Here is a 115,343-nt window from a genome sequence, read left to right as displayed (position 1 = left end):
AAAACGGCAAGCGTAGGAAAAACGTTTTTCATTGATAGTTGCCCGTGATTCATTCTTTCTGCTTTCTATCATCGCAGGAGAAGACGTAAAAGCAAGCCTTTAGCATCCGACTGCGCGCGCTTTTGTTTCGCGCTATACTGCGACCCATCTTCAAAAATCAAAAAAGCAGAATCAAATTATGAACGACAGTGAATTCCATCGCCTGGCCGATAGCCTGTGGATGACCATCGAAGAACGTCTGGACGACTGGGACGGCGATAGCGACATCGACTGCGAAATCAACGGCGGCGTGCTGACCATCAGCTTTGAAAACGGCAGCAAAATCATTATTAACCGTCAGGAGCCGCTGCACCAGGTGTGGCTGGCCACCAAACAGGGCGGCTATCACTTCGATCTCAAAGGCGACGAGTGGATCTGCGATCGCAGCGGCGAAACCTTCTGGGATCTGCTGGAGCAGGCGGCGAGCCAGCAGGCCGGTGAGACGGTGAAATTCCGTTAATGACGTGTTTCCCGGATAGCGGCGCATCGCGCCTTATCCGGGCTACCCGACGACTTAGAACCGTAGCCCTGCTAAGCGCAGCGCCAGCAGGGAATATCTGCGGATAGCGGCTCACGCCTTCTCCGGGCCAAATCTACGAGTAGCGCTGCTGCAGCACCGGCGAGGCGGTAACGTCCTGGCTGGTGGGTATCGCGGCGGCAATCGCCTGAGTGCGGAAAGGGATCACCTGGGTGCGCCCGTCTACCTCGACAATCTGATAGAACTGCGGCAGGTTGAAGTTGATAAAGCTGGAGCCGTAGGTGAAACGATCGTGCGATGACGAATAGAAGCGGCTGACGTCGCGCACCAGCTCCTCTTTACTGCCCTCGCAGTGATGATAGACCTCGGCGCGGTTGCTCTCATCAAGAATATAGATGTTAAAACCGCTGTCGTTGTTATCCGCGTCTTCAAAGAAGAACTGAATAATCCCTTCGCTGGCGAAGCCATCCACCACCGCCGGCAGCTTAACGTGATTGGTTTCCACCTGCACCGACAGCCCGTGCAGCTTGTTGTGCGAGATAGCGCCGTAGAACTCAATGGCGTTTTCCAGCTTCTGCACCGAAACGTTAAGCCGCTCGAAGAACAGCCCCCACGTCTGGCCGGAGACGCGCAGCGCTTTGAAGCGCCCGGTATCCTGGCGGGTACTGGAGAGACGCAGTTCGATACATTCGGAGATCATCTGCTGCACGCGGGTGCGGATCAGGCCGCGCAGGTGCTGGCTATAGCAGAACACCTCCACGCTGTCCGGCGGCGCGGCGTCCTGGTGCATTTTGCCGAGGATCGTTTTCAGCGCCTCGATCATCGCCTGTTCGCCGTTAAAGTGCAGCGTACGCACTTCGTTCCACGAGTTGCGATACAGCAGGTCGACGCTGCCGATCAGGCATTTTTGCTCTTCGCCGAAGCTGAAAACATCCAGCTTACGGAAATCGAAGTGCACCACCTGGTTACGGAAGGCCGCGGTTGGGTCATATTCGAGGTTGACGATAATCGCCAGGTGGCGGATTTCGCACGGGCTGTACAGCGCCTTTGGCGTCGGCGCCGGCAGGCGCAGCGGGAAGTGGTGCGACACGTCGGCCACCATCTCCTGCAGCTTCGCCAGATCGACGATGCCGTTGCCCTTAATAAACAGGCGGGTGCGTGAGGTCAGCAGGCCGTTAAACCAGGCCCAGGCCACCAGCTTATTAAGATAACGGTTATATTCCAGCGGCTGATGGCTGATGATCGATTCCATGTCCGGCGCGCGGTTGTACAGATACCAACCGGTACGGTTGGCGCGGCCCGGCGGCACGTGGATAAAGGTCAGGTTCGGTTCCGACAGATCCGGCGAAATTTGCGGGTTTACCAGCGTCACTTTCCCCGGCAGCGCTTCAAAGGCCGCATACAGCTTACGGGTCAGCACGCCAATATCCTGCGGGCTGGCGGAGACGCTAAGGTTATTGCGCCGCGCGAAGCGGATCAGATTACGATAGCTCTGCATCATGGCGTCGAGCAGTTCGTTGTGCGCCTTGCGCACTTCATCGATTTTCCAGTTGGCGCGGTTGTCGAGCATCATCAGACGCTTTTCGTCCCAGCCCCAGGCATTCACCAACTGGCTGACGACTTCGCGACGCCAGCCGACGCAGGCGCGTTCGCGGCTGAGTTTTTCACAAACTTTCAGGTAGAAGCAGCGGCGCACCAGATCGAGGCGGGTTTCATCTTCGATGGCCTGCAGATAGGTGGTCACGCGCTCCAGCATCATGCAGTACGGGTCGAGGCCGAAGGAGACAATCTCCCCGTCGTGCAGACGCTGTTTGATATCTTTCGCTAACAGGCGGTTATTGGGGTATTCCCAGGAGTAGGCTTCCAGCAGCAGCGTTTTCAGCACCGCTTTATAGGGGGAGTCGATACTTTTATACAGCTGCCACAGGCTGGCGCCGAAGTACTCTTCCGCCGACAGCGAACTGAGGCCGCCGAGATCGAGCCATTCGTTAGGCGTCAGCACGCCCTGGGCATACAGCCCCATCACGTAATCATCGTAATGCTCTTCTTCATCGCACGGCACCATATTCCACAGAATACGCTTGCCGGCGAGGCGCACCGCGGTGCGGTAGAACTCATCAAGCAACAGGATATGCTGGGTCGAACCGCAGTCTTCGCCGCCGAGGCTACCGCTTTCGTTATGACGGAAACGGTTTTCGTCGATCAGGAAGAAGCTGACTTCCACGCCGAGCGAGGCAGCCCAGCTCTCAAGCAGGCTGCATTTTCGCTGCAGCAGCTGACGCTCTTCGCTATCCAGCCAGGCCTGGTGACATACCCAGATATCAAGATCGGAAGAGCAGCTCTGGCCGACGGAGGAAGTACTGCCCATCGAGTAGACGCCGGTGATCGGCAGCTCGCCTTTCGGCGGCTCCTGAGTCTGCATACCGCGATGCAGTTCCAGTTCCTCAAGATAGTGGCGTTGGGTTTCATCAGGCGTGTAGAGGCAAATGCCACGGGGAACGTTACCGTCAAGGTAACCCGGCATCAGCGGGTGATGATAATGTAATAACGTTGGCAGTAGACTGTAAACCTGCTGGAAAGCGGGTCCCATGGCAGCAAGCGCGCGATCCACGCGCAATTGGTTGATGGCATCCAGTCTCTGTTTCAGTGTCTCAATATAGAGGTACAAGACATATCGCCTGATGTTCAAAAACCCGAGGTACAATAGTACGGAGGATTTCAGTATTTCAACAAAAACCGTCACCATTCGTCGTCGGTGTGGTTGTGATGAGCAGCGGACTGACAAATGGTTTAAAACGTGATCAATTTAACACCTTGCTCATTGACCGTAAAGAAAGATGCGCTACATACAAGTGTAGCACCGTTTATTATCTGTAAATTCCTCACTACGCCTCCGGCAACCGCCACGCGCATGAAAGGTTAAAAAAGAGTGGGCCGGAGCCACCTCCCACATAAACCGTGAAAACTAACATCCGTAAGACAACAATGTTAGGATGGATAGTGGTCGATAATGACGGTAACAAGCATGTTAGACAAAGTTTTGAAAATTGCCACACGGCAAAGCCCGCTTGCGCTATGGCAGGCGCAGTATGTTAAAGCGCGCCTGGAACAAGCGCATCCCGGACTGAAGGTCGAGCTGGTGCCGATGGTCACGCGCGGGGATGTCATCCTTGATACTCCGCTGGCAAAGGTGGGGGGCAAAGGCTTATTTGTGAAAGAGTTAGAGCTCGCCATGCTCGAAGGGCGCGCCGATATCGCCGTCCATTCGATGAAAGATGTGCCGGTGGAATTCCCGGAGGGCCTGGGGCTGGTGACTATCTGCGAGCGCGACGATCCGCGCGACGCGTTTGTCTCCAATCGCTATGCCTCGATTGACGAACTGCCGGCCGGCAGCGTCGTTGGCACGTCAAGTTTACGCCGTCAGTGCCAGCTGGCCGCCACCCGTCCGGACCTGGCGATCCGCTCTCTGCGCGGTAACGTCGGTACCCGGCTGAGTAAGCTGGATAACGGCGAGTACGACGCCATCATCCTCGCCGCCGCCGGCCTGAAGCGCCTGCAGCTGGAAGCGCGTATTCGCCAGCCGCTGTCGCCTGAGCAATCTCTGCCGGCGGTCGGCCAGGGCGCGGTCGGCATCGAATGCCGTCTTGATGATGCATGGACCCGGGGGCTGTTAGCGCCTCTCAACCATACGGAAACGGCGGTGCGCGTGCGCGCCGAGCGGGCGATGAACACCCGCCTCGAAGGCGGCTGCCAGGTGCCGATCGGCAGCTATGCGGAACTGAAGGACGGGGAACTGTGGCTGCGGGCGCTGGTTGGCGCTCCGGATGGTTCACAGCTGGTGCGCGGCGAACGACGCGGGCCAGCGGAACAGGCGGAAGCCCTCGGCATCTCGCTGGCGGAAGAGCTTCTGGATAATGGCGCCCGCGAGATTCTCGCGGCGGTTTATGATGGAGAAGCCCCGCGATGAGCATCCTGGTCACTCGTCCACTACCGCAAGGAGAAGCGCTGGTCAGCCGTCTGCGGGCCATGGGACGCGTGGCCTGGAGCTTTCCGCTGATAGAATTTACGCCCGGCAGGGAGCTTCCCGCGCTGGGCGATGCGCTTGCCCGACTGGGGCCCGACGATCTGCTATTTGCGCTATCCCAGCATGCGGTGGAATTCGCCCATGCCCGTCTGCAGCAGCAGGGCCTGCCCTGGCCCACTTCTCCGCGCTATTTTGCCATTGGCCGCACGACGGCGCTGGCCCTGCATACGGTCAGTGGGCAGCATATCCATTATCCGTTAGATCGGGAAATTAGCGAAGTCTTGCTACAATTACCTGAATTACAAAACATTGCCGGGAAAAATGCGCTGATCCTACGCGGCAATGGCGGGCGGGAACTCTTAGGCGCGACGCTGACCGAGCGCGGCGCCAGGGTCACATTTTGTGAATGTTATCAACGTAGTGCAAAACATTACGATGGCGCAGAAGAAGCGATGCGCTGGCAATCTCGCGGAGTCACCACGCTGGTGGTCACCAGCGGCGAGATGCTGCAGCAGCTATGGTCGTTAATACCGCAATGGTATCGCGAACAGTGGCTCCTGCACTGCCGCGTTGTCGTTGTCAGCGAACGTCTGGCCCTTCAGGCCCGGGAACTGGGCTGGCAGGAGATTCAGGTTGCCGATAGCGCCGACAACGATGCGCTGCTACGCGCATTACAATAACTCTCAACATTGGAAGCCATAATGACGGAACAACAAAATCAATCCGCCGTGGTTGAAGAGACCAGGGAGGCCGTGGAGACCACACCACAGCCAGAGAATACTGAGAAGAAGAAGGCAGGCAATAAAACCAGCCTGGCGCTCAGCGCGATCGCTATCGCCATTGCGATAGCCGCCGGCATCGGCCTGTATGGCCTGAACAAACAACAGGCCACGCGGCAAAACGCAACTACCTCTGAATTAGCAAGCCAGGTCGCGGCGCTGCAAAAAGCGCAGGAAAATCAAAAAAGTGAACTGGAAGGTGTTATCAAACAGCAGGCCGACCAGCTAAACGAAGCCAAACACCAGCAGGAGACGCTGGCCAAACAGTTGGATGAGCTGCAGCAAAAAGTGGCGGTGATTTCCGGTAGCGATGCCAAAACCTGGCTGCTGGCCCAGGCCGACTTCCTCGTCAAGCTGGCGGGACGTAAGCTGTGGAGCGATCAGGATGTCACCACCGCCGCCGCGCTGCTGAAAAGCGCTGACGCCAGCCTCGCCGACATGAACGACCCAAGCCTCATCGGCGCCCGCCGGGCGATCACCGACGACATCGCCACCCTCTCCGCGGTAAGCCAGGTGGACTACGACGGCATGATCCTCAAGGTTAATCAGCTGGCGAACCAAATCGATAACCTGCGGCTGGCCGATAATAACGATGACGATTCGCCGATGGACGCTGATAGCGATGAGCTTTCCAGCTCTATCAGCGAATGGCGCGTCAACCTGCAGAAAAGCTGGCAGAACTTTATGGACAGCTTTATCACCGTGCGCCGCCGCGATGAAACGGCGGTCCCGCTGCTGGCGCCGAATCAGGATATCTATCTGCGGGAAAATATTCGCTCTCGCCTGCTGGTCGCCGCGCAGGCAGTTCCGCGCCATCAGGAAGAGACCTGGAAACAGTCGCTGGATAACGTCTCGACCTGGGTACGCGCCTATTATGATACCGATGACGCCACCACCAAAGCCTTCCTCGACGAGGTGGATAAGCTCAGTCAGCAAAGCATTACCATGACGGTGCCGGAAACGCTGCAGAGCCAGGCGTTGCTGGAAAAACTGATGCAGACCCGAGTGCGCAACCTGATGGCGCAGCCTGCCGTTACCGCGGGCGGCGCGCCTTCGCCCGCACCTGCTGCGCCGGCCGCCCCCGCTGCGCCGCAAGGAGAGTAACGCATGCTGAAAATTCTTTTACTCTTCGCGCTGTTGATCGCCGGGATCGTGCTTGGCCCGATGATCGCCGGGCATCAGGGCTACGTCCTGATCCAGACCGATAATTACAATATCGAGACCAGCGTGACCGGGCTGGTGATCATCCTGATCCTCGCCATGGTGGTGCTGTTCGCCATTGAATGGCTGCTGCGCCGCATTTTCCGCACCGGGGCGCATACGCGCGGCTGGTTTGTCGGCCGTAAACGCCGTCGCGCGCGTAAGCAAACCGAGCAGGCGCTGCTTAAGCTGGCGGAAGGTGATTACCAGCAGGTTGAGAAGCTGATGGCGAAAAATGCCGATCACGCCGAACAGCCGGTGGTGAACTATCTGCTGGCGGCGGAAGCGGCCCAGCAGCGCGGCGATGAAGCGCGGGCCAACCAGCATCTGGAGCGCGCCACCGAGCTGGCGGGCGATGACCTGATCCCGGTGGAAATCACTCGCGTTCGCCTGCAGCTGGCGCGTAATGAAAATCACGCCGCGCGCCATGGCATCGATAAGCTGCTGGAAATTACCCCGCGTCATCCGGAAGTGCTGCGCCTCGCCGAACAGGCATACACCCGCACCGGCGCCTGGCAGTCGCTGCTGGACATCATTCCGTCGATGGCGAAAGCTAACGTCGGCGATGAAGCGCACCGTGCGGCGCTGGAACAGCTGGCCTGGGTTGGCCTGATGGATAAAGCGCTGGCCGATGGCGGCAGCGAAGGACTACGCGAATGGTGGCGCAACCAGAGCCGTAAAACGCGGGCGCTGGTGCCGCTGCAGGTGGCGATGGCCGAGCGCCTCATCGAGAGCGACGATCACGATACCGCGCAGCAAATTATCATTGATGGTCTGAAGAAACAGTATGATGACCGTCTGGTGATGCCGATCCCGCGTCTGAAGACCAATAACCCGGAACAGCTGGAGAAAGTGCTGCGCCAGCAGATCAAAGCCGTTGGCGACCGTCCGCTGCTGTGGAGCACCCTGGGCCAGTCGCTGATGCGGCACGGCGAATGGCAGGAGGCCAGCATCGCCTTCCGCGCCGCGCTTAAGCAGCGTCCGGATGCCTTTGATTACGCCTGGCTGGCGGATGTCCTGGACCGCCTGCATCAGCCGGAAGAAGCCGCCGCTATGCGCCGAGATGGACTGCTGCTGACGCTGCAGAATAATCCTCAGCCATAACCTGGCATGGCTATCGCCTCCTGCGGGGCGATAGCCCTTCTCCCCCGCCTTCACATTGACGGATCCCCGAAAGAAAAAAACGCCTGCGCTGAAATCAGGGCAGGCGTTAAAACAGGTCTGTTTGACAACAAATTGGGTGCTTCACTCAACGTAATGTCCATGGTGTTTGATGAGGCATAAATGCGACATCTGTCAGTGGACGATAAGCACCGTAAGAACGGCTCTGCATCATTCCGGAGTTTATGAGGCACGAAGGCGAACATAAGAGATGGAATGAGCATCTACCCGGTTATTATCGCACAGGATCCGGGGAAATTGCATCTACCACAGTGATGAATTGAGAGTTTTCCTGACGCGTATTCTTAAGCAAAGAGAAGATTTTTTATCAGCAAGATCAGAGAAATAAGAGATGGCGGCCGGCAGCAGAAAACAAAAAACCCCGCCGAAGCGGGGTTCAAAATTGGTCGGCGAGAGAGGATTCGAACCTCCGACCCACTGGTCCCAAACCAGTTGCGCTACCAAGCTGCGCTACTCGCCGAAATACTGCTTTTTGAATTTTTAGTTCAATTCGTTAAAGTCGTGGTGCGAGGGGGGGGACTTGAACCCCCACGTCCGTAAGAACACTAACACCTGAAGCTAGCGCGTCTACCAATTCCGCCACCTTCGCAAATTCACAACTCTATCAAATAATGGGGTGGCTAATGGGATTCGAACCCACGACAACTGGAATCACAATCCAGGGCTCTACCAACTGAGCTATAGCCACCACTGCAAACCTTTTACGCGGTATTAAAACCACCGCAGCTCCAGCACCGGGTTAATGGTGCGCCCGACAGGATTCGAACCTGAGACCTCTGCCTCCGGAGGGCAGCGCTCTATCCAGCTGAGCTACGGGCGCTTAGCGCCGTTGCGGGGTCGGATAATACGGACTTCCTACCCCGCTGTCTAGTGCCTTTTTAAAGAAAATTATCGTTTGCTCATGCTTTGTTCGTTTTGATGGTTATTCAGCCGTATTATTGACTTGCCCCTGTCTTCCGAGGCCAAACACCTTATAAATCAGGGTGACGGCGGCCAGAAAAATAATGCCGACGAAGAGCGACATGCGGGTTTCATCATTCAGTCCCATCCCGACCAGCACGCAGATCAGGAAGGCCATCGTGAAATAGTTGGCCCACGGAAACAGCAGCGAACGGAACGGATGGCTGGCAATCGCCGCCTGATGCACGCGACGGAAACGCAGCTGACTAATCAGGATCACAAACCAGGGCACCATCCCCGGCAGGACGCTGGCGCTATAGACATAGACGAACACCCGCTGCGGATTAGGAATAATGTAATTCAGGCAGGAGCCCACCAGCAGGATCAGAATCGACAGCGCCACACCGACGGACGGAACGCCGTTGCGCGATACCTTACCGATCGCCGCCGGCAGCTGACGGTTCTTCGCCAGGGCGTACAGCATACGTCCGCAGCTGTACATTCCGCTGTTGCAGCCGGAAAGCGCTGCCGTCAGCACCACGAAGTTGATAATTCCCGCCGCCGCGGTAATACCGATTTTGGCAAACGTCAGTACGAACGGGCTGCCGTTGGAGCCGATTTGATCCCACGGGAAGATAGTGACGATAACAAAAATCGCGCCGACGTAGAAAATCAGGATCCGCCACAGCACTTTGCCCACCGCGCTGCGCAGCGTCACCTGCGGGTTTTTCGCTTCACCTGCGGTAATGCCGATGAGCTCCACCCCCTGATAGGACGCGACCACGATACACAGCGCCGTCAGGAAGCCCTTCCAGCCGCCGGCAAAGAAACCACCATGTTCGGTGAGATTACCAAAACCGATGGAGTGGCCGCCGTTGCCAAAGCCGAAGAAAATGACGCCCAGACCCACGACGATCATCACGATAATGGTGGTCACTTTTATCATGGCGAACCAGAACTCGATTTCACCGTATAGCCGGACCGCCGCGAGGTTAGCCAACGCCACCAGCCCCACGGCAATCAACGCCGGGATCCACTGCGCCATCTCCGGGAACCAGAACTGCACATAGACCCCGATGGCGGTAATCTCCGAGATCCCCACCGCCATCCACATAAACCAGTAGGACCACGCGGTCAGATAGCCGAAGAAGGGGCTCATATAGCGATGCGCATACACCGCGAAGGAGCCTGTGACAGGCTCAAGGAACAGCATTTCGCCCATTGAGCGCATAATGAAAAAGACGAACAGGCCAGCGATAATGTACGCCAGCAGCACGGAAGGCCCAGCCCATTTCAAGGTACTGGCCGCCCCCATAAACAACCCCACGCCAATCGTCCCGCCAAGGGCGATCAGTTCAATATGCCGGGCCTCCAGTCCACGCTGGAGCTCCGCTTTTTTCTCAGTCATATATCCTCTTGTGTTTGCCGTATTCCGGGTACTCCCGGTTATTGTTATTAACTGAAACCATAGCCTTGCCGACGCGCAGGTCTCCCCGGCGCGTATGAAGCCTGCGAATGGTTAATTAATTTTGCGGAAATGGCAAATAAAGTATCAGGCGAGTGAAGAGATTACACAGAATATGTATGCAAACTCGCCTGGTTGCAGTGGAATATCAGAGCTTACCGGAATAATGCCAACGTAAATAGCGCAGCAGACGGAACTGTCTTTTGATACGGCTCGGCTGCAAAAGCAGGCGATAGAACCACTCCAGCCCCAGATCCTGCCAGAACTTCGGCGCCCGATGGACGTGCCCGGTAAAAACATCGTAAGTGCCGCCGACGCCCATATACAGCGCGTGCGGATACAGGCGCCGGCAGTCGCGCATAAAGATCTCCTGGCGCGGCGACCCCATCGCGACGGTGACGATTTTCGCCCCGCTGTCGCGAATGCGTTCGAACAATGCCTGGCGTTGCTCAGGGGTGAAATAACCGTCCTGGCTGCCGACGATGTTCACCTGCCAGCGCTGACGCAGCCTGGATTCTGTCTGCGCCAGGACCTCAGGTTTACCACCAACCAAAAACACCGGTGTCCCTTCAGCGCCGGCGCGCTGCATTAACGCTTCCCAGAGATCGGCCCCGGCGACGCGGGATACCTGGGCCTGCGGGTATTTTTTGCGCAGCGAACGCACCACGCTGATGCCATCGGCATATTTAAACTCCGCCGCCTCAATCAGCGCCCGTACCTCCGGGTTATCCTCTGCGGCCAGCATTTTCTCAGCATTAATGGCCACCAGCGTCCCCTCGCGGAGAACGCCATCGGCAAACAAATAATCCAGAGCGTGCGGCATATCGCGCCAGCCTATAAGCTGCAGCCCTCTTAACAGGTACAACGGCGCGGAAATGGTCCCAGTCATGTCCATCCTTCTCAGACTTGCGGTTGCGAAAGCGGTTTTACGCGCTTATGAATCAGTCCCACGCTATCCAGGAACCAGTACAGCAGTTTCGCCGCCAGCAAGCAGATACCAAAGATCACGAGGAAAAACACCACGCGGGAGCCGAACGAATCCAGCCCCTCGCGCGCCAGCACTATCATGTTGAAGATAGCGCCGAAACAGAAACTGTGCAGGATAGCCGCTTTATAGCGATTGCTCTCCCGGTTGCCCAGCTCATACAGCCAGTCGAACCATTTAATAATCAACCCTACCGCCACGGCGCCCAGCGGTACGAACCAGACGCCGCCCATCACCACCAGCGAGCCAATCAGCGTCGGCGAAATCGCCAGCCCCGAATGGTTGTTTAATACTTCCCAGGTAAAGTAGTTGGCGGTATTGAGCACCATCGTCGGGCGACCGTGCCACATCCAGCTGGGGATAAAGACGTAGAAGTCGCGGATCATCGGCGCCAGACCCTGGAAATCGATCTTGTCGTAGTTCTGCAGCAGCAGCGCCAGGTTCTCCCACGGTGAGAAGGTATCGCGTGTGAGATAGAGGAAGGTATAAAACGCTTCGTCGCCGCTGACGTTCATCCCGTAGCGCTTCAGCGCCAGCCAGAACATGCCGACAATACCCAGCACACCCGCCGCCGCCAGCATCCACAGGCTGATCCAGCCGCGAATAATACCGATGAACAGAAAGATGGCGAAGGCGATGATGATATTGGCGCGGGTCCCGCCGACGATGGCGTAGGTCAGCAAACCAAAGGCCACCGTGCTGACGAGGAAGAAGATCCATGCCTTATAATCCTGGCGCAGAAAATAGACCACCAGCATCGCCGGAATAAAGAAGTAAAAGAAGCGCTTCAACGCCACGCCGGACACTTCAGCAGAGAAAATCTGGCTGTAGGAGTTGAGCTTAAACAGCAGGAAACCGTTGTGGGCGAAGAAGATGCCGACGCACAGCAGCGCCAGCCCCATCAAAATGCCCCACGCCAGATGGGTTTCCACCCGGTTCATGGTAAACAGCGGGCGATGCGCAACCTCACGCGATGCCGAACGCAGCCGCGTTTTATAGGTCACGTAGTAGACTGCGTAGAAGCACACCGCGATCAGCAGCGTCTGCAGCAAAATCTCCGGCGGCGCCACGCTGACGTCAAAGCGGAACACCAGAATACTGGTCAGCGGGAAGCCGAAGAAAAAGGTCAGCAGAAACAGCAACGAGAAAAAAACGTTGAAGTTAAAGCGTACCCGACGGAACTCAAACCAGGTGGCGGTGACGATGAACAGCGTCGACAGCAGCCAGACCACCAGCAGCCCGCTAAATTGCATTAACGTCATGCCTGCCCCTCCGCCGCTAACCGTAGCGCCCGCCGCCAGCCCGTCAGATAGTTCGGCCGGAAGAAGGCGATAGCGGATTTATCCACGCTCGCCAGCTGACGCTGCGCTTCGCGCACCACGCTGACGTCCAGCGCGTCGCTGGTGAACAGCACCGGCACATGCTGCTCGGCCATATCCTGCCAGAACGGGTTTTCCCGATTGAGCACGCAGGGGATGCCCGCCTGAATCAGCAGACACAGGGTGCCGATCCCCTGCTGGCGGGCAAACAGAAAATAGCCCAGATCGCAGCGGCGCAGCAGCGCCAGATAATCATGAAACTCCAGCTTCTCGCTGAGGATCTGCAGATGCTCACCGCTAAACAGCGCCGCCCCCGCCTCGCGAACCTCATTGATATAGGCGTCGTTTTTCGCTGGATAGCCCATCGGCACGATGACGTTTACCGTATCGCCAAACTGCTGATGGATTGCCTTCAGCGCGGCAATATGTTCATTGCTGCGATCCCCGGAGTTGCCGACCAGAATAGTCAGGGTATCACCGCGCGGAGCGTTATCGGCCAGGGTATTCAGCGCCGGATCCATACGGGTCGGGAAGTAGAGCAGCTCGCCCGGGACGCGCGGATGGCGGTTAGCGAACCAGCTGAGATCGCCGCGGGTGGCGAAAACGCGCCCTACCCGCCCCTGCGCCATACGGCGCAGCGGATAGAACAGGCGAAACTTCAGGCTGGCAGAATTTTCATACAGATCCGCCCCCCAGATATGCCAGTTAAACTGCGACGGGCGGATGCCGCCGCTCAACAGCGCCAGCCACAGCCCGGTATTGAACTGGCCGTGGAAGAAAAAGCGCTGCTGGCGGTTGGCTTTCGCGGTAGCAATCACTGCCTGCGCCAGCGATTTCTTCCCCGGATAGCAGGTGACATCCAGCGCCGGATACCCATCACGCACGCTGGCCTCATCACCGACGATCATAAATCTCCTGGCCTGCGGGTCGGCGGCCAGTTCGTCGTTAAAGAACCGCAGTACGGTCTGGTTATGATGCGGGATATCCGATCCCAGTACATGTATCAGTGCTGTCATGCCCGTTTACGCCAGAGTAAAAACACGCCACTACAAAGGGCGAAATAAACAATATAAGTGGCCATATATGCCTGCGCCGCGCCAACCGCGCCGTGCGCCGGTATAAGCCAGTGTGAGAATGCGGTCAGCAGTGCGAACTGGCTGATTTCCGTCAGAATATAAAAACGCAGCGACGCTTTGGCGATCACCAGATAGCCATAGACGTAAGCGCCTACTTTTAAAACGTCGCCCACCAGCTGCCAGGCAAACAGGTCACGCATCGCGGTAAAGCGATCGGAAAACAGCAGCCAGATGGCAAAATCGCGCAGCAGCCAGACCGTCAGGCTCGCCGCCGCTACTGCCGGCAGGACGAATTTCAGCGACTTGACTATCTCGCGGGTGATATCCGTTTTGGCGCTCAGCCGCGACAGCGTCGGCAGCAGATAGACGCTAAACGAGGCGGTAATAAACTGCAGGTAGGCATCGGAGATGCTGCTCACCCCCTGCCAGATCCCGACCGCCTCCCAGCCGTAATGCGCCGCCAGCAGATTACGCATCATCACATAGGCTACCGGCAGGGTCACCGAGGTTATCAGCGCCATCAGGGTAAATTTCGATAGCTGTCCCGCCAGACCGTTATCCCAGCGCGGACGCAGGGCGCTCAGCGGGATATTACCCCGCCGCCAGAGCATAATACCCGCCGGGACCACCACCAGCGCTGGAACTAACGCCAGCCCCAGCAGCGCGCCCTGATAGCCTCCCAACACGTAGCAAGCATAGTAAGCCGCCACGCCGATCAGGCTCCCGGCAATCAGCGAGAAGGCGTTACCCGCCGCATCGCGAAAGCCTTTCATCAGCGCCAGCAGGAAATTCGCCCAGGCGATCCCCATCTGCACCAGCGCCACCAGGCGTACCAGCCCCTGATAGTGCGTATGGCCGAACAGCCCCTGGCTTATCGGCGCCGCCGCCAGTAAAAATACCAGCGCCAGCAGGGTGGAAAAGCCAAGCACCATCGCCGACGAGGTGCCCACCACCTGCTTCAGGCGCGGGGGATCGTCGTGATGCTGCGCCACCAGCTTCGTGACGCCATTAAATATCCCGGCCCCGGCCAGCACGCCGAGTACGGTGACCAGTTGCCGGAAGTTACCGGCCTGGCCAACGCCCGCCGGCCCAAACGAGACGGCCAGCAGCTTGACGACCAGCAGACCGGCGCCGATTTTGACCAGCGTCGATGCCGCCGTCCACAGTGAGGCTTTTGCTAACGACATATCAGGAGAAGTAGCTCAGCAGCGAGTTAATCACCGTCCGCTGGTTCACCACAGACAGATTGTAAAACAGCGGCAGGCGTACCAGACGCTCGCTCTCCTGAGTGGTGTAGCGGTCTTCACCGCGGAATTCGCCGAACTGTTCGCCTGCCGGGCAGCTGTGCAGGGGAATGTAATGGAATACCGCGAGGATCTCCGCCTCTTTCAGCCAGGCGATCAGTCTGCTGCGATCCTCGATATCGCGCAGCTTAATGTAGAACATGTGCGCGTTTTGCCCGCAGTCGGCCGGAACCGTCGGCAGTTCGATACGCCCGGCGCGCGCCAGCGGCAGCAGCGCATCATAGTAGTTCTGCCACAGGGCCAGGCGCTGCTGGTTGATGCGCTCCGCCGCTTCCAGCTGCGCCCACAGATAGGCGGCCTGCAGGTCGGACATCAGATAGCTGGAGCCAATGTCCCGCCAGGTATATTTATCCACCAGGCCGCGAAAGAACTGGCTGCGGTTGGTGCCTTTTTCGCGAATAATCTCCGCGCGTTCCACCAGCGTGCGATCGTTGATCAGCGTCGCCCCGCCCTCACCGCCGGCGGTGTAGTTTTTGGTTTCATGGAAGCTGAAGCAGCCGATATGGCCGATGGTGCCCAGCGCGCGCCCCTTGTAGGTGGACATCACCCCCTGTGCGGCGTCTTCCACCACAAACAGGTTGTATTTGTCGGCGATGGCCATGATGGTGTCCATCTCGCAGGCTACGCCGGCATAATGCACCGGGACAATCGCCCGGGTTTTATCGGTGATGGCGGCTTCGATGAGCGTTTCGTCGATATTCATCGTATCGCGACGGATATCAACGAAGACGATTTTCGCCCCGCGCAGCACAAAGGCGTTGGCGGTGGAGACAAAGGTATAGCTGGGCATAATCACTTCGTCGCCCGGCTGGATATCCAGCAGCAGCGCGGCCATCTCCAGCGAAGCCGTGCAGGAAGGGGTCAGTAGCGCTTTTGCCGTGCCAAATCGCTGCTCCATCCACTGCTGGCAGCGGCGCGTAAAGCCGCCGTCGCCGCACAGCTTGCCGCTGTTCATCGCAGACTGCATGTAATCAAGCTCGGTTCCAACCACCGGCGGCGCGTTAAATGGGATCATGGGGGTCACCTGTATAGCCAGTAGGCGGTGCTTTCCACGTTAGCACCGCTGAGAATATAACGTTTAAGCGCGGCGGTGTTGCCCATCTGGGTCGCCACCCGCAGTGTAGAAAGTCCGCGCGAGGCGGCCCAGTACCGCGCCGCCTGCATCAACTGCGCCCCGGCGCCGCGTCCGGCCAGCAGGCCGATACGCGCTTCGGTCGCAGTGATCTGCCGCAGGGAGACAAAGGCGCGAATATCGCCCTCAGGATGGCGGTAAATCAGGCACTGATGATCGAAGGTGCCGCGCACCGCATTTTCAATCCACTGGGCATAGAAGCGGCCGCTGGCGTCGGCAGCGTACCAGGGCGCGCGAAAGCGGCTCATGGCAAATGCCTGCGCCGCCTGCTCGCGCAGCGGCGCAATATCCGCTTCCACGGCGACGTCTGCGCCGGCATCTGCAGGGCTGCCCACCGGCAGCGCCAGATCGACCTCACCTTCCACCAGCTGAAAACCCAGCCGCTGCAGCGCGTCCAGCCGGACGGTGTCGCTGGCGGCGATCTTCGCCTGCACTCGCGACCACCCCGCCAGCGCCTCAGGCGTCAGCCGCGGCGCGTGCTCGTCAAAGCGCACGATCGCGCTGTTCACGGCAAAGAAGCGGTTCTCCCACTCCAGGGGGTCAATACTGGCGCGGACGGGCACGGAGCAGATCCAGCAGATATTGGCCGTAGCCGGTTTTTTCCAGCCGCTTCGCCGCACGTTTGACGCCGTCGTCGTCCAGCCAGCCGTTACGCCAGCCGATCTCTTCCAGACAGGCGATTTTAAAGCCCTGGCGCTTCTCGACGGTCTGCACGAACATGCTGGCCTCGATCAGGCTATCGTGGGTGCCGGTGTCCAGCCAGGCAAAGCCGCGTCCAAGCAGTTCGACGGTCAATGCGCCATCCTCCAGATACATCTGGTTGATGGAGGTGATTTCCAGCTCGCCGCGCTCGGATGGCTTGACCCGTTTGGCATACTCCGTCACCTTGCCATCGTAGAAATAGAGACCGGTGACCGCCCAGTTCGACTTCGGCTGCTTCGGCTTCTCTTCCAGCGATAGCGCACGGAAGTTATCATCAAACTCCACCACGCCAAAGCGCTCAGGATCCATCACCTGATAGCCAAAAATCGTCGCCCCTTCCGTGCGGGCAGCGACGCTGCGCAGCTTCGGGCTAAAGCTTTGGCCGAAGAAGATATTGTCGCCTAACACCAGACACGCCGGTTCGCCGTTAAGAAAGGCTTCTCCGATGATAAACGCCTGGGCTAAACCATCCGGCGTCGGCTGTACGGCATAGTGCAGCGCAATGCCAAACTCTGAGCCATCGCCGAGCAGGCGCTGGAAATCACGTAGGTCGTCCGGCGTGGTGATAATCAGGATCTCACGGATCCCGGCCAGCATTAATACCGACAGCGGGTAGTAGATCATCGGCTTATCGTAGATCGGCAACAGCTGCTTCGATACGCCGCGGGTGATGGGATGTAGCCGCGTTCCGGAACCGCCTGCCAGAATAATACCTTTCATCATTCCCCCCAGAGATGATTAGCTTTGCAGCCCAAGACGCTCGCCCTGATAGCTTCCGTCCTGAACCTGACGCCACCAGGCCTCGTTCGCCAGATACCACGCCACGGTCTTACGCATACCGGAGGTGAAAGTCTCTGCCGGCGTCCAGCCCAGCTCGCGGGCAATCTTCGAGGCATCAATGGCATAGCGCAGATCGTGGCCCGGACGATCGGCAACGAAGGCGATCAGATCGCGATAGTGCGCCACGCCCTGCGGCTTATCCGGCGCCAGCTCTTCCAGCAGCTGACAAATGGTTTCCACCACCTCGATATTTTTCCGTTCGTTATGACCGCCGATATTGTAAGTTTCGCCCGGTTCGCCGCGGGTCGCCACCAGATACAGCGCTCTGGCGTGATCTTCCACGTACAGCCAGTCGCGGATCTGTTGTCCATTGCCATACACCGGCAGCGGCTTGCCCGCCAGCGCGTTAAGGATCGTCAGCGGGATCAGCTTCTCGGGAAAGTGATACGGGCCGTAGTTATTTGAGCAGTTGGTGATAAGCGTCGGCAGGCCATAGGTTCGCAGCCAGGCGCGCACCAGGTGGTCGCTGCTGGCTTTCGAAGCCGAATAGGGGCTGCTTGGCGCATAGGGCGTGGTCTCGGTAAAGAAATCATCGCTGCCGTGCAGATCGCCATACACTTCATCGGTGGAGATGTGATGGAAGCGAAACGCCGATTTTTGCGCCGTAGCCAGGGTATTCCACCAGCTACGGGCCGCCTCCAGCAGCGTATAGGTGCCCACGATATTGGTCTCGATAAACGCCGCCGGGCCGTCAATCGAACGATCGACATGGCTTTCCGCCGCCAGGTGCATCACCGTATCCGGTTGATGCTGACGAAAAATGCGATCCAGCTCGGCGCGGTCGCAGATATCCACCTGTTCAAAGGCGAAACGCGCATCCTGCGCCACCGGCGCCAGCGACATTAAATTGCCGGCGTAGGTCAGTTTATCCACCACCACCACGCGATCGGCGGTGTGCTGGATAATCTCCCGCACTACCGCCGAACCAATGAAGCCCGCGCCGCCGGTGACCAGAATGGTTCTCACCGCCACACTCCTTTGGTGTCAACGATAAACGCCTGGGTGACGCTATCGCCGCTAACGGCTTTAAATTCATTGTGATCGACCAGCATCACCAGCACATCGGCGCTGGCCAGCGCCGCCTCAAGGGTCGCCAGCGTACACAGTCCATCGAGTTTCTTCGGCAGCGCGTGAATGTTGGGCTCAACCACCTGGGTCGTGCCGCTGTGCCAGCGGGCAATCTGCGCGGCAATTTCCATCGCCGGACTTTCGCGCAGGTCGTCAATATTCGGTTTAAAAGCGAGGCCAAAACAGGCGATCGTCAGTTCGCTGGCCCGCTTGTTGGTGGCATTCAGGCAGTCCGCCACCTGCGCTTTCACCTGTTCGATAACCCATTCCGGCTTGTGGTCGTTGACCTCGCGAGCGGTGCGGATCAGACGCGCCTGCTGCGGGTTTTGCGCCACGATAAACCATGGGTCGACGGCGATACAGTGGCCGCCAACACCCGGGCCCGGCTGCAGGATATTGACGCGCGGATGGCGGTTCGCCAGGCGGATCAGCTCCCAGACGTTAATCCCCTGGTCGGCGCAAATCAGCGACAGCTCGTTGGCAAAAGCGATGTTGACGTCGCGGAAGCTGTTTTCCGTCAGCTTGCACATCTCGGCGGTGCGCGAGTTGGTCACCACGCATTCGCCTTCAAGGAAGATTTTATACAGCTCGCTGGCGCGAGCGGAGCAGACCGGCGACATGCCGCCGATAACGCGGTCGTTTTTAATCAGCTCGACCATCACCTGACCGGGCAATACCCGCTCCGGGCAGTAGGCGATATTCACGTCCGCCGCTTCACCCACCTGCTGGGGGAAGCTAAGATCCGGGCGCATCTCCGCCAGCCACTCGGCCATCTGTTCGGTCGACCCGACCGGCGAAGTGGACTCGAGGATCACCAGCGAGCCTTTCTTTAACGTCGGCGCAATAGATTTGGCGGCCGACTCGACAAACACCATATCCGGCTCGTGGCGATCTTTAAACGGCGTCGGCACGGCAATCAGGTAAGCATCCGCCTCCACCGGGGTGGTGGTGGCGCTTAAATACCCCTGCTCGACCGCGGTCTTCACCACGCTCGCCAGATCCGGCTCCACGATATGAATCTCTCCACGGTTAATGGTCTCCACGGCATGTTGATTAACATCAACGCCGACCACCCGCTTCTGCCGGGAGGCGAACGCGGCAGCGGTTGGCAGCCCGATATAGCCAAGGCCAATCACTGAAATGGTAGAAAAACTCATAGCGTTACCTGATTATTTTTAAGTGCAGACAAAATGCGACGACATGCTTCGCCATCGCCATAGGGATTATGCGCGCGGCTCATCGCCTGGTATGCAGCATCATCCTCCAGCAGTCGCGTCACTTCCGCGACGATGCGCTGGCTGTCGGTGCCCACCAGACACACGGTGCCGGCGGCCACCGCTTCCGGACGTTCGGTCATATCGCGCATGACCAGCACCGGCTTACCCAGCGAGGGGGCCTCTTCCTGAATGCCGCCGGAATCGGTCAGGATCAGCCAGGCGCGATCCATCAGCCAGACGAACGGCAGGTAATCCTGCGGTTCAATCAACATCACATTGTCAATATGACCAAGAATACGATTCACCGGCTCGCTGACATTAGGATTCAGGTGAACCGGATAGACAATCTGCACCTCAGGGTGGGTATGGGCTATCTCGGCCAGCGCCTGGCAGATCTGTTCAAAACCGAGCCCAAAGCTTTCCCGCCGGTGGCCGGTAACCAGAATCATCTTTTTACCGTGGCTGATGAAAGGATAGCGCTGCAGCAGGGTCTCCCGTAGCGCTTCATCACCCAGCACCCGATCCCGCACCCAGAACAGGGCGTCAATGACCGTATTCCCGGTAACCGTGATCCGACTGTCGGCAATATTTTCCCGCAGCAGGTTCTGCCGCGAGGTTTCCGTGGGGGCGAAATGGTATGTCGCCAGATGGCCGGTCAACGTACGGTTGCCTTCTTCCGGCCACGGCGAACTTAAATCGCCGGTGCGCAGGCCGGCCTCTACGTGACCCACCGGTATCCGCTGGTAAAACGCCGCCAGGCTCGCCGCCATGGTGGTGGTGGTATCGCCATGCACCAGCACCACGTCGGGTTTAAACGACTCCAGCACCGGCTTCAGCCCTTCAAGGATGCGACAGGTGATCTCGGTCAGCCCCTGCCCCGGCTTCATGATGTTGAGATCGTAGTCCGGGACAATAGAGAAAAGTTTCAACACCTGATCGAGCATCTCCCGATGCTGCGCGGTCACGCATACTTTCGCCTCAAAATGAGGATCCTTTGCCAGCGCATGGACCAGAGGCGCCATCTTGATGGCTTCCGGCCTCGTGCCAAATACAGTTAGTACTTTCACATCGATTCTCTTCGATTAGGCGATGAAGGTCATCTGCCCTTCACCACAGGCCGCAATCACAGGACACGACGACGCGATAACGCCACGCCTGCGCCGATGAGCGCACCCACAATCCCCCACATCACCATCAGAAATACACGGCGCGGGCTATCGCGTTTTACAGGTTCTTCCGGCGTCCGCAAATACCGGTAAGTCTGAAAACGCGGATCTAACGTTGGACCGACGTTCAACGTGCTCAGCATGGCGCGGTTCTGGTCGTAATCGAGGTCATATTCCGGCCCGACGGCCTGCAGGTTTTCCAGCCTGGCCTGCAGCATCGGCCTGCCCAATAAAAATAGCTCTGAATCCGGCAACTGATCGGCAGGAACATCCGTTTCGCTACGTGAAATATTGTGCTGCTGAGCCACCTTCAGCGCCTGCTCCACGCTGTGCGTCCGGCGGTTGAAGATGGCCTCGGCCACCTCTTCCTGGCGCTTCACCTGCGCCTTCATCTGCACCGTCCGCGCCGCCCAGGCGCCTTTAAGTTCGTCGTTAAGATGGCCTGCCGCCCGCTGGCTGGCGAAGGCCACATACTGACGCAACAGATTATTGGCATCCTGCCCGGTCTCGGCGGTCAGTTTGACGCTGTCGTTAATGCTCTTGGCCGCATCGCCTGGCATAAACTGGATATTGTTAATCAGGTCATCCAGCATCGCCGCATCAGCGCGGGCATTACCCGACTGACGCTGCTTGTAGTAGTCCGTTTGCAGCCAGAAATCGCGCCGGGTATCCCAGGAGGCCAGCTGCATGATGAACTCTTTATACGCTTCATCCATGGCGGAAGGCTGGTCGACCGAGGCGAGGTCGGCTTTAATGTCCAGATTGCGTAAGAACTGCTGTTGGGAATAGTATCCCCCCAACATATTGACAGTAGGCCGATCGGTGATCGCCGTGGCGCTCCACTCCTGGCGAGCAAAGAAGGTGTACACCAGCACGATGGCGGCGAAGAGTACGGCGCCGCCGACTATCCAGCCTTTTCCTGCCCATAAAGCGCGAAACAGCCCGCGAATATCCAGCTCGTTCTCAACGTTCACTGCTTGTGCTCCCGGTAATGGTTGAGTCATCACATCCCCAGCTCTACTTGGTTAGTTTCGGATTATTGCCGCTGTGTCGCCGAATTCTGCGTCTGATGCGCTTAACCAGGCGCGCCACTTTCCAGGCGCGCTTAATACAGTAGCCATAAAGAAAGAAGGCTACCAAAAAGAGAATTAACATCACCCATTCCGGCACAATGCGGGTGTATTCCGCCACGACGCCAACCAGCGCCAGCAGGGCGGCGGCCAGGGTAATCAGGACAAACGCCTGGCGGGAAGTAAACCCGGCGCGCATGATCAAATGATGAATATGCTGACGGTCCGGTGAGAAAGGACTCATGCCTTTGCGCAGGCGGCGATACATAATCGCCACCATGTCCATCAACGGGATAGCGATAATCCACAGCGCGGTCACCGGGCTAATGGGATGCGTTTTACCTTGCGTGGTTTCCAGCAGGATCCAGATGATGGTGAAGCCAATCATCGTGCTGCCGGCGTCACCCATAAAGACTTTATAGCGGCGGCCGAGGGCGCCAAGATTGAGAAGAATATAGGGCAGAATGGCGGCGATCATCGCGAAACACCACATCGCCAGGCTGTACTGACCATCAAACCAAAGGATAATCCCGGTCGCCGCAAAAGAGACCGATGACAGTCCGCCGAGCAGGCCGTCGATACCATCGACCATGTTGAACGCATTGATAGCGGCCCAGACGGCAAACAGCGTCAGGAAGAAGCCGAAGGGCCCCAGCACCAGTTCCCACGAGCCAAAAATAAAGCCCAAACTACTCAGATGCAGATTCCCTGCCATCATCATAATCACGGCGATCGCGGCCTGAATGACCGCGCGAATTTTCACGCTGATGTCGAAGCGATCGTCAAGCGCGCCAACCAGCACCAATACCCCCGCGCAGGCCAGATACAGCGAGGCGTGAGGAATATAATAATCGGCGATGGCGAAAGTGAAACAGATACCTGCATAAACTGAGATACCACCGACCAACGGAATCAACCCCTGATGCCGTTTGCGATAGTTGGGTTTATCCACTAACCCGATCTTTTTTGCCACTTTCCGCGCGACAAAAATAAAGAGGGTCGTGAATAAGAAAATACTGATTAATTCAGTAATAGCAGTGAGTAAATTCACAACGCATGTGCTCTCAGCATAGTTAATCCGGGAAGTATAGCGATGATGCCCCAACTCCAGAAGGGGAAAAGCAGAACATTACAAATTTATTGTATAGATTTTAGTCTGTTAAAGCTGTCTCCGCCTGCTATCCGGCGCCATTATACGACAACTTTCGTCCCGCTTTCTCTGTCTCTGGATCATACAAACCCCAAAATGAAAACGCCACGCAAAGGCGTGGCGTTTTTGGCTTTTTTTACCTTACGAGCGCTTCATCATATCGAAGAAGTCATCATTCGTCTTGGTCATTGCCAGCTTATTGATGAGGAATTCCATCGCATCAATCTCACCCATCGGATGGATAATTTTGCGCAGGATCCACATTTTCTGCAGCTCTTCCTGAGTGGTAAGCAGCTCTTCTTTACGGGTACCGGAACGGTTGTAGTCGATAGCCGGGAAGACGCGTTTTTCAGCAATCTTACGAGAGAGGTGCAGTTCCATGTTACCGGTGCCTTTAAACTCTTCGTAGATAACTTCGTCCATTTTGGAACCGGTGTCGATCAGCGCCGTGGCGATGATGGTCAGGCTACCGCCCTCCTCGACGTTACGTGCCGCACCAAAGAAACGCTTCGGACGGTGCAGGGCGTTGGCGTCCACACCACCGGTCAACACTTTACCGGAAGCCGGAACCACGGTGTTGTAGGCACGCGCCAGACGGGTAATAGAGTCGAGCAGGATGATAACGTCTTTCTTGTGTTCAACCAGACGTTTCGCTTTCTCAATAACCATCTCGGCAACCTGCACGTGACGGGATGCCGGCTCGTCAAAGGTGGAAGCAACCACTTCACCTTTCACCAGACGCTGCATCTCGGTCACTTCTTCCGGACGTTCGTCGATCAGCAGTACCATCAGGACACAGTCCGGGTGGTTGTATGCGATGCTCTGCGCGATATTCTGCAGCAGCATGGTTTTACCGGCCTTCGGCGGCGCGACGATCAGACCACGCTGGCCGCGGCCAATCGGGGAGGCCAGATCCAGTACGCGAGCGGTTAAGTCTTCGGTAGAACCGTTACCACGCTCCATACGCAGGCGAGAGTTCGCGTGCAGCGGCGTTAAGTTCTCGAACAGGATCTTGTTACGCGCGTTTTCCGGCTTGTCGTAGTTAACTTCGTTAACTTTCAGCAGCGCAAAGTAACGTTCACCCTCTTTCGGAGGACGAATCTTACCGGAAATGGTGTCACCAGTGCGGAGGTTGAAACGGCGGATTTGGCTGGGGGATACGTAGATGTCGTCAGGGCCGGCGAGGTAGGAGCTGTCTGCGGAGCGGAGGAATCCAAATCCATCCTGCAGTATCTCCAGTACGCCGTCGCCAAAGATATCTTCGCCACTCTTCGAATGCTGCTTGAGGATGGCAAAAATAATATCCTGCTTACGCATACGAGCCAGGTTTTCCAGCCCCATATTTTCGCCGAGAGTAATCAGCTCAGAAACCGGCGTATTCTTTAATTCGGTAAGATTCATAGTGGTGTGGGTTCTTAAACTCGGGGTAAATCTCGAACTTAATGTTGTGAATGGTATGGCAGGAACTTCCATGCCTGTTAACGGCCTTCATCTCGTGTCTGTACGTTGCCTGGTCACAGGAAAGAACGCAGAACTGAAACGACTAGACGGAATGAGTGAAAAGCCCGGAATTATTAGCTTCACGCGCATTTATGCGGGATGCTTCGGGTAAAACAAGATTCAAACAAGGTATGTTTAAAACGAAGTCTGTGGATTAACTTAGCACGACTCCAGCCGGGCGTCCAGAGTTCCGCAAAAAATAGGAATCTGGACGCCGGAACAGCAATTTGCTTACGCCAGGTTAGCGTCGAGGAACTCTTTCAGCTGACCCTTGGACAGGGCGCCAACTTTAGTGGCCGCCACTTCGCCGTTTTTAAACAGCAGCAGGGTTGGGATACCGCGAATGCCGTATTTCGGCGCAGTGCCCGGGTTCTGGTCAATGTTCAGCTTAGCTACGGTCAGTTTGCCCTGATACTCTTCAGCGATCTCATCCAGAATCGGGGCGATCATTTTGCACGGACCACACCACTCTGCCCAGAAATCGACGAGGGTCAGCCCGTCAGCCTTGAGTACGTCCGTGTCAAAACTGTCGTCAGTCAGGTGAATAATTTTATCGCTCATATTTAACTCCACAGGAATAAGCCTGGTGTGTTGGTGTCGTAGCCATCAACGACGCGCTGCGGCTACGTTATGCACGCTATTCTTCAGGATACCTCAATTCTCTGGCCTGCCAACTGGCGCAATCCATCATGGACTCGCCTGTTGACGCCAGGGTGCCCGAACGCGAACTGCATGCTGCAGATTTATCGCTCCCGACTCGCTTAGTAGTCTAAGCTATCCTGGATTCGTTCAGTTACCGTAGACGTACCTTGAATAATTTCGTACACCGCCAACGAAAGGTTGACGTTATTTCACCGGATACGCTTTCTTAATGCAATAGTTAGCTGATATTCTACCACACTATGAGCAAAACACATTTAACAGAACAGAAGTTTTCCGACTTCGCCCTGCACCCGGCAGTCATTGAAGCCCTTGAAAAGAAAGGGTTTCATAATTGCACACCCATTCAGGCCCTCGCCCTTCCGCTGACGCTGGAAGGCCGCGATGTCGCCGGGCAGGCGCAAACCGGTACCGGTAAAACGATGGCGTTCCTGACGTCAACGTTTCATTATCTTCTCTCTCACCCGGCTATCGCCGATCGCCAGGTTAACCAACCGCGCGCGCTGATTATGGCGCCGACGCGTGAACTGGCGGTACAGATCCACGCCGACGCTGAGCCACTGGCGCAGGCCACCGGTCTGAAGCTGGGTCTGGCTTACGGCGGCGACGGCTACGATAAGCAGTTGAAAGTGCTGGAAAGCGGCGTCGATATTCTGATCGGCACCACTGGTCGTCTGATCGATTACGCGAAGCAGAACCACATTAACCTCGGCGCCATTCAGGTTGTCGTGCTGGACGAAGCCGATCGCATGTACGATCTCGGCTTTATTAAAGATATCCGCTGGCTGTTCCGCCGCATGCCGCCGGCCACTCAGCGCCTGAACATGCTGTTCTCCGCGACCCTTTCTTATCGCGTCCGCGAACTGGCGTTCGAACAAATGAATAACGCCGAGTACGTTGAAGTCGAGCCGGAACAGAAAACGGGCCACCGTATTAAAGAAGAGCTCTTCTACCCGTCCAACGAAGAAAAAATGCGCCTGCTGCAGACGCTGCTGGAAGAAGAGTGGCCCGATCGCGCCATCGTTTTCGCCAATACCAAGCACCGTTGCGAAGATATCTGGGGCCATCTCGCCGCCGACGGCCATCGCGTAGGTCTGCTGACCGGCGACGTGGCGCAGAAAAAACGTCTGCGCATTCTCGAAGAATTTACCCGTGGCGACCTCGATATTCTGGTCGCGACCGATGTTGCCGCTCGTGGTTTGCACATTCCGGCCGTGACCCACGTCTTTAACTACGATCTGCCGGACGACTGCGAAGATTACGTTCACCGCATCGGCCGTACCGGTCGCGCTGGCGCCAGCGGTCACTCCATTAGCCTCGCCTGCGAAGAGTATGCGCTGAATCTGCCGGCGATCGAAACCTATATTGGTCACTCAATTCCGGTCAGTAAGTACAACCCGGACGCGCTGATGACCGACCTGCCTAAGCCGCTGCGTCTGACCCGTGCGCGCCCAGGCAACGGCCCGCGCCGTAACGGTCCACCGCGCAATCGTCGTCGTTCAGGTTAAGAGATCTATGCCATACGCTCAGTCATTCAGAATCTGCCAGGGCGACCTTCCTCTGGCGACCCGCTCAGTGATGTGGATCGGGCCTAAGCGCCCCGCCGACCAGGGAGCCTTCTGAACGATGAAGAGTATGAGCTCCACCTCGCTATATGCCGCCATTGATTTGGGCTCCAATAGTTTCCATATGTTGGTGGTGCGCGAGGTGGCGGGCAGCATCCAGACGCTGAGCCGCATTAAGCGTAAGGTTCGACTGGCCGCCGGCCTGAATAGCGACAACACCCTCTCCGCAGAAGCGATGGAACGGGGCTGGCAGTGCTTACGCCTGTTTGCCGAGCGCCTGCAGGATATTCCGCCGACGCAAATCCGCGTCGTGGCCACCGCCACGCTGCGTCTTGCCGTCAATGCGGGGGAGTTTCTGGCGAAAGCGCAGGAGATCCTCGGCACTCCAGTGCAAGTGATCAGCGGCGAAGAAGAAGCGCGCCTGATTTACCAGGGTGTCGCCCACACCACCGGCGGCGCCGATCAGCGCCTGGTGGTCGATATCGGCGGCGCCAGCACCGAGCTGGTGACCGGGACCGGCGCACAAACAACCTCGCTGTTTAGCCTGTCGATGGGCTGTGTCACCTGGCTTGAACGCTATTTTGCCGACCGTAGTCTGACGAAAGAGAATTTCGATCTCGCCGAAGCGGCTGCGCGCGAGGTGCTACTGCCCGTCGCCGATGTGCTGCGCTATCACGGATGGAAAGTGTGCGTTGGCGCCTCCGGCACCGTTCAGGCTCTGCAGGAAATTATGATGGCGCAGGGGATGGATGAACGAATCACCCTCGCCAAACTCCAGCAGCTTAAACAGCGCGCTATCCAGTGCGGACGTCTGGAAGAGCTGGAGATCGAAGGCTTAACCCTTGAGCGGGCGCTGGTGTTTCCTAGCGGGCTGGCGATCCTGATCGCTATCTTCAGCGAACTGAATATTCAGTGTATGACCCTCGCGGGCGGCGCGTTACGCGAAGGCCTGGTGTACGGCATGCTGCATCTCTCCGTTGAGCAGGACATCCGCAGCCGCACGCTGCGTAATATTCAGCGTCGTTTTATGATCGACACAGAACAGGCCCAGCGCGTCGGCGGCCTTGCCAGTCATCTGCTCAGTCAGTTGGATGGCAGCTGGGAGCTGGATCCGCTAAGCCGTGATTTACTCCTTAGCGCCTGTGCGCTGCATGAGATTGGGCTGAGCGTGGATTTTAAGCGCGCGCCGCAGCACGCCGCCTATCTGGTCAATAACCTCGACCTGCCGGGCTTTACCCCGGCGCAGAAGAAGCTGATTGCCACGCTGCTCCTTAACCAGACTAACGCTATCGACCTCTCTTCGCTTCATCAACAGAATGCCGTCCCACCGCGGGTGGCTGAGCATCTGTGTCGTCTGCTGCGACTGGCTATCCTGTTTGCCAGCCGGCGGCGCGACGATCTGTTGCCCGCCATTCAGCTGACCGCTCAAGACGAACAACTGACGCTGATATTGCCGGGAAACTGGCTGGATGAACATCCGCTGGGTCGGGAGATGGTCGATCAGGAGTGTCAGTGGCAAAGCTACGTCCACTGGATACTTCGGGTCGCCAGCGGCGATACGCTGAAATAATATCCAGCCAGGAGGGCGGATGCGGGAAGAACTGGATTTCAAATCGCTACGCTTTTTCTCTGCGCTCTACCGCTTGGGCAATGTTTCCCCAGCGGCTGACGCGCTCGATATCAGCCAGCCCACCGGCAGCCTTTTGCTGAAAAAACTACGAGATCATTTTGCTGACCCGCTGTTTGTCCGGGTCGGGCAGCGGATGATCCCGACGCCGCGAGCGGACGCGATCGCCCCCACCATCTCGACTCTTCTCCAGCTTGCCGATAACGATTTAGCGGTCAAACCTGAATTTCTTCCCCAGCAGAGCCAGCGTAATTTTACGATCGGTATGACCGATATCAGCCAAATGACGCTGCTGCCTTTATTGCAAATTGCGCTCCAGCAGCAGGCGGCGGACGGGATCACCTTTACGGTACAGAATCTGGATGAGCAGACCCTCAACGCCCTCGAATCCGGGAAATGCGATCTCGCGATCGGCTATCTGACGCAGCTTCCGGAAAGCGTCTACCAGCAACATCTCTTCGATCAATCATATGTCTGCCTGGCTGCGGAAAACCATCCTCGCATTCGCGCACAGCTCCGCGCCGAAGACTGGCGCCAGGAAAAGCATCTGGCGATCCGCGTGGAGGGGACTGCCCATGGCGATATGGATAAGCTGCTTGATGAGCACCACATGCCCCGGCGCATTGCGCTAACGTTACCAAGTTTTTTAGGTACCGGTGAGCTGGTGGCCGAAAGCGATATGATTGCCGTCGTCCCGGAACAGGTGGCGCGGCATATCACCCGGCGCTATCCCTGCCGCAGCTGGCCGCTGCCTTTTCCCCTCGCCAAAATCGCCATCCGTCAGGTCTGGCATCAGCGGCTGCACCGCGATCCCGGACATATCTGGCTACGCTCGCTGATCGCTACGCTTGCCGATCCCGCACAGCAGAGTACTTCTATTAAAATCTAAGTAACAAAATACGCCCGTGTATTGGTTTTATTAATAACCCCTATTACGTTTGGTTTATTGCTGGTAATACGTGAAAGCTTTTATTCTCCTCGCATCAAGCCACACTGACTCATATCGCAAGGAAAATATCATGCGCGGAAAAATTGCTTTAGAAGAACACGTATCCACTCCTGAAAATAACCGTCTGTGGGATTCATCTGGTGAAGCAGGTCGTAACGGCACAGAATATATGAAAGATGTTGAACGCCGCCTGCTGGATCGCAGCATTCAGCTGGAAGAAATGGCGCAGCGTCATATTGATCATGTAATTCTTTCTCTGACTTCACCTGGCGCCCAGTCTATTTTAGATAAAGCCAAAGCCGTCTCTTTTGCCCGCGATACCAACGATTTTATCGTTGAGAATTATGTTAAGCCAAATCCGGACAAATTCAGCGCCTTCGCCACCCTGGCATTGCAGAACCCGGAAGCCGCGGCGGAAGAGCTGGAGCGCGCCGTGAAAAAGTTAGGCATGAAAGGTGCGCTGATCAACGGCTACACCAACGTTAAAGATAGCGAGCATGGCCTGTATCTTGATGACGAATCCATGCTGGTATTCTGGGATAAGGTCAACGAGCTGAACGTGCCTGTCTATCTGCATCCTCGTGAACCGCTGGAAGGCCCGGCGCGTGGCATCTATACCGGTTACGAAAGCCTGATCGGCTCTGCCTGGGGCTTCGCTCAGGAAACGGCAGTGCATGCTATTCGTCTGATGATGAGCGGTCTGTTCGATCGTTATCCTAACCTCAATCTGGTGCTGGGTCACCTCGGCGAAGGGCTGGTACATATGCTGCCGCGCACTCAACATCGTCTCTATCGTCAGCGTTTCGGCTGCGGTTTGGGTAAAGCGGAAAAACCGTTAATGCACTACCTGCAGAATAACTTCATCGTTACCACCAGCGGCCATTTCAATACCCATTCACTGAATAATGCTATTGAAGTCATGGGCGCCGATCGCGTGATGTTCTCTGTCGATTATCCGTATGAAGATATTCATCAGGCCTGCGACTGGTTTGATCCTTTAGAACTTGAAGCAGGCCTGAAAGAGAAAATCGCCTGGGGTAATGCCAGCCGCGTATTTAACATTAAATAATTAATTTAAATATTTCAGGGCCTGTATATTCAGGCCCTGATTTTTATTAGGGAAAATAAATTATGGCTATAGGTATATTTGTCTGTAGCGGCTCGCTTCTCGTTGGTGCGCTGGCGGGCGCTTCACTGAATCGTTTTATTCCGGAACATTTCAAAAAAACCTTACCGTTGATCGCCGGACTGATCTCAATCAGTATGGGCATATTCTTTGTCAATAAATTGCATAACCTGCCGCCGATTGCCCTGGCTATTATTGTCGGCACGATTATCGGCGGCCTGTTGAATATTGAAAAATGGATTGAACGAGCCGGAACAACGCTGCGCAGCCCCATTGAACGTATCTTTCCGGCGCAGTCCAGCGCCAGCGTCGGTGCGGAAGATTTTATGAATCAGTTTATCGCCGTGCTGATCCTGTTCTGCGCCAGCGGTACCGGCATCTTCGGCGCCTTAACCGAAGGGATGACCGGCGACCCGACCATTCTGCTGACCAAGTCGATCCTCGACTTTTTTACTGCCGCGATTTTCGCCTCCACGCTGGGGTATATCATCACCGTGATCTTTATTCCCCAGCTGATTGTTTTCGTTATCCTGTTTTTCGCGGCAACCTTTATCATGGCGTTAATCAATCCGTCGATGATCGCCGACTTCACCGCCTGCGGCGGCATCATTATGCTGGCGACCGGTTTCCGTCTGTGCGGGATCCGTGCCTTCCCTACCGCCAATATGCTGCCCTCGCTAATACTGGTGATGCCCTTCTCCGCCGCCTGGCAGCAGTTTATCGCCTGAGACGCTAAGCTTTTTTCGCCTTTGCCAGCATCGCCCGAATATTAGCTACGTTGGCCTGGCCTTTTTGCATCCGCTCTTCAGGCGTAATGGTTTTGCGTGCCTGCTCCCAGATAAGGTCGTCCTGAGGTAGCTCCAGCAGAAAACGACTCGGTTCAGGACGCACCAGCTCGCCATATTGCCGGCGCTCCTTACAGAGCGTAAAGGTCAGCTCTTTCTGCGCACGGGTGATGCCAACGTAGGCTAACCGTCGCTCTTCATCGACGTTATCTTCATCAATGCTGCTTTGGTGCGGCAGCAATCCCTCTTCCATTCCCACCAGATAGACGTAGGGGAACTCCAGCCCCTTTGACGCATGGAGAGTCATCAGCTGCACCTGATCCAGCTCTTCATCCGATTCGCCGCGCTCCATCATGTCGCGCAGGGTAAAGCGGGTGACCACCTGGGTCAGGGTCATCGGCTCATCGATTTCGCTGCCTTCCAGCATCTCGGTCATCCAGGTAAACAGCTGGTTGACGTTTTTCATGCGCATTTCCGCGGCTTTCGGGCTGGGCGAGGTTTCATACAGCCAGGATTCGTAGTCGATCCCGCGAATCAAATCGCGCACGGCGTTGACCGGCTCGCGTTCGGCCAGCTGCTGGATCTCGCGTAGCCAGTGGGTGAAGCGGGTAAGGGATTCATAGCCGCGCCCGGTCAGCGTCTGGCTGAGACCCATATCAAAGCTGGCGGTGAACAATCCTTTGTTGCGGCCCATCGCCCACTCACCGAGCTTTTGCAGCGTCGCCGGGCCGATCTCGCGCTTCGGCGTGTTGACGATACGCAGGAAGGCGCTGTCGTCGTCCGGGTTGGTCAGCACGCGCAGATAGGCCAGCAGATCTTTAATTTCCGGACGCGAAAAGAACGACGTGCCGCCGGAGATTTTGTACGGGATGCGGTTCTGCATCAGCATCTTTTCAAAGACCCGCGACTGGTGATTGCCGCGATAAAGGATCGCGTAGTCTTTGTAATTGGTTTTATTAATGAAGTGGTGGGCGATCAGCTCCCCGGCCACGCGCTCCGCTTCATGATCTTCATTGTTGGCGGAGAGCACTTTCAGCTCTGCGCCATATCCCAGTTCGGAGAACAGCCGCTTTTCAAAGACGTGAGGGTTATTAGCGATCAAAATGTTGGCGGCTTTCAGAATACGCCCGGATGAGCGGTAGTTCTGCTCAAGCTTGATCACCCGCAGCGCCGGGAAGTCCTGGCTGAGCAGCACCAGGTTCTGCGGCCGCGCGCCGCGCCAGGAGTAGATCGACTGGTCGTCATCGCCCACCACGGTAAAGCGCGCCCGCTGACCCACCAGCAGTTTCACCAGCTCATACTGGCTGGTATTGGTATCCTGATACTCATCCACCAGCAGGTAGCGGATCTTATTTTGCCAGCGCTCGCGCACCTCCTCGTTGCGCTGCAGCAGCAGCGTTGGCAGCAGGATCAGATCGTCAAAATCGAGGACATTGCAGGCCTTCATGTGCGCGTCGTATAGCCCATAGCAGTGGGCGAAAATACGATCCCGTTCGCCTTTCGCGCCAGCGGCGGCCTGCGCCGGGGTTTTTAGATCGTTTTTCCAGTTGGAGATCGTCGAGATCAGCTGCTGAAGCACCACTTTGTCATCTTCGATCAATCCTTCGGTCAGTTCCTTAAGCAGCGCCACCTGGTCGGTATCGTCGAATAAGGAAAAGTTAGACTTCATACCCAGCGCAGCGTATTCGCGCTTAATGATATCCAGCCCCAAAGTGTGGAAGGTGGAAATCATCAGGCCACGCGCCTCTTTGCGCCCCAGCGTTTGCCCAACGCGCTCTTTCATCTCGCGCGCGGCTTTGTTGGTAAAGGTCACGGCCGCGATATGGCGCGCCTGATAGCCGCAGCCGCGGATCAGGTGGGCGATTTTATTCGTAATAACGCGGGTCTTACCGGAACCGGCGCCCGCCAGCACCAGGCACGGTCCGGTGACGAATTCGACGGCTTGTTGTTGGCCAGGGTTTAAACGCATGGGAGTCTTGCTCAATCTTCGAACGGGGTGGGGATTGTAGCAGAAAGCGGAGCCGAGATTTACTGACTGATGGTAAAGTGTCAGCCACACAAACCATCCTGAGAATGATGTCATGGCAAAAAGCGCAGCGGCCCTGCATATCCTGGTCAAAGAAGAGAAACTGGCGCTGGAGATCCTCGCCAAACTGGAGCGGGGCGTCAGCTTCGATCATCTGGCGAAACGCTATTCTAAATGTCCGTCTGGCCGCAACGGCGGCGACTTAGGCGAGTTTCAGCAAGGCGCGATGGTCGGTCCGTTTGATCAAGCCGTCTTCAGCTGTCCGCTGCTCAAACCCTATGGCCCGGTGAAAACCAAATTCGGCTACCACATCATCAAGGTGCTGTATCGCCGCTAGCGCGTGATACTATGGCGCCCTGATTTATCCCAACTCACTCAAGGCGCAATCATGGCTAAAACCGCGGCAGCACTGCATATCCTGGTAAAAGAAGAGAAACTGGCGCTCGATCTGCTCGAGCAGCTCAAAAACGGCGCCGATTTCGGCAAGCTGGCAAAGAAACACTCCATTTGTCCGTCAGGCAAACGCGGCGGCGATCTGGGTGAGTTCCGCCAGGGCCAGATGGTACCAGCCTTCGATAAAGTGGTCTTCTCCTGCCCTGAACTGGAGCCAACCGGCCCGCTGCATACCCAGTTCGGCTACCACATCATCAAAGTGCTGTACCGGAAATAATAAAAAAACCCGGGGATCTTAATCTCCGGGTTTTTGCCTGATGGCGCTTCGCTTATCAGGCCTACTAAACAAATCCATGCCTCTATGGATTTCGGCTTGCCGGAAGGCGGCAAGGAAGTACATCCCCAGGAACAAAGATTACTATGTGACTGGGGTGTACGTACCGTAGCCAACGCATCGGCAAGTCGAAAGACGACGAGGAATTAGCCGGCTACCGCGATACGCTTCATATCGGTCATATAACCGCGCAGTTTCTTACCAACCTGCTCGATAGCGTGGCTGCGAATCGCTTCGTTCACATCGCGCAGCTGCGCGTTATCTACCGCGCCTTCGGCAATCGCTGTGCCCAGGTCGCCGGTCTGCAGGGTGGTCATGAACTCTTTCAGCAGCGGTACGCAAGCGTAAGAGAACAGGTAGTTACCATATTCAGCGGTATCGGAAATAACCACGTTCATCTCATACAGACGCTTACGGGCGATGGTGTTGGCGATAAGCGGCAGCTCATGCAGTGATTCGTAGTAAGCAGACTCTTCGATGATGCCGGAGGCCACCATGGTTTCGAAGGCCAGCTCAACGCCCGCTTTCACCATCGCGATCATCAGAACGCCTTTATCGAAGTACTCCTGCTCGCCGATTTTGCCTTCATATTGCGGCGCGGTTTCGAAGGCGGTTTTGCCGGTCTCTTCACGCCAGGTCAGCAGTTTCTTATCATCATTCGCCCAGTCCGCCATCATACCGGAGGAGAATTCGCCGGAGATGATGTCGTCCATGTGTTTCTGGAACAGCGGCGCCATGATCTCTTTCAGCTGCTCGGACAGCGCATAAGCGCGCAGTTTCGCCGGGTTGGAGAGGCGATCCATCATCAGGGTGATGCCGCCCTGCTTCAGCGCTTCGGTGATGGTTTCCCAGCCGAACTGAATCAGTTTTTCTGCATACGCCGGATCGGTACCTTCCGCCACCAGCTTGTCGAAGCACAGCAGAGAACCCGCCTGCAGCATGCCGCAAAGGATGGTTTGCTCGCCCATCAGGTCAGATTTCACTTCCGCCACGAAGGAAGACTCCAGCACGCCCGCGCGGTGGCCGCCTGTCGCCGCAGCCCATGCTTTGGCAATCGCCATGCCTTCGCCTTTCGGGTCGTTTTCCGGGTGTACCGCGATAAGCGTCGGTACGCCGAAACCGCGTTTGTACTCTTCACGCACTTCGGTGCCCGGGCACTTCGGCGCCACCATCACCACGGTGATGTCTTTACGGATCTGCTCGCCCACTTCCACGATGTTGAAGCCGTGGGAGTAACCCAGCGCTGCGCCGTCTTTCATCAGCGGCTGTACGGAGCGCACAACGTCTGAGTGCTGTTTGTCCGGCGTCAGGTTAACCACCAGGTCGGCCTGCGGGATCAGCTCTTCATAAGTGCCGACTTTGAAGCCGTTTTCAGTCGCTTTACGCCAGGAGGCGCGCTTCTCAGCGATCGCTTCTTTACGCAGCGCATAGGAGATATCCAGGCCGGAGTCACGCATGTTCAGACCCTGGTTCAGGCCCTGTGCGCCGCAGCCGACGATGACCACTTTTTTACCCTGAAGGTAGCTTGCGCCATCGGCGAATTCGTCGCGCGCCATAAAGCGGCATTTGCCCAGCTGTGCCAGCTGCTGGCGCAGGTTCAGTGTATTAAAGTAGTTAGCCATGTCTGTAACTCCGTGATGTTGTGTCGTGCTTATTGTTCGGTTCGCTTTTGCGAGAATGAACTTACTATATGACAGGAATTTTATTGCGGAAATTGATATATTCACAACGTCACGTTGCATTTTATGAAATACAAAACCGGGGAGTACGCGCCGTGGATTTACGCGATCTGAAAACCTTTCTGCATCTGGCGGAAAGCCGCCATTTTGGCCGCAGCGCGCGGGCCATGCACGTCAGCCCGTCGACGCTTTCGCGCCAGATCCAGCGTCTGGAAGAGGACCTCGGCCAGCCGCTGTTCGTGCGAGATAATCGCACGGTGACCCTTACCGAAGCCGGGGAAGAGTTACGTACCTTTGCCCAACAGACTTTATTGCAGTATCAGCAGCTTCGTCACGTCATCGATCAGCAGGGCCCTTCGCTCTCCGGCGAGCTGCACATCTTCTGCTCTGTCACCGCCGCCTATAGCCATCTGCCGCCGATTCTCGACCGCTTTCGCGCCGCGCACCCCTCGGTGGAGATCAAGCTCTCGACCGGCGACGCCGCCGACGCTATGGAGAAGGTCGTCACCGGCGAAGCCGACCTGGCGATTGCCGGTAAGCCGGAGACTCTGCCAGGGTCGGTGGCGTTTTCGATGCTGGAGAACCTCGCCGTGGTGTTAATTGCCCCGGCCCTTCCCTGCCCGGTGCGCAACCAGGTGACCGTCGAGCGCCCCGACTGGTCGACAGTGCCCTTTATCATGGCCGACCAGGGGCCGGTACGTCGGCGCATCGAGCTGTGGTTTCGGCGGCATAAAATCAGCAATCCGTCGATCTACGCCACCGTCGGCGGGCACGAAGCGATGGTGTCGATGGTCGCCCTGGGATGCGGCGTGGCGCTGCTGCCGGAAGTGGTGCTGGAGAACAGTCCGGAACCGGTACGCAACAGGGTGATGATCCTGGAGCGCAGCGATGAGCAAACGCCGTTTGAGCTGGGCGTTTGCGCACAAAAAAAGCGGCTGCATGAGCCGCTTATTGATGCTTTCTGGAAAATTCTTCCCAACCACTAACCCGCGAGGAAAAAGCGGAATGCCGGGTTATGCGTTTCGTCGTGGCACTCATAGCCCAGCTCATTGAGACGAGTTTCAAAGTCCGGCTCGTGCTCGCCCAACTCGAAGGCCGCCAGTACCCGACCATAGTCAGTGCCGTGGCTGCGGTAGTGGAACAGTGAAATATTCCAGTGGGTGCCAAGGGTATGCAGGAATTTCAGCAGCGCCCCCGGCGATTCCGGAAACTCGAAGCTGAACAGCCGCTCCTGCAGCGCTTTTGACGGCCGGCCGCCGACCATATAGCGCACATGCAGCTTAGCCATCTCATCATCAGAGAGATCCACCACGCTGTAGCCGCCGTCGTTCAGTAACTGGAGGATCTCTTTCCGCTCTTCCAGGCCACGACTCAGGCGTACCCCGACAAAAATACAGGCGTCTTTGGCATCGGCAAAGCGGTAGTTGAACTCCGTCACTGAGCGGCCCCCCAGTAGCTGGCAAAACTTCAAAAAGCTACCTTTCTCTTCCGGGATCGTCACCGCCAGCAGCGCTTCCCGCTGTTCCCCGAGCTCGCAGCGCTCGGACACGTAGCGCAGGCCATGGAAGTTGACGTTGGCCCCGGACAGAATATGAGCCAGACGCTCGCCGCGGATGTTATGCTGGGCGATATACTTTTTCATCCCCGCCAGCGCCAGCGCGCCGGAAGGCTCCGCCACCGCCCGCACATCTTCGAACAGATCCTTCATCGCCGCGCAGATAGCATCGCTATCGACGGTGATGATATCGTCCAGATACTCCTGGCATAAACGGAACGTTTCATCGCCGATGCGTTTGACCGCCACGCCTTCGGCAAACAAGCCGACGCGCGGCAGATCCACCGGATGGCCTGCGTCCAGCGCCGCCTTCAGGCAAGCAGAATCTTCCGCCTCCACCGCGATCACTTTGATCTGCGGCATCAGTTGCTTGATCAGCACCGCCACGCCCGCTGCCAGACCGCCGCCGCCCACCGGGACGAATACGCGGTCAATATGGGCATCCTGCTGCAGCAGCTCCAGCGCCAGGGTTCCCTGTCCGGCGATGACCATTGGGTGATCGAACGGCGGCACCCAGGTAAAACCCTGCTGTTGCGCCAGCTCAATCGCTCTCGCCTTCGCTTCGTCAAAGTTGGCGCCGTGCAGCAGCACTTCGCCGCCAAAGCCGCGAACGGCATCGACTTTGATATCGGCGGTCGCTACCGGCATCACGATCAGCGCCTTAACGCCCAGCCGCGATGCGGAAAACGCCACGCCCTGGGCATGGTTGCCCGCCGAAGCGGTGATCACCCCGTGGGATTTCTGTTCGGCAGTCAGGCTGGACATCATCGCGTAAGCGCCACGCAGCTTAAAGCTGTGTACCGGCTGGCGATCTTCACGCTTCACCAGAATAACGTTATCCAGCCGCGACGAGAGCTTATCCATTTTTTGCAGCGGCGTTTTCTGCACCGCTTCATAAACCGGCGCGCGCAGCACTGCTCTCAGGTACTCGGCGCCCTCAGGGGCGCCGGACAAGGGTTGTGAATCCGCCATGATTAGCCACCCAGCTTGGATTTATCGCGTACCGCGCCTTTGTCGGCGCTGGTCGCCAGGCTGGCGTAGGCGCGAAGAGCAAAGGAGACCTGACGCTGGCGATTCTTCGGCGTCCACGCCTGGTCGCCACGCGCTTCCTGGGCTTCACGACGCGCCGCAATTTCCGCATCGCTCAGCTGCAGCTGGATGCTGCGGTTCGGAATATCAATCGCGATCATGTCGCCATCTTCAATGAGCGCAATGTTGCCGCCGCTCGCCGCTTCCGGAGAGACGTGGCCGATAGAGAGCCCTGAGGTGCCGCCGGAGAAACGGCCATCGGTGATCAGCGCGCACGCTTTGCCCAGCCCCATCGACTTCAGGAAGCTGGTGGGGTAAAGCATTTCCTGCATCCCCGGCCCGCCTTTCGGCCCTTCGTAGCGGATCACCACGACGTCGCCTTCCACGACTTTACCGCCGAGGATAGCCTCAACTGCATCGTCCTGGCTCTCATATACTTTCGCCGGACCGGTAAATTTCAGGATGCTGTCGTCCACGCCGGCGGTTTTCACGATACAACCGTTTTCCGCGAAATTGCCGTACAGCACCGCCAGGCCGCCGTCCTTGCTGTAAGCGTGTTCCAGAGAACGGATACAGCCTTCGGCGCGATCGTCATCCAGGGTATCCCAGCGGCAGTCTTGCGAGAACGCCTGGGTGGTACGAATGCCCGCCGGGCCGGCGCGGAACATTTTTTTCACCGCGTCGTCCTGGGTCACCATCACATCGTACTGTTCCAGGGTCTGCGGCAGCGTCAGGCCAAGGACGTTTTTGACCTCGCGATTCAGCAGCCCGGCGCGGTCCAGCTCGCCCAGAATGCCCAGCACGCCGCCGGCGCGATGCACATCTTCCATATGGTATTTCTGCGTGCTCGGCGCCACCTTACACAGCTGCGGCACTTTGCGGGAGAGCTTATCGATATCGCTCATGGTGAAGTCGATTTCAGCTTCCTGCGCCGCCGCCAGCAGGTGCAGAACGGTATTGGTGGAGCCGCCCATGGCGATATCCAGCGTCATAGCGTTCTCAAAGGCCGCCTTGCTGGCGATATTGCGCGGCAGCGCGGAAGCGTCATCCTGCTCGTAATAGCGTTTGGTCAGCTCCACGATACGTTTCCCGGCGTTTAGGAACAGCTCCTTACGATCGGCGTGGGTCGCCAGCAGAGAGCCGTTGCCCGGTTGTGACAGGCCCAGCGCTTCGGTCAGGCAGTTCATGGAGTTCGCCGTGAACATCCCGGAACAGGAGCCGCAGGTCGGGCAGGCGGAGCGTTCCACCTGATTACTCTGCTCGTCGGACACTTTCGGATCCGCCCCCTGAATCATCGCATCCACCAGGTCAAGCTTGATGATTTTATCTGACAGCTTGGTCTTCCCGGCTTCCATCGGGCCGCCGGAAACAAAGATCACCGGAATATTCAAACGCAGGGAGGCCATCAGCATCCCCGGGGTGATTTTGTCGCAGTTGGAGATACAAACCATGGCATCAGCGCAGTGGGCGTTAACCATATACTCCACCGAGTCGGCGATCAGCTCGCGGGATGGCAGTGAATAGAGCATACCCCCGTGGCCCATAGCGATCCCATCATCCACTGCGATGGTGTTGAATTCTTTGGCCACGCCACCGGCGGCTTCAATCTGCTCGGCAACCAGTTTGCCGAGATCGCGCAGGTGCACGTGCCCGGGGACAAACTGGGTAAAGGAGTTAACGACGGCGATAATCGGTTTGCCGAAATCGGCATCGGTCATTCCGGTTGCGCGCCACAACGCGCGGGCGCCCGCCATATTGCGGCCATGTGTGGTGGTGGCGGAACGGTACTTAGGCATGCTCTTTTTACTCCCATCTGTGTTTATTAAATGGGACGGTGCGTGCCGTCCCATTTTTAATTACTTACTTACCGGATCCAACCAGCCCCATTTATCTTCTGTTTCACCGGTGAAGAGGCCAAAGAAGGCTTCCTGAATGCGTTTGGTTACCGGACCGCGACGGCCTGCGCCGACCTGGATGCCGTCCACGCTGCGTACCGGGGTGATTTCCGCCGCAGTGCCGGACATGAAGACTTCATCCGCCAGATACAGGGATTCACGGGACAACACCTGCTCGCGGACTTCGATACCAAGATCTTTCGCCAGCTTGATAATGGCGTCGCGGGTAATGCCCGGCAGCGCGGAAGAGGTAAACGGCGGGGTGAACAGTACACCGTCCTTCACTTCAAACAGGTTTTCCCCTGCGCCTTCGGAGATATAGCCGTTAACATCGAGGGCGATACCTTCCTGATAGCCATGGCGACGCGCTTCACTGCCAACCAGCAGCGAGGAAAGATAATTACCACCGGCTTTCGCTGCCGTCGGGATAGTGTTCGGCGCCGCGCGGTTCCAGGAAGAGACCATTGCATCGATCCCCTGCTCAAGCGCTTCTGCGCCGAGGTAGGCTCCCCATGGGAACGCCGCGATGATCACGTCAGTGTTGTAACCCGGAGGCGGGTTTACCCCCATGCCGACATCGCCAACAAACACCAGCGGACGGATATAAGCGCTGGTCAGATTATTGGTTCGAATGACTTCGCGGCAGGCTTCCATCAGTTCGTCGACGCTCTGGGAGACCGGGAAACGATAAATTTTGGCTGAATCATGCAGACGCTGCATATGTTCGCGATGACGGAACACCACCGGGCCTTTGTGCGAGTCGTAGCAACGGATCCCCTCGAATACCGAGGTACCGTAGTGCAGCGCATGGGACATCACATGAACTTTCGCTTCGCCCCACGGAACCATCTCGCCATTGAACCAAATGTAATCAGCTTTTTTCGTCGTCATTTTTCTTCCTTTGCGCTCAGGCGCGGATTTGTTGTGATGTGGGTTGCTGGATCTCGACGCAGGCAACGTCGACCAGTTTGCTTAATTGACTAAACAGTAATTCGACGGGCCGCGGGCTGGCAACGGTCAATTCGATATTTATGTTCTGTGCGTCCGGCGCGGTTTCCATGTTCATTGCGCAGATGTGGAAACCCCGGTGGCGGACAACGCGCAGCACGCGCTCTAAGGTTTCCGGGTTGAAACGTGCCTGTAAAGCGACCTGATGTTGCATCATGATAATTTCTCCAGCATTTCAGAGTTACTGGCGCCGGGCGGCACCAACGGCCAGACATTCTCAAGTTCGTCGATTGAGACATGAAGCAGGTATGGCCCCTGGCTCGAAAGCATGGTGTCGAGTGCCGCTTCAACCTGGTCTTTACGGGTGATGTGTTGGCCAGGAATACCGAAGGCGCTGGCCAGCGTGAGGAAATCAGGGTTATCAGTCAGAGTGGTTTCGCTATAACGTTCCTGGAAAAACAGCTGCTGCCATTGTCGAACCATCCCTAACCGCTGGTTGTCGAGTAACACGATCTTCAGCGGTAACTGCTTGCGTTTAACGGTGCCCAGCTCCTGTACATTCATCATGAAGGAGCCGTCACCGGAGATACAGATCACCGTATCGTTAGGGCGCGCCACCTGGGCGCCAACGGCGGCCGGCAGGCCAAAGCCCATGGTGCCTAAGCCACTGGAGGTGATAAAGTTTTCCGGGCGGGTATAGGTCATATGCTGAGCCGACCACATCTGGTGCTGGCCAACGTCGGTGGTCACCACGCTGTCCGCCGGCTTGCGGTCGGAAAGCTGCTTCAGCAGCAGCGGCGCGTAGATTGCCTCACCGGGATGATCGTAACGCCAGGCATGCTCGGCACGCAGTGCGGCACTCCGCTCGCGCCAGCCATCGATAGCTAACGGCTGCTGCAGCGCCGGCAGCAGGCAGTTCAGATCGCCTGTCAGACCGATATGCGCCTGACGCAGCTTGTTCAGCTCCGCCGGATCGATGTCCATGTGGATCACTTTGGCATGCGGTGCGAAGGTATTGAGCTTACCGGTTACGCGATCGTCAAAGCGCGCGCCGACGGCGATCAGCAGATCGCACTCCTGTACCGCCAGGTTGGCCGCCTTAGTGCCGTGCATTCCCAGCATGCCGAGATAATAGGGATAATCAGCATCCACCACGCCCAGCCCTTTCAGGGTGCAGGTTGCCGGCATCCTGGTCACCGCCAGGAATTCGCGCAAAGCCGGTACCGCCTGCGCCATGCCGACCCCGCCGCCAACATACAGCATCGGTTGCTGCGATTGGGCCAGCATCTGCAGAGCCTGCGCCACTTCCGCCTGCGGAAATGCCATCTCATCGGCGACGGTAGAGAAATGGGGATCGAGGTCGCCCTGCGCCATCTGAATATCCTTAGGGATATCAACCAGCACCGGACCTGGACGGCCTGAGTTTGCCACCTGGAAAGCCTCGGCAATAACCCGCGGCAGTTCGTCCAGAGACTGCACAAGGAAACTGTGCTTAGTACAGGCCAGTGACAAACCGAGAACATCTACTTCCTGGAACGCATCCGTGCCGATGAAGGGTGCGGCCACCTGGCCGGTGATAGCTACGATGGGAATAGAGTCAAGCAGGGCGTCCGCCAGGCCGGTGATCAGATTGGTCGCGCCCGGGCCGGACGTCGCGATACACACCCCGGTTTTACCGGTTGCTCGCGCATAACCAATGGCCGCCATGGCTGCCCCTTGCTCATGCCGGCACAGCAGGTGCTCCACGCCGCCGTCATACAGTGCATCGTAAACCGGCATAATTGCGCCACCCGGATAGCCAAAAACTGTGTCGACTCCCTGTGTCCGCAAAGCATGTACCACCCACTGCGCGCCATTCATAGTTAGTTCCCCGTCATAAATCGGGAGAAACAGAATTTTATGCTAAAAGTCATCATCTGCTCCTCGCTTAGGTTATTTCAGTTATAAAAAAACCCCCGGACCTTTCGGTGCGGGGGTCTTAGTTCGTTAAGGCTTGATTTCTAAGCCTTTCCTCGTCCAAGTGCAGCCCCGCACGGTGGGATAATAATCACCACCACGCTAATCACGACCAGGCTAATCACTCGTAGAAGGGCTGTCATTTTCTATACTTTCTGGCTTCTTGTTCGAAGGAATACCTAAAGAGTTACCACAGACATCACATAAAGCACAAGATTTTTTTATATCTTCGTTGCTGATCAGCCTAACGGTTTCAATAAAAATAATTGTTTTATATGAAAAAAATCAAAAATGAAAAAAATTCAGTTTTCTCACCCCTGCCGCGCTCTTCGGCGCCCTCTTTGCCAACATAGCTCTGTTTTGCGATCAAACGTCCATTTTCGGCTAAATGTAACGATGTGCCGCGAAAAGTATGGATACGCAGTTCTAAATTCGCACTTTTTCCATTCTCGCTTTACGTCATGCCAACCATAATTCTTCTCTGTCCAGGAGGTTTTATGTCGCTCGCTATCGTCTATACTCGCGCGGCGCTCGGTATCGAAGCGCCATTGATTACCGTTGAGGTTCATCTCAGCAACGGTCTTCCTGGTCTAACTATGGTCGGGCTGCCGGAAACCACCGTGAAAGAGGCCCGCGACCGAGTCCGCAGCGCCCTGATCAACAGCGGCTACGCTTTTCCTGCGAAGAAGATAACCATTAACCTGGCGCCAGCGGATCTGCCCAAAGAAGGCGGACGATACGATCTGCCCATCGCTCTCGCGCTTCTCGTTGCCTCAGAGCAGCTCAACACGACGCGACTGAATCAATATGAGTTTGTGGGCGAACTCGCCCTTACAGGTGGGTTACGAGGCGTTCCAGGGGCGATCCCCAGCGCAATGGAGGCCATCAAAGCCGGCCGGCGCATTGTCGTCTCCTCTGACAATGCGGCGGAGGTCGGCCTGATCGGCGGCAGCGATTGTCTGGTCGCCGACCATCTGCAAGAGGTTTGCGCATTTCTTGCGGGGCAGACATCGCTTTCGCCGCCTCTCGCCGAGGCGCCTGCTCGGGATGAACGCTACGAAGATCTGCTCGATGTTATCGGCCAGCAGCAGGGCAAACGAGCGCTGGAGATTGTGGCCGCCGGTGGTCACAACCTGCTCCTGATAGGCCCGCCCGGGACCGGGAAAACCATGCTAGCCAGCCGACTCCCCGGTCTCCTGCCGCCATTAAGCAATCAGGAAGCGCTGGAGAGCGCGGCCATACAGAGTCTGGTCAACCTCCACACCGCAAAGACGCGGTGGCGTCAGAGGCCGTTCCGCGCCCCCCACCATAGCGCCTCGCTGGCAGCGATGGTGGGCGGCGGCTCGATACCGGTCCCCGGTGAGATTTCCCTGGCCCATAATGGCGTGCTGTTTCTTGATGAACTGCCGGAGTTTGAGCGGCGGGTACTGGATGCGCTACGCGAACCTATTGAGTCAGGCAAGATCCACATATCACGCTCGCGCGCCAAAATTGACTATCCGGCGCGCTTTCAGCTTATTGCAGCGATGAATCCAAGCCCGACAGGACATTATCAGGGTAAACATAATCGTGCATCGCCGGAGCAGACATTGCGCTACCTTGGACGCCTGTCAGGCCCCTTCCTCGACCGCTTCGATCTTTCCTTAGAGATCCCATTGCCGCCGCCAGGAATACTGAGTCAGGGCTCGCAGGGCGAAGAATCGAGCGCAACGGTCCGGCAGCGGGTGCTGGCGGCGCGTGAACGACAAATGCTCAGGCAAAATAAACTCAATGCCCATCTTGAGAATCGTGAAATGAAGAACTGCTGTCGCTTAAGGCGGGAGGATGCTGTCTGGCTGGAACAGACGCTAACGCAGCTGGGGCTTTCTATTCGCGCCTGGCAGCGTCTGTTAAAGGTTGCGAGAACCATTGCCGATCTGGCAGAGGTTGAAGAGATTGAACGCTGTCATTTGCAGGAGGCGCTCAGCTATCGGGCAATAGATCGGATGCTCAACCATCTGCAGAAAATGATGGCGTAAAAAAAGGGCTTACGCCCTTTTTTCTTAGTCATCGCTTTCGGTGTAATCGTCAGCGCCTTCCATCTGCGGTTTGCCGCCGGACAGAGTATGGAAACGCTTCGGCCGCTTGATACGCGCCATATACTTAATCCATACGCGTTCTGCTTCCGTCACCGGCTCACGTTCACCACGGCACACCGAGACAAATTGTTTTTCATCTTCGGTAACAGGTTCGCGCTTACCCAGTTCCAGTTCGTTAAAGGCATAACCATGACGTTCCAGCAGTTGCGCCTCTTTGATGGTGAAATCACCGTGACGGGAGAACCCGCGTGGATAATTTTTATTGTCGAAAAAACGATTAGTCGTCGTAAAGCTTTCCGCCATCCTACACGCTCCTGATTCTTTGGCCGAGCTATTTATGGCGCGGAGTATTAGTTACGCTTGACAGAGCGTCAAACAAAACATTTAAATCATCACGACAAATAATTTTGTGGAGAACGGTGTGGATACGGAATTGCTCAAGACTTTCCTGGAAGTGAGTAGAACTCGTCACTTTGGGCGAGCAGCAGAGGCGCTTTACCTGACACAGTCAGCAGTCAGCTTTCGTATTCGTCAGCTGGAAAATCAACTTGGTGTGAATCTGTTCACCCGTCATCGTAATAACATCCGCCTGACGACTGCCGGCGAAAAGCTCCTCCCCTATGCCGAAACGCTCATGAATACCTGGCAGGCTGCGCGCAAGGAGGTGGCACACTCTTCGCGACACAATGAATTCTCCATTGGGGCCAGCGCCTCCCTGTGGGAATGTATGCTTAACAGCTGGCTCGGTACCCTCTACAGCGCACCTTACAATCTCCAGTTTGAAGCCCGTATCGCGCAGCGGCAGTCGTTGGTTAAACAGCTTCACGAACGCCAGTTGGATCTGCTGATCACCACCGAATCGCCGAAGATGGATGAATTAAGCAGCCAGCTGTTGGGTAATTTTACTCTTGCCCTGTATTGCGCATCGCCTGCAAAAAACAGAAATGAATTGAATTACTTGCGCCTTGAATGGGGGCCTGATTTTCAGCAAAACGAAGTGGGACTGATAGGAAGCGATGATGTTCCGCTGCTCACTACCTCTTCAGCTGAACTGATCTATCAGCAATTATCGCGCCTGAACGGCTGCTGTTGGCTACCTGCTCGCTGGGCGAAAGAGAAGCATGGGTTACATACGGTCATGGACAGCGCTACGTTATCCCGTCCACTTTATGCGATCTGGTTACAAAATAGCGATAAGCAGGCGCAGATCCATGAGATCCTGAAAAACCCTATTCTGGAATAAACGCTACTCTCCATGGACGGAGATCAGCAAGGTATTTTCGTCGGGGATATTGCCAATGGAGATTAGAGATAAAAAAAAATCCTTTGCCTGAGCAAAGGATTCTTATAAATGGCAGGGGCGGAGAGACTCGAACTCCCAACACCCGGTTTTGGAGACCGGTGCTCTACCAATTGAACTACGCCCCTAAAATTTTCTTACCACTAAGCCTGCTATTTGAGCAGGCTTAATGTTAAATAAGTGGCGGAACGGACGGGACTCGAACCCGCGACCCCCTGCGTGACAGGCAGGTATTCTAACCGACTGAACTACCGCTCCACCGAATTTCTTCGCTTTATTACCACCAGTTGTCACCCCGGCTTACTGCAATTTGATGCCTGGCAGTTCCCTACTCTCACATGGGGAGACCCCACACTACCATCGGCGCTACGGCGTTTCACTTCTGAGTTCGGCATGGGGTCAGGTGGGACCACCGCGCTAGTGCCGCCAGGCAAATTCTGTTTTATCAACACGTCTCACCGACGTATCGATTAATCTGTATCAGAGCTGAAAATTCTCTCAATCCGCCAAAACATCTTCGGCGTTGTAAGGTTAAGCCTCACGGTTCATTAGTACCGGTTAGCTCAACGCATCGCTGCGCTTACACACCCGGCCTATCAACGTCGTCGTCTTAACGTTCCTTCAGGAGACTTATAGTCTCAGGGAGAACTCATCTCGGGGCAAGTTTCGTGCTTAGATGCTTTCAGCACTTATCTCTTCCGCATTTAGCTACCGGGCAGTGCCATTGGCATGACAACCCGAACACCAGTGATGCGTCCACTCCGGTCCTCTCGTACTAGGAGCAGCCCCCCTCAATTCTCCAGCGCCCACGGCAGATAGGGACCGAACTGTCTCACGACGTTCTAAACCCAGCTCGCGTACCACTTTAAATGGCGAACAGCCATACCCTTGGGACCTACTTCAGCCCCAGGATGTGATGAGCCGACATCGAGGTGCCAAACACCGCCGTCGATATGAACTCTTGGGCGGTATCAGCCTGTTATCCCCGGAGTACCTTTTATCCGTTGAGCGATGGCCCTTCCATTCAGAACCACCGGATCACTATGACCTGCTTTCGCACCTGCTCGCGCCGTCACGCTCGCAGTCAAGCTAGCTTATGCCATTGCACTAACCTCCTGATGTCCGACCAGGATTAGCTAACCTTCGTGCTCCTCCGTTACGCTTTGGGAGGAGACCGCCCCAGTCAAACTACCCACCAGACACTGTCCGCAACCCCGGTCAGGGGCCAACGTTAGAACATCAAACATTAAAGGGTGGTATTTCAAGGTTGGCTCCACGCAGACTGGCGTCCACGCTTCAAAGCCTCCCACCTATCCTACACATCAAGGCTCAATGTTCAGTGTCAAGCTATAGTAAAGGTTCACGGGGTCTTTCCGTCTTGCCGCGGGTACACTGCATCTTCACAGCGAGTTCAATTTCACTGAGTCTCGGGTGGAGACAGCCTGGCCATCATTACGCCATTCGTGCAGGTCGGAACTTACCCGACAAGGAATTTCGCTACCTTAGGACCGTTATAGTTACGGCCGCCGTTTACCGGGGCTTCGATCAAGAGCTTCTCCTTACGGATAACCCCATCAATTAACCTTCCGGCACCGGGCAGGCGTCACACCGTATACGTCCACTTTCGTGTTTGCACAGTGCTGTGTTTTTAATAAACAGTTGCAGCCAGCTGGTATCTTCGACTGGTCTCAGCTCCATCCGCAGGGACTTCACCTACACACCAGCGTGCCTTCTCCCGAAGTTACGGCACCATTTTGCCTAGTTCCTTCACCCGAGTTCTCTCAAGCGCCTTGGTATTCTCTACCTGACCACCTGTGTCGGTTTGGGGTACGATTTGATGTTACCTGATGCTTAGAGGCTTTTCCTGGAAGCAGGGCATTTGTTACTTCAGCACCGTAGTGCCTCGTCATCACACCTCAGCCTTGATTATCCGGATTTGCCTGGACAATCAGCCTACATGCTTAAACCGGGACAACCGTCGCCCGGCTAACATAGCCTTCTCCGTCCCCCCTTCGCAGTAACACCAAGTACAGGAATATTAACCTGTTTCCCATCGACTACGCCTTTCGGCCTCGCCTTAGGGGTCGACTCACCCTGCCCCGATTAACGTTGGACAGGAACCCTTGGTCTTCCGGCGAGCGGGCTTTTCACCCGCTTTATCGTTACTTATGTCAGCATTCGCACTTCTGATACCTCCAGCATGCCTCACAGCACACCTTCGCAGGCTTACAGAACGCTCCCCTACCCAACAACACATAGTGTCGCTGCCGCAGCTTCGGTGCATGGTTTAGCCCCGTTACATCTTCCGCGCAGGCCGACTCGACCAGTGAGCTATTACGCTTTCTTTAAATGATGGCTGCTTCTAAGCCAACATCCTGGCTGTCTGTGCCTTCCCACATCGTTTCCCACTTAACCATGACTTTGGGACCTTAGCTGGCGGTCTGGGTTGTTTCCCTCTTCACGACGGACGTTAGCACCCGCCGTGTGTCTCCCGTGATAACATTCTTCGGTATTCGTAGTTTGCATCGGGTTGGTAAGTCGGGATGACCCCCTAGCCGAAACAGTGCTCTACCCCCGAAGATGAGTTCACGAGGCGCTACCTAAATAGCTTTCGGGGAGAACCAGCTATCTCCCGGTTTGATTGGCCTTTCACCCCCAGCCACAAGTCATCCGCTAATTTTTCAACATTAGTCGGTTCGGTCCTCCAGTTAGTGTTACCCAACCTTCAACCTGCCCATGGCTAGATCACCGGGTTTCGGGTCTATACCCTGCAACTTAACGCCCAGTTAAGACTCGGTTTCCCTGCGGCTCCCCTATACGGTTAACCTTGCTACAGAATATAAGTCGCTGACCCATTATACAAAAGGTACGCAGTCACACCCGAAGGTGCTCCCACTGCTTGTACGTACACGGTTTCAGGTTCTTTTTCACTCCCCTCGCCGGGGTTCTTTTCGCCTTTCCCTCACGGTACTGGTTCACTATCGGTCAGTCAGGAGTATTTAGCCTTGGAGGATGGTCCCCCCATATTCAGACAGGATACCACGTGTCCCGCCCTACTCTTCGAGTTCACAGCCTGTGCATTTTGGTGTACGGGACTATCACCCTGTACCGTCGGACTTTCCAGACCGTTCCACTAACACACAAGCTGATTCAGACTCTGGGCTGCTCCCCGTTCGCTCGCCGCTACTGGGGGAATCTCGGTTGATTTCTTTTCCTCGGGGTACTTAGATGTTTCAGTTCCCCCGGTTCGCCTCGTTAACCTATGTATTCAGTTAACGATAGTGTGACGAATCACACTGGGTTTCCCCATTCGGACATCGCCGGTTATAACGGTTCATATCACCTTACCGACGCTTTTCGCAGATTAGCACGTCCTTCATCGCCTCTGACTGCCAGGGCATCCACCGTGTACGCTTAGTCGCTTAACCTCACAACCCGAAGATGTTTCACTTCTGATTGCGAAAATTTGAGAGACTCGAACACACATTAACTGTGTGTCGTTTCAATTTTCAGCTTGATCCAGATTTTTAAAGAGCAAAACTTCGCAGTGCACCTTTTCAGGTTCACTCTGAAGTTTTCTTGTGTTCGCAGTAAAGATGGTGGAGCTATGCGGGATCGAACCGCAGACCTCCTGCGTGCAAAGCAGGCGCTCTCCCAGCTGAGCTATAGCCCCATCGTTTGCAACCTCTTCAAATTTGCTTCGCAAATTTGGTAGGCCTGAGTGGACTTGAACCACCGACCTCACCCTTATCAGGGGTGCGCTCTAACCACCTGAGCTACAAGCCTGTAGAGGTTTTTACTGCTGTTTTTCATCAGACAATCTGTGTGAGCACTACAAAGGCAGGTTCTTTAAGGTAAGGAGGTGATCCAACCGCAGGTTCCCCTACGGTTACCTTGTTACGACTTCACCCCAGTCATGAATCACAAAGTGGTAAGCGCCCTCCCGAAGGTTAAGCTACCTACTTCTTTTGCAACCCACTCCCATGGTGTGACGGGCGGTGTGTACAAGGCCCGGGAACGTATTCACCGTAGCATTCTGATCTACGATTACTAGCGATTCCGACTTCATGGAGTCGAGTTGCAGACTCCAATCCGGACTACGACATACTTTATGAGGTCCGCTTGCTCTCGCGAGGTCGCTTCTCTTTGTATATGCCATTGTAGCACGTGTGTAGCCCTGGTCGTAAGGGCCATGATGACTTGACGTCATCCCCACCTTCCTCCAGTTTATCACTGGCAGTCTCCTTTGAGTTCCCGGCCGGACCGCTGGCAACAAAGGATAAGGGTTGCGCTCGTTGCGGGACTTAACCCAACATTTCACAACACGAGCTGACGACAGCCATGCAGCACCTGTCTCACAGTTCCCGAAGGCACCAATCCATCTCTGGAAAGTTCTGTGGATGTCAAGACCAGGTAAGGTTCTTCGCGTTGCATCGAATTAAACCACATGCTCCACCGCTTGTGCGGGCCCCCGTCAATTCATTTGAGTTTTAACCTTGCGGCCGTACTCCCCAGGCGGTCGATTTAACGCGTTAGCTCCGGAAGCCACGCCTCAAGGGCACAACCTCCAAATCGACATCGTTTACGGCGTGGACTACCAGGGTATCTAATCCTGTTTGCTCCCCACGCTTTCGCACCTGAGCGTCAGTCTTTGTCCAGGGGGCCGCCTTCGCCACCGGTATTCCTCCAGATCTCTACGCATTTCACCGCTACACCTGGAATTCTACCCCCCTCTACAAGACTCTAGCCTGCCAGTTTCGAATGCAGTTCCCAGGTTGAGCCCGGGGATTTCACATCCGACTTGACAGACCGCCTGCGTGCGCTTTACGCCCAGTAATTCCGATTAACGCTTGCACCCTCCGTATTACCGCGGCTGCTGGCACGGAGTTAGCCGGTGCTTCTTCTGCGGGTAACGTCAATCGACAAGGTTATTAACCTTACGCCTTCCTCCCCGCTGAAAGTGCTTTACAACCCGAAGGCCTTCTTCACACACGCGGCATGGCTGCATCAGGCTTGCGCCCATTGTGCAATATTCCCCACTGCTGCCTCCCGTAGGAGTCTGGACCGTGTCTCAGTTCCAGTGTGGCTGGTCATCCTCTCAGACCAGCTAGGGATCGTCGCCTAGGTGAGCCGTTACCCCACCTACTAGCTAATCCCATCTGGGCACATCTGATGGCATGAGGCCCGAAGGTCCCCCACTTTGGTCTTGCGACGTTATGCGGTATTAGCTACCGTTTCCAGTAGTTATCCCCCTCCATCAGGCAGTTTCCCAGACATTACTCACCCGTCCGCCGCTCGTCACCCGAGAGCAAGCTCTCTGTGCTACCGCTCGACTTGCATGTGTTAGGCCTGCCGCCAGCGTTCAATCTGAGCCATGATCAAACTCTTCAATTTAAGTTTGATGCTCAAAGAATTAAACTTCGTAATGAATTACGTGTTCACTCTTGAGACTTGGTATTCATTTTTCGTCCGAGGACGTTAAGAATCCATGTCACTTTGAGTGCCCACACAGATTGTCTGATAAATTGTTAAAGAGCAGTTGCAACGCGGCTTTCAGCTCACCGTTGCGAGGTCCCGTATAATACGTTTTCCTCATTCAGAGTCAAGCCCTTATTTTGCTTTTCTCTGTCAGTTTTTAGCGCTGAACTTCACCGCTAAAATCCTGCTGACCCGGCGGCTTGCTTGCCGTTGTTCCGTGTCAGTGGAGGCGCATTATAGGGAGTTCTGAGACGTTGACAAGCCCTGTTTTCAAAAAATTATTCAACCGTCTCTTTTTTGTGCAAAACGCCCTTAGAGCGGTAATTTTTCCAGCGTCGAGAAGCCATAGCGACGCAGAACGGGTAAAAGCTGTTCTGTTTCTGCCGTCAGCGCCATGCAGAATGCTTTATTCTCGTCGCTGGACTTCGCATCCGGCGCTTCATGCTCTAACAGCCAGGCGGTGCGACGGGCAATCGCCGCGCCAGAATCGATCAGCCGCGTGCCTTCCGGCAGAACGCGCTGCAGCTCCTCCTGTAAAAGAGGAAAATGGGTGCAGCCCAGCACCACCGTATCCGGCGGCTCCTGCATCCGCAGCCACGGGCGCAGGATACGGCGCAGCTCTTCTAACGGCACAGGCTCGCCGTGCAGCTTCGCTTCCGCCAGCTCCACCAGCTCCGCCGACCCCAGCATTTCAATCCGACATTCATTGGCAAAGCGGTCGATCAGCTCACGGGTATAAGGACGCTTTACGGTACCGCGCGTCGCCAGCAGGCCAACAATGCCGTTCGCCGTTAAACGGGCGGCGGGCTTGATCGCCGGCACCACGCCAACGACGGGGAAAGCGAACTTTTCACGCAGGGCAGGCAGGGAGACGGTACTGGCGGTATTGCAGGCGATCACCGCCAGCGCCAGGGGATAACGCTGCTGGACAGCGGTGACGATTTCCACAACGCGCTCAACGATAAACTCCTCGCTCTTCTCGCCATAGGGGAAGGCAACGTTATCGAAAGCATAGATGTAATGCAGATTCGGCAGCAGCTGCCGAATCTCATTATAAACCGACAACCCACCGACGCCGGAATCAAACACCAGCACGGTGGGACGTGGATCAGAAGGTGTAGCTGCCAGACAAGGTGTATTCCCGTCCTGCAGATTGGTAGCCATAAACTGTCTCGTAATCTTTATCGAACAGGTTGGCTATTTTACCACGAACTGTCAGGTGTGAGGTGACGGGATACGATAAACCGACATCCCAGAGGCTCAACCCACCCATATTGACGGTACGCGAGTTGTCGTAGTCATAATCGTAACGCTTGCCGATGTAGTGATACGTCACATCCCACCCCAGATCGTAGACCTGGCCGTTCAGCTCGTATTTCACCTGCTGCTTCGCCCGGCGATAGAGGATCTTATTGGTTTCATCATCGCGAGGGTCAACATACTGCAGCGTCAGATGGTGCTCCACCGGCCCGGTGGTTATATTCCCCGTCCACTCGAGCCCCTTAATCGTTGCCGACTTGACGTTGTAATAGGCGTTGTTGTCGTAATCGATGAGGTTTTGAATCTCATAGCGATACGCGGAGAGGCGCCAGTCGACCGGCCCCGTTAACCCTTCAAGGCCCGCTTCCCATTGCTTCGACTCCTCTGGCTTCAGATTCGGGTTAGAGGCGATGCCAAAGCGTTCTGCGCCGTACTGCTGCCCGAGGGAGGGGGCGAGGAATCCTGTGCCGTACGAGAGCGTTGTCCGATAACCGTCGATAAATTCCCAGCCTGCGGCCGTCTGCCAGGTACCGTGCCAGCCAAACTGCTCGTCATGATCCTCACGGCCGGAAGCTTCCAGCGTCACGCTGTCAATCTGCTGCTGTCCCGTCAGATAAAGACCGGTGGTGTCACGCTTATACACGTCGGTACTGGTCGTTCCGCTGGATTTCAGCTTCTCTTGTTTCCAGTCAACGCCGCCGCTCACTGCCCCATGGCCTACCACAACATTATTTCCCCACTGGATATAGCGCTGTTCCATATCATCCAGGGTGGTGCCCGCGGCATAGCGGCCAGCGTCGCTGCTGTAGTTGTAATCTTTGATGCGCTGATAGTTAGCAATCAGCTGGGAGGAGTAAATTCCGGAGTGGTAGTGCAGACCGGTATCCCAGGATTGGGTATAGGATTGATCTTCATCGTTTCCACCTGCGTAGCCCCAGTTACCCTGGTCATAGTCAGCGTTGGCGGAATAACCATAGCCGCGGAAGAACCCCGAGAAGTTGTCATCGAACTGATGCTGTACCCCGCCCCACAGCATTTTATTGCGGTAGCCGTCGCGATCGCTGTCGCCGCTGTAAGAGGAATTCGGCTGGACGTTAAACCCTTTGGTGGTCTGATAGGCGCCAGCAGCGGTAACCAACGTATCGCCAAACCGCTTGTTAAAGGCGCCGTCATAGGACTGATAGCCGTTCGTACCCGCGCCGGCGTTGATCTGCGAACGCTCAGCGTCGGTCATGGTGATGATGTTCACCACCCCGCCGATCGCTCCGGAGCCGTACACCGCGGAGCGCGGGCCGCGGATGTATTCCACCCGCTGGACCAGTGAGATAGGGATCTGACTGATATCTACGCCGTTGGAGATCCCAGGACGCGCCATCGGCACACCGTCGATCAGCACCAGCACGTGGCGAGCCTCCGTCCCCCGGACATACAGCGAAGCACTCTGCCCCATGCCGCCGTTGCGGGAAATATCAACCCCGGGAAGACGACGCATCACATCGTTTAAATCTTTGGACTGCCAGCGGTCGATATCATCGCGCGTCACAATGTCGGTCGGCGCCAGCACGGTATTGACCGGTTGTTGAAAACGGTTTGCTGTCACCACTAACGTATCTGAATTGCTATCCTGCGCCCAGCCGGAAAATGCCGTGACGGATAAGGCCGTCATCAGCGAAGCTTTTTTAATCATTGTAAAAGCATCCGAAACAGAAAAAGGATGCCGCAGGTTTTATCATTTGCTCGCGACGATAAAACCCAGTGCGACGTATTCCGGCAGGTCTTCGGGCTTGGAGGCTGTTTCAAGAAATAATGACTTCCCACGGCTAGCCGCAGTGTCTGCACCGAGTGCGCTCATTTCTCACCTTCCTTACCGCTGCGCGTCAGCCCCAGATTTCCACTGGGTTCCCTTTTAACTCACAGGACCGGTAGGCGAATGCTACAATTAGACTCATATAGATGTCCAGACTGCTAATTATATTTCCCGCCACATTCGAGGCTGGACATCCCCGGCGCTTTCCCTACAATCCCCGCGTACTTATTTTATTCAGGATGCATCATGACCCCCGAACACCTTCCTACCGAACAATACGAAGCGCAGCTGGCAGAAAAAGTCGTCCGTTTGCAAACCATGATGGCGCCTTTTGCCGCGCCGGTTCCGGAAGTGTTTCGTTCGCCGGTCAGCCACTACCGCATGCGCGCCGAGTTCCGTCTGTGGCACGATGGCGACGATCTGTACCATATTATTTTCGATCAGCAGACCCGGTCGCGGATTCGCGTTGACAGCTTCCCGGCCGCCAGCGCGCTGATCAATCAGCTGATGACCGCCATGTTGGAGGGCGTACGCAACAATCCCGTGCTACGCCAGAAGCTGTTCCAGATTGACTATCTGACCACCCTCAGCAACCAGGCGGTCGTGTCGCTGCTGTATCATAAAAAGCTGGACGATGCCTGGCGTGAGCAAGCGGAGGCGCTGCGTGACGCCCTGCGAGCCCAGGGGCTCAATGTGCATCTGATTGGGCGGGCGACCAAAACCAAAATCGAGCTCGATCAAGACTATATAGATGAACGCCTGCCGGTTGGCGGGCGGGAGATGATCTACCGTCAGGTGGAAAACAGCTTTACCCAACCGAACGCGGCCATGAACATTCAGATGCTGGAGTGGGCACTGGATGTCACCAAAGGGGCGACTGGCGACCTGCTGGAATTGTACTGCGGCAACGGTAACTTCTCGCTGGCGCTGGCACGTAATTTCGATCGCGTATTGGCCACCGAAATCGCCAAACCGTCGGTGGCGGCGGCGCAGTACAACATCGCCGCTAACCATATCGACAACGTGCAGATTATCCGCATGGCGGCGGAAGAGTTTACTCAGGCGATGAACGGGGTGCGGCAGTTCAACCGGCTGCAGGGTATCGATCTGCATAGCTATCAGTGCGAAACCATCTTCGTCGATCCACCGCGCAGCGGGCTGGACAGCGAGACGGAAAAAATGGTGCAGGCCTATCCGCGTATTTTGTACATTTCGTGCAACCCGGAAACGCTGTGTCGCAATCTGGAAACGCTAAGCCAGACGCACAACGTTACCCGGCTGGCGCTGTTCGACCAGTTCCCGTATACCCATCACATGGAGTGCGGCGTCCTGCTGACCCGCAAATAGGCCCAAAAAAACCGGCAACGTCATATTGCCGGTTTTTTTACCACTGGCGGCTTACTCGGCTGCGGTATCTTTGCGGTTACGCATCTTGTAGCCGATCCAGAAGACCATCGCGACGGACAGAACGGCCGGGAAGAAGTTAGAACCGATATCCGGGTACTCCGCACGCACGACGGTGCTGTACAACAGCACCCCGAGAATAAAAAAGGCGGCGGCCAGGCCCGGTAGCCCAACGGGCATACTGCGATTCTGATAGCGCTGATGCAGACAGTAGACCGTCAGCAGCAGGGATAAAATGGGGAAGACGGAAAACGGAACTATCGAACTGAACAGCGCCGCAAAGGCGCCATTAATGGATAACCCGGCAATCAGCGCCAGCAGCAGCGTACCTTTATCTTGAACTGAGTGTTTCATTGCTCGTCCTTCACGTTATTCGGAATGATGTGACATTTTTTCTTGTTCACGGCGATACCAGTAATACGCGCCTTTCGAGATCATTCGAAGCTGCAGTACCAACCGTTCCTCCAGCTGCCGGCGCTGCTCAGGGCCGACATCCAGCGCTTCCGCGCCAGCGCTAAAAACGATGGTGACCATAGCTTCAGCCTGCGCTTCGGTAAAGGCGCGCGGCATATGGTTTTCGAGTTCTAAATAGTCGGCGAGTTCCGCAATAAAGTGCTGGATCTCGCGTGCGACGGCGGCGCGAAACGCCGCAGAAGTTCCCGAGCGCTCGCGCAGCAGCAGGCGGAAGGCGTTCGGGTTGTTACCGATAAATTCCATAAAGGTGGAGACCGAGGTGCGGATCACGCTGCCGCCTTTGGCTATCCGCTGGCGCGCCTGGCGCATCAGCTGGCGCAGCATCAGTCCGCTCTCATCGACCATCGTCAGGCCCAGCTCATCGACGTCGCGAAAATGACGATAAAAGGACGTCGGCGCGATCCCTGCTTCCCGGGCCACTTCACGCAAGCTCAGGCTGGCGAAACTCCGCTCAGCGCTAAGTTGACTGAATGCCGCTTCCACCAGCGAACGGCGGGTTTTTTCTTTTTGTTGTGCTCTTACGCCCATCACGATGTATGAATCCTTCCAATAGCCCTGCTGGCACTATACCAGAGATTAAAACTAATCGGTTTGCCCTGGATTGTGAATGATTGTTTACGAGCCGTTTCTGCTTTTATGCTGCAAAAAAGCACAACGATAATTGGGTTAAAGCGCAGCGAATGTTATCATCGTGTTTATTTTATGTATAAAACAGGTGAGTAATGCCATGTCACACTCTTGGGATTATGATGCAATAGTGATTGGTTCCGGTCCTGGCGGGGAAGGCGCCGCCATGGGACTGGTGAAACAGGGAGCACGCGTTGCCGTCATCGAGCGCTACCATAATGTCGGCGGCGGTTGCACCCACTGGGGCACCATCCCGTCGAAAGCCCTCCGCCATGCCGTCAGCCGTATTATCGAGTTTAACCAAAACCCCCTCTACAGCGACCACTCCCGCCTTCTTCGCTCTTCTTTCGCCGACATCCTTAACCATGCCGACAGCGTCATCAACCAGCAGACTCATATGCGCCAGGGATTCTATGAGCGCAACCACTGTGAAATTCTGCAGGGCAATGCCCACTTCGTGGATGAGCATACTCTGGCGCTGGAGTGCCATGACGGCACGGTCGAGACTGTGACCGCGGAGAAATTCGTTATCGCCTGCGGATCGCGCCCCTACCATCCGGCGGATGTCGATTTCCACCACCCGCGCATCTATGACAGCGATTCGATTCTCAGCCTGCAGCATGAGCCGCGCCATGTGATCATTTACGGCGCCGGGGTGATCGGTTGTGAATATGCGTCGATCTTCCGCGGCATGGAGGTGAAGGTCGATCTGATCAACACCCGCGATCGTCTGCTGGCCTTCCTCGATCAGGAGATGTCAGACTCGCTCTCTTATCACTTCTGGAACAGCGGCGTGGTTATTCGCCACAACGAGGAGTATGAGAAAATTGAAGGGGTGGATGACGGGGTGATCATGCACCTGAAGTCCGGCAAAAAGCTGAAGGCCGATTGCCTGCTGTACGCTAACGGCCGCACCGGCAACACCGACACCCTGGCGCTGGAAAATATCGGTCTGCAGACCGACAGCCGCGGTCAGCTGAAGGTCAACAGCATGTATCAGACCGCCCTCCCGCACATCTATGCGGTTGGCGATGTCATCGGCTATCCAAGCCTGGCTTCTGCCGCTTACGATCAGGGACGCATTGCCGCCCAGGCGCTGGTGAAAGGCGAAGCCTCAGCGCATCTGATTGAAGATATCCCGACCGGGATCTATACCATTCCGGAAATCAGCTCCGTCGGGAAAACCGAGCAGCAGCTGACGGCGATGAAAGTGCCGTATGAGGTGGGCCGCGCCCAGTTTAAACACCTGGCGCGGGCGCAAATCGTCGGTATGAGCGTTGGTACGCTGAAGATCCTGTTCCATCGTGAAACCAAGGAGATCCTTGGCATTCACTGCTTTGGCGAGCGCGCGGCCGAAATTATTCATATCGGCCAGGCGATCATGGAGCAGAAAGGCGGTGGCAACACCATTGAGTACTTCGTCAACACCACCTTTAACTACCCGACCATGGCGGAAGCGTACCGGGTTGCCGCGCTGAACGGCTTAAACCGCCTGTTTTAACGCCTTGTCGAAATGGCCATCCATCGTGCCGCGGATGGCCTCCGCCAGATGTTCATAGCGGCTGCGCAGCGGGGAGCCTGGACGATAAACCAGACCGATGGTGCGTCTTGGCTCTGGCTTAATGCACGGCAGGTAGACTACGCCATCGCGTTTTCTCTCCTGCGGCACCGCCAGCGCCGGCAGCAGGGTAATGCCGCTGCCTGCCGCCACCATATTGCGCAGCGTTTCCAGGCTGGTCGCGCGGAAGTGGGTATCCTCATCCGCCCCCGCTTCAAAGCAGAAGCCCATCGCCTGATCGCGCAGACAGTGGCCATCCTCCAGCATCAGCAGCTTTTCACCGGCCAGATCCGACATCGGCACCCGATCGCGGTTCGCCCACGGATGATCTTCATAGATAGCCAGCATCATCGGCTCATCGAACAGCGGCACCTCGATAAAGGCCTCGCTCTCTTTGACCAGCGCCAGGATGGCGCAGTCGAGCTTACCGCTGTCGAGCTGAGCCAGCAGCTGATGGGTCTGCGCTTCGTGCAGATACATTTCCAGCTTCGGGAAGGTCTGATGCAGCATCGGAATGATGTGCGGCAGCAGGTACGGGCCAATTGTCGGGATCAGGCCGATATGCAGCGGCCCGGACATGGTTTCCCCTTGTTGGCTTGCCATTTCCTTGAGCACTTTTACTTCGCGTAACACGGTACGCGCCTGATCCACCAGCAACAGCCCCGCCTGGGTAAACAGAACCTTACGGCTGGTGCGCTCCAGCAGCATGACGCCAAGCTCATCCTCCAGCTTGCGGATCTGTCCGCTGAGCGTCGGTTGGCTCACATGGCATGAGTCAGCCGCCCGCCGGAAGTGGCGGTGTTCGGCGAGCGCTACCAGGTATTCAAGATCGCGAATATTCATTATTCATCCTCCATCGCCACGATAGTCCATGGCGATAGATAGCATAGCAACGAACGATTATCCCTATCAAGTTTTCTGTTCAATAATACGCCCATAAAGACGGTCTACCTGTGAAAATCACTGACCCGTCACACTGTTTCTCTACCCGAACAACTAAAGCCAACGTGAACTTTTGCGGACCTTGCGTCCGCTTTTTTTTGCATAAAAAACCCGGCGTCGCTGGGCTTGGCCGGGTCAGGGAGGGCAGATATCTAAGGATTAGCTTAAACGAGCCTTCGCCTCGTTGATAGCCTGGGCTACCTGCTGCGGCGAGACGCCGCCTTTCGCTGCGCGTTTCTCGAGGCAGGACTGCAGCGACAAGATCGGATACACATCGTCCGCAATCACCGGGCTGAATTTCTGCAGATCGGCCAGGGTCAGCGCTTCCAGCGGTTTCCCTTGCGCAATGGCTTCCACTACCGCTTCACCGACAATATGGTGCGCCTCGCGGAACGGTACGCCTTTCGCCACCAGATAATCCGCCAGCTCAGTGGCGTTGGCATAGCCCTGCTGCGCCGCTTCCGCACAGCGCGGGCGTTTTACCTGAATGCCGTCCAGCACCAGGGCCGCCATATGCAGGCAGTCGAGCCAGGTATCCAGGGCGTCGAAAAGCCCCTCTTTATCTTCCTGCATGTCTTTGTTGTAGGCCAGCGGCAGTCCTTTCAGCGTCATCATCATGCCGGTCAGCGCACCCTGCACGCGGCCGCATTTGCCACGGATAAGCTCCAGGGCGTCCGGGTTTTTCTTCTGCGGCATCAGCGAGGAGCCGGAGGTCACGCGGTCGGAAAGCTCGACGAAGTTCGCCTCGCCGGAGTTAAAGAAAATCAGATCTTCCGCAAAGCGCGACAGATGCACCATACCGATAGCCGCATCGGAAAGCAGCTCCAGCACATGATCGCGATCGGACACGCTGTCGAGGCTGTTACGGGTGGCGGAGGCAAAGCCCAGCCAGCCGGCCAGCTGCTCGCGGTCGATCTCATACGCCGTCCCCGCCAGCGCGCCGCAGCCCAGCGGGCTGACGTCGAGGCGCTTCAGCGCGTCCTGCAGACGGCTTTCGTCACGCGCCAGCATTTCAACGTAGGCCAGACACCAGTGCGCGAAGGTCACCGGCTGGGCGCGCTGCAGGTGGGTGTACCCCGGCATTACCGCGTCCTGATTCTGCTGGGCGGTCTCCACCAGCGCGCTCTGCAGCTGGCGGTTCGCCGAGAGCAGTTCGACAACGGTATCTTTGCACCACAGTTTAAGATCGGTGGCGACCTGGTCGTTACGGCTGCGCCCGGTGTGCAGTTTCTTGCCCAGCTGGCCCACTTTATCGATCAGCTTGCCTTCCACCCAGCTGTGAATATCTTCGGCATCGCTGGCGAGGATTTGCTGCGGATTGGCGCGCACCTCTTCCAGCAGCACGTTCAGCGCTTCTTCCAGCTGCTGCTGTTCAGCGGCACTCAGAACGCCGACCGTTACCAGCGCTTTCGACCAGGCGACAGAGCCAACGATATCCTGCTCCGCCAGACGATAGTCGAAGCGCAACGAGTCGTTGAACTGTTTGAACCGTTGATCTGCTGCCTGTGTAAAACGCCCGCCCCAAAGTGCCATAACATGCTTCCTTTATTCGTTAGTTCCGCCGGCGGCATTGTGCCGCCCGGCCTACGGTCTTGTAAGCCCGGCAGACGACGCGCCGCCGGGCATGAAATCTTAAGCCAGAATACGTGTGCCGATCGGCGTGCCGTTAAATAACGCCGGCAGCTGCTCGGCGTGACGCCAGGAGGCGATATCCACCGGACGACCCAGAGCACGTGCGGCGTCAAGGGCCGCATTCACTTTAACAATCATGCCGTCGGTGATAATCCCCTGCTCGATCAGCTGCTCCGCTTTCTCGGCGGTCATCTCGGCAATGCGCTGCCCTTTACCGTCGAGGATACCGCTAACGTCAGACAACAGGATCAGATCCGCCCCCAGGGTAGCCGCCAGCGCCGTCGCCGCCTGGTCAGCATTGACGTTCATCAGCTGGCCCTCATCGGTCACGCCGATAGAGCTCACCACCGGCAGGTAACCGCCCGCCAGCAGGGTGTTGATCAGCGTCGGAGAGCCCGGCTGCGCCAGCCCGACATGGCCCAGCTCAGCATCCAGCTGCGTCACCTTCACGCTATCGCCATCGCCGAGGAACAGGCCGACAGAGGCCAGACCGTGCTTTTTCGCCCACGCCAGCAGCGTCTTGTTAGCGGTTCCCGCCAGCGCGCCGGTGATGATGTCGATTTGCTCAGCCGGCGTCACCCGCAGACCATTTTTCTTCTGCACCGGCAGATTGAGCTGCTTCATCAGCTCATCCACCACGCAGCCGCCGCCGTGGACGATAATCAGCGGACGCTGGTGCGCTTCACGGTAATTGACCAGCGCGGTAAACAGACGCTCCAGCGCTTCTTCGCTATCGAGTAATACGCCGCCGAGTTTGATAATTAATGGGTTCATCATCACACCTTAAATAAGAGACTGCGTCTCAGCGAAGCCGAAACGAATATTCGCGCACTGCACCGCCTGCGCTGCGGCGCCTTTCAGCAGGTTATCTTCTGCCGCGACGACGATGAGATGATCGTCCTGCACGGCAAAACCGATATCACAGAATGGCAGACCTTCGACGCTTTTCACTGCGGGCACGCCTTTATCATATAAACGTACCAGCGGTTTATCGGCGTAAGCCTGCTGGTAAACCGCCGCGATCTGCGCATGGCCAACGCCCGGCTTCAGGCGGCAGGTAATGGTTTCCAGAATACCGCGTTTAAAATTACCCAGGTGCGGGGTAAAAATTACCTTTGCCCCGAGGTGGCTGGCAATCTCCGGCTGATGACGATGGTTAAATATGCCGTACGGCTGCAGGCTGACTTCACAGAAGCTGTTGCCGATCGCGGCTTTGCGTCCCGCGCCGCTCACCCCGCTGGTGGCGTTGATCACTGGCCACTGGTTGAGATCCAGCAGACCGGCATCGATCAGTGGCTTCAGCGACAGCTGCGCCGCCGTCGGGTAGCAGCCAGGCACCGCGATTAACTGCGCTTCTTTAAGCGCATCCGCGCTCCACTCCGCCAGACCATACACCGCCTGTTTGAGCAGCTCGGGATGCTGATGAGTGAAACCATAATATTTTTCGTAGAACGCCCCATCGTTAACGCGGAAGGCACCGGAGAGATCGAACACCACGCAGCCGGCGGCAAGGAACTGCGGCGCCAGATCGTGACTCACTTCGTGCGCGGTGGCGAGAAACACCACGTCCACGCCAGCGCTGAATTCGCTGATATCGGACATCGGCTGCAGCGGCATATCGACAATGCCTTTGAGCTGCGGATGCAGGTCGGAAATTAATTTTCCCGCATCATTGCTTTGCGCGGAGACCGTCAAAGCGGTTATGTTCATATGCGGATGACGATTGATATAGGTCACCAGCTCTGCGCCGGCATAACCACTGGCACCCACAATCAGCGTATTTAACATTGGAAGCGCATCTCCTTACATTCGATGGGTTTTCTTACGCTCAACGATATTGTATTTTTATTCACAATAAATGCATGAATATTGATACTATCACGACCCAAGGTGTGTCAACAATGAAAAACAATTTACCGCCCTTTATCGAGATCTACCGCGCGTTGATCGCCACACCGTCCATCAGCGCGACCGAAGAGGCTCTCGATCAGAGCAATGAGTCTTTAATCAATTTGCTGGCCGGCTGGTTCCGCGATCTCGGCTTCAACGTCGAGGTACAGCCGGTGCCGGATACGCGCCATAAATTCAATCTGCTGGCCAGCACCGGACACGGCGCCGGCGGCCTGCTGCTCGCCGGGCATACCGATACCGTGCCGTTCGATGATGGCCGCTGGACGCGCGACCCGTTCACCCTCACCGAACACGATAACAAACTCTACGGCCTCGGCACGGCCGATATGAAAGGCTTTTTCGCCTTTATTCTCGACGCCCTGCGCGATGTCGACGTCACCACGCTGAAAAAACCGCTGTATATTCTGGCCACCGCCGACGAAGAGACCAGCATGGCTGGCGCGCGCTATTTTGCCGAAACCACCCAGCTGCGCCCGGACTGCGCCATCATCGGCGAGCCCACCTCCCTGCAGCCAATCCGCGCCCATAAAGGACATATGTCCAACGCGATCCGTATTCAGGGCCAGTCCGGCCACTCCAGCGATCCGGCGCGCGGGGTCAACGCGATCGAGCTGATGCACGACGCCATCGGCCGGATTATGCAGTTGCGCGATCTGCTTAAAGAGCGCTATCACTTCGAGGCGTTTACGGTCCCTTACCCAACCCTCAACCTGGGCGCTATCCATGGCGGCGATGCCTCAAACCGTATCTGCGCCTGCTGTGAACTGCATATGGATATCCGCCCGCTGCCGGGGATGACCCTAAACGATCTTAATGGTCTGTTGGGCGAGGCGCTGGCCCCGGTCAGCGAACGCTGGCCGGGCCGCCTGACGTTCTCTGAGCTGCATCCGCCGATCCCCGGCTACGAGTGCCCGCCGGACCATAAGCTGGTGCAGGTGGTCGAGAAACTGCTTGGCGCGCAGACCGACGTGGTGAACTACTGCACCGAAGCGCCGTTTATCCAGACGCTGTGTCCGACGCTGGTTCTCGGCCCGGGCTCCATCAATCAGGCCCATCAGCCTGACGAGTTTCTGGAGACGCGCTTTATCAAGCCGACGCGGGAGCTGATTAGCCAGGTGGTCCACCACTTCTGCTGGCACTAAAATCGCCCTCTTTTTCCGCCCCGTTCTCCCGGGGCGGAACGGTGACGATCGTCACATTTCCATAAGCGATGCTTATCCAGCGCCCCCTGAGTTAAATTTCGCAAATTACGGGTATTTACTCGTTTGCTGAAGCGATTTCGCAGTAATTGACGTGGGGGTATTTACGTGGCTTTATAAAAGACGGGTTGCTTATCCGTTGCTCACGTTCCAGCGCAGCGGATATAACAAAATAAAATGAGATGGGGTGTCTGGGGTAACATGAACGAACAATATTCCGCATTGCGTAGTAATGTCAGTATGCTCGGCAAGGTGCTGGGCGATACCATCAAGGATGCATTGGGAGAAAATATTCTTGATCGTGTCGAAACTATCCGTAAGTTGTCCAAATCTTCACGCGCCGGCAACGAAGCTAACCGCCAGGAGCTGCTGACCACGCTGCAGAATTTGTCTAACGACGAACTGCTGCCGGTAGCCCGTGCCTTCAGCCAGTTCCTGAATCTGGCTAACACCGCTGAGCAGTACCACAGCATTTCGCCGAATGGCGAAGCGGCCAGCAATCCGGAAGTCATTGCGCGTACCCTGAGAAAGCTCAAAGACCAACCCAATCTCAACGAAGAGACCATCAAAAAAGCGGTGGAATCTCTGTCCCTGGAGCTGGTGTTAACCGCCCACCCGACCGAGATCACCCGCCGGACGCTGATCCATAAAATGGTGGAAGTGAACAACTGCCTCAAGCAGCTGGATAACAAAGATATCGCGGACTACGAGCACCACCAGCTGATGCGCCGTCTGCGCCAGCTGATCGCCCAGTCCTGGCATACCGATGAAATTCGTAAGCACCGCCCTTCCCCGGTCGATGAAGCCAAATGGGGCTTCGCGGTGGTGGAAAACAGCCTGTGGGAAGGGGTGCCTAACTACCTGCGCGAGCTGAACGAACAGCTGGAAGCCAACCTCGGCTATCAGCTGCCGGTGGACTTTGTCCCGGTGCGTTTCACTTCGTGGATGGGCGGCGACCGCGACGGCAACCCGAACGTGACCGCCGATATCACCCGCCACGTGCTGCTGCTCAGCCGCTGGAAAGCGACCGACCTGTTCCTCAAAGACGTGCAGGTGCTGATCTCCGAGCTGTCGATGGTGGAGTGTACCGACGAGCTGCGCGCCCTGGCTGGCGCCGAGGGCGCTCAGGAACCGTACCGTTATCTGATGAAAAAACTGCGCTCTCAGCTGATGGAGACCCAGGCCTGGCTGGAAGCGCGCCTGAAAGGCCAGAAGCTGCCGAAACCGGCGGGACTGATCACTCAGAACGAGCAGCTGTGGGAGCCGCTGTACGCCTGCTATAAATCGCTGCAGGCCTGCGGCATGGGCATTATCGCCAACGGCGAGCTGCTCGACACCCTGCGCCGCGTGAAGTCTTTCGGCGTACCGCTGGTCCGTATTGATATTCGTCAGGAAAGCACCCGCCATACCGAAGCGCTGGGTGAAATGACCCGTTACCTCGGGATCGGCGACTACGAAAGCTGGTCGGAAGCCGACAAACAGGCTTTCCTGATCCGCGAACTGAATTCCAAACGTCCGCTGCTGCCGCGCCAGTGGGAGCCAAGCGAAGAGACGCGTGAAGTTCTCGACACCTGCAAGGTGATCGCCGAGGCGCCGCGCGGATCGATCGCTGCCTACGTGATCTCGATGGCGAAAACGCCGTCCGATGTGCTGGCGGTTCATCTCCTGCTGAAAGAAGCCGGGATTGGCTTTGCTCTGCCGGTGGCCCCGCTGTTCGAAACGCTGGATGACCTCAACAACGCCAACGACGTCATGACCCAGCTGCTGAATATCGACTGGTACCGCGGCTTTATCCAGGGCAAGCAGATGGTCATGATCGGCTACTCTGACTCCGCTAAAGATGCCGGCGTGATGGCCGCCTCCTGGGCGCAGTACCAGGCGCAGGACGCGCTGATCAAAACCTGCGAAAAAGCCGGTATTGAACTGACGCTGTTCCACGGTCGCGGCGGCTCTATCGGCCGCGGCGGCGCGCCGGCCCACGCCGCGCTGCTCTCGCAGCCGCCGGGAAGCCTGAAAGGCGGCCTGCGCGTTACCGAGCAGGGCGAGATGATCCGCTTTAAGTACGGCCTGCCGGAAGTCACCATCAGCAGCCTGTCGCTGTATACCAGCGCCATTCTGGAAGCCAACCTGCTGCCGCCGCCGGAGCCGAAAGCAGAATGGCGCGACATCATGGCCGAGCTGTCCGACGTGTCGTGCAAGATGTATCGCGGCTACGTGCGTGAAAACAAAGATTTCGTCCCTTACTTCCGCTCTGCGACCCCGGAGCAGGAGCTGGGCAAACTGCCGCTGGGTTCGCGTCCGGCAAAACGTCGTCCAACCGGCGGCGTCGAGTCGCTGCGCGCCATTCCGTGGATCTTCGCCTGGACCCAGAACCGCCTGATGCTGCCGGCCTGGCTGGGCGCTGGCGCTGCGCTGCAGAAGGTGGTCGAAGGTGGAAAACAGAGTGAACTGGAAGCCATGTGTCGCGACTGGCCGTTCTTCTCTACCCGCCTCGGCATGCTGGAGATGGTTTACTCGAAGGCCGACCTGTGGCTGGCGGAGTACTACGATCAGCGCCTGGTGAAGCCGGAGCTGTGGGCGCTGGGTTCCGAGCTGCGCAAGCTGCTGGCTGCCGATATCAACGTCGTGCTGGCCATCGCCAACGACTCCCATCTGATGGCCGACCTGCCGTGGATCGCCGAGTCTATCCAGCTGCGTAATATCTATACCGACCCGCTGAACGTCCTGCAGGCGGAACTGCTGCACCGTTCACGCCAGGCTGAAGAAGAGGGCAAGGACCCGGATCCGCGCGTTGAACAAGCGCTGATGGTCACCATCGCCGGCGTCGCCGCCGGTATGCGTAACACCGGTTAATCTATCTCCCCCCGGCCGCCCGGCCGGGGGTTTTCCGCCCGTTCTAGTGGTGCAGCATCTCATCAACGATCTGTTCTTTATGCAGCGCATACGGATAATAGGTCGGCCAGTTATCCATCTCTTTCAGCAACGCCTCCTGTGATTCATTGCCCATGAAAATATGGAAATGCTGTGATTTACGCGGGTCAATGATATGGTCGCTGAATTGCACAAATTTCGGCGCGTTGGCATCGCCCTGCTGGCACTCGAACAGATAACGCACGCCCTTCTTACCGGAGGCGTAATGCAGAATTTTATAGCCTGAATAGCGGTATTTGCAGCTATTGACGGTCTGGCCAACGTGGAACTCAATCACGTCATCTTCAATGCCAATCTGCTCCACATCGGTGGCGTAGCCCTTCTTATAATAGGCGCGATACTCCTCCACGCTCTTGCCGCCGGGCTTTTTCGCCTTCTGCTCCAGCACCGGATCGAGATCGCCGTTGAGCAGATACGGGTTCACCGACTGCCAGACGCCCTCCCAGTCGCTCAGCGCGCGGTCCTGCACATCTTTATCCGCAAAAATGCCTTCGCTGGCCTGACGCTCCACTTCGGTTAACGCCGGGCCATGGCTATGGTTGCCGTGGGCGAACGCCTGGGCGCTGGCTAAAGCCATGCCGAATCCTAAGGCCAGCAGGGGGATCTTTCTGGTCATTACTCTCTCCTGAGTTTGCTATCAATGGCGACAAATTGTTACGATATAACATATCTTATCTGGGAGGCAAGAGCGACAGGCAAGCGCTTTTACCGCTGGAATAATGTCCGGTATGATGAAAAGGGTGATGCGCTGAACGGAAGAATGATGGACAACGATATCAATCAACTTATTGATGCATTGCTAAAAAAGCAGACCAGCCTCGGCCGGGTTTATTTCGCCGGCGAGACGCGCTCGCCTGCTGAGCCGGTGGTGCAGGTGGATTTTCCCCGTCTGAATATCCTCCTCGATGGGCAGTTGCCCGACCAGGCGCTCGGCGATAACGCCCCGCTCCTTGAGGCCCATGACGTGCTCTATATCCCTGGCGATAGCTGGAACTGCCCGCAGTGGCAAGCGCCTTGCCTGCTGTTAAGCATCCTGTTCGCTAAGCAGCAGCTGGAGTGCTCGCTGCAGCACTGGAATGGCAAGGCGATAACTGTTGTCGACAAGCGGCAGGCGCTGCGCCGCGGGCCGCGCGTCGGATCATTTCTGCTGCAGGCGCTCAATGAACTCCGGATGCAACCGCAGGAGCAGCAAACCGCCCGCAGCATCGTCGTCAGCCTGCTCAGCCACTGCCATGATCTTCTCGGCAGCCAGGCGCAAACCTCCTCGCGCAGCCAGGCGTTGTTCGAAGCGATCCGCCAATATATGGACATCCATTATGCGGAACCGCTGAGCCGGGAATCGGTGGCCCAGGCGTTCTACCTCTCTCCCAACTATCTTTCCCATCTGTTCCAGAAATGTGGGCCAATGGGCTTCAATGAATATCTAAACCATATTCGTCTCGAACAGGCCCGTATGCTGCTGAAGGGCCACGATATGAAAGTGAAAGACATCGCCCACGCCTGCGGCTTCGCCGACAGCAACTACTTCTGCCGCCTGTTCCGCAAAACTACGGAACGCTCGCCGTCTGAATACCGCCGCCAGTACCATAGCCAGCTGACGGAAAAAGCATCCCCGGTAAAAAACTAGATTTTTGTGTGTTAAACCTGACTTTTGTGCGCGCTATAGTTACCTCCCATCCCAGCCAGCACCGATAAATGTGATCTAAATCATCCTTAATCACGATGCGTACATTTATCCAGTTTTTGGCAAATTTGTCATCTGGCGATCCTTCGAACGAAAGCCGTATGCTTACCTCAACGACAGCACCGAATTAAGCATTGAGGAAAACACAATGGAACTCTATCTGGATACCGCCAACGTCGCCGAAGTGGAACGCCTGGCCCGCATCTACCCGCTGGCCGGGGTAACCACCAACCCGAGCATTATCGCCGCCGGTAAAGTCCCGGTCTGGGATGTGCTGCCGCGCCTGCAAAAAGCCGTCGGTCCGAAGGGCACCCTCTTCGCGCAGACCATGAGCCGCGACGCGCAGGGCATGGTGGAAGAGGCCAAACGTCTGAGCAATTCCGTGCCGGGCATTGTGGTCAAAATCCCGGTCACCGCCGAAGGGCTCGCCGCTATCAAACTGCTGAAGAAAGAAGGCATCCCGACCCTTGGCACCGCCGTCTACAGCGCTTCGCAAGGCCTGCTGGCCGCGCTGGCCGGCGCAAAGTACGTCGCGCCTTACGTTAACCGCGTCGACGCCCAGGGCGGGGACGGCATCCGCATGGTGCAGGAGCTGCAATCCCTGCTGGAAATGCATGCGCCCGAGAGCAAAGTTCTGGCGGCAAGCTTCAAAACGCCACGCCAGGCGCTGGATTGTCTGCTGGCTGGCTGCGAAGCAATCACCCTTCCACTAGATGTAGCGCAACAAATGCTCGGCACCCCTGCGGTAGAGTCAGCCATAGAGAAGTTTGAACAAGACTGGAATAACGCCTTTGGCACGCTGAATCTGTAACCGGATCCGCGAGCCGCCTGCGGGCGGCGTCACGGTCATCGAGGAGGAATCGAAATGGATCGCATTATTCAATCACCAGGCAAATATATCCAGGGCGCAGGCGCCATCAAGCGCCTCGGCGACTATCTGAAACCGCTGGCCGAGCGCTGGCTGGTGGTCGGTGATAAGTTCGTCCTGGGGTTTGCGGAAGAGATGCTGCGTAAAAGCCTGGCCGACGCTGGCCTGGCGGCCGAAATCGCGCCGTTTGGCGGTGAGTGTTCGCATAATGAAATCAACCGCCTACGCGATATCGCCGGCAACGCGAAGTGCACCGCCGTGCTGGGGATCGGCGGTGGCAAAACCCTGGATACCGCGAAAGCGCTGGCCCACTTTATGAATGTGCCGGTGGCGATCGCCCCCACCATCGCCTCCACCGATGCGCCGTGCAGCGCGCTGTCGGTGATATACACCGACGAAGGGGAATTCGACAGCTACCTGATGCTGCCGCGCAACCCCAACATGGTCATTGTCGATACGCAGATCGTTGCCGGCGCGCCGGCCCGCCTGCTGGCCGCCGGGATTGGCGATGCGCTGGCTACCTGGTTCGAAGCCCGCGCCTGCTCCCGTAGCGGCGCCACCACCATGGCGGGCGGGAAGTGCACCCAGGCGGCGCTGGCGCTGGCCGAGCTATGCTACAACACCTTACTCGAAGAGGGTGAAAAAGCGATGCTGGCCGCCGAACAGCACGTGGTCACCCCGGCGCTGGAGCGGGTGGTGGAAGCCAACACCTATCTGAGCGGCGTGGGTTTCGAAAGCGGTGGTCTCGCGGCGGCGCACGCGATTCATAACGGCATGACGGCCATCCCTGACGCCCATCACTATTATCACGGGGAAAAAGTGGCGTTCGGAACCCTGACGCAGCTGGTGCTGGAAAATGCGCCGGTGGACGAAATAGAGACCGTCGCCGCGCTGTGCCACAGCGTTGGGCTGCCGATCACCCTGGCGCAGCTGGATATCAAAGGTGATATCCCGACCAAAATGCGTCTGGTGGCGGAAGCCGCCTGCGCTGAAGGCGAAACCATTCACAATATGCCGGGCGGCGTTGATTCCGACCAGGTCTACGCCGCGCTGCTGGTGGCCGACCAGTATGGTCAGCGCTTCCTGCAGGAATGGGAATAAACCAGAGCAAAACACCCGGCGACAGCCGGGTGTTTTTTATGCATCTCTGCAGGCCGGAGCAGGCTATGCCCCTCGTCTCTTGATACTGATCATCGCCAACGCCAGTACTATCAACGCAATGCCACAACCTTCCACCTTTCCTGGATTTTCATGTAGTGGCCACCAGGAAAATAGCACGCCACAGACCGGTACGGCCAGCGTACTCAGACCGGCTATACTTGCCGGTAAATTACGCAGTACAAAAAGCCACAGACTCCAGGCCAGCGCCGTTGCAAGGATTGCGCTGTAAGCCAGGGCCCAGAAAACGTCGGGCTGCCAGTCTACCGCTCGTTGCGGGACGAGCCAGGCCACTACGCTCATTACTACGGCGGCATATAGCATCTGCCATGTCGTTAGTGCCAGCAAATCAACCTGCGGATACCGGGTATACATACGCTTCGCGACGATCGCACCTGCCCCCCAGCTCACGCCGGAGAGGATCGCCAGCAAGGCGCTTTTCAGGGAGGTAAAATCGAGTTGCCAAGGCTGAAGTACGAGTATCAGGCCCACGCATGCCACCCCGATGGCGATATACTGCCATCGCCGCATGCGCTCACCTAAGAATAACGCGGCCATCACCACTACCCAGAATGGCATGGTATAACTCAGGATCGCCACTTTACCGGCGCCACCGCTCATTAGCGCCCACTGTGCCAGACCGACCATGCCGCAGGTTTGCAATAACGCGATCGCCAGGGTGTAGCCGAAAGGCGTCGGCTTGAGCGCTTTACCGCGGATCAACATCACTATCCATAGCACCACGGCGCCAAAAATACAGCGCAGCGCCGTGAAGTCAAAAGCGCCGATATAGCTCGTCACTTGCTTCATCGCGATCCAGCTAAAGCTCCAGATCAGCGTTAATAACGCCAAACCGCCAAACGCCAGTGGATCGCTCTTCCTTGCCATTGCATAACCCATCCCTGTCAATTATCAGGCTGGCACTATACGCGCTTTATCTTCTGCTCTCCCCTGACCTGTATCAGCGTTTTGGGCAAAAAAAAGCGATGGCGAATACCGGCTTCGCCATCGCACTAAACGTTAATGAAAACTCAGGCCGGGCGTACGCCCAGCGTATGGCAGATGGCGTAGCTCATCTCGGCGCGGTTCAGGGTGTAGAAGTGGAAATCCTTGACCCCTTCCCGGCTTAAGATCTTCACCATGTCCATGGCGATATTCGCCCCCACCAGTTGACGGGTTTCGGCGTCGTTATCCAGCCCTTCGAACATTTTTGACATCCACACCGGGATACGGACATTGGTCATATCCGCAAACTTTTTCGCCTGTTTAAAGTTGGAGACCGGCAGGATACCGGGAATGATTTCCACGTCGATGCCTGCCGAGACGCAGCGATCGCGAAAACGCAGGTAGCTTTCCACATCGAAGAAGAACTGGGTGATCGCGCGGTTGGCCCCTGCTTCTACTTTGCGTTTCAGGTTCAGTAAATCCGCCTGCGCGCTTTTCGCCTCCGGATGCACTTCCGGATACGCGGCGACAGAGATATCAAAATCGCCTACCTCTTTCAGCAACGTCACCAGATCGGCGGCGTACATATCCGGTTTACCGCTGCCCGGCGGCAGGTCGCCGCGCAGGGCGACGATATGGCGGATACCGTTGTTCCAGTAATCCTGAGCGATAGTGCGCAACTCATCGCGGCTGGCATCGATACAGGTCAGGTGCGGCGCTGCTTCCAGACCAGTTCGCTCTTTAATGCCTTTGATGATGCTGTGGGTGCGATCGCGCTCGCCAGAGTTCGCGCCATAGGTTACCGAAACAAACTTCGGTTTCAGACTGCTCAGGCGATCGATGGATTTCCACAGGGTTTGCTCCATTTCACTGGTGCGCGGCGGAAAGAATTCAAAAGACACATTAATCTGGCCCTGGACTTCCGCCAGGCTCTGATTCAGGGCTTCCCGCTGATTGGCGTGAAAAAAGCTCATACCTTACCTCATCAATCGCATGTAATGGCTGTTATATTGCGAACTTCTATACGTTTAGACGTCCAGATGTAAAAATGACGGAAAAGCGCGCGGGCGTCAATAGAAAAATCTGCGTAAAGAGTGAGGAATAGGTCACCTACATGAAAAAATTTCATCTTCCGATCACCTGGCCACGCACAGGAAGCGGCTCGGTGGGCAATATAAGGTGGCTCGCGAGTCAGCCTGAGACTAGCCAGTCGCCAGAATGCCATCCAGCAGAGAAAGCCATTGCTGCACGGACTCTGCCTGGTGAGGCGGATAAATCACCCCAAGGCTTAACGGCATCGCGTCGCCCTCAGCCACCGGGCAGAACGCCACCCCCTGACGCTGAATCGCGGAAAAGGACGCCGGCAGCAGGATCATGCCTTCCCCGCGCGCAATACGCGCCAGCAGCACATCATGCTCGGCCGGCTCTTCCACATACGTCGGGGCATAGCCAGCCCGGTCGAAAATGCGGCGCGTGTAGTCAAAGAAACCAGGATTACGCTCGCGTTTAAACCAGAACAGCGGCCGATGATTGAGCGCGCTTAACGTCAGCCCTGGCCTGCCGGCTTCCGGCCAGGAGGCCGGTAATGCCGCAATGAGCGGCTCATGATACGGCAATGGGTGCAGGTGCAGCCCTTCAGTATTGAGCGGCAGCGCGACCAGCGCCGCATCGAGTTTGCCTTTGCGTACCTGCTGAGCCAGCGCCGGTGAGGCGTGGCGGGTGATATGCAACGCGCGGGTATGTTCGCTCAGCGCAGCCTCAACGGCGGCGAAAATGCCCTGTTCGAAGGCCGTCGTCACGCCCAGACGTAGAGCCTGCGGCGAGTGAACGGCGAGCTCACTCAATGCCGCCAGCGTGCGTTCCTGGAGCGCCAGCAGAGGTTGAATCATCTCCAGCACCTCTTTACCCGCGTCGGTCAGGATCAGGCCTTTGCTATGGCGCTGAAACAGCGTCACCCCCAGCTGCGCTTCCAGATGGCGGATATGGCGGGTCAGCGGCGGCTGCGAGATAAATAACCGCTGCGCCGCCCGGCTGATGTTATTTTCCTCCGCTACCACGGCAAAGGCGCGCAGCAGGCGAATATCCAGAGAATGTAATCTTGAAGTTGTCATACTGAAAAGGTATCACGAAAAGGGTATTACTCAAGTCCGGCACACTTCCCTACCCTTCCTCTTAACGCACCATCACAGAGAGGGAAAAACGATGTCCAGCGAACGTTATATCATCGGTCAGGAAATGCTTCAGCGGGTGGATGGTAAGGGCGGGGAAGCTGTCGTCGACAGCCTGCGGGATATCGCCCCCGATTTCGCCCGCTATCTGATTGAGTTCCCCTTCGGCGATATTTACGCCAGGCCAGGGCTCGATTTACGCAGCCGGGAAATCGCCACCATCGCCGCGCTCACGGCGTTGGGTAACGCCGAGCCACAGCTGAAAGTACACATTGCCGCGGGATTAAACGTCGGCCTGACGCAAGAGGAGATTACGGAAGCGATCATGCAGATGGCAGTCTATGCCGGATTCCCGGCGGCCCTCAACGGCCTGTTTGCCGCCAGGGCGGTATTTGCGGCCCACTGATCGCTTAAGGCCGGGCTGACTGCCCGGCCTTAAAAACTTATTTCTTCACATCGACAACGCGCTGCCCGTTAAGCTGCTCATCCGTTATCTTTTGCCCGGCTTTGAAATAGTCTACGACCGCATTTGAAACGTAATAGCCGCCGGAGGTATTACGCGCCTGCCCCTCGGTAAACGCGACAAAACCATCGCCGCCATCTGCAAGGAAGCTGTTGGTGGCAATATGGTAAACCGTCGTATCGTCAATCGGTTTACCGTTTAGCCTGAATAACACAACGCGCTGGCCCACAGGTTTGCTGCTGTCATACATCATTTCCAGTCCCCGGGAGACCTGCAGCACGCCGTTGCTCAACCCGGCGCCATGCTCCATCAGGCTACGCAACTGCTTCCCGGTTAGATCCATGGTGACCAGCTCGTTGGGAAATGGGAAGGTGCTGATAACGGCGCCCATGCTCACCGCCCCGGCGGGGATCTCATTCCGGATCCCGCCCGAGTTGGTTAACGCCATCTGCGTACTCCTACCTGCTGCCAACAGCAAGGCGTCAGCGGCAAGATTGCCCAACGGCGAAGAGATGCCATACGCACGGGTCAGTTCAACGGGCGATTGTGTAATGACCTGCTGCACCAGTTGATCAAGTTGCTTATTCCAGCCGTCGATGACCTGTTTTGTCTGCGGATCAGGCTTCCACTCATCGGCATAAAGCGTCTTCAGCTCAAAGTGCTTCACCGTGAATTGGTGCGGTTTCTCCTGATAATCCAGCACCAGTTTACCCACATCGATGCCGCCGCTATCGGTAGAAAGGATCAACGTATTACCCACTTTAATGGGCTCCGGTGTGCCAACGTGAGCATGGCCGGTAATTAAAACGTCCAGGCTTTTCACCTGACCCGCAGTCTGAATATCTTTATCCAGCGCACGACGCACATCGGTTCCCCCCTGGCTCGACTGACGCGCCGGGACGCCTTCATGGATCAGGGCCACGGTCAGATCCACTTTACCGTTAAGTTCATCGATATAATGCTGTAGCCATTTCACCTCATCGCGCGCTTCGATACCCACTCGCGTCGCGGCAGAAACGGTGTCATTAAAAGCAAACACGCCGTGCAGGCCAATCACGCCAATTTTCACGCCATCTTTTTCGATAATGGTATAGGGCTTATCCCAGAACGATTTATCGCTGTTCTGATAAAAAATATTGCCCTGAACAATCGGGAATGTCGCCTGGCTAAGCTGAAGCAACGTATTATCCCAGCCGTGATCGAACTCATGATTACCGATAGTCACCGCATCGTAGGACATCGTATTCATAATATCGATTATCGCTTTGCCCTTCGTCAGGCTACTGATGTAAGGCCCGGAAAAATAATCTCCGGCATCAAAAAACCAGGTCGCGTTATTTTTCGCTTTTTCCTGTTTCACCATCGTCGTGATATTCGCCCAACCGCCAATATCTCGTTTACCATCCGCAATCCATGGCACTTTATAAGGTTCGACATGGGCATGAAGATCGTTGGTATAAATTATGGTGACATCTTTGGCGCAGGCCCAGAAAGGCAAAGTTAACAGAAGTGCTGCGCTCATTGTTTTTAGTTTCATCGGAGTTCCTTTCAGAGTGATAAAGAACCGCTAAGTTACGTTCTGAAAGACTTTTTTATGTGAGAGCATTCACAGTTGTATGCAACCTGAGCAGGACAAAATTAACGACCTGTAAAAATCGTTGGTATTGACCTGCCAGTGGATACTCTCTTTACCATTAACGCCTGTAAAACTTTTGGCTGCCGCAATTTAGGTTTACCGTCTGCGGCTGAGTATCATTTCCCGAATTTTCGGCTGGGCTACCCGGCGCTCTACTGCGCAGCCTGCGGCAGCTATCCCCCCCTGTTTAACGAACGGGAATTCCGCCCCTGGCTGGCGGCTTATCTGACGGATCATGCCCGCCGCTACGGCTATTTTTGCCCGGTATGCTATCAGCGGGATATTATTCGCTACGGCCGCAATCCGCAGGGTACGCAACGCCTTCAGTGCCGCCACTGTAAAAAGGTCTGGACGCCAAAATTCCCACACATCGCCCCAATTGAAGCCCCACGACGTATTTGCAGCGTACCGTTGATAGCGCTATTCCAGGGTAATGCCGCCGGGCAAAAGCTCTATTTTTTATTAAGCTTTGATGCCGTGCGCGGTAATGTTATTCATCTTACCTCTAATTTCACTCCTTTCGCGGTAGGCGAATCATTACGCTATCACTGGCGCGGCGGACAAGCCGACAGGGAGGAGACTGACGATATTATTCAACGTATTTCTCTCACTGAAATGCGCTTTTTACAACGCAGTCAGTTCGATGAAATCCAGTACGGCAGCGCAATGCAAAAGCGCCATGCCCGCGGCAATATATTGCGCCCGGTTATCGCCGCGCACGGTCATTTCAAACTGCTCAGCCAGCGGTTTCCAGAGGTGAAAACGCACGTTATTGCGCATGAATGCTTTTTACGCGGCGCGGCGATCGTTGCCTGGGCGCCGCTTTTTCGTCAGCGGCAAGGCGATCTATGGTATGTGGAAGAAGAGATAAGGAACCCAGCCAGCCCGGCTCCGTGGCAGCTACAGGGGAAAACCCATCATGGCTGGTGGCAAAATTCATGGCAGCGTTGGACGCAGGAAGAGAATCAGAAAATGGTCTGCCGGCTTGCCGGCACTGCAGAAGAGAACGCCTTTCTACCAGACCTTGCGGCCAGCCGACGGTTTACAATATGGCTGAAAAACAGACCCGCGTTTGCGCAGAGCGCCCTGTATTCCGCAGGGCGCGTAACGCAAATAGTGGTCTCACTGGTTCAAGAGTATAACGCGACGCTTACAGCAGCTGCGCCAGGCGGTTAATATCCGACTGGATCGCCCCGGCGGTCACATCGCGCCCGGCGCCTGGCCCGCGGATCACCAGCGGGTTATCGCGATACCAGCGGCTTTCGATGGCAAACACGTTATCGCACGGCAGCAGCGCCGCCAGCGGGTGCTCTTCGCGTACCGCTTCCACACCGACGCGTGCTTTGCCGTTGGCATCAAAGCGCGCCACGTAGCGGAGCACCAGTCCCATCTCGCGGGCCGCTTCCAGACGCTGCAGCATCTGCTCGTTCAACTCTTCGCCATTCTCAAAGAAGTGATCGACCGACCCCTCTTCACAGTGCGCCGGCACCAGTGATTCCACACGCACCTGATCCGGTTCGATGTCATAGCCCGCTTCCCGCGCGAGGATCACCAGCTTACGCATCACATCCTTACCGGACAGATCGACGCGCGGATCCGGCTCGGTCAGCCCCTGCTGCCACGCCTGATCCACCAGGTCGGTGAACGGCACGGTGCCATCGAACTGCAGGAACAGCCAGGAGAGCGTTCCCGAGAAGATACCGCTCAGGCCGAGAATAGTATCGCCGCTGTCGATCAGGTCGCGCACCGTATGGTTCACCGGCAAGCCGGCGCCCACGGTGGCGTTATATAGCCAGTGGCGCCCCGTCTTCTCAAACGCGTCGTGGATCTGACGATATTTATCACTGCTGCTGGCGCCCGCCAGCTTGTTGGCGCTAATGACGTGGAAGCCATGGCTGGCAAAATCAAGATACTGGTCGGCCAGCTGTTCGCTGGCGGTGACGTCCAGCACCACTAAATCATCATACGGGTGCGCGCGCATCCACAGGAACAGCGACTCTTCATCCTGCTCCACCGCTTCATCGTTGAAGAAAGCCAGCGCCCGGCTGGCATCCAGCCCGTCGTAATTCAGCAGGCTGCGTTTACTGTCGACTACGCCGGCGAGAATAAACTCGAAACCGGTACGCGCCGAGAGCGTAGTTTGTTCACGGGCGAAAAGCTCCAGCCAGCGGGAACCAATGTTCCCTTTGCCGAACAGCATCAGGCCAATACGCTTTTCGGCGCGAAACAAGGACTGATGCAGCCCCTGGATCAGGCTTTCCGTCGGCCCGGCGCGTAGCACCGCCACCAGGCTGATCCCCTCTTCAGACTGCCAGGTGAACTCCACCGGCTGCCCTTTGAGCTGCTGCCAGAAACGGTGGCAGTGCAGCGGGTTACGGGTGACTCCCGCGCCCACCATCGCCACCAGCGCCAGCTTCTGACGCAGACGCAGCTCGCCCGGCAGACCGGCTTCATCGAGCAATTTCAGCGCGCTGTCGGCCACCTCGGAGGTATAGCAGAACTGCAGCAGCTTACGGTCGGCATGGACGCCAACGGCTAACGGGCGCAGCTGGGCGCGTTTGAGCAGAGCGTCCAGCTCTTTATGCGCCAGTTTGAAATCGTGACCGGCCGGCACCTGGAACTCCACCAGGCAGACGTCGTCATGGCTGGTGACAATCCGTGCGCCGGTACCGGAGGCCAGCACGCGCTCAATGCGCGTGGAACCCTGTTCCGGCGTGTAGCTGCAGCGTAACTGCAGATCGATATCACTGGCGGAAACCGGCTGTAGCGTGCGGGCATGGAGCACCGGCGCGGCCAGGCGCGCCAGCTCGCTGGCTTCGTCCAGACGCAGCAGCGGCAGCAGGCAGGCGTCTTTCACCTTGCGCGGATCCGCGCTGTACACCCCGGCAACGTCACTCCAGATAGTGACCCGGGAGGCGCCCGCCAGCGCGCCGATCTGGGTGGCAGAGTAGTCAGACCCGTTACGGCCCAGCAGGACGGTTTCGCCGGCCTGGTTGCGGGAGATAAAGCCGGTCACCACCAGACGTTTGTTAGGATGCTGCGCCATCAGCTGCTGCAGCAGTGGGTAAGATAATCCCTCATCCACCTGCGGCTGCGCGGCGCGTTCCGCGCGCAGGAACGCGCGCGCGTCCAGCCAGGCGGCTTCCATACCCAGCTGGTTGAGAACCGCCGCCATCAGGCGCGCGGACCACACTTCCCCATGGCCGACCACTTCCGCATAGACCGCTTCGGAAACCCCGCCGTCCAGCAGACCAGCCAGACGCTCAAGGTCGTGGATAAAGGCGGCTATCAACGTATCCGCCGCCGCAGGCTCCAGCAGACCGCCAATCAGCTCGGTGTGATAGCGGCGAAGCGACTGCTGAACCTGATGCGCAGCAAGGCGATCGCTCTGGCTAAGCTTAAGCCAGCTGATCAGCTGGTTGGTGGTGCTGCCAGCGGCGGAGACGACCATCATATCCCCCGCCTGCGAATACTCCTTCATGATCCCCGCGACGCGCAGGTAACATTTCGCATCCGCTAAACTACTCCCACCAAATTTGTGCAGCTGACGACCCTTCGCCCCTGCCTGCGCAATCACACTCATCTTTATTCCTCGTTTGCTGCCCGGAAGCCATTTTCCAGGTCGGCAATTAAATCTTCACCATCTTCAATACCGGTCGATATACGCAGGAGCGTTTCTGAAATTCCGGCGGCGGCACGCGCTTCAGGCGCCATGCCGGCATGCGTCATCGTTGCCGCATGGGAAATCAGGCTTTCAACGCCCCCCAGCGATTCCGCCAGTGTAAACAGCGACAGCCCGCTCAGAAAACGGCGCAGCGTCTGCTCGTCACCGTCAAGCTCGAAGCTTAACATTGCGCCAAAACCTTTTTGCTGACGCGCCGCAATTTCATGCCCCTGGTTTTCCGGCAGCGATGGATGATACAGCTTTTTCACCAGCGGCTGGGTTTTCAGATACTCAACGATCGCCAGGGCATTTCGCTGCGCCACTTCCATCCGTGGAGACAGCGTCCGCAGCCCGCGCAACAGCAGATAGCTGTCGAAGGCGCTGCCGGTGACGCCAATATTATTCGCCCACCATGCCAGTTCGGTGACAGTTGTTGGATCTTTGGCAATCACCACCCCGGCCACCACATCGGAGTGACCATTGAGGTATTTGGTACAGGAATGCAGCACCAGATCGGCGCCCAGCGCCAGCGGGTTTTGCAACGCCGGGCTCAGGAAGGTGTTGTCCACCACGCTAATTGCCCCGGCCTCACGCGCCAGACCACAGATTTTCGCAATATCCACCACCCGCAGCAATGGATTACTTGGGCTTTCCACCAACACCAGCTTCGGTTTTTCCGCCAGCGCCGCCCGCAGCGCCTGCTCATCGCTTTGATCGACAAACTGGACGCGATAGCAGCCGCGCTTCGCCAGGCTGTCGAACAGACGGTAGCTGCCGCCGTAGCAGTCGTGCGGCGCCACCAGCAGATCGCCCGGTTTAAGGAACACCGTCGTCACCAGCAGGATCGCCGACATTCCGGTATTGGTCAGCACCGCGCCGGCGCCGCCCTCCAGCTCCGCTAAGGCGCGCTGCACCACATCGCGCGTCGGATTGCCACGACGGGAGTAGTCGTGGGCGCGCGGTTCATTAAAGCCGGTGAAGTTATAGGTACTGGAGAGGTGAATCGGCGGGACAACGCAACCGTACTGCTCGTCGTCATTTAAACCGCTACGCACTGCGATGGTGGCCTGTTTACGCGTCATGTTGGGAAGTTCCTGGGCTGAATCGGTGAAAAGTCAGGCTCCAGAGTAATCATTGTCACAATAGACGTCAATACATCTGGACATCTAAACTTCTTTGCGTATAGATTGAGCAAAGTGCAAATAGCCGTTAAAATTATATGCATTAGCGCACGTCGTCGGCGGCTTATCTCATGTCAGAAAGCCCGCGCATACGGTAAACTACGCGCAATTATAGCCCGGGCGGAATATTCTGGCCCTTCACTAATAAACAGAGGATTAAGGTATCTCATGGCTGAATGGAGCGGCGAATATATCAGCCCATACGCTGAGCACGGTAAGAAGAGTGAACAAGTAAAGAAAATTACGGTTTCCATTCCTCTGAAGGTGTTAAAAATCCTCACCGATGAACGCACGCGTCGTCAGGTGAATAACCTGCGTCACGCGACCAACAGCGAGCTGCTGTGCGAAGCGTTTCTGCATGCCTTTACCGGACAACCGTTGCCTAACGATGAAGACCTGCGTAAAGAGCGCAGCGATGAGATCCCGGAAGCGGCGAAAGCGATTATGCGTGAACTGGGAATCGACCCGGATACGTGGGAATACTGAGACGATAAAAAGGGCGGAATAATCTTCCGCCCTTTTTTCTTTCCCGCCCAGGCAGGCGGGAGAGACAAAAAAGCCGCCCTGAGGCGGCTTCTTCTGGCAACTTACTTGCTGCCCGGGATGCTGAAGCGCTTGTTGAAGCGGTCAACACGGCCACCGGTAGCAACATCACGCTGTTTGCCGGTGAAGAACGGGTGGCATTTGCCGCACACGTCGAGGTTCAGGTCGTGACCAACGGTGGAGCGGATTTTCATGACATTACCGCAAGAACAGGTAGCAGTAATTTCGTCGTAATTTGGGTGAATACCTTTTTTCATGGGAGAACCTCAGTTAAGGCCGCGTCGCTCTTCCAGCCCTAACGCCAGACACCACGCGATATTAGTAATTTCCCGTCGCCTTCTACGCTGCTGACAGCGTGAAGCACGCGGTAATGGTCAATCTTCAATGCGATATAAAGCGCATCAAAGGCGGCGAATCATACAGAATTTGACCAGCATATGCAAACTGATCCGCGCCGCCTTATCGTAATGTGTATACTATCCCGCCAGATTTCAAGTCAGGAAGATGACATGTCCGTCGCCCACGTTGCCCTACCCGTTCCGCTACCGCGCACTTTTGACTACCTGCTGCCTGAAGGCATGGCGGTCAAAGCGGGCTGTCGGGTGCGGGTGCCGTTCGGCAAACAGGAGCGGATCGGCATTGTCGCGGCGGTGAGCGAGCGCAGCGAACTGCCGCTGGATGAGCTAAAACCGGTCGCCGAAGCGCTGGACAACGAGCCGGTCTTCTCCACGACTGTCTGGCGACTGCTGATGTGGGCGGCTGAGTATTACCATCACCCGATCGGCGATGTGCTGTTCCATGCATTACCCGTTATGCTGCGCCAGGGCAAACCCGCCAGCGCCACGCCGCTGTGGTACTGGTTCGCCACCGAGCAGGGGCAGGTTGTCGACCTTAACGGTCTGAAACGCTCCCGGAAGCAGCAGCAGGCGCTGGCGGCGCTGCGCCAGGGCAAAATCTGGCGTCATCAGGTTGGCGAACTGGAATTCAATGAAGCGGCGCTGCAGGCGCTGCGCGGCAAAGGGCTGGCGGAACTGGCCTGCGAAGCGCCCGCCCTCACCGACTGGCGCAGCGCGTATTCGGTTGCCGGCGAACGCCTGCGCCTGAATACCGAGCAGGCCACCGCCGTCGGGGCGATCCACAGCGCCGCCGATCGTTTCTCCGCCTGGCTGCTGGCGGGTATTACCGGCTCCGGGAAAACGGAAGTCTATTTGAGCGTGCTGGAGAATGTGCTGGCGCAGGGGCGCCAGGCGCTGGTGATGGTGCCGGAGATCGGCCTGACGCCGCAAACCATCGCCCGATTTCGCCAGCGCTTTAACGCGCCGGTGGAAGTGCTGCACTCCGGGCTCAATGACAGCGAACGTCTCTCGGCCTGGCTGAAGGCGAAAAATGGCGAAGCGGCCATTGTGATCGGCACCCGCTCCTCGCTGTTTACCCCATTTAAAGATCTCGGCGTCATCGTCATCGACGAAGAGCATGACAGCTCCTACAAGCAGCAGGAAGGCTGGCGCTACCATGCCCGCGACCTGGCGGTATGGCGCGCCCACAGCGAGCAGATCCCGATAATTCTCGGCTCGGCGACGCCGGCGCTGGAGACTCTGCATAACGTCCGCCAGGGTAAATACCGCCAGTTAACCTTAAGCAAACGCGCGGGCAATGCGCGCCCGGCCCAGCAGCACGTGCTCGATCTCAAAGGGCAACCGCTGCAGGCGGGCCTGTCTCCCGCGCTGATTAGCCGTATGCGCCAGCACCTGCAAGCGGATAACCAGGTGATCCTGTTTCTTAACCGCCGCGGCTTTGCGCCAGCGCTGCTGTGCCACGATTGCGGCTGGATAGCGGAATGCCCGCGCTGCGACAGTTACTATACGTTGCACCAGGCGCAGCACCATCTGCGCTGCCACCATTGCGACAGCCAGCGCCCGATCCCGCGCCAGTGTCCTTCCTGCGGCTCCACGCATCTGGTGCCGGTAGGGATCGGCACCGAGCAGCTGGAGCAGGCCCTGGCGCCGCTGTTCCCTGAGGTGCCTATCTCGCGTATCGACCGCGATACCACCAGCCGCAAAGGAGCGCTGGAGGAGCATCTCGCCGCCGTCCATCGCGGCGGGGCGCGTATTCTGATTGGCACCCAAATGCTGGCCAAAGGGCACCACTTCCCGGACGTCACTCTCGTCTCCCTACTGGATGTCGACGGGGCGCTGTTTTCCGCTGATTTCCGCTCCGCAGAGCGTTTCGCTCAGCTTTATACCCAGGTCTCCGGACGAGCGGGCCGGGCAGGAAAACAGGGCGAGGTCATTCTTCAAACCCACCATCCGGAACACCCTCTACTGCAGACCCTGCTGTATAAAGGCTACGACGCCTTTGCCGAACAGGCGCTGGCAGAGCGGCAGACGATGCAGCTGCCGCCGTGGACCAGCCATGTGCTGATTCGTGCGGAAGACCATAACAACCAGCAGGCGCCGCTGTTTTTACAACAGCTGCGCAATCTGCTGCAGGCCAGCCCGCTGGCCGACGAAAAGCTATGGGTGCTCGGTCCGGTTCCGGCGCTGGCGCCAAAGCGCGGCGGCCGCTGGCGCTGGCAAATATTGCTGCAGCATCCTTCGCGGGTGCGTCTGCAACATATCGTTAGCGGTACGCTGGCGCTGATCAATACGCTTCCGGAGGCGAGAAAAGTGAAGTGGGTGCTGGATGTCGATCCGATTGAAGGATAAGCCTTCTCTTGCGAGCCGGATCGAAAAATTTAACAAGCATCACGTTTTTCATGAAAATTCTGTAACTCACTGCCGCGACTATCTGATAAAAATGATGCAGCAGTTAGCGCCCAAGGGAAATGCCAGCGCCATTCAGCGAGGAGAAACCAGGTGAAGCCCAAAAAACAAGTGGTTGCCGCCACCATGAAAGACGTCGCCCTCAAGGCAAACGTTTCCACGGCAACCGTGTCCCGAGCGTTGATGAACCCTGATAAGGTGTCGCAAGCCACCCGTAACCGGGTCGAGCAGGCGGCGCTGGAAGTCGGCTATTTACCGCAGTCGCTCGGACGCAATATGAAGCGCAACGAATCGCGGACGATCCTCGTGATCGTCCCGGATATCTGCGATCCCTTCTTTAGTGAAGTGATCCGCGGTATTGAAGTCACTGCCGCCGAGCACGGCTATCTGGTGTTAATCGGCGATTGCGCCCACCAGAATCAGAAAGAAAAAACCTTTATCGACCTTATCATCACCAAGCAGATCGACGGCATGGTGCTGCTCAGCTCGCGCCTGCCGTTTGACGCCAGCGTGGAAGAGCAGCGCAATTTGCCGCCAATGGTCATGTCGAATGAGTTTGCGCCGGAGCTGGAGCTGCCCACCGTCCATATCGATAACCTGACGGCGGCCTTTAACGCGGTAAATTATCTCCACGAGCTGGGACATCAGCGTATCGGCTGTATCGCCGGCCCGGAAGATATGCCGTTGTGCCATTATCGCCTGCAGGGTTATGTGCAGGCGCTGCGCCGCAGCGGTATCACCGTCGATCCGCACTATATTGCTCGCGGCAACTTTACCTTCGAAGCCGGCGCCAATGCGCTGGAGCAGCTGCTGGCGCAGCCGGTGCCGCCCACGGCGGTCTTTTGCCATAGCGATGTGATGGCGCTGGGCGCCTTATCGCTGGCAAAACGTCGCGGTCTGAAAGTGCCGGACGACCTGTCAATTGTCGGCTTCGATAACATCGCGTTGTCTGAATTTTGCGATCCGCCGTTGACCACGGTTTCACAGCCACGGTTTGATATCGGCCGTGAAGGAATGCTGCTATTACTGGAGCAAATGCAGGGGCATAACGTGAACAGCGGCTCGCGTCTGCTCGATTGCGAACTGATTGTTCGCGGCAGTACGCAAAAAATCAGACGATAACCATCAGGCTTTCGGGCCTGCTCTTCTGGTCAAAGGCCCGCCGCTTAAGTAACATGGCGGGCTGACGAACGAATATAAGACAGCGAAACGATAGTGGCACAACGAGATTATGTACGCCGCAGCCAACCGGCTTCTTCGCGGCGCAAAAAGAGCACGACCCGAAGCTCAAGGAATAAGCAAAGCAGCCTTCCGGCGATTTCACCGGCGATGGTGGCGATCGCGGCGGCTGTGCTGGTGGCCTTTATCGGTGGCCTCTATTTCATTACGCATCATAAGAAAGAAGAAGCGGAAGCGATGCAAAATCGCCAGGCCGCCGGCAACGGCTTGCCGCCCAAACCGGAAGAGCGCTGGCGCTATATTAAAGAGCTGGAAAGCCGCCAGCCTGGCGTCCGCGCGCCGACCGAACCGACCGCCGGTGGCGAAGTCATGAAACCGGAACAGCTGACCGACGAGCAGCGCCAGCTGCTCGCCCAGATGCAGGCCGATATGCGCCAGCAGCCGACCCAGCTGACCGAAGTGCCGTGGAACGAACAAACGCCGGCGCAGCGCCAGCAGACGCTTCAGCGTCAGCGTTTAGCGCAGCAACAGCAGCAGGCGCAGCAGCAACAGTGGGCGCAGACTCAGGCGCAGACCGTCCAACAGCAGCCGCCGCGCGTTCAGCAGCCGAAGCCGGTTCAGCAGCAACAACCGAAGCAGACCGCGTCAAACCAGCAGCCGTACCAGGATCTGCTGCAGACGCCAGCGCATACCAATACCACGCAGCCGCGTACCCAGGCCGCGGCGCCGGTAACTCGGGTGGAAGAAGCGCCGAAAACCACCGCCGAGAAGAAAGACGATCGTAGCTGGATGATCCAGTGCGGCTCTTTTAAAGGCGCCGAGCAGGCCGAAACCGTCCGCGCTCAGCTGGCTTTCGAAGGGTTTGCTTCGCACATTACCACTAACAACGGCTGGAACCGCGTGGTTATTGGCCCGTTGAAAGGCAAAGAAAGCGCCAACGAGATGATCACCCGCCTGAAGATGGCTGGACACGCGAACTGCATTCGTCTCGCCGCCAGGGGTTGAAACCCTCAAAATCCCCCCCATCTATAATTGCATTCGGCCCCGCGGACAGCGCGGGGCCCCTGTTCCGCTTTTGCAACCAAGGGGTCTGCTCGTGACTACAATTGTAAGTGTTCGCCGTAACGGCCATGTTGTTATTGCCGGTGATGGCCAGGCCACGCTGGGCAACACCGTGATGAAGGGCAATGTGAAGAAAGTGCGTCGTCTGTACAACGACAAAGTGATTGCCGGTTTCGCTGGCGGCACCGCCGACGCCTTCACGCTGTTCGAACTGTTTGAACGTAAACTGGAAATGCACCAGGGCCATCTGGTGAAGGCCGCCGTTGAGCTGGCCAAAGACTGGCGAACTGACCGGATGTTGCGCAAACTGGAAGCGCTGCTGGCCGTCGCGGACGAAAACGCGTCGCTTATCATCACCGGTAACGGTGACGTGGTACAGCCGGAAAACGATTTGATTGCTATCGGCTCCGGCGGTCCTTACGCCCAGGCCGCGGCCCGCGCGCTGTTGGAAAATACCGATATGGGCGCGCGCGACATCGCCGAGAAAGCGTTGGATATTGCAGGTGATATCTGCATCTATACCAACCATTTCCACACCATCGAAGAATTACCTTCTAAAGCGTAAGGATCTCCCATGTCTGAAATGACCCCACGCGAAATTGTCAGCGAACTGGACAAACACATTATCGGTCAGGACGCCGCCAAGCGTTCTGTTGCTATCGCCCTGCGTAACCGCTGGCGTCGGATGCAGCTTAACGAAGAGCTGCGTCATGAAGTCACGCCGAAAAACATTCTGATGATCGGCCCAACCGGCGTCGGTAAAACCGAAATCGCCCGTCGTCTGGCAAAACTGGCTAACGCGCCGTTTATCAAAGTTGAAGCGACGAAGTTCACCGAAGTGGGCTATGTCGGTAAAGAAGTGGACTCCATCATCCGCGATTTGACCGATGCGGCGATCAAAATGGTTCGCATGCAGTCCATCGATAAGAACCGTTACCGCGCGGAAGAGCTGGCGGAAGAGCGCGTGCTTGACGTGCTGATCCCACCGGCGAAGAACAACTGGGGCCAGACTGAGCCGTCGCAGGAACCGTCTGCAGCGCGCCAGGCGTTCCGTAAAAAACTGCGTGAAGGCCAGCTGGACGATAAAGAGATTGAAATCGATCTCGCTGCGGCGCCGATGGGCGTTGAAATCATGTCCCCTCCGGGCATGGAAGAGATGACCAGCCAGCTGCAGTCTATGTTCCAGAACCTCGGCGGCCAGAAGCAGAAACCGCGTAAGCTGAAAATCAAAGACGCGATGAAGCTGCTGATTGAAGAAGAAGCGGCCAAACTAGTCAATCCGGAAGAGCTGAAGCAGGAAGCCATCGACGCTGTAGAGCAGCACGGTATCGTCTTTATCGACGAAATTGACAAAATCTGTAAGCGCGGCGGCAACACCTCCGGCCCGGACGTCTCCCGCGAAGGCGTACAGCGCGACCTGCTGCCGCTGGTGGAAGGCTGCACCGTCTCCACCAAACATGGGATGGTCAAGACCGACCACATCCTGTTTATCGCCTCCGGCGCATTCCAGGTGGCCAGCCCATCCGATCTGATCCCGGAACTGCAGGGGCGTCTGCCGATCCGCGTTGAGCTGAAGGCGCTGACCACCCACGACTTCGAGCGCATCCTGACCGAGCCGAATGCCTCCATCACCGTGCAGTACAAGGCGCTGATGGCGACCGAAGGGGTGAACATCGAATTCACCGAAGACGGCATCAAGCGCATCGCCCAGGCCGCATGGCAGGTAAACGAAACCACCGAGAACATCGGTGCGCGTCGCCTGCACACCGTGCTGGAGCGCCTGGTGGAAGATATCTCCTATGATGCCAGCGAGATGAACGGCCAGACCGTCACTATCGATGCCGAATATGTGAGTAAACACCTGGATGTTCTGGTGGCAGATGAAGATCTGAGCCGTTTTATCCTATAATCCGGTGCAATGCATTTTCATCACTGTTGATGGGGGCTATCGCCCCCATTTTTATTGGCTAAAATAACTATGACTGATATCAGCCGTTCACAGGCGTGGCTGGAAAGCCTGCGTCCTAAAACGTTACCGCTGGCATTTGCCGCGATTATTGTTGGCACCGTCCTTGCCTGGGAGCAGGGCCATTTTGATCCCTGGGTTGCCCTGCTGGCGCTGATCACTGCCGGCTTGCTGCAAATTCTTTCCAACCTCGCCAATGACTACGGCGACGCGGTTAAGGGGAGCGATAAACCGGATCGCATCGGGCCGCTGCGCGGGATGCAGAAAGGGGTGATTACCCCCCAGCAGATGAAGCGCGCCCTGATCGTCACCGTCGTACTCATCTGCCTGTTTGGTCTGGCGCTGCTGTGCGCCGCCTGGCAGAGCGTCGGCGATTTCATCGGCTTCCTCGCCCTGGGAGGCCTGTCTATCGTGGCCGCCATCACCTACACGGTGGGCACCCGTCCGTATGGATATATTGGTCTGGGTGATATCTCAGTACTCGTTTTCTTCGGCTGGCTGAGCGTCCTCGGCAGCTGGTATCTGCAAGCCCATAATGTGGAAGCGGCCATTTTTCTGCCGGCGACAGCCTGCGGTCTGCTGGCGACCGCCGTGCTGAACATCAATAATCTGCGCGATATCGACAGCGACCGGCAGAACGGGAAGAACACCCTCGCCGTGCGCCTGGGCCCGGTCAATGCCCGCCGCTATCATGCCTGCCTGCTGCTCGGCGCCCTGCTGTGTCTGGCGCTGTTTAACCTGCTGGCGCTGCATTCAGCCTGGGGCTGGCTGTTTATTCTCGCCACGCCGCTGCTGGTGAAACAGGCGCGCTACGTCCTGCGCGAATCCGATCCGCTGGCGATGCGGCCAATGCTCGAAAAGACGGTCAAAGGGGCTTTACTAACCAACCTGCTGTTTGTTATCGGAATTATTGCCAGTAAGCTGATGGCTTAACTGACAAATATCAATTAACAATTGATGATTTTGCCAACAATGCGATTCGCGGGATATACTAAAAACTCTCGCAGCAACTGAACGTTAAGCCTATGAAATACGATACTTCCGAGCTTTGTGACATCTACCAGGAAGATGTCAACGTCGTGGAACCGCTGTTCTCTAACTTTGGAGGACGGTCGTCGTTTGGTGGACAGATCATTACGGTTAAATGTTTCGAGGATAACGGGTTGCTCTACGATCTGCTCGAGCAGAATGGCCGTGGTCATATTCTCCTGATCGACGGCGGCGGCTCAGTACGACGCGCGTTAATTGACGCTGACCTGGCGCGTCTGGCCGTCCAGAATGAATGGGAAGGGTTGGTGGTCTATGGCGCGGTGCGCCAGGTTGACGACCTTGAGGAACTGGACATTGGTATTCAGGCGCTGGCGGCGATTCCGGTCGGCGCGGCTGGCGAAGGCATCGGCGAAAGCGACGTGCGCGTCAATTTCGGCGGGGTGACTTTCTTCTCCGGCGACCATCTGTATGCCGATAACACCGGGATGATCCTGTCGGAAGACCCGCTGGATATCGAATAAACCTTCCGCCATAAAAAAGGCCTTCTCCATGAGAAGGCCTTTTGTTTATTCGGCGCGTAACTTAGTACAGTTTCTTCGCGCAATCCAGCCAGTCGTTCTTGAACGGACGCTTCATGTTCTCGATGGCATCGATTATGTCGTGGTGCACCAGCTTCTCGTTCTGGATGCCGACGCAACGGCCGCCATGGCCCTGCAGCAGCAGCTCAATCGCATAGGCGCCCATGCGGGAAGCCAGGATGCGGTCGTAAGGAACCGGGGAACCGCCGCGCTGAATGTGGCCGAGGACGGTGGCGCGAGTTTCACGGCCAGTCTCTTTCTCGATGTAGCTTGCCAGCTCGTCAACGTCGCACATGTGCTCGGTGATGGCCACGATAGCGTGTTTTTTCCCTTTCGCGATACCGGCTTTGATTTCTGCCACCAGATCGTCACGGGTATATTCCACTTCAGGCACCATGATGAACTCACAGCCGCCGGCAATCGCCGCCGCCAGGGTCAGGTCGCCACAGTAACGGCCCATCACTTCCACCACGGAGATACGCTGGTGCGAAGAGGAGGTGTCGCGCAAACGGTCAATCGCTTCCACCACGGTGCTCAGGGCAGTAAAGAAGCCGATGGTGTAGTCAGTGCCTTTGATATCGTTGTCGATAGTGCCCGGCAGGCCGATGCATGGGAAGCCCATCTCGGTCAGGCGCATCGCCCCCATATAGGAACCGTCACCGCCGATAACCACCAGCGCGTCCAGGCCGCGCTTCTTCATGTTTTCGATAGCCACAGCGCGGATGTGTTCTTCGCGGAATTCCGGGAAGCGAGCGGAGCCCAGGAAGGTACCGCCGCGGTTGATCATGTCGGAAACGCTGTAACGGTCGAGCTGAACCATACGGTCTTCATACAATCCGAGGTAACCGTCATAGATTCCAAAAACTTCCAGACCTTCCGTTAATGCCGCGCGCACAACGCCACGAATTGCTGCGTTCATGCCCGGCGCATCACCGCCACTTGTCAACACACCGATTTTCTTAATCATGACTACCTCTGAACTTAGGAAGCAAAAAATAATTCTGTTGCCTGAAGCGCTCCCTCACCAGGAGTGCACGACGCTAATGACAATAGTATATCAAACGCCTCAAGCTGAATTGATTCAGGTCAGACCAAACGGCGGTAATTTATACAAAAAATGCCGATCTGCCCCACATTTTTACATCGAGTTTACAGACTATAACCTAACGCTCAAAAAAGCCCTGCTGCGCCGCTGGCACCACAGAGCTGGGATCCTGATGGATAATGACATCGGACCCCGGGAAACGGCGCAGAATCGCCTGCTCCACCTGGTCTGCAATCACGTGGGCTTGCACCAGCGGGAGGTTATCTTCCATTTCCAAATGAATCTGAATAAAGCGGGTCGGCCCTGACTGCCGCGTTCGTAGATCGTGCGCCCCGCGGATGCCGGGCCATGCGGTCACGATGGTGATAATGTCCTGACGCTCCTCGTCAGGCAAGGCGCGGTCGAGTAGTGACTGAACCGCCTCATAGCCCATCCGCAGCGCGCTATATAAAATATAGATGCCAATCCCCAGGGCAAACAACGCGTCGGCGCGATGCCAGCCGTACCAGGAGAGGCCCAGCGCCACCAGAATGGCGCCGTTCATCATAACATCAGACTGATAATGAAGCATATCCGCCCGCACCGCCTGGCTCTGGGTTTTTCGCACCACCCAGCGCTGGAAAGTCACCAGCGCCAGCGTACTAACGAGGGCGATCAATGTGACGACGACCCCGACGCCGGCGGCCTGCAGCGGCTCCGGACGCACCAGGTGCTGAATGCCGGTGAGAAACAGGAACAGCGCCGAGCCGGAGATAAACATGCTTTGCGCCAGCGCCGCCAGCGACTCCGCTTTGCCATGACCAAAGGTATGTTCTTCATCAGCAGGCTGTAGCGAATAGCGAACCACCAGCAGGTTGGTCAGCGAGGCGGCAATGTCCACCAGCGAATCCACCAGCGCAGCCAGAATACTGACAGAACCGGTATACCACCACGCAAAAATTTTGATCAAAAGTAACGCGGAGGCCATAGCCGTCGCGGCGATAGCGGCGCGACTGACCAACCGGCCATAAGATTGATTCATATAGGCTCCTTCTCCTGCAATTCGCTTAGTATAACCCGAACTTGTGACGCTCACGGGATAGGCGAAGGAGTTGATTTACCGTAAAAAGGGCAAAAAAAACCCCCACATCATGTGGGGGAAGACAGGGATGGTGTCTATGGCAAGGAAAACAGGGTTTGTTACTGGGGTTGCAGGGTGTTGCTACTACTCGAAAGCATCATCGCTGAGCCTTTCTGCATCCTTGCAACCTCACGCAACTGATCCATACGCTGCTGGTGCTTAGCATTTAAAACCGCTTGCTGCTCTGGCGTAAGCAGGTGGTACATCTGGTTGCGAACCTTAGCCATCTCGACCTGGCGGGCAACCTGTTCCTGCGCCATCTTTTCTGCCTGAGCGCGCACAGCGTTTTCATCAAAATTTTCTGCGGTGACAAGGCGATGCATTGTCTCCATTTCGCTAACATTAACGGGGAGCCTGTCGTGGCGTGCCCGTTGCATAAGATCCCGTAACTGCTGACGTTGCTGCTCGGTTAAACTTATGCCGTCAAACATATGGCTTTGGCTACCGCGCTGTCCCCCGTCGTCTCCGGGGAGCCAGTTAACGCTGGTAACGACTTCAGCGGCCTGGCTATATGCACTTAGCGCCAGCGTTGAGGCCATGACGGCAGCGATAACATTGCGCATCACATACTCCCAAAACGTTTGTGTCGCGATTCAACGAGAGACAGTCTACGATTCAGGCTGCAAACATGCGTCAGGGGGTGTAAAACAACGTAAAGTCATGGATTAGCGGGCCTTGATGACGTAATTTCTGCCTCGGAGGTATTTAAACAATGAATAAAATCCTGTTAGTTGATGATGACCGGGAGCTCACCTCCCTGTTAAAAGAGCTGCTCGATATGGAAGGTTTTAACGTGCTGGTGGCCCATGATGGGGAACAGGCGCTGGCCCTTCTGGACGACAGCGTTGATTTATTGCTGCTCGACGTGATGATGCCGAAGAAAAACGGTATCGATACGCTGAAAGAGCTGCGTCAGACACACCAGACTCCGGTTATCATGCTAACAGCGCGCGGAAGCGAGCTGGATCGCGTTCTCGGCCTCGAGCTGGGCGCGGATGACTATTTGCCTAAGCCATTCAACGATCGCGAGCTGGTGGCCCGTATACGCGCGATTCTGCGCCGTTCCCACTGGAGCGAGCAGCAGCAGACGACCGAAGCCGGCTCACCAACCCTGGAAGTGGATGCCTTAAGCCTCAATCCGGGCCGCCAGGAAGCCAATTTCGATGGCCAGACGCTGGAGCTCACCGGCACCGAGTTCACCCTGCTCTATCTGTTAGCGCAGCATCTCGGTCAGGTAGTCTCCCGTGAGCATTTAAGCCAGGAAGTGTTAGGCAAGCGCCTGACGCCGTTCGACCGCGCCATCGATATGCATATTTCCAACCTGCGGCGTAAGCTGCCGGAGCGCAAAGATGGCCATCCGTGGTTTAAAACGCTGCGTGGCCGCGGGTATCTGATGGTTTCCGCTTCATGATTGGAAGTTTGACTGCACGCATCTTCGCCATCTTCTGGCTCACGCTGGCGCTGGTGTTGATGCTGGTGCTGATGTTGCCCAAACTGGATTCCCGGCAGATGACCGAGCTGCTGGAAAGCGAGCAGCGTCAGGGCATCATGATCGAGCAGCACGTCGAGGCCGAGCTGGCCAACGATCCGCCAAACGACCTGATGTGGTGGCGTCGTTTGTTTCGCGCCATCGATAAATGGGCGCCTCCGGGACAACGCCTGCTGCTGGTGACCAGCGAAGGCCGCGTGATCGGCGCAGAACGCAACGAAATGCAGATCATTCGTAACTTTATCGGCCAGGCCGATAACGCCGATCATCCGCAGAAAAAACGCTATGGCCGCCTGGAAATGGTGGGCCCGTTTTCCGTCCGGGACGGGGAGGATAACTATCAGCTCTATCTGATTCGTCCCGCCAGCACCTCACAATCCGACTTTATCAACCTGCTGTTTGACCGGCCGCTGCTGCTGCTGATCGTCACGATGCTGGTCAGCGCCCCGCTGCTGCTGTGGCTGGCGTGGAGCCTGGCGAAACCGGCGCGTAAGCTGAAAAATGCCGCCGATGAAGTCGCCCAGGGCAACCTGCGCCAGCATCCGGAGCTGGAAGCCGGGCCGCAGGAGTTTTTAGCCGCTGGCGCCAGTTTTAACCAGATGGTGACGGCCCTGGAGCGGATGATGACCAGCCAGCAGCGGCTGCTGTCCGATATCTCGCACGAGCTGCGCACGCCGCTTACGCGCCTGCAATTGGGTACCGCCCTGCTGCGTCGCCGCAGCGGAGAGAGCAAGGAGCTGGAGCGTATCGAAACCGAAGCGCACCGGCTGGACAGCATGATCAACGACCTGCTGGTGATGTCGCGCAATCAGGCGAAAAACGCCCTGGTCAGCGAGACGGTGAAAGCCAATCAGCTATGGAACGAAGTGTTGGACAATGCGGCCTTTGAAGCTGAGCAGATGGGGAAATCTTTCACCGTTGAGTATCCGCCGGGCCCATGGCCGCTGTACGGTAACCCTAATGCGCTGGAAAGCGCGCTGGAGAATATCGTGCGCAACGCCCTGCGCTACTCGCATACGAAAATTTCCGTCAGCTTCTCGGTGGATAAAGACGGGATTACGGTTAACGTCGATGACGACGGCCCGGGAGTCAGCCCGGAGGATCGCGAACAGATTTTCCGGCCATTCTACCGGACCGACGAGGCGCGCGACCGCGAGTCCGGCGGCACCGGCCTGGGGCTGGCGATTGTCGAAACCGCTATTCAGCAGCACCGCGGCTGGGTGAAGGCCGACGACAGCCCGCTGGGTGGTCTGCGTTTAACAATCTGGCTGCCGCTGTATAAACGAACCTGACGCCGACCCGGCCTGCGCTGTGCGGCGCTGCGCCGGGAGCATCCCCGGGAATACTTAATATGGGGGATTATTTCCCCCATAATCTCCGCGAACTATCCTCTATCTTGCCGCTTAAACGCCGTTTCTGCATCGTTCGGCTCCAGCTAACAGACAGGCCCGCTGCCGACAATAAGCGGTGGTACTGATCATCATCAAACGGCATCTGCCAGGCAATCGCCCCGGCCTCATGAACGCTGACATCACTCAGCCGGGAAACCAGCTCGAGCGGCGCATCGCTGGAAACTTGCCCTCCGGCAATCACCCGGTACAGCCAGCCGGTTTTTCCGCTGTTTTGCATCAGCTGCGCCATATCATTGATCGCAAAATGAAAGTTGAGCTTGAAGCACGGCGATCGCGGCTGGGTGACCTGGATCAGCGCCTCGCCCCAGCGAAAGATATCGCCGATATAAACGTTTTGCTCGGTAAGCCCGGTGGTGGAGAGGTTTTCGCCGAACGCCGGCGCGCAGAACCGCTCGGCCTGCTGGGGGAAGTCACGGATCCAGTCGGCATAGTGTTCGCGCGGATAATGACACAGCGCGCGGTCCGGCCCGCCGTGGATTTTCTTCTCCGCCTGCTGGTCCCCATCGAGACCGAGATCGCCGAGCTGCAATTCTCCGTCGACCTGGATTTTGTCGATCGCGCTGGGGCGACTGCCCGCGTAGTCCCTGATTTTGCCGACAAAGACATTCACCGGATAATGCATGGCTGCTCTCCTTGCTACAGATATAAAAAAAGCGAGTCATCAGACTCGCTTCTCTTTTAGCGCAATGCAACCTTATTTTTTGGCGGCAAAACGCGCTGCAGCTTCGTCCCAGTTCACTACGTCCCAGAAGGCTTTGATGTAGTCCGGGCGGCGGTTCTGGAATTTCAGGTAGTAAGCGTGTTCCCAGACGTCCAGGCCGATAATCGGGAAGCCGGAAGCGCCGGAAATGGCTTCGCCCATCAGCGGGGAATCCTGGTTGGCGGTGGAGACAACGGCCAGTTTATCACCTTTCAGGACCAGCCACGCCCAGCCGGAGCCGAAACGGGTAGCAGCGGCTTTTTCGAATTCCGCTTTGAAGTTCTCCACGGAACCGAAATCGCGCTCGATAGCCGCTTTCAGGTCGCCCTGCAGGGTGGTACCGGTTTTCAGGCCTTTCCAGAACAGGCTGTGGTTCGCGTGGCCGCCGGCGTTGTTACGCAGTACGGTTTTTTTGTCAGCCGGCAGCTGATCCAGCTTGGTAATCAGCTCTTCAGCGGACAGGTTAGCGAACTCCGGCAGGCTTTCCAGCGCGGCGTTGGCATTGTTCACGTAGGTCTGGTGGTGTTTAGTGTGATGGATCTCCATCGTCTGCTTGTCGAAGTGCGGTTCCAGAGCATCGTAAGCGTAAGGCAGGGATGGCAGGGTATAGCTCATAATCATCTCCATTATTGTCGAGCGGCTCAAGTGTTAACGCCGCGTAAGCAGTTTGTCCATTATAGTTAATTAAATGGTATTGAAAATGCTTATCAATGCCGTATTTTTCATATGGATATAACCAGAAGAAATACCCGTCGTTTTGTGATGTAGAACAACTAATTAAGCCCATGGTTGCCAGGGTTAGCCATCCTGTGGCAACGTCCTGAAGGCGGCCAAAGCGGCCAATTTTTACACTCATCCCATCGGAAGCCGCCGTCTCCGATAAAAAAAGATGAGGATAAAATCAATGAACCACGCGATTACGATGGGTATTTTTTGGCATTTGATAGGGGCCGCCAGTGCCGCCTGTTTCTATGCCCCGTTCAAGAAAGTAAAACACTGGTCGTGGGAAACCATGTGGTCGGTCGGGGGGATCGTCTCCTGGCTGATTCTGCCCTGGGCCATCAGCGCCACGCTGTTACCCGACTTCTGGGCCTACTACCGCTCTTTTAGCGCCTCCACGCTGCTGCCGGTCTTTCTGTTCGGCGCCATGTGGGGCATTGGTAATATCAACTATGGCCTGACCATGCGCTATCTTGGCATGTCGATGGGGATTGGCATCGCCATTGGCATCACGCTGATTGTCGGCACGCTGATGACGCCGATTATTAACGGTCAGTTTGCAGTGCTGATGCACACCCAGGGCGGTCAAATGACGCTGCTCGGCGTGCTGGTGGCGGTGATTGGCGTCGGCATCGTCACCCGCGCAGGCCAGCTGAAAGAGCGCAAAATGGGCATCAAAGCCGAAGAGTTCAATCTGAAGAAAGGGCTTCTGCTGGCGGTAATGTGCGGTATCTTCTCCGCAGGGATGTCGTTCGCGATGAACGCCGCCAAACCGATGCATGATGCCGCCGCGGCGCTCGGCGTCGACCCGCTGTACGCAGCGCTGCCAAGCTACGTGGTGATTATGGGCGGCGGGGCGCTGGTTAACCTTGGCTTCTGCTTTATTCGTCTGGCGAAAGTGAAGAACCTGTCAGTCAAAGCCGATTTCTCGCTGGCCAAACCGCTTATCATCAGCAACCTTCTGCTCTCCGCCCTCGGCGGTCTGATGTGGTATCTCCAGTTCTTCTTCTATGCCTGGGGCCACGCCAGCATTCCGGCGCAGTATGATTATATGAGCTGGATGCTGCACATGAGTTTCTACGTGCTGTGCGGCGGTGTGGTGGGTCTGGTGCTGAAGGAGTGGAACAACGCCGGCCGTCGTCCGGTGAGCGTCCTGAGCCTCGGCTGCGTGGTGATTATCATCGCCGCCAATATCGTCGGTCTGGGAATGGCCAGTTAATCACCGGATCATCTGCCTGACAACGACGCTCTTCAGGCGGCGGCGCGACTGCGCTGCCGCCACTGCCCCGGCGACATGCCGATTTCCCGGCTAAAAACCACCGAAAAGTAGTTACTGTCCTCAAAGCCGCACTGCATGGCGATATCGCCGATTAAGCGCTCGGTATGCTGCAGCAGATACTGCGCATGGCAGATCCGCAGCTGGCGTAAATAGTGATTGATGGTCATCCCGGTTTGCTGGCGAAACTGCTGGCGAAGCGCCCGCTCGCTGCCGCCCTCCTGCTCGCAGAAACGCTCCAGAACAAAGGGGCGGCTGAGGCTGGCCGCCAGCGCGGCCAGCAGTTTGTCCAGCAGCGCTTCGCGCTGCGTCGCCGCGGGATCATCCGTCGCGTAGCGATGGCGCTGCAACGTCAGCGCCAGCTGGGCAAAAAGCAGTTCGGCCATCGCATTTCCCTGCGCGTCGCGCCGGGCGCACTCATGCTCAAGCTGGCTAATCACCTGGCGCGCCTGCGCCATACCTGTGCTGCCCATGCGCCAGTGGGGCTTCCACGGCGTACCGAAGAGGCCAGGGATCGCCCCGGCCCAGTCAAAATTGAGCTGCAGCCGCTCCGGGCAATAGATGATGTTCTGCAGAACCAGATCGTTAACGGAAGCATAGGAGTGTTTATCTTCGGCGCGAATGTAGAACAGATCGCCGCGGGTAATGCGCCAGGGACGATCGTTAAGGACGTGCAGCCCGTTGCCTCGCCACACCAGCACCAGCTCGCAGAACTCATGGGTATGTTCGGCAAAGACATTTTGCGGGTAGCGGTCTGCCACCGCCACTGCCTGTGTGGCGGAAGGGAAAAACTCCTCTTTACGTAAAATCAGACCGGCCACGGCTCACACTCCAAACGCGGATAACGGCGCATTATTCGCGTTTTTAGTCTGCAATACGTTGACTCTTCTCGCGTTACTGAAGAATGGCGTCGCGCCCCTGGCGGATATCGCGCGGCGACCAGTCGAACTCCCGGCGAAAAAGCGTCGAAAAGTGGTTACTGTCGCCGAAGCCGCAGCGATAAGCGATATCAGTCACGCTTTCATCGCTGTGGCGCAGCAGGTGGCGGGCTTTCATCAGGCGCACCCGATTAAGATAGCGCTGTGGCGTCAGACCGGTCTGCTGCTTCAGCTGGCGGTGCAGCGTACGCAGCGACAGCGAAAACTGCGCCGCCACCTCCTCCCAGCAGATCTCCTGCGCAAAATGGTCTTCGAGCCAGGCCAACAGCTGATTCAGCCGCGCATCGTTGTTGGTGGCCTCTTCCGCAAGGCTGCTTTTACGTAACAGCACCAGCAGCTGCATAAACAGGATCTCACGGCTGGCGACGGCATGAGTATCCGTATCGCTCCCCACGGCCTCGATCTGCGCCACGATATGCCGCACCTGTTGCAGGACGGTTTGATTCACCCGCCAGTGCGAGGGGTAGTTTCCTTCCTGTTCCTGGGGCAGTAGTTGACTGACCCCGGCGAGAAAGCGAAACGCATCCGGCGCGCGATAGAGCACATTGGTCAGACACAGATTATCCGTGTGCTCGTAAAGATGGCGGTCGTGATCGCGGATAAAACAGACCGAACCGCCGCCAATGGTGTAGGGCTGGCCATTGAAGACGTGAATACCCGATCCCTGCTCCACGATAACTATTTCATGGAAATCATGGTGATGTTCCGGAAAGGCCGACTGAGGGAGGCGGGGTTCAATAGCCACCGTCGAGATCCCGGCCTTAAAGAAATCCGTACTGTGCAATATGGTCATGATGCCACCCTCGTAATGAGAAAAATTATCAGTCACCGGCTGATAGTAATGAAGGGTTGGCTATCCGGCCTTCAATTTTTGACCGCGAAATTCGTAAATCCTGCCGCTTTTTCAAGAATCAGCCGGAAAGATGCGGAACTGCGGAGGCCATCACATCCCCCTCGCCATCCCCTAAAACCGCAAACTGTGATGTCCCTCACGGTCACCTTTGCTTTCTTGCCAGCGGCCAGTTTTGGCTGTCCGTAGCGAGAAGGTGTCAGTAAACGGCCTTTTTTAGACTGCGGACAATGATTTTAAGAAGGATCGTTTCATGAGTATTCGTCATTGTGTCGCTGTCGATTTAGGCGCCTCCAGCGGGCGGGTGATGCTCGCCAGCTATCAGCCCGGGCCGCGCGCCCTGACGCTGCGCGAAATTCATCGCTTCACCAATAGTCTGCAGAAAGTAGACGGCTTCGACTGCTGGGATGTAGATAGCCTGGAAGGCGAGATCCGCCGCGGGCTGGAGAAAGTGTGTGAGCAGGGCATTCTGATAGACAGTATCGGCATCGATACCTGGGGGGTAGATTATGTCCTGCTGGATAAGCAGGGCCAGCGCGTCGGGCTGCCGATCTCCTATCGTGACGACCGCACCCAGGGCCTGCTGCGTCACGCTGAAGCGCAGCTGGGCCGGGCGGAAATCTATCGCCGCAGCGGCATTCAGTTTTTGCCGTTTAACACGCTTTATCAGCTGCGCGCGCTGGTGGAGCAGCAGCCGGAGCTGGTCAGTCAGGCTGCCCATGCCCTGCTGATCCCCGACTATTTCAGCTTCCGCCTGACCGGCAATCTGAACTGGGAATATACCAACGCCACCACCACCCAGCTGGTCAATATTAACAGCGATAGCTGGGATGAGACGCTGCTGAACTGGACCGGCGCGCCGTTGGCGTGGTTCGGAAAGCCGACCCACCCCGGCAATGTGATAGGCCACTGGATCTGCCCGCAGGGTAACCGAATTCCGGTAGTCGCTGTCGCCAGCCACGACACCGCCAGCGCGGTGATCGCCTCCCCGCTGGCCGACCGCCATGCCGCCTATCTCTCCTCCGGCACCTGGTCGCTGATGGGGTTTGAAAGCCTGACGCCGTACACCTGCGACGCGGCGCTGCAGGCCAATATCACCAACGAAGGCGGAGCCGAAGGCCGCTATCGGGTGCTGAAAAATATCATGGGCCTGTGGCTGCTGCAGCGGGTGCTAAAAGAGCAAAACGTCAGCGACCTGCAGGGGCTGATCGCCCGCACCGCCGCGCTACCGGCGTGCCGCTTCATAATTGACTGCAACGATGACCGCTTTATCAACCCGGCCAGTATGAGCGCCGAGATCCAGGCCGCCTGTCGCGACGCCGGGCAGCCGGTTCCTGAAAGCGATGCCGAACTGGCGCGCTGCATTTTCGACAGCCTGGCGCTGCTCTACGCCCGGGTGCTTAACGAGCTGGCGGCGCTGCGCGGCCACCCCTTCAGCCAGCTGCATATCGTCGGCGGCGGCTGTCAGAACACGCTGCTCAACCAGCTGTGCGCTGACGCCTGCGGGATCGCCGTCGTGGCCGGCCCGATAGAGGCCTCCACCCTCGGCAATATCGGCATCCAGTTAATGACCCTCGACGAGCTGGCCAATGTCGATGAGTTTCGTCAGGTAGTGCGCGGCAACGCGGCGCTCACCACTTTTACCCCCAATCCTGATAGTGAAATTGCCCGTTTCGTGGCGCAGTTTCAGCCACAACAGACCAAGGAGCTTTGCGCATGACCACTCAACTTGAACAAGCCTGGGAAATTGCTAAGCAGCGCTACGCCGCCGTCGGCGTGGATGTCGAGGAGGCCCTGCGCCAGCTGGACCGTCTGCCCGTCTCCATGCACTGCTGGCAGGGTGACGACGTCGCCGGTTTCGAAAACCCGGCGGGAAGCCTGACAGGCGGCATCCAGGCGACCGGCAACTACCCGGGCAAAGCGCGCAATGCAGAAGAACTCCGCGCTGACCTTGAGCAGGCGCTGAGCCTGATCCCGGGGCCAAAGCGTCTCAATCTGCACGCTATTTACCTGGAATCCGACGCGCCGGTAGCGCGCAATGAGATTAAGCCGGAGCACTTTAAAAACTGGGTTACGTGGGCGAAAGCCAACAAACTGGGGCTGGATTTCAACCCCTCCTGCTTCTCGCATCCGCTGAGCGCCGACGGCTTTACCCTGTCGCACGCCAACGATGAGATCCGCCAGTTCTGGATCGACCACTGCAAAGCCAGCCGCCGCGTATCCGCTTATTTTGGCGAACAGCTGGGCACGCCGTCGGTGATGAATATCTGGGTGCCGGACGGCATGAAGGATATAACCGTTGACCGCTTCGCCCCGCGCCAGCGGCTGCTGAACGCCCTTGATGAGGTGATCAGCGAGAAGCTCGACCCGGCGCACCATATCGACGCCGTGGAGAGCAAGCTGTTCGGCATCGGCGCCGAAAGCTACACCGTCGGCTCCAACGAGTTCTATATGGGTTACGCCACCAGCCGTCAGACGGCGCTGTGCCTCGATGCCGGCCACTTCCATCCGACGGAAGTGATCTCCGACAAGATCTCCGCCGCCATGCTCTACATCCCGCGCCTGCTGCTGCACGTCAGCCGCCCGGTGCGCTGGGACAGCGACCACGTGGTGCTGCTGGATGATGAAACCCAGGCCATCGCCAGCGAAATCATTCGCCATAACCTGTTTGACCGCGTGCACATCGGCCTCGACTTCTTCGATGCCTCCATCAACCGCATCGCGGCCTGGGTGATTGGCACCCGCAATATGAAAAAAGCGCTGCTGCGCGCCCTGCTGGAACCGACCGCCCAGCTGCGCCAGCTGGAGAACGACGGCGATTACACCGCCCGCCTGGCGCTGCTCGAAGAGCAAAAATCGCTGCCGTGGCAGGCCATCTGGGAGATGTACTGTCAGCGTCACGACACGCCGGCGGGCAGCCAGTGGCTGGACAGCGTACGGGCTTATGAGAATGCGGTTCTGAGCCAGCGCGGGTAATGCACGAGCTTCCCCGGGTCGCGGCTGACGCCTTACCCGGGCTACGAACCGGTAGCCCGGATAAGCCGTTTACGGCGCAATCCGGGGGCACGCACATATTTAGGGTGAGGGGGTCAACCCCGCACCGAATCAACAGGAAAGACAAGACTATGCAGACCATTATCGACGCCTGGTTCGTCCAGGGCATGATCAAAGCCACCTCCGACGCCTGGCTGAAAGGCTGGGACGAACGCAACGGCGGCAACCTGACGCTGCGTCTGGATGAAGCGGATATCGAACCTTACGCGGCGGATTTCCACGCCAAACCGCGCTATATCGCCCTCAGCCAGCCGATGCCAACCCTGGCCAACCAGCCGTTTATCGTCACCGGCTCCGGCAAATTCTTCCGTAACGTCCAGCTCGACCCGGCCGCTAACCTCGGCGTGGTGAAGGTCGACAGCGACGGCGCGGGATACCATATCCTGTGGGGCCTGACGGAGGATGCCGTCCCGACCTCCGAGCTGCCGGCACACTTCCTGTCGCACAGCGAGCGCATCAAACTGACCGGCGGCAAAGACCGGGTGATCATGCACTGCCATGCCACCAACCTGATCGCCCTGACCTATGTTCTGGAGAACCACAGCGATCTTTTCACCCGTAAGCTGTGGGAAGGTAGCACCGAATGTCTGGTGGTCTTCCCGGATGGCGTCGGCATTCTGCCGTGGATGGTGCCGGGCACCGATGAAATCGGCCAGGCGACCGCCGAAACCATGCAAAAACACTCGCTTGTGCTGTGGCCGTTCCACGGCGTCTTCGGCAGCGGCCCCACGCTGGATGAGACCTTCGGCCTGATCGATACCGCCGAGAAGTCCGCCGAAGTGCTGGTGAAAGTCTTGTCGATGGGCGGGATGAAGCAGACCATCACCCGCGACGAGCTTATCGCCCTTGGCAAACGCTTCAACGTGCAGCCGCTGCAGTCCGCTTTAGATCTTTATCCATAACAACATCGCGCCCCGCTCACCGAGACGGGGCGAAATATCACCTGCAAACCCTACAAAACTAACTCATGTGGAGTAAAAGCAATGAAAACAAAGACAAGCTTGATCCTCACCGTTGCCGCCCTGGCGTTGTCCGGTTCCGCCTTAGCCGAAGTTAAAATCGCCCTTGTGGCGAAATCGCTGGGAAATGGCTTCTTCGAAGCCGCCAACGTTGGCGCCCAACAGGCAGCCAAGGAGTTAGGTGATGTCAAAGTGATCTACACCGGCCCGACCACTACCACCGCCGAGGCGCAGATCGACGTGCTGAACGGGTTGATCGCCCAGGGGGTGGATGCGATCGCCATTTCCGCCAACGATCCGGACGCGGTGGTGCCGGTGCTGAAAAAAGCGATGCAGCGCGGCATCAAGGTGGTCTCATGGGACTCCGGCGTGGCGCCGGCAGGCCGTCAGATCCATCTTAACCCCTCAAATAACGCCTTAATTGGCGAAACCAACGTCAAGCTTGCCGCCGATGCGCTGCAGGCGCTGAACGTTGAGAAAGGCGAGGTGGCCGTGTTAAGCGCCACCCCAACCTCCACGAACCAGAACATCTGGATTGAGGAGATGAAAAAGGTGCTACCGCAGTATCCGTCGGTGCAGCTGGTCACCGTCGCCTACGGTGACGATCTGTCGGATAAAAGCTACCGCGAAGCGGTGGGTCTGCTGAAATCATATCCGGACCTGAAAGTCATTGTCTCGCCGTCGTCGGTGGGGATTGTTGCCGCCGCGCAGGCGGTGAAGGACCAGGGCAAAATCGGCAAAGTGTATGTCACCGGGCTGGGGCTGCCGTCGGAAATGGCCGGCGCGATCAAGTCCGGCGCCAGCAAAAGCTTCGCCATCTGGAACCCGATTGACCTGGGCTACGCCGCCACCTATCTGGCCGACGATTTAGTCAAAGGCACGGCGACCAAAACCGAAGCCAGTATGGGCAAGCTGGGCAAAGTGAAGCTGGACGCCGAGGGGAATGGCGCGATGGCCAAGCCGTTTGTCTACGATGCGAGCAACATCGATAAGTTCTCGAAAATTTTCTAATCCTTGTTCCCTCACCCCGGCCCTCTCCCGGAGGGAGAGGGGGAACGGCTGGCCCTCTGCGCGATGCGGCCAGCGGACGCCGGACCGTTCCCTCGCCCCTGTGGGGGAGGGTTAGGGTGAGGGGTGATTTTTGTGGAGAACTATCATGTCAGCATCAACGCCACTGCTGTCGCTGAAGGGGATCACCAAAATTTTTCCCGGTGTGCGCGCCCTTGAGAACGTGCAGCTTGATCTCTGGCCCGGCAAAGTGACCGCCTTAATCGGCGAAAACGGCGCGGGGAAATCCACGCTGGTCAAAGTGATGACCGGTATTTATCAGCCCGAAGAGGGCGAGATCCTCTATAAAGCGATCCCCATTCATCTGCCAACGCCGGAGTCGGCGCATAAGGTAGGGATCACCGCCATTCACCAGGAAACCGTGCTGTTTGACGAACTCTCGGTCAGCGAAAACATTTTCGTCGGCCAGTATCTGTATAAGGGACTGCTGAAAACGCTCGACTGGCCGGCGATGCACCGCAGAGCCAACGAGATCCTCACCCGGCTGGAAGTCCAGATCGACCCGCGAGCCACGCTGAAAACCCTCAGCATCGCCCAGCGTCACATGGTGGCGATTGCCCGGGCGCTGGCTTTCGACGCCCAGGTGGTGATCCTCGATGAGCCGACCGCCGCGCTTTCCCAGCATGAAATCCTCGAGTTTTATCACATCGTTGAGCGTCTGAAGCAGGACGGCAAAGCGATCCTGTTTATCTCGCATAAGTTCGATGAAATCTTCGAGCTGGCCGATTATTACACCATCCTGCGCGATGGGGTGTACGTCAGCTCCGGGGCGATAAGCGACATCACCGAAGAGCGGATGGTGTCGATGATGGTGGGCCGGGCGATCAGCCAAACCTACCCGAAAGTCGACTGCACACCCGGAGAAACGGTGCTGGAGGTGACCGATCTCTGTCATCCTACCGAGTTTGCCCATATCAGCTTCCGCCTGCGCAAGGGAGAAATTCTCGGCTTTTACGGCCTGGTGGGCGCCGGACGCACCGAGCTGATGCAGGCGCTCTCCGGTGTCTCGCGCCCCTCCTCCGGCGAGATCCGCCTGAACGGCAGAACCATGCGCTTTCACCAGCCCGCCGACGCCATCCGCGCGGGCATCGTCTGCGTGCCGGAAGAGCGGCAGAAACAGGGAGCGATCATCGCCCTGCCTATCGCCCAGAACATCAGTTTACCGCAGCTCAGCAAGCTCAACCCTAACGGCGTCCTGAACGACGCCCGGGAATGGCGGCTGGCCGACGAGTACGCCTCGCGCCTGCAGGTAAAAGCCTTCAGCTGGCGGCAGCCGGTGGAGACCCTCTCCGGCGGCAACCAGCAGAAAGTGGTGATTGGCAAATGGCTGGCGACCCAGCCCGAAGTGATCATTCTCGATGAGCCGACCAAAGGCATCGATATCGGCTCAAAGGCCGCCGTGCATCAGTTTATGTCCGAGCTGGTCAGCCAGGGGCTGGCGGTGATTATGGTGTCGTCAGAGCTGCCGGAAGTGATGGGCATGGCCGACCGGATTATCGTAATGCACGAAGGGCAGATGGTCGCCGAGTACCGGGCCGGGGAAGCGACGGCGGAAACCATCGTTAGCGCCGCTAGCGGCATCGGCCAGGAGGCGGCATGATGGGACACGCATGGCTGAAACATCGCGAAGCGCTGCTGGCGGTGGTCATTATTTTGATGATCGGCGCCATCGGCAGCCGGGCGCCGTCGTTCGTTTCACCGGGCAATCTGGTGGAGATGTTTAACGATACCGCCATCCTTATCATCCTCGCCCTCGGCCAGATGATGGTGTTGCTCACCAAAGGCATTGATCTGTCGATGGCCGCCAACCTGGCGCTGACCGGGATGATCGTCGCCCTGCTTAACGCCCACTATCCGGGTATTCCGGTGGTAGCGCTGCTGGCGCTGGCGACTCTGCTGGGCCTGCTGATGGGAGTAATTAACGGCCTGCTGGTCTGGCGCCTCGGCATTCCCGCCATTGTGGTGACCCTGGGCACCATGAGCATTTATCGCGGCATTATCTTCCTGCTGACTGACGGCGGCTGGGTTAACTCACATCAGATGAGCGCTGATTTTCTCAGTCTGCCGCGCAGCCCCCTCCTGGGGCTGCCGCTACTGAGCTGGTGCGCCATCGCCGCGCTGCTGCTGGTGGGTTATTTCCTGCGCTACAGCCGCACCGGCCGGGCCTTATACACCGCGGGCGGCAACGCGACGGCGGCATACTACACCGGCATTAACGCCGGAAAAATGCAGTTCGTCAGCTTCTGTCTCTCCGGCGCGCTGGCCGGCTTCTGCGGCTATCTGTGGATCTCGCGCTTCGCCGTCGCCTATGTCGACGTCGCCAACGGTTTTGAACTCCAGGTGGTCGCTGCCTGCGTGATCGGCGGTATCAGCACCATGGGCGGAAGCGGACGGGTGCTGGGCTGCCTGTGCGGCGCGCTGTTCCTCGGGGTCATCAATAACGCCCTGCCGGTGATCGGCATCTCGCCCTTCTGGCAAATGGCGATTTCCGGGGCGGTGATCGTCATGGCGGTGCTGCTCAACGAGCGCGGCAATCGCGGTCACGGGCGGTTAATCCTGCGCAACGCGGCGTTAGCCAGACAGAAACAGGCGGTGAAATCATGAGCAAAATGATGGTATCTGAAGAGATGAAAAACGCCCCGGCCGCGCCGTCGCCGCTGCGCCGCCTGCTGTGCTGGGAAGGGTTTTTACTGGCGGTCACCCTGGCGGTATTTATCGGCAACGCCGTGGCTTCCCCGTACTTCCTCAATATCTGGAACCTGTCGGACGCCACCTTTACCTTTACCGAGAAGGCGATCGTCGTCCTGCCGATGGCGATGCTGATTATCGCCCGGGAAATCGATCTGTCGGTAGCCTCGACGATGGCTCTCAGCTCAACGGTGATGGGCTTCTGCGCGGCAGCGGGGATGGACACTCCGCTGCTGGTGGTCATCGGCCTGGGCGTAGGTCTGCTGTGCGGCCTGTTCAACGGCTTGCTGGTGACCCGCTTTAACCTGTCGTCCATTGTGATCACCATCGGCACCATGAGCCTGTATCGCGGCATCACCTATATCCTGTTGGGCGATCAGGCACTCAACCACTATCCGGAGAGCTTTGCCTGGTTCGGCCAGGGGTACGTGTGGGGGGCGCTCTCTTTTGAGTTTGCGCTGTTTATCCTCCTCGCGGCCGCCTTCACCTTCCTGCTGCATAAAACCAACTTTGGTCGCCGGACCTACGCCATCGGCAATAACCCGACCGGCGCCTGGTTCTCCGGGATTAACGTTAAGCGTCATAACCTGGTGCTGTTCGCGCTGGTTGGGCTGATGGCCGGGCTGGCGGCGGTCCTGCTGACCTCACGGCTCGGCAGTACCCGCCCCACCCTGGCGATGGGCTGGGAGCTGGCGGTTGTCACCATGGCGGTGCTCGGCGGCGTCAATATTCTCGGCGGCTCCGGCAGCATGCCCGGGGTGATCATCGCCGCCTTTCTGATGGGGCTGGTGACCTTCGGCCTGAGCCTGCTGAACGTCCCCGGCATCGTGATGTCGGTGATTATCGGCGCCATGCTGATCGTGGTGATCTCCCTGCCGATTATTACCCGGCGGATGATGCAGCGAAGACGATGTTAATTTCCCCCTCACCTTGGCCCCCTCCCTGCGGGAGAGGGTCGGGGTGAGGGGAAACGGATTTCCCAAAATCAACATTAAGGAGAATTATCATGAGTTTTATGTTGGCACTACCTAAAATCAGCCTCCACGGCGCAGGCGCGATCGGTGATATGGTCAAGCTGGTAGCGGGCAAACAGTGGGGCAAGGCGCTGATCGTCACCGACGGTCAGCTGGTGAAGCTGGGCCTGCTGGACAGCCTGTTCGCCGCGCTGGATGAACAGCAGATGGCTTATCAGCTATTTGACGAGGTATTCCCCAACCCCACCGAAGCGCTGGTGCAGCAAGGCTATGCGGCTTACCAGGCGGCCCGCTGCGATTACCTGATCGCCTTCGGCGGCGGTAGCCCGATTGATACCGCCAAAGCGATAAAAATCCTCACCGCCAACCCAGGCCCCTCCACCGCCTACTCCGGCGTCGGCAAAGTGAAAAACGCTGGCGTGCCGCTGGTGGCCATCAATACCACCGCCGGCACGGCGGCGGAGATGACCAGCAACGCGGTAATTATCGATAGCGAGCGGCAGGTGAAAGAGGTGATTATCGACCCGAACCTGATCCCGGATATCGCCGTCGACGACGCCAGCGTGATGCTCGACATTCCGCCAGCCGTTACCGCCGCCACCGGCATGGATGCCCTGACCCACGCCATCGAGGCCTTTGTCTCCGTTGGCGCCCATCCGCTGACCGACGCCAACGCCCTCGAGGCCATTCGTCTGATTAACCTGTGGCTGCCGAAAGCGGTAGACGATGGGCACGATCTGCAGGCCCGCGAGCAGATGGCCTTTGGCCAGTATCTGGCGGGCATGGCGTTCAACAGCGCCGGTCTCGGGCTGGTACATGCCCTGGCCCATCAGCCTGGCGCCACCCACAACCTGCCGCACGGGGTATGCAACGCCATCCTGCTGCCGATCATCGAAAACTTTAACCGCCCGAACGCGGTGGCGCGCTTTGCCCGCGTGGCGCAGGCGATGGGCGTCGATACTCGCGGCATGAGCGATGAAGCTGCCAGCATGGAGGCCATCAATGCCATCCGCACGCTGAGCAAACGCGTAGGGATCCCCCAGGGTTTTAGCCAGCTTGGCGTCAGCAAAGCCGATATCGAAGGCTGGCTGGATAAAGCGCTGGCCGACCCATGCGCGCCGTGTAACCCGCGCCCCGCCAGCCGCGATGAGGTTCGCGAGCTCTATCTGGAGGCCTTATGATCCGTAAAGCCTTCGTCATGCAGGTGAACCCCGACGCGCACGAGGAGTACCAGCGCCGCCATAACCCCATCTGGCCGGAGCTGGAGGCAGTGTTGAAGGATCACGGCGCGCACCACTACGCCATTTATCTCGATAAAGAACGCCATCTCCTGTTCGCGACGGTGGAGATTGAATCGGAAGCCCGCTGGGAAGCGGTCGCCAGCACGGAAGTATGCCAGCGTTGGTGGAAATACATGCGCGAGGTGATGCCCAGCAACCCGGACAACAGCCCGCTGAGCGCGGAGCTCAAAGAAGTGTTTTATCTGGCGTAAAAATAACTGGCCTCCCTCCAGACGGGAGGCCGGTCGTTTAAACGGTCATTGCATTATCGCGCAGCGGCTCGGTTTTCGTCTTACCCGCTAACGTAAACGCGGATATTAAGGTGACGGTCAGGGCAATACCGCCGAGGATCATGTAGGTATCCTGAAAGCCGATCCGATCGTACATATTGCCGGCGAAGGCGGAGAGGAAGATCGCCGCCACCTGCTTGGCGAACTGGAAGCCCACCAGATAAATAGTCGCCGACAGCCGGACGTCAAACACGCCGGTGATGTATTTAAAGGCGCCCACCAGCAGGAACGGCACCTCCAGCGCATGGAGCATTTTCAACGCTACGACTTCCGCGGCGGTGGTGGCGAAGGAAGAGCCAATCATTCTTGCCGCCATCACCATCCCGGCGATCAGCAGGGTATTCTTCGCTCCGATACGGTTAATAATCCACGGCGAGCTGAACATAATGATGGCGTTACATATTTCTCCCGCGGTGGTGGCGAAACCAAAGGCGCGGGTGCCCGCTTCCGGGGTCGCGAAGAACGATTTGAAGAAGGTGGCGAACTGCTGATCGAAAACGTCATACACGCAGGCCACGCCGATAACATACAGAATAAACATCCACATCTTACGCTGGCGGAACATGCGCACCGCCGTTTTTAAATCGATCGCCGGGCGATTGGCGCCGAGCGAATCCATCACCTGCGCGGACTGACTGGCCTGCGGTTTGGCGATGGCCACCAGCACCACCAGCAGCAGCGCGGCGGCTGACCCCATCCAGAACACCCATTCGGGATTAATGCTGAACAGCATTCCGGCGGTAGTCGCGCACAGCGCCCATCCCAGGCAGCCAAAGGTGCGCGCCTTGCCGTATTCAAACCCGCTGTTGCGGCTTACCCGTTCGATATAGGCCTCCATCGCGCCGGCGCCTGCGGAGAATGCAAAGCCGATATAGGCGCCGCCGCTCAGCGCCCCGAGCCAGATATTGGTTTTCAGCAGCGGAGCGAAAACATAAAGGAAGAAGGGAGCAATCAGCACCAGCAGAACGGTCACGATCCACATCAGGTGTTTTTTCAGCCCCAGCTTGTCAGAGATCACTCCGAGGATCGGCTGGAAACAGATGGCGAACAGCGACAGGCTGGAGAAAACGAGGCCGGTTTCGGTTTTATTCAGGCCGATGACGTCCGACAGCCAGATCGGCAGAAACGGAAAGCAGGTGGCCATGATGAAGAAGTAGAGAAAGAAGAACAGCCCGAAAATCCAGAAGTTGGGGTTGTTTTTGTGGGTACAGACGGTCGGGTTCATTATATTTTCCTCAAGAAGGGCCGCAGCGCGGCCCGATACCATCACACGCGTTGCAGACCAATCAGAATGGCGCTTTCCGGGTCGAGGATGGGTAGCGCCAGCCCCGCCTGCTGCAGCCACTCACCGCTCACCGTCTGCGGCGTCGTCATCCATGCCGGCAGCTTCCGCATGGTGTGGCCGCCCTCACCGGTGATCTGAATGTTCGGATGATCGAGGAGCGTCACCTGATAGCGGGCGCTCGCCTCCAGGCCCGCCAGGCGCAGGGGCGCCATCAGGGTGTAGTCCGGCATCGCCAGCTGGCTAACGAGGAAGATCGCCTGCGCTTTATCCGGGCTGACGACGCCATGGGCAAGGGTGGTGGCGTCCGGCATATCTATTCGCCACTGCACGCCGTGATGGATCACGTCGCGCCACTGTTTATGCAGGGCCGCATATTTTCGGTATCCGGCGCGCTCTTCTTCATCGGCGCTCACCGGATCCAGCTCAAGGCCCATATGACCGAACAGCGCCGTCAGGCCGCGGAAGGCGATACTATGCTGGCGGAAGGTGGCATGACAGTGGCGATTGCCAATATGCGCGCCCATTACCTCGGGTGGAAAGAAGTAGCTCATGCCGCGCTGGATGGTGTTGCGCTCAAGGGCGTCATTGTTGTCAGACGCCCAGAAGCGATGGCTGCGTTTGAGGACTTCATAATCGATCCGTCCGCCGCCGGAGGAGCAGGATTCAAATTCAATGTGCGGGAAACGGGCCACCAGCGTATCCAGCAGGCGGTAGAACTGGCGCGTTTGCGCGTCCGCAGCGGCGCGTCCCTGATGCCCAGGCTGCACCAGCTCGCGGTTCATATCCCACTTCACGTAGTCCACCGCATGCTCGCCCAGCAGCCAGCTCATCCGCTCCAGCAGATAATCAAACGCTTCGGGAATGTTGAGGTTCAGGACAAACTGATGGCGGCCGGTCAGCGGGGTATAGCCCGGCAGCGCCAGCACCCAGTCCGGGTGCGCCCGGTACAGATCGGAATCCGGGTTAATCATTTCCGGCTCCACCCAGATACCGAATTCCATACCCAGAGACTTCACGTGATCGATAACCGGCGTCAGGCCGTAGGGGTATTTTTTCTCATCGAGATACCAGTCGCCAAGCGCCGCCCAGTCGTCGTTGCGCCCTTTAAACCAGCCGTCATCGATAATAAAGCGCTCGACGCCCAGGGCCGCCGCTTCGTCGGCCATACGCATGATGTAGTCCGGGTCGTGGTCGAAATAGATCCCCTCCCAGGTGTTGAGATGCACCGGGCGCGGTTTGTTGCCCGGGAAACGAATAATCCGTTCGCGCAGATAACGATGGAACTGCTGGCTCATGCCGTTCAGCCCATTCGCCGAGTAGCTGGCATACAGGTACGGCGTCCACAAGGTTTCCCCTTCCGCCAGCGCCATTTCGCCCGGCAGATAGAGCGCCTCGGCCTGCAGATAGCGACGGCCATCGGTTTTCACCTCCGCCCGCAGGCGATGGTTACCGCTCCAGGCCAGATGCACGCCCCAGACTTCACCCTGCATCTCGCTAAAGGCGCGGCTGCCGGTGATCAGGGCCGGGAAATGTTCGTGAGAGGTGCGCCCGCGGCGGTTCTCCAGCACAAAGCTGTCGTGCTCAAGCGTCAGGCGGTGAGGCTGAAACTCGCGGATCCAGCGGCCATGGAAAGCCATCACCTCGCGAGCGCGTTCGGCGACCGGCAGCGTGACCGCCAGGCGATCCACCTGCCATGGGCTGGCGCGCAGATTGGTCACGCCATGGCGCACGCTCAGCACGCCGCTGGCATCCAACGCGATCTCGCTCTGCAGGCGCAGGCCGGCCTGCGGATCTTCGCTGACCAGGGTCAGCGTCTGGCCCTCGTGCCGCACTTCGCTGGTGGTGAACAGCGGAGAGGCATCCAGCCCCTGACGATGGCCTTCAATGCCCGGCGCGCCAAACAGACCATGGCCCAGCTCCGCCATTAAGGTCACTGGCGAATCGACATCCAGTCTACCGTTGGCGACCGGGCGCGTCAGGCTGTCGGCATCCTGCGGCGAAAAGTGGCTTAAATGCGGTCCCCAGTAGACAATTTCGGCGAAAGGGCGGGTTTTAATCACAACATCGGCACCGGCGCTTTGCAGGTGAATCAGCGAATCAGACATCAGACATCTCCATCACAAGGAATGTCTTACTGTTGATCCGAAACGTTTCGGATGCCAACCAAAACGTTTCGGATCCGTGATCGGCTTCAGAATTACGGGTTAAAAAGGGATAAGATCAGGCGGTTTCACCCGGGATAAATTCCGGCTGCCATAGCACCTGCAGCGTGGCGAGATCCTCCCCGGCGATTAAGCGACGCACCATATCGGCAATCTGCCTTCCCACGCCCTGGCGCGTGGACTGGATCACCGCGGCGACATCGGTCTCAATGATGCTGTCCTGCGGCAGCCCGTCGTACACCACCAGGGCGACGCGGTTGTCGCCGGTTAAACGCCCCAGGTGGGCGAGCGCCATCGCGGCGCCATCGCCATGGGTGTTGCAGTCGGTGATAATCGCGGTAGGCGGCTCAGGCAGACGCAGCAGCTCCAGCGTGGCCTGATAGCCGCCGCGGCGCGTCGCCGGCACGCTACGCAGCCATGCATCGGATAACCCCGCCTCGCGCAGGGCATCGAGGTAGCCGTTACGCCTTTGCAAAATAAACGCCTGATTGTTGTTCTCGCCCAGCAGAGCGATACGCTGGTGGCCCTGTTGAATCAGATGGCGGGTGGCGCGGCAGGTGCCGGCATAGTTATCGAAATCAAACCAGGCGTAGGGCTGCGCCAGGCGGCTACGGCCGAGCGCCAGAAACGGAAAGCCGGAGGCCTGCAGCTGCGCCAGCCGCGGATCGTCATCCAGAGTATGGGCCACGATTAATGCATCGACGCGACGGCCCTGCACCATGCGCATATAGCCATGTTTATCCGCCTGCTCATCATCGGCGATCAGCAACAAATCAATGTCATGGCGCGCCAGCTCATGGCTGATCTCCCCGACCATCTCGAGAAAAACGTTATTGTTGAGCGGCGCGGGGCGGACAGGGAAGACGAGACCAACGGCATCGATGGTGCCCATTTTCAGACGGCGGGCGAAAGTGTTGGGGCGATAGCCCCGGCGCTGCGCTTCAGCCTCAACCCGGGCGCGGGTCTCCTGCGACACATCGTCGTAGCCGTTCAACGCCCGGCTGACGGTCGTGACGGAGATCCCAAGTTGTTTGGCAATGGCTTTCAGCGACATAAAAATCCCTGTTTTCGCATAGGAAAGCTAGTTTCCCGCAATATGGCTATGACGTCCAGCGAGCGCGCGTCCCCCGCCGACGCGATGTCAGTTTTGCTCAGCGATCAGCAGGGCCTGCGTATCCGGCTCCAGCGCCTGAAAAACATGCTCCTGATCCGCCGGGTAGCAGATATAGTCGCCCTCGCCGAGCTCTTCCGGCGCCGACGTCAGCCCTACCCGCGCCCGCCCCTGGGTGACGATAATATGTTCCACCGAGCCTGGCGGATGCGGATGCGAAATGCGGTCGGCGCCGGGCTGGGTGAGCAGCAAATAGATGTCCCGACGCGCGCCGGGCGGACAGGCGGCCAGCAAAATGGCCTGATAGTTCGCCTGCTCTGCCACCACTTTGGTCCCCTCGCCGCGGCGGAT

General features: G+C 57.4%; 100 protein-coding genes and 3 rRNA genes (2 of these 103 only partly in view). 47 read left to right on the top strand and 56 right to left on the bottom strand.

From position 1 onward, the window contains the following. Positions 1-32: the beginning of a lipoprotein gene (locus tag KPHS_01520; protein YP_005224452.1), read on the bottom strand. The gene continues 172 nt to the left of window position 1, outside the view; the window shows 32 of its 204 coding nt (coding positions 1-32); the start codon lies at positions 30-32; its stop codon lies beyond the left edge, outside the window. Positions 33-178: 146 nt separating this feature from the next. Here KPHS_01520 and KPHS_01510 point away from each other — a divergent pair, with 146 nt between their 5' ends. Further along, positions 179-499, top strand: coding sequence for a frataxin-like protein (locus KPHS_01510; protein ID YP_005224451.1), 321 nt, complete (start codon positions 179-181; stop codon positions 497-499). A gap of 133 nt (positions 500-632) precedes the next feature. Here the strand turns inward: KPHS_01510 and KPHS_01500 are convergent, their stop codons facing one another. Then, the gene (locus KPHS_01500; protein ID YP_005224450.1) at positions 633-3,185 is read right to left on the bottom strand and encodes a putative adenylate cyclase; all 2,553 of its coding nucleotides are present in this window, start codon (positions 3,183-3,185) and stop codon (positions 633-635) included. A 13-nt stretch (positions 3,186-3,198) separates the two neighbouring features. On the opposite strand from KPHS_01500, the gene KPHS_01490 reads away from it, so the two are divergent. From KPHS_01490 to KPHS_01440, 6 genes are all read left to right on the top strand, one after another. After that, positions 3,199-3,318 (top strand): hypothetical protein, encoded by a 120-nt coding sequence (locus KPHS_01490; protein ID YP_005224449.1) that lies wholly within the window; start codon positions 3,199-3,201, stop codon positions 3,316-3,318. Between the two features lie 224 nt (positions 3,319-3,542). Continuing rightward, positions 3,543-4,484 carry a porphobilinogen deaminase gene (locus tag KPHS_01480; protein YP_005224448.1) on the top strand — a complete coding sequence of 314 codons (942 nt, stop codon included), beginning with the start codon at positions 3,543-3,545 and terminating at the stop codon, positions 4,482-4,484. Continuing rightward, on the top strand, positions 4,481-5,221 hold the full coding sequence (locus tag KPHS_01470) for a uroporphyrinogen-III synthase (RefSeq protein ID YP_005224447.1): 741 nt from the start codon (positions 4,481-4,483) through the stop codon (positions 5,219-5,221). The genes KPHS_01480 and KPHS_01470 overlap by 4 nt, the downstream gene beginning before the upstream one ends. A gap of 21 nt (positions 5,222-5,242) precedes the next feature. Beyond that, entirely contained in the window at positions 5,243-6,424 is a 1,182-nt protein-coding gene (locus KPHS_01460; RefSeq protein YP_005224446.1) for a uroporphyrinogen III methylase, read from the top strand. Between the two features lie 3 nt (positions 6,425-6,427). After that, positions 6,428-7,624, top strand: coding sequence for a protoheme IX biogenesis protein HemY (locus KPHS_01450; RefSeq protein YP_005224445.1), 1,197 nt, complete (start codon positions 6,428-6,430; stop codon positions 7,622-7,624). A gap of 6 nt (positions 7,625-7,630) precedes the next feature. Further along, a complete protein-coding gene (locus KPHS_01440) occupies positions 7,631-7,804 on the top strand; it encodes a hypothetical protein (protein ID YP_005224444.1) in 174 nt (57 codons plus the stop codon). Between the two features lie 820 nt (positions 7,805-8,624). Here the strand turns inward: KPHS_01440 and KPHS_01430 are convergent. From KPHS_01430 to KPHS_01290, 15 genes are all read right to left on the bottom strand, one after another. Continuing rightward, positions 8,625-10,010: a putative amino acid/amine transport protein gene (locus tag KPHS_01430; RefSeq protein ID YP_005224443.1), complete on the bottom strand. Its 1,386-nt coding sequence runs from the start codon at positions 10,008-10,010 to the stop codon at positions 8,625-8,627. A 205-nt stretch (positions 10,011-10,215) separates the two neighbouring features. Further along, complete coding sequence (locus KPHS_01420) at positions 10,216-10,956, bottom strand: putative UDP-N-acetyl-D-mannosaminuronic acid transferase (RefSeq protein YP_005224442.1); 741 nt, start codon at positions 10,954-10,956, stop codon at positions 10,216-10,218. 11 nt (positions 10,957-10,967) lie between these two features. Next, positions 10,968-12,314, bottom strand: coding sequence for a common antigen polymerase (locus KPHS_01410; RefSeq protein ID YP_005224441.1), 1,347 nt, complete (start codon positions 12,312-12,314; stop codon positions 10,968-10,970). Then, the gene (locus KPHS_01400; RefSeq protein ID YP_005224440.1) at positions 12,311-13,387 is read right to left on the bottom strand and encodes a 4-alpha-L-fucosyltransferase; all 1,077 of its coding nucleotides are present in this window, start codon (positions 13,385-13,387) and stop codon (positions 12,311-12,313) included. Before KPHS_01400 ends, KPHS_01410 begins: the two co-directional genes overlap by 4 nt. Beyond that, a complete protein-coding gene (locus KPHS_01390; protein ID YP_005224439.1) occupies positions 13,384-14,634 on the bottom strand; it encodes an entero common antigen translocase in 1,251 nt (416 codons plus the stop codon). Before KPHS_01390 ends, KPHS_01400 begins: the two co-directional genes overlap by 4 nt. 1 nt (position 14,635) lies before the next feature. Next, entirely contained in the window at positions 14,636-15,766 is a 1,131-nt protein-coding gene (locus KPHS_01380) for a TDP-4-oxo-6-deoxy-D-glucose transaminase (RefSeq protein YP_005224438.1), read from the bottom strand. Positions 15,767-15,771: 5 nt separating this feature from the next. Further along, on the bottom strand, positions 15,772-16,446 hold the full coding sequence (locus tag KPHS_01370) for a TDP-fucosamine acetyltransferase (RefSeq protein YP_005224437.1): 675 nt from the start codon (positions 16,444-16,446) through the stop codon (positions 15,772-15,774). Further along, complete coding sequence (locus KPHS_01360; protein YP_005224436.1) at positions 16,424-17,305, bottom strand: glucose-1-phosphate thymidylyltransferase; 882 nt, start codon at positions 17,303-17,305, stop codon at positions 16,424-16,426. The genes KPHS_01370 and KPHS_01360 overlap by 23 nt, the downstream gene beginning before the upstream one ends. Before the next feature lie 18 nt (positions 17,306-17,323). Further along, positions 17,324-18,391: a dTDP-glucose 4,6-dehydratase gene (locus tag KPHS_01350; protein YP_005224435.1), complete on the bottom strand. Its 1,068-nt coding sequence runs from the start codon at positions 18,389-18,391 to the stop codon at positions 17,324-17,326. After that, entirely contained in the window at positions 18,388-19,650 is a 1,263-nt protein-coding gene (locus tag KPHS_01340) for a UDP-N-acetyl-D-mannosaminuronic acid dehydrogenase (RefSeq protein YP_005224434.1), read from the bottom strand. The genes KPHS_01350 and KPHS_01340 overlap by 4 nt, the downstream gene beginning before the upstream one ends. Continuing rightward, positions 19,647-20,732: a UDP-N-acetylglucosamine 2-epimerase gene (locus KPHS_01330; RefSeq protein YP_005224433.1), complete on the bottom strand. Its 1,086-nt coding sequence runs from the start codon at positions 20,730-20,732 to the stop codon at positions 19,647-19,649. The genes KPHS_01340 and KPHS_01330 overlap by 4 nt, the downstream gene beginning before the upstream one ends. A gap of 101 nt (positions 20,733-20,833) precedes the next feature. Continuing rightward, positions 20,834-21,850 (bottom strand): lipopolysaccharide biosynthesis protein WzzE, encoded by a 1,017-nt coding sequence (locus KPHS_01320; RefSeq protein YP_005224432.1) that lies wholly within the window; start codon positions 21,848-21,850, stop codon positions 20,834-20,836. A 43-nt stretch (positions 21,851-21,893) separates the two neighbouring features. Next, entirely contained in the window at positions 21,894-22,997 is a 1,104-nt protein-coding gene (locus tag KPHS_01310; protein YP_005224431.1) for a UDP-GlcNAc:undecaprenylphosphate GlcNAc-1-phosphate transferase, read from the bottom strand. Between the two features lie 240 nt (positions 22,998-23,237). Then, positions 23,238-24,497 (bottom strand): transcription termination factor Rho, encoded by a 1,260-nt coding sequence (locus KPHS_01300; RefSeq protein ID YP_005224430.1) that lies wholly within the window; start codon positions 24,495-24,497, stop codon positions 23,238-23,240. A 330-nt stretch (positions 24,498-24,827) separates the two neighbouring features. Further along, positions 24,828-25,157, bottom strand: a complete 330-nt coding sequence (locus KPHS_01290) for a thioredoxin (protein YP_005224429.1) — start codon at positions 25,155-25,157, stop codon at positions 24,828-24,830. Between the two features lie 341 nt (positions 25,158-25,498). Here KPHS_01290 and KPHS_01280 point away from each other — a divergent pair, with 341 nt between their 5' ends. The 5 genes from KPHS_01280 (at position 25,499) to KPHS_01240 (ending at position 31,251) form a co-directional block, all read left to right on the top strand. Beyond that, positions 25,499-26,764 carry an ATP-dependent RNA helicase RhlB gene (locus KPHS_01280; RefSeq protein YP_005224428.1) on the top strand — a complete coding sequence of 422 codons (1,266 nt, stop codon included), beginning with the start codon at positions 25,499-25,501 and terminating at the stop codon, positions 26,762-26,764. Positions 26,765-26,882: 118 nt separating this feature from the next. Then, complete coding sequence (locus KPHS_01270) at positions 26,883-28,391, top strand: guanosine pentaphosphatase (RefSeq protein ID YP_005224427.1); 1,509 nt, start codon at positions 26,883-26,885, stop codon at positions 28,389-28,391. 19 nt (positions 28,392-28,410) lie between these two features. Beyond that, the gene (locus KPHS_01260) at positions 28,411-29,337 is read left to right on the top strand and encodes a putative LysR family regulatory protein (RefSeq protein ID YP_005224426.1); all 927 of its coding nucleotides are present in this window, start codon (positions 28,411-28,413) and stop codon (positions 29,335-29,337) included. 130 nt (positions 29,338-29,467) lie between these two features. After that, on the top strand, positions 29,468-30,466 hold the full coding sequence (locus KPHS_01250) for a putative amidohydrolase 2 (RefSeq protein YP_005224425.1): 999 nt from the start codon (positions 29,468-29,470) through the stop codon (positions 30,464-30,466). Positions 30,467-30,528: 62 nt separating this feature from the next. Beyond that, on the top strand, positions 30,529-31,251 hold the full coding sequence (locus KPHS_01240) for a putative transport protein (protein YP_005224424.1): 723 nt from the start codon (positions 30,529-30,531) through the stop codon (positions 31,249-31,251). Positions 31,252-31,255: 4 nt separating this feature from the next. Here the strand turns inward: KPHS_01240 and KPHS_01230 are convergent, their stop codons facing one another. Beyond that, positions 31,256-33,277 (bottom strand): ATP-dependent DNA helicase Rep, encoded by a 2,022-nt coding sequence (locus tag KPHS_01230; protein ID YP_005224423.1) that lies wholly within the window; start codon positions 33,275-33,277, stop codon positions 31,256-31,258. A gap of 112 nt (positions 33,278-33,389) precedes the next feature. On the opposite strand from KPHS_01230, the gene KPHS_01220 reads away from it, so the two are divergent. Both KPHS_01220 and KPHS_01210 read left to right on the top strand, forming a co-directional pair. Beyond that, positions 33,390-33,671, top strand: coding sequence for a peptidyl-prolyl cis-trans isomerase C (locus KPHS_01220; RefSeq protein ID YP_005224422.1), 282 nt, complete (start codon positions 33,390-33,392; stop codon positions 33,669-33,671). Positions 33,672-33,722: 51 nt separating this feature from the next. Next, on the top strand, positions 33,723-34,004 hold the full coding sequence (locus KPHS_01210; RefSeq protein ID YP_005224421.1) for a peptidyl-prolyl cis-trans isomerase C: 282 nt from the start codon (positions 33,723-33,725) through the stop codon (positions 34,002-34,004). Positions 34,005-34,207: 203 nt separating this feature from the next. Here the strand turns inward: KPHS_01210 and KPHS_01200 are convergent, their stop codons facing one another. After that, a complete protein-coding gene (locus KPHS_01200; protein ID YP_005224420.1) occupies positions 34,208-35,683 on the bottom strand; it encodes a ketol-acid reductoisomerase in 1,476 nt (491 codons plus the stop codon). 152 nt (positions 35,684-35,835) lie between these two features. Between KPHS_01200 and KPHS_01190 the strand changes: the two genes are divergently transcribed. Continuing rightward, positions 35,836-36,726 carry a transcriptional activator protein gene (locus tag KPHS_01190; RefSeq protein YP_005224419.1) on the top strand — a complete coding sequence of 297 codons (891 nt, stop codon included), beginning with the start codon at positions 35,836-35,838 and terminating at the stop codon, positions 36,724-36,726. On the opposite strand, the gene KPHS_01180 is transcribed toward KPHS_01190, so the two are convergent. Genes KPHS_01180 through KPHS_01140 form a run of 5 tightly spaced genes read right to left on the bottom strand, consistent with a single transcriptional unit; the run spans position 36,723 to position 43,027 of the window. Next, the gene (locus KPHS_01180) at positions 36,723-38,210 is read right to left on the bottom strand and encodes a threonine dehydratase (RefSeq protein YP_005224418.1); all 1,488 of its coding nucleotides are present in this window, start codon (positions 38,208-38,210) and stop codon (positions 36,723-36,725) included. The two genes, KPHS_01190 and KPHS_01180, sit on opposite strands and share 4 nt — an antisense overlap. Before the next feature lie 59 nt (positions 38,211-38,269). Further along, positions 38,270-40,120, bottom strand: coding sequence for a dihydroxy-acid dehydratase (locus KPHS_01170; protein ID YP_005224417.1), 1,851 nt, complete (start codon positions 40,118-40,120; stop codon positions 38,270-38,272). A gap of 60 nt (positions 40,121-40,180) precedes the next feature. After that, positions 40,181-41,110, bottom strand: a complete 930-nt coding sequence (locus KPHS_01160; RefSeq protein YP_005224416.1) for a branched-chain amino acid aminotransferase — start codon at positions 41,108-41,110, stop codon at positions 40,181-40,183. Positions 41,111-41,126: 16 nt separating this feature from the next. Further along, positions 41,127-41,384, bottom strand: a complete 258-nt coding sequence (locus KPHS_01150) for an acetolactate synthase 2 regulatory subunit (RefSeq protein YP_005224415.1) — start codon at positions 41,382-41,384, stop codon at positions 41,127-41,129. After that, a complete protein-coding gene (locus tag KPHS_01140; RefSeq protein ID YP_005224414.1) occupies positions 41,381-43,027 on the bottom strand; it encodes an acetolactate synthase 2 catalytic subunit in 1,647 nt (548 codons plus the stop codon). The genes KPHS_01150 and KPHS_01140 overlap by 4 nt, the downstream gene beginning before the upstream one ends. Positions 43,028-43,286: 259 nt before the next feature. Here KPHS_01140 and KPHS_01130 point away from each other — a divergent pair, with 259 nt between their 5' ends. Both KPHS_01130 and KPHS_01120 read left to right on the top strand, forming a co-directional pair. After that, positions 43,287-43,418, top strand: coding sequence for a hypothetical protein (locus KPHS_01130; RefSeq protein ID YP_005224413.1), 132 nt, complete (start codon positions 43,287-43,289; stop codon positions 43,416-43,418). A gap of 202 nt (positions 43,419-43,620) precedes the next feature. Next, on the top strand, positions 43,621-45,141 hold the full coding sequence (locus tag KPHS_01120; protein YP_005224412.1) for a putative 2-component regulator: 1,521 nt from the start codon (positions 43,621-43,623) through the stop codon (positions 45,139-45,141). Between the two features lie 24 nt (positions 45,142-45,165). On the opposite strand, the gene KPHS_01110 is transcribed toward KPHS_01120, so the two are convergent. Continuing rightward, positions 45,166-45,504, bottom strand: a complete 339-nt coding sequence (locus KPHS_01110; protein YP_005224411.1) for a DUF413 domain-containing protein — start codon at positions 45,502-45,504, stop codon at positions 45,166-45,168. Between the two features lie 118 nt (positions 45,505-45,622). On the opposite strand from KPHS_01110, the gene KPHS_01100 reads away from it, so the two are divergent. After that, the gene (locus KPHS_01100; protein YP_005224410.1) at positions 45,623-46,444 is read left to right on the top strand and encodes a transcriptional regulator HdfR; all 822 of its coding nucleotides are present in this window, start codon (positions 45,623-45,625) and stop codon (positions 46,442-46,444) included. Positions 46,445-46,815: 371 nt separating this feature from the next. Here the strand turns inward: KPHS_01100 and KPHS_r00050 are convergent. The 5 genes from KPHS_r00050 to KPHS_01080 all read right to left on the bottom strand — a co-directional run bounded on the left by KPHS_r00050 (position 46,816) and on the right by KPHS_01080 (position 54,926). Further along, positions 46,816-46,930 (bottom strand): 5S ribosomal RNA (locus KPHS_r00050). Positions 46,931-47,028: 98 nt separating this feature from the next. Further along, a 23S ribosomal RNA gene (locus KPHS_r00140) occupies positions 47,029-49,927 on the bottom strand. 434 nt (positions 49,928-50,361) lie between these two features. Continuing rightward, a 16S ribosomal RNA gene (locus KPHS_r00220) occupies positions 50,362-51,888 on the bottom strand. Together the 16S, 23S and 5S rRNA genes form the textbook arrangement of a ribosomal RNA operon. Positions 51,889-52,291: 403 nt before the next feature. Further along, entirely contained in the window at positions 52,292-53,074 is a 783-nt protein-coding gene (locus KPHS_01090) for a glutamate racemase (RefSeq protein YP_005224409.1), read from the bottom strand. 13 nt (positions 53,075-53,087) lie between these two features. Then, positions 53,088-54,926: a vitamin B12/cobalamin outer membrane transporter gene (locus KPHS_01080; protein ID YP_005224408.1), complete on the bottom strand. Its 1,839-nt coding sequence runs from the start codon at positions 54,924-54,926 to the stop codon at positions 53,088-53,090. Positions 54,927-55,292: 366 nt separating this feature from the next. On the opposite strand from KPHS_01080, the gene KPHS_01070 reads away from it, so the two are divergent. Further along, on the top strand, positions 55,293-56,393 hold the full coding sequence (locus KPHS_01070) for a tRNA (uracil-5-)-methyltransferase (protein YP_005224407.1): 1,101 nt from the start codon (positions 55,293-55,295) through the stop codon (positions 56,391-56,393). Between the two features lie 51 nt (positions 56,394-56,444). Here the strand turns inward: KPHS_01070 and KPHS_01060 are convergent, their stop codons facing one another. Next, positions 56,445-56,804, bottom strand: a complete 360-nt coding sequence (locus KPHS_01060; RefSeq protein ID YP_005224406.1) for a YijD family membrane protein — start codon at positions 56,802-56,804, stop codon at positions 56,445-56,447. Between the two features lie 15 nt (positions 56,805-56,819). Beyond that, positions 56,820-57,455: a fatty acid biosynthesis regulator gene (locus tag KPHS_01050; protein ID YP_005224405.1), complete on the bottom strand. Its 636-nt coding sequence runs from the start codon at positions 57,453-57,455 to the stop codon at positions 56,820-56,822. A gap of 262 nt (positions 57,456-57,717) precedes the next feature. On the opposite strand from KPHS_01050, the gene KPHS_01040 reads away from it, so the two are divergent. Beyond that, positions 57,718-59,052, top strand: a complete 1,335-nt coding sequence (locus KPHS_01040) for a soluble pyridine nucleotide transhydrogenase (RefSeq protein ID YP_005224404.1) — start codon at positions 57,718-57,720, stop codon at positions 59,050-59,052. Here the strand turns inward: KPHS_01040 and KPHS_01030 are convergent. The 4 genes from KPHS_01030 to KPHS_01000 all read right to left on the bottom strand — a co-directional run bounded on the left by KPHS_01030 (position 59,035) and on the right by KPHS_01000 (position 63,471). After that, entirely contained in the window at positions 59,035-59,952 is a 918-nt protein-coding gene (locus KPHS_01030; protein YP_005224403.1) for a DNA-binding transcriptional regulator OxyR, read from the bottom strand. The genes KPHS_01040 and KPHS_01030 overlap by 18 nt on opposite strands. A gap of 258 nt (positions 59,953-60,210) precedes the next feature. Next, complete coding sequence (locus KPHS_01020; protein ID YP_005224402.1) at positions 60,211-61,584, bottom strand: argininosuccinate lyase; 1,374 nt, start codon at positions 61,582-61,584, stop codon at positions 60,211-60,213. Between the two features lie 99 nt (positions 61,585-61,683). Further along, positions 61,684-62,457, bottom strand: coding sequence for an acetylglutamate kinase (locus KPHS_01010; RefSeq protein ID YP_005224401.1), 774 nt, complete (start codon positions 62,455-62,457; stop codon positions 61,684-61,686). 9 nt (positions 62,458-62,466) lie between these two features. Further along, entirely contained in the window at positions 62,467-63,471 is a 1,005-nt protein-coding gene (locus KPHS_01000; RefSeq protein ID YP_005224400.1) for an N-acetyl-gamma-glutamyl-phosphate reductase, read from the bottom strand. Positions 63,472-63,584: 113 nt separating this feature from the next. Between KPHS_01000 and KPHS_00990 the strand changes: the two genes are divergently transcribed. Further along, complete coding sequence (locus KPHS_00990; protein YP_005224399.1) at positions 63,585-64,736, top strand: acetylornithine deacetylase; 1,152 nt, start codon at positions 63,585-63,587, stop codon at positions 64,734-64,736. Positions 64,737-64,994: 258 nt separating this feature from the next. After that, a complete protein-coding gene (locus KPHS_00980) occupies positions 64,995-67,646 on the top strand; it encodes a phosphoenolpyruvate carboxylase (RefSeq protein YP_005224398.1) in 2,652 nt (883 codons plus the stop codon). A gap of 43 nt (positions 67,647-67,689) precedes the next feature. Here the strand turns inward: KPHS_00980 and KPHS_00970 are convergent, their stop codons facing one another. After that, on the bottom strand, positions 67,690-68,340 hold the full coding sequence (locus KPHS_00970) for a metal-binding protein ZinT (protein YP_005224397.1): 651 nt from the start codon (positions 68,338-68,340) through the stop codon (positions 67,690-67,692). Between the two features lie 24 nt (positions 68,341-68,364). Between KPHS_00970 and KPHS_00960 the strand changes: the two genes are divergently transcribed. From KPHS_00960 to KPHS_00940, 3 genes are all read left to right on the top strand, one after another. Continuing rightward, on the top strand, positions 68,365-69,351 hold the full coding sequence (locus KPHS_00960; protein YP_005224396.1) for a helix-turn-helix transcriptional regulator: 987 nt from the start codon (positions 68,365-68,367) through the stop codon (positions 69,349-69,351). 205 nt (positions 69,352-69,556) lie between these two features. Then, positions 69,557-70,219, top strand: coding sequence for a fructose-6-phosphate aldolase (locus KPHS_00950; RefSeq protein ID YP_005224395.1), 663 nt, complete (start codon positions 69,557-69,559; stop codon positions 70,217-70,219). A 54-nt stretch (positions 70,220-70,273) separates the two neighbouring features. Beyond that, complete coding sequence (locus KPHS_00940; RefSeq protein ID YP_005224394.1) at positions 70,274-71,377, top strand: glycerol dehydrogenase; 1,104 nt, start codon at positions 70,274-70,276, stop codon at positions 71,375-71,377. Positions 71,378-71,440: 63 nt separating this feature from the next. Here KPHS_00940 and KPHS_00930 read toward each other — a convergent pair whose 3' ends face one another. The 3 genes from KPHS_00930 to KPHS_00910 all read right to left on the bottom strand — a co-directional run bounded on the left by KPHS_00930 (position 71,441) and on the right by KPHS_00910 (position 74,490). Continuing rightward, on the bottom strand, positions 71,441-72,322 hold the full coding sequence (locus KPHS_00930) for a DMT family transporter (protein ID YP_005224393.1): 882 nt from the start codon (positions 72,320-72,322) through the stop codon (positions 71,441-71,443). Positions 72,323-72,465: 143 nt separating this feature from the next. Continuing rightward, on the bottom strand, positions 72,466-73,353 hold the full coding sequence (locus KPHS_00920; protein YP_005224392.1) for a 5,10-methylenetetrahydrofolate reductase: 888 nt from the start codon (positions 73,351-73,353) through the stop codon (positions 72,466-72,468). Positions 73,354-73,581: 228 nt separating this feature from the next. Next, entirely contained in the window at positions 73,582-74,490 is a 909-nt protein-coding gene (locus KPHS_00910; RefSeq protein ID YP_005224391.1) for a putative LysR-family transcriptional regulator, read from the bottom strand. 91 nt (positions 74,491-74,581) lie between these two features. Between KPHS_00910 and KPHS_00900 the strand changes: the two genes are divergently transcribed. Continuing rightward, positions 74,582-74,953: a putative gamma-carboxymuconolactone decarboxylase subunit gene (locus KPHS_00900; RefSeq protein ID YP_005224390.1), complete on the top strand. Its 372-nt coding sequence runs from the start codon at positions 74,582-74,584 to the stop codon at positions 74,951-74,953. 37 nt (positions 74,954-74,990) lie between these two features. On the opposite strand, the gene KPHS_00890 is transcribed toward KPHS_00900, so the two are convergent. After that, the gene (locus KPHS_00890; RefSeq protein YP_005224389.1) at positions 74,991-76,547 is read right to left on the bottom strand and encodes a bifunctional metallophosphatase/5'-nucleotidase; all 1,557 of its coding nucleotides are present in this window, start codon (positions 76,545-76,547) and stop codon (positions 74,991-74,993) included. Positions 76,548-76,685: 138 nt separating this feature from the next. On the opposite strand from KPHS_00890, the gene KPHS_00880 reads away from it, so the two are divergent. Next, the gene (locus KPHS_00880) at positions 76,686-77,822 is read left to right on the top strand and encodes a hypothetical protein (protein YP_005224388.1); all 1,137 of its coding nucleotides are present in this window, start codon (positions 76,686-76,688) and stop codon (positions 77,820-77,822) included. Here the strand turns inward: KPHS_00880 and KPHS_00870 are convergent. Together KPHS_00870 and KPHS_00860 are read right to left on the bottom strand one after the other, a co-directional pair. Then, positions 77,797-80,229, bottom strand: a complete 2,433-nt coding sequence (locus tag KPHS_00870) for a bifunctional aspartate kinase II/homoserine dehydrogenase II (protein YP_005224387.1) — start codon at positions 80,227-80,229, stop codon at positions 77,797-77,799. The two genes, KPHS_00880 and KPHS_00870, sit on opposite strands and share 26 nt — an antisense overlap. Before the next feature lie 2 nt (positions 80,230-80,231). Next, entirely contained in the window at positions 80,232-81,392 is a 1,161-nt protein-coding gene (locus KPHS_00860; protein YP_005224386.1) for a cystathionine beta-lyase, read from the bottom strand. Between the two features lie 267 nt (positions 81,393-81,659). Here KPHS_00860 and KPHS_00850 point away from each other — a divergent pair, with 267 nt between their 5' ends. Further along, the gene (locus tag KPHS_00850; RefSeq protein YP_005224385.1) at positions 81,660-81,977 is read left to right on the top strand and encodes a transcriptional repressor for methionine biosynthesis; all 318 of its coding nucleotides are present in this window, start codon (positions 81,660-81,662) and stop codon (positions 81,975-81,977) included. 101 nt (positions 81,978-82,078) lie between these two features. On the opposite strand, the gene KPHS_00840 is transcribed toward KPHS_00850, so the two are convergent. Beyond that, entirely contained in the window at positions 82,079-82,228 is a 150-nt protein-coding gene (locus KPHS_00840; RefSeq protein YP_005224384.1) for a 50S ribosomal protein L31, read from the bottom strand. A gap of 315 nt (positions 82,229-82,543) precedes the next feature. Between KPHS_00840 and KPHS_00830 the strand changes: the two genes are divergently transcribed. Beyond that, a complete protein-coding gene (locus tag KPHS_00830; RefSeq protein YP_005224383.1) occupies positions 82,544-84,739 on the top strand; it encodes a primosome assembly protein PriA in 2,196 nt (731 codons plus the stop codon). Positions 84,740-84,768: 29 nt separating this feature from the next. On the opposite strand, the gene KPHS_00820 is transcribed toward KPHS_00830, so the two are convergent. Continuing rightward, entirely contained in the window at positions 84,769-84,900 is a 132-nt protein-coding gene (locus tag KPHS_00820) for a hypothetical protein (protein YP_005224382.1), read from the bottom strand. On the opposite strand from KPHS_00820, the gene KPHS_00810 reads away from it, so the two are divergent. The 6 genes from KPHS_00810 to KPHS_00760 all read left to right on the top strand — a co-directional run bounded on the left by KPHS_00810 (position 84,890) and on the right by KPHS_00760 (position 90,514). Continuing rightward, positions 84,890-85,918 (top strand): DNA-binding transcriptional dual regulator, encoded by a 1,029-nt coding sequence (locus KPHS_00810; RefSeq protein YP_005224381.1) that lies wholly within the window; start codon positions 84,890-84,892, stop codon positions 85,916-85,918. The two genes, KPHS_00820 and KPHS_00810, sit on opposite strands and share 11 nt — an antisense overlap. Positions 85,919-86,125: 207 nt before the next feature. Then, positions 86,126-86,980 carry an essential cell division protein gene (locus KPHS_00800; RefSeq protein ID YP_005224380.1) on the top strand — a complete coding sequence of 285 codons (855 nt, stop codon included), beginning with the start codon at positions 86,126-86,128 and terminating at the stop codon, positions 86,978-86,980. A 91-nt stretch (positions 86,981-87,071) separates the two neighbouring features. After that, a complete protein-coding gene (locus KPHS_00790; protein YP_005224379.1) occupies positions 87,072-87,602 on the top strand; it encodes an ATP-dependent protease peptidase subunit in 531 nt (176 codons plus the stop codon). 9 nt (positions 87,603-87,611) lie between these two features. Then, positions 87,612-88,946 (top strand): ATP-dependent protease ATP-binding subunit, encoded by a 1,335-nt coding sequence (locus KPHS_00780; protein YP_005224378.1) that lies wholly within the window; start codon positions 87,612-87,614, stop codon positions 88,944-88,946. Between the two features lie 69 nt (positions 88,947-89,015). Further along, entirely contained in the window at positions 89,016-89,936 is a 921-nt protein-coding gene (locus KPHS_00770) for a 1,4-dihydroxy-2-naphthoate octaprenyltransferase (RefSeq protein ID YP_005224377.1), read from the top strand. A 230-nt stretch (positions 89,937-90,166) separates the two neighbouring features. After that, positions 90,167-90,514: a ribonuclease activity regulator protein RraA gene (locus tag KPHS_00760; protein YP_005224376.1), complete on the top strand. Its 348-nt coding sequence runs from the start codon at positions 90,167-90,169 to the stop codon at positions 90,512-90,514. Positions 90,515-90,575: 61 nt separating this feature from the next. Here the strand turns inward: KPHS_00760 and KPHS_00750 are convergent, their stop codons facing one another. The 3 genes from KPHS_00750 to KPHS_00730 form a co-directional block, all read right to left on the bottom strand. Beyond that, positions 90,576-91,538, bottom strand: coding sequence for a 6-phosphofructokinase (locus KPHS_00750; protein ID YP_005224375.1), 963 nt, complete (start codon positions 91,536-91,538; stop codon positions 90,576-90,578). 196 nt (positions 91,539-91,734) lie between these two features. Further along, positions 91,735-92,637: a ferrous iron efflux protein F gene (locus KPHS_00740; protein ID YP_005224374.1), complete on the bottom strand. Its 903-nt coding sequence runs from the start codon at positions 92,635-92,637 to the stop codon at positions 91,735-91,737. A gap of 158 nt (positions 92,638-92,795) precedes the next feature. Next, positions 92,796-93,299, bottom strand: coding sequence for a periplasmic repressor of stress-related two-component regulatory system (locus KPHS_00730; protein ID YP_005224373.1), 504 nt, complete (start codon positions 93,297-93,299; stop codon positions 92,796-92,798). A 149-nt stretch (positions 93,300-93,448) separates the two neighbouring features. On the opposite strand from KPHS_00730, the gene KPHS_00720 reads away from it, so the two are divergent. Together KPHS_00720 and KPHS_00710 are read left to right on the top strand one after the other, a co-directional pair. Continuing rightward, positions 93,449-94,147 (top strand): DNA-binding transcriptional regulator CpxR, encoded by a 699-nt coding sequence (locus KPHS_00720; protein YP_005224372.1) that lies wholly within the window; start codon positions 93,449-93,451, stop codon positions 94,145-94,147. A gap of 8 nt (positions 94,148-94,155) precedes the next feature. Beyond that, a complete protein-coding gene (locus tag KPHS_00710) occupies positions 94,156-95,517 on the top strand; it encodes a two-component sensor protein (protein ID YP_005224371.1) in 1,362 nt (453 codons plus the stop codon). Between the two features lie 67 nt (positions 95,518-95,584). On the opposite strand, the gene KPHS_00700 is transcribed toward KPHS_00710, so the two are convergent. Together KPHS_00700 and KPHS_00690 are read right to left on the bottom strand one after the other, a co-directional pair. Continuing rightward, complete coding sequence (locus KPHS_00700; protein YP_005224370.1) at positions 95,585-96,259, bottom strand: 6-N-hydroxylaminopurine resistance protein; 675 nt, start codon at positions 96,257-96,259, stop codon at positions 95,585-95,587. 72 nt (positions 96,260-96,331) lie between these two features. Further along, a complete protein-coding gene (locus KPHS_00690) occupies positions 96,332-96,952 on the bottom strand; it encodes a superoxide dismutase (RefSeq protein ID YP_005224369.1) in 621 nt (206 codons plus the stop codon). 289 nt (positions 96,953-97,241) lie between these two features. Between KPHS_00690 and KPHS_00680 the strand changes: the two genes are divergently transcribed. Continuing rightward, on the top strand, positions 97,242-98,276 hold the full coding sequence (locus KPHS_00680; protein ID YP_005224368.1) for a rhamnose-proton symporter: 1,035 nt from the start codon (positions 97,242-97,244) through the stop codon (positions 98,274-98,276). Between the two features lie 32 nt (positions 98,277-98,308). Here KPHS_00680 and KPHS_00670 read toward each other — a convergent pair whose 3' ends face one another. After that, positions 98,309-99,154, bottom strand: a complete 846-nt coding sequence (locus KPHS_00670; RefSeq protein YP_005224367.1) for a rhaRS operon positive regulator — start codon at positions 99,152-99,154, stop codon at positions 98,309-98,311. A gap of 73 nt (positions 99,155-99,227) precedes the next feature. Next, positions 99,228-100,064, bottom strand: coding sequence for a transcriptional activator RhaS (locus KPHS_00660; protein YP_005224366.1), 837 nt, complete (start codon positions 100,062-100,064; stop codon positions 99,228-99,230). A 310-nt stretch (positions 100,065-100,374) separates the two neighbouring features. Here KPHS_00660 and KPHS_00650 point away from each other — a divergent pair, with 310 nt between their 5' ends. From KPHS_00650 to KPHS_00570, 9 genes are all read left to right on the top strand, one after another. Next, the gene (locus KPHS_00650; protein ID YP_005224365.1) at positions 100,375-101,841 is read left to right on the top strand and encodes a rhamnulokinase; all 1,467 of its coding nucleotides are present in this window, start codon (positions 100,375-100,377) and stop codon (positions 101,839-101,841) included. Next, positions 101,838-103,097 carry an L-rhamnose isomerase gene (locus tag KPHS_00640; protein ID YP_005224364.1) on the top strand — a complete coding sequence of 420 codons (1,260 nt, stop codon included), beginning with the start codon at positions 101,838-101,840 and terminating at the stop codon, positions 103,095-103,097. Before KPHS_00650 ends, KPHS_00640 begins: the two co-directional genes overlap by 4 nt. A gap of 149 nt (positions 103,098-103,246) precedes the next feature. Beyond that, a complete protein-coding gene (locus KPHS_00630) occupies positions 103,247-104,077 on the top strand; it encodes a rhamnulose-1-phosphate aldolase (RefSeq protein ID YP_005224363.1) in 831 nt (276 codons plus the stop codon). An 81-nt stretch (positions 104,078-104,158) separates the two neighbouring features. After that, positions 104,159-105,145: a rhamnose transport system substrate-binding component gene (locus KPHS_00620; RefSeq protein YP_005224362.1), complete on the top strand. Its 987-nt coding sequence runs from the start codon at positions 104,159-104,161 to the stop codon at positions 105,143-105,145. A gap of 145 nt (positions 105,146-105,290) precedes the next feature. Next, positions 105,291-106,802 (top strand): putative ABC transporter, encoded by a 1,512-nt coding sequence (locus tag KPHS_00610; protein ID YP_005224361.1) that lies wholly within the window; start codon positions 105,291-105,293, stop codon positions 106,800-106,802. After that, positions 106,799-107,806 (top strand): putative inner-membrane translocator, encoded by a 1,008-nt coding sequence (locus KPHS_00600; protein YP_005224360.1) that lies wholly within the window; start codon positions 106,799-106,801, stop codon positions 107,804-107,806. The genes KPHS_00610 and KPHS_00600 overlap by 4 nt, the downstream gene beginning before the upstream one ends. Then, positions 107,803-108,807 (top strand): rhamnose ABC transport system permease component, encoded by a 1,005-nt coding sequence (locus tag KPHS_00590; protein ID YP_005224359.1) that lies wholly within the window; start codon positions 107,803-107,805, stop codon positions 108,805-108,807. Before KPHS_00600 ends, KPHS_00590 begins: the two co-directional genes overlap by 4 nt. A gap of 89 nt (positions 108,808-108,896) precedes the next feature. Further along, complete coding sequence (locus KPHS_00580; RefSeq protein ID YP_005224358.1) at positions 108,897-110,045, top strand: alcohol dehydrogenase; 1,149 nt, start codon at positions 108,897-108,899, stop codon at positions 110,043-110,045. After that, complete coding sequence (locus tag KPHS_00570) at positions 110,042-110,356, top strand: L-rhamnose 1-epimerase (protein ID YP_005224357.1); 315 nt, start codon at positions 110,042-110,044, stop codon at positions 110,354-110,356. Before KPHS_00580 ends, KPHS_00570 begins: the two co-directional genes overlap by 4 nt. Before the next feature lie 37 nt (positions 110,357-110,393). Here the strand turns inward: KPHS_00570 and KPHS_00560 are convergent, their stop codons facing one another. From KPHS_00560 to KPHS_00530, 4 genes are all read right to left on the bottom strand, one after another. Further along, the gene (locus KPHS_00560) at positions 110,394-111,659 is read right to left on the bottom strand and encodes a raffinose permease (protein ID YP_005224356.1); all 1,266 of its coding nucleotides are present in this window, start codon (positions 111,657-111,659) and stop codon (positions 110,394-110,396) included. Positions 111,660-111,700: 41 nt separating this feature from the next. Beyond that, positions 111,701-113,824: a putative glycoprotein gene (locus tag KPHS_00550; protein ID YP_005224355.1), complete on the bottom strand. Its 2,124-nt coding sequence runs from the start codon at positions 113,822-113,824 to the stop codon at positions 111,701-111,703. Positions 113,825-113,939: 115 nt separating this feature from the next. Continuing rightward, positions 113,940-114,935, bottom strand: a complete 996-nt coding sequence (locus KPHS_00540; protein ID YP_005224354.1) for a galETK operon repressor — start codon at positions 114,933-114,935, stop codon at positions 113,940-113,942. 87 nt (positions 114,936-115,022) lie between these two features. Continuing rightward, on the bottom strand, positions 115,023-115,343 hold the 3' portion of the coding sequence (locus KPHS_00530) for a putative helix-turn-helix regulatory protein (protein ID YP_005224353.1). 282 nt of this gene lie beyond the right edge of the window; 321 of the gene's 603 nt are visible here — the last part of the coding sequence; its start codon lies off the right edge, out of view; it ends in the stop codon at positions 115,023-115,025.

The sequence above is a fragment of the Klebsiella pneumoniae subsp. pneumoniae HS11286 genome, assembly GCF_000240185.1.
GTDB classification, from domain to species: Bacteria; Pseudomonadota; Gammaproteobacteria; order Enterobacterales; family Enterobacteriaceae; genus Klebsiella; species Klebsiella pneumoniae.
The sequence above is the reverse complement of the archived record's forward strand: the minus strand, read 5'-3'. Positions and strand labels throughout refer to the sequence as shown.

Bases quoted from the DNA above. Each gene is read 5' to 3' on its own strand.
- KPHS_01290 (YP_005224429.1), bottom strand. From the start codon at position 25,157: ATGAGCGATAAAATTATTCACCTGACTGACGACAGTTTTGACACGGAC.
- KPHS_01510 (YP_005224451.1), top strand. From the start codon at position 179: ATGAACGACAGTGAATTCCATCGCCTGGCCGATAGCCTGTGGATGACC.
- KPHS_01040 (YP_005224404.1), top strand. From the start codon at position 57,718: ATGGGACTGGTGAAACAGGGAGCACGCGTTGCCGTCATCGAGCGCTAC.
- KPHS_00540 (YP_005224354.1), bottom strand. From the start codon at position 114,935: ATGTCGCTGAAAGCCATTGCCAAACAACTTGGGATCTCCGTCACGACC.
- KPHS_01070 (YP_005224407.1), top strand. From the start codon at position 55,293: ATGACCCCCGAACACCTTCCTACCGAACAATACGAAGCGCAGCTGGCA.
- KPHS_00800 (YP_005224380.1), top strand. From the start codon at position 86,126: ATGGTGGCGATCGCGGCGGCTGTGCTGGTGGCCTTTATCGGTGGCCTC.
- KPHS_01430 (YP_005224443.1), bottom strand. From the start codon at position 10,010: ATGACTGAGAAAAAAGCGGAGCTCCAGCGTGGACTGGAGGCCCGGCAT.
- KPHS_00680 (YP_005224368.1), top strand. From the start codon at position 97,242: ATGAACCACGCGATTACGATGGGTATTTTTTGGCATTTGATAGGGGCC.
- KPHS_01380 (YP_005224438.1), bottom strand. From the start codon at position 15,766: ATGATCCCATTTAACGCGCCGCCGGTGGTTGGAACCGAGCTTGATTAC.
- KPHS_01440 (YP_005224444.1), top strand. From the start codon at position 7,631: ATGGCTATCGCCTCCTGCGGGGCGATAGCCCTTCTCCCCCGCCTTCAC.
- KPHS_00970 (YP_005224397.1), bottom strand. From the start codon at position 68,340: ATGACCAGAAAGATCCCCCTGCTGGCCTTAGGATTCGGCATGGCTTTA.
- KPHS_01470 (YP_005224447.1), top strand. From the start codon at position 4,481: ATGAGCATCCTGGTCACTCGTCCACTACCGCAAGGAGAAGCGCTGGTC.
- KPHS_01020 (YP_005224402.1), bottom strand. From the start codon at position 61,584: ATGGCACTTTGGGGCGGGCGTTTTACACAGGCAGCAGATCAACGGTTC.
- KPHS_00840 (YP_005224384.1), bottom strand. From the start codon at position 82,228: ATGAAAATCCGCTCCACCGTTGGTCACGACCTGAACCTCGACGTGTGC.
- KPHS_00570 (YP_005224357.1), top strand. From the start codon at position 110,042: ATGATCCGTAAAGCCTTCGTCATGCAGGTGAACCCCGACGCGCACGAG.
- KPHS_01420 (YP_005224442.1), bottom strand. From the start codon at position 10,956: ATGACTGGGACCATTTCCGCGCCGTTGTACCTGTTAAGAGGGCTGCAG.
- KPHS_01110 (YP_005224411.1), bottom strand. From the start codon at position 45,504: ATGGCGGAAAGCTTTACGACGACTAATCGTTTTTTCGACAATAAAAAT.
- KPHS_01240 (YP_005224424.1), top strand. From the start codon at position 30,529: ATGGCTATAGGTATATTTGTCTGTAGCGGCTCGCTTCTCGTTGGTGCG.
- KPHS_01400 (YP_005224440.1), bottom strand. From the start codon at position 13,387: ATGACAGCACTGATACATGTACTGGGATCGGATATCCCGCATCATAAC.
- KPHS_01010 (YP_005224401.1), bottom strand. From the start codon at position 62,457: ATGAACCCATTAATTATCAAACTCGGCGGCGTATTACTCGATAGCGAA.
- KPHS_00930 (YP_005224393.1), bottom strand. From the start codon at position 72,322: ATGGCAAGGAAGAGCGATCCACTGGCGTTTGGCGGTTTGGCGTTATTA.
- KPHS_00860 (YP_005224386.1), bottom strand. From the start codon at position 81,392: ATGACGCGTAAACAGGCCACCATCGCAGTGCGTAGCGGTTTAAATGAC.
- KPHS_00610 (YP_005224361.1), top strand. From the start codon at position 105,291: ATGTCAGCATCAACGCCACTGCTGTCGCTGAAGGGGATCACCAAAATT.
- KPHS_00920 (YP_005224392.1), bottom strand. From the start codon at position 73,353: ATGAGCTTTTTTCACGCCAATCAGCGGGAAGCCCTGAATCAGAGCCTG.
- KPHS_00750 (YP_005224375.1), bottom strand. From the start codon at position 91,538: ATGATTAAGAAAATCGGTGTGTTGACAAGTGGCGGTGATGCGCCGGGC.
- KPHS_01160 (YP_005224416.1), bottom strand. From the start codon at position 41,110: ATGACGACGAAAAAAGCTGATTACATTTGGTTCAATGGCGAGATGGTT.
- KPHS_01060 (YP_005224406.1), bottom strand. From the start codon at position 56,804: ATGAAACACTCAGTTCAAGATAAAGGTACGCTGCTGCTGGCGCTGATT.
- KPHS_01450 (YP_005224445.1), top strand. From the start codon at position 6,428: ATGCTGAAAATTCTTTTACTCTTCGCGCTGTTGATCGCCGGGATCGTG.
- KPHS_01140 (YP_005224414.1), bottom strand. From the start codon at position 43,027: ATGAATGGCGCGCAGTGGGTGGTACATGCTTTGCGGACACAGGGAGTC.
- KPHS_00870 (YP_005224387.1), bottom strand. From the start codon at position 80,229: ATGAGTGTGATTGCGCAGGCAGGGGCGAAGGGTCGTCAGCTGCACAAA.
- KPHS_00900 (YP_005224390.1), top strand. From the start codon at position 74,582: ATGTCCAGCGAACGTTATATCATCGGTCAGGAAATGCTTCAGCGGGTG.
- KPHS_00940 (YP_005224394.1), top strand. From the start codon at position 70,274: ATGGATCGCATTATTCAATCACCAGGCAAATATATCCAGGGCGCAGGC.
- KPHS_00550 (YP_005224355.1), bottom strand. From the start codon at position 113,824: ATGTCTGATTCGCTGATTCACCTGCAAAGCGCCGGTGCCGATGTTGTG.
- KPHS_01300 (YP_005224430.1), bottom strand. From the start codon at position 24,497: ATGAATCTTACCGAATTAAAGAATACGCCGGTTTCTGAGCTGATTACT.
- KPHS_01390 (YP_005224439.1), bottom strand. From the start codon at position 14,634: ATGTCGTTAGCAAAAGCCTCACTGTGGACGGCGGCATCGACGCTGGTC.
- KPHS_01460 (YP_005224446.1), top strand. From the start codon at position 5,243: ATGACGGAACAACAAAATCAATCCGCCGTGGTTGAAGAGACCAGGGAG.
- KPHS_01220 (YP_005224422.1), top strand. From the start codon at position 33,390: ATGGCAAAAAGCGCAGCGGCCCTGCATATCCTGGTCAAAGAAGAGAAA.
- KPHS_00650 (YP_005224365.1), top strand. From the start codon at position 100,375: ATGAGTATTCGTCATTGTGTCGCTGTCGATTTAGGCGCCTCCAGCGGG.
- KPHS_01030 (YP_005224403.1), bottom strand. From the start codon at position 59,952: ATGAATATTCGCGATCTTGAATACCTGGTAGCGCTCGCCGAACACCGC.
- KPHS_00580 (YP_005224358.1), top strand. From the start codon at position 108,897: ATGAGTTTTATGTTGGCACTACCTAAAATCAGCCTCCACGGCGCAGGC.
- KPHS_01260 (YP_005224426.1), top strand. From the start codon at position 28,411: ATGCGGGAAGAACTGGATTTCAAATCGCTACGCTTTTTCTCTGCGCTC.
- KPHS_01340 (YP_005224434.1), bottom strand. From the start codon at position 19,650: ATGAGTTTTTCTACCATTTCAGTGATTGGCCTTGGCTATATCGGGCTG.
- KPHS_00740 (YP_005224374.1), bottom strand. From the start codon at position 92,637: ATGAATCAATCTTATGGCCGGTTGGTCAGTCGCGCCGCTATCGCCGCG.
- KPHS_01330 (YP_005224433.1), bottom strand. From the start codon at position 20,732: ATGGCGCCTCTGGTCCATGCGCTGGCAAAGGATCCTCATTTTGAGGCG.
- KPHS_01250 (YP_005224425.1), top strand. From the start codon at position 29,468: ATGCGCGGAAAAATTGCTTTAGAAGAACACGTATCCACTCCTGAAAAT.
- KPHS_01280 (YP_005224428.1), top strand. From the start codon at position 25,499: ATGAGCAAAACACATTTAACAGAACAGAAGTTTTCCGACTTCGCCCTG.
- KPHS_01000 (YP_005224400.1), bottom strand. From the start codon at position 63,471: ATGTTAAATACGCTGATTGTGGGTGCCAGTGGTTATGCCGGCGCAGAG.
- KPHS_00690 (YP_005224369.1), bottom strand. From the start codon at position 96,952: ATGAGCTATACCCTGCCATCCCTGCCTTACGCTTACGATGCTCTGGAA.
- KPHS_00950 (YP_005224395.1), top strand. From the start codon at position 69,557: ATGGAACTCTATCTGGATACCGCCAACGTCGCCGAAGTGGAACGCCTG.
- KPHS_00660 (YP_005224366.1), bottom strand. From the start codon at position 100,064: ATGACCATATTGCACAGTACGGATTTCTTTAAGGCCGGGATCTCGACG.
- KPHS_00560 (YP_005224356.1), bottom strand. From the start codon at position 111,659: ATGAACCCGACCGTCTGTACCCACAAAAACAACCCCAACTTCTGGATT.
- KPHS_00830 (YP_005224383.1), top strand. From the start codon at position 82,544: ATGTCCGTCGCCCACGTTGCCCTACCCGTTCCGCTACCGCGCACTTTT.
- KPHS_01270 (YP_005224427.1), top strand. From the start codon at position 26,883: ATGAAGAGTATGAGCTCCACCTCGCTATATGCCGCCATTGATTTGGGC.
- KPHS_00600 (YP_005224360.1), top strand. From the start codon at position 106,799: ATGATGGGACACGCATGGCTGAAACATCGCGAAGCGCTGCTGGCGGTG.
- KPHS_00700 (YP_005224370.1), bottom strand. From the start codon at position 96,259: ATGCATTATCCGGTGAATGTCTTTGTCGGCAAAATCAGGGACTACGCG.
- KPHS_00990 (YP_005224399.1), top strand. From the start codon at position 63,585: ATGAAAAACAATTTACCGCCCTTTATCGAGATCTACCGCGCGTTGATC.
- KPHS_01210 (YP_005224421.1), top strand. From the start codon at position 33,723: ATGGCTAAAACCGCGGCAGCACTGCATATCCTGGTAAAAGAAGAGAAA.
- KPHS_00770 (YP_005224377.1), top strand. From the start codon at position 89,016: ATGACTGATATCAGCCGTTCACAGGCGTGGCTGGAAAGCCTGCGTCCT.
- KPHS_00720 (YP_005224372.1), top strand. From the start codon at position 93,449: ATGAATAAAATCCTGTTAGTTGATGATGACCGGGAGCTCACCTCCCTG.
- KPHS_01080 (YP_005224408.1), bottom strand. From the start codon at position 54,926: ATGATTAAAAAAGCTTCGCTGATGACGGCCTTATCCGTCACGGCATTT.
- KPHS_00890 (YP_005224389.1), bottom strand. From the start codon at position 76,547: ATGAAACTAAAAACAATGAGCGCAGCACTTCTGTTAACTTTGCCTTTC.
- KPHS_00850 (YP_005224385.1), top strand. From the start codon at position 81,660: ATGGCTGAATGGAGCGGCGAATATATCAGCCCATACGCTGAGCACGGT.
- KPHS_00980 (YP_005224398.1), top strand. From the start codon at position 64,995: ATGAACGAACAATATTCCGCATTGCGTAGTAATGTCAGTATGCTCGGC.
- KPHS_01410 (YP_005224441.1), bottom strand. From the start codon at position 12,314: ATGACGTTAATGCAATTTAGCGGGCTGCTGGTGGTCTGGCTGCTGTCG.
- KPHS_01490 (YP_005224449.1), top strand. From the start codon at position 3,199: ATGTTCAAAAACCCGAGGTACAATAGTACGGAGGATTTCAGTATTTCA.
- KPHS_01120 (YP_005224412.1), top strand. From the start codon at position 43,621: ATGTCGCTCGCTATCGTCTATACTCGCGCGGCGCTCGGTATCGAAGCG.
- KPHS_00780 (YP_005224378.1), top strand. From the start codon at position 87,612: ATGTCTGAAATGACCCCACGCGAAATTGTCAGCGAACTGGACAAACAC.
- KPHS_01360 (YP_005224436.1), bottom strand. From the start codon at position 17,305: ATGAAAGGTATTATTCTGGCAGGCGGTTCCGGAACGCGGCTACATCCC.
- KPHS_00960 (YP_005224396.1), top strand. From the start codon at position 68,365: ATGGCGACAAATTGTTACGATATAACATATCTTATCTGGGAGGCAAGA.
- KPHS_01150 (YP_005224415.1), bottom strand. From the start codon at position 41,384: ATGATGCAACATCAGGTCGCTTTACAGGCACGTTTCAACCCGGAAACC.
- KPHS_00630 (YP_005224363.1), top strand. From the start codon at position 103,247: ATGCAGACCATTATCGACGCCTGGTTCGTCCAGGGCATGATCAAAGCC.
- KPHS_00590 (YP_005224359.1), top strand. From the start codon at position 107,803: ATGAGCAAAATGATGGTATCTGAAGAGATGAAAAACGCCCCGGCCGCG.
- KPHS_00730 (YP_005224373.1), bottom strand. From the start codon at position 93,299: ATGCGCAATGTTATCGCTGCCGTCATGGCCTCAACGCTGGCGCTAAGT.
- KPHS_01230 (YP_005224423.1), bottom strand. From the start codon at position 33,277: ATGCGTTTAAACCCTGGCCAACAACAAGCCGTCGAATTCGTCACCGGA.
- KPHS_00640 (YP_005224364.1), top strand. From the start codon at position 101,838: ATGACCACTCAACTTGAACAAGCCTGGGAAATTGCTAAGCAGCGCTAC.
- KPHS_00620 (YP_005224362.1), top strand. From the start codon at position 104,159: ATGAAAACAAAGACAAGCTTGATCCTCACCGTTGCCGCCCTGGCGTTG.
- KPHS_01200 (YP_005224420.1), bottom strand. From the start codon at position 35,683: ATGGCTAACTACTTTAATACACTGAACCTGCGCCAGCAGCTGGCACAG.
- KPHS_00910 (YP_005224391.1), bottom strand. From the start codon at position 74,490: ATGACAACTTCAAGATTACATTCTCTGGATATTCGCCTGCTGCGCGCC.
- KPHS_01170 (YP_005224417.1), bottom strand. From the start codon at position 40,120: ATGCCTAAGTACCGTTCCGCCACCACCACACATGGCCGCAATATGGCG.
- KPHS_01480 (YP_005224448.1), top strand. From the start codon at position 3,543: ATGTTAGACAAAGTTTTGAAAATTGCCACACGGCAAAGCCCGCTTGCG.